At 40.4% G+C, this 84,640-nt stretch carries 79 protein-coding genes and 9 tRNA genes (1 of these 88 cut by a window edge); 81 read left to right on the forward strand and 7 right to left on the reverse strand.

The genetic code is table 11. The features are described from left to right. The 9 genes from BQ5364_RS03095 to BQ5364_RS03135 all read left to right on the forward strand — a co-directional run. Positions 1–481: the 3' portion of a flavin reductase gene (locus BQ5364_RS03095; protein ID WP_071143617.1), read on the forward strand. It extends 26 nt beyond the left edge of the window; only the last 481 of its 507 coding nucleotides appear in the window; its start codon lies off the left edge, out of view; its stop codon occupies positions 479–481. 271 nt (positions 482–752) lie between these two features. Next, positions 753–2,036, forward strand: a complete 1,284-nt coding sequence (locus BQ5364_RS03100) for a substrate-binding domain-containing protein (protein WP_004612054.1) — start codon at positions 753–755, stop codon at positions 2,034–2,036. A 116-nt stretch (positions 2,037–2,152) separates the two neighbouring features. Further along, positions 2,153–3,661: a sugar ABC transporter ATP-binding protein gene (locus BQ5364_RS03105; protein ID WP_004612055.1), complete on the forward strand. Its 1,509-nt coding sequence runs from the start codon at positions 2,153–2,155 to the stop codon at positions 3,659–3,661. Between the two features lie 18 nt (positions 3,662–3,679). Then, the gene (locus tag BQ5364_RS03110) at positions 3,680–5,335 is read left to right on the forward strand and encodes an ABC transporter permease subunit (RefSeq protein ID WP_044986843.1); all 1,656 of its coding nucleotides are present in this window, start codon (positions 3,680–3,682) and stop codon (positions 5,333–5,335) included. Positions 5,336–5,459: 124 nt separating this feature from the next. Beyond that, the gene (locus BQ5364_RS03115) at positions 5,460–7,073 is read left to right on the forward strand and encodes a response regulator (protein WP_022249999.1); all 1,614 of its coding nucleotides are present in this window, start codon (positions 5,460–5,462) and stop codon (positions 7,071–7,073) included. After that, positions 7,063–8,925, forward strand: coding sequence for a sensor histidine kinase (locus BQ5364_RS03120; protein WP_004612059.1), 1,863 nt, complete (start codon positions 7,063–7,065; stop codon positions 8,923–8,925). The genes BQ5364_RS03115 and BQ5364_RS03120 overlap by 11 nt, the downstream gene beginning before the upstream one ends. Next, positions 8,915–9,880 carry a substrate-binding domain-containing protein gene (locus BQ5364_RS03125; protein WP_071143618.1) on the forward strand — a complete coding sequence of 322 codons (966 nt, stop codon included), beginning with the start codon at positions 8,915–8,917 and terminating at the stop codon, positions 9,878–9,880. The genes BQ5364_RS03120 and BQ5364_RS03125 overlap by 11 nt, the downstream gene beginning before the upstream one ends. 17 nt (positions 9,881–9,897) lie before the next feature. Beyond that, positions 9,898–10,914, forward strand: a complete 1,017-nt coding sequence (locus BQ5364_RS03130) for a galactose ABC transporter substrate-binding protein (protein ID WP_071143619.1) — start codon at positions 9,898–9,900, stop codon at positions 10,912–10,914. Positions 10,915–10,939: 25 nt separating this feature from the next. After that, positions 10,940–11,458: a hypothetical protein gene (locus BQ5364_RS03135; protein WP_071143620.1), complete on the forward strand. Its 519-nt coding sequence runs from the start codon at positions 10,940–10,942 to the stop codon at positions 11,456–11,458. 89 nt (positions 11,459–11,547) lie between these two features. Here the strand turns inward: BQ5364_RS03135 and BQ5364_RS03140 are convergent, their stop codons facing one another. Continuing rightward, complete coding sequence (locus tag BQ5364_RS03140) at positions 11,548–12,855, reverse strand: alpha-amylase family glycosyl hydrolase (protein WP_071143621.1); 1,308 nt, start codon at positions 12,853–12,855, stop codon at positions 11,548–11,550. Between the two features lie 223 nt (positions 12,856–13,078). On the opposite strand from BQ5364_RS03140, the gene BQ5364_RS18420 reads away from it, so the two are divergent. From BQ5364_RS18420 to BQ5364_RS18425, 12 genes are all read left to right on the forward strand, one after another. Then, a complete protein-coding gene (locus BQ5364_RS18420) occupies positions 13,079–13,207 on the forward strand; it encodes a hypothetical protein (RefSeq protein ID WP_268874292.1) in 129 nt (42 codons plus the stop codon). Positions 13,208–13,233: 26 nt separating this feature from the next. Further along, positions 13,234–13,539, forward strand: coding sequence for a hypothetical protein (locus BQ5364_RS03145; RefSeq protein ID WP_071143622.1), 306 nt, complete (start codon positions 13,234–13,236; stop codon positions 13,537–13,539). A gap of 19 nt (positions 13,540–13,558) precedes the next feature. Further along, positions 13,559–16,234, forward strand: coding sequence for a hypothetical protein (locus BQ5364_RS03150; RefSeq protein ID WP_071143653.1), 2,676 nt, complete (start codon positions 13,559–13,561; stop codon positions 16,232–16,234). 61 nt (positions 16,235–16,295) lie between these two features. Then, entirely contained in the window at positions 16,296–17,012 is a 717-nt protein-coding gene (locus tag BQ5364_RS03155; RefSeq protein ID WP_004612066.1) for a hypothetical protein, read from the forward strand. Then, on the forward strand, positions 17,002–17,268 hold the full coding sequence (locus tag BQ5364_RS03160; RefSeq protein ID WP_004612067.1) for a PqqD family protein: 267 nt from the start codon (positions 17,002–17,004) through the stop codon (positions 17,266–17,268). Before BQ5364_RS03155 ends, BQ5364_RS03160 begins: the two co-directional genes overlap by 11 nt. A gap of 15 nt (positions 17,269–17,283) precedes the next feature. Continuing rightward, positions 17,284–17,742, forward strand: a complete 459-nt coding sequence (locus BQ5364_RS03165) for a S24/S26 family peptidase (protein ID WP_071143623.1) — start codon at positions 17,284–17,286, stop codon at positions 17,740–17,742. Positions 17,743–17,896: 154 nt separating this feature from the next. Further along, positions 17,897–18,325 carry a 50S ribosomal protein L13 gene (gene rplM, locus BQ5364_RS03170; protein ID WP_004612069.1) on the forward strand — a complete coding sequence of 143 codons (429 nt, stop codon included), beginning with the start codon at positions 17,897–17,899 and terminating at the stop codon, positions 18,323–18,325. 26 nt (positions 18,326–18,351) lie between these two features. Then, positions 18,352–18,744, forward strand: coding sequence for a 30S ribosomal protein S9 (rpsI, locus tag BQ5364_RS03175; protein WP_004612070.1), 393 nt, complete (start codon positions 18,352–18,354; stop codon positions 18,742–18,744). 233 nt (positions 18,745–18,977) lie between these two features. Continuing rightward, entirely contained in the window at positions 18,978–19,964 is a 987-nt protein-coding gene (locus BQ5364_RS03180) for a PDDEXK nuclease domain-containing protein (RefSeq protein WP_071143624.1), read from the forward strand. Positions 19,965–20,456: 492 nt separating this feature from the next. Then, positions 20,457–20,846, forward strand: a complete 390-nt coding sequence (locus tag BQ5364_RS03185) for a type III toxin-antitoxin system ToxN/AbiQ family toxin (protein WP_071143625.1) — start codon at positions 20,457–20,459, stop codon at positions 20,844–20,846. Beyond that, the gene (locus BQ5364_RS03190) at positions 20,833–21,126 is read left to right on the forward strand and encodes a hypothetical protein (protein WP_008788868.1); all 294 of its coding nucleotides are present in this window, start codon (positions 20,833–20,835) and stop codon (positions 21,124–21,126) included. Before BQ5364_RS03185 ends, BQ5364_RS03190 begins: the two co-directional genes overlap by 14 nt. Before the next feature lie 531 nt (positions 21,127–21,657). Beyond that, complete coding sequence (locus BQ5364_RS18425) at positions 21,658–21,792, forward strand: hypothetical protein (protein WP_004612074.1); 135 nt, start codon at positions 21,658–21,660, stop codon at positions 21,790–21,792. 72 nt (positions 21,793–21,864) lie between these two features. On the opposite strand, the gene BQ5364_RS18900 is transcribed toward BQ5364_RS18425, so the two are convergent. Together BQ5364_RS18900 and BQ5364_RS03195 are read right to left on the reverse strand one after the other, a co-directional pair. After that, complete coding sequence (locus BQ5364_RS18900) at positions 21,865–21,999, reverse strand: helix-turn-helix domain-containing protein (RefSeq protein ID WP_004612075.1); 135 nt, start codon at positions 21,997–21,999, stop codon at positions 21,865–21,867. After that, positions 21,986–22,393 carry an RrF2 family transcriptional regulator gene (locus BQ5364_RS03195; RefSeq protein WP_004612076.1) on the reverse strand — a complete coding sequence of 136 codons (408 nt, stop codon included), beginning with the start codon at positions 22,391–22,393 and terminating at the stop codon, positions 21,986–21,988. Before BQ5364_RS03195 ends, BQ5364_RS18900 begins: the two co-directional genes overlap by 14 nt. Positions 22,394–22,771: 378 nt before the next feature. Between BQ5364_RS03195 and BQ5364_RS03200 the strand changes: the two genes are divergently transcribed. The 7 genes from BQ5364_RS03200 to BQ5364_RS03230 all read left to right on the forward strand — a co-directional run bounded on the left by BQ5364_RS03200 (position 22,772) and on the right by BQ5364_RS03230 (position 28,122). Further along, positions 22,772–23,644: a transporter substrate-binding domain-containing protein gene (locus tag BQ5364_RS03200; RefSeq protein WP_004612078.1), complete on the forward strand. Its 873-nt coding sequence runs from the start codon at positions 22,772–22,774 to the stop codon at positions 23,642–23,644. 22 nt (positions 23,645–23,666) lie between these two features. After that, complete coding sequence (locus BQ5364_RS03205; protein ID WP_004612079.1) at positions 23,667–24,326, forward strand: amino acid ABC transporter permease; 660 nt, start codon at positions 23,667–23,669, stop codon at positions 24,324–24,326. Next, complete coding sequence (locus BQ5364_RS03210; protein WP_004612080.1) at positions 24,307–24,981, forward strand: amino acid ABC transporter permease; 675 nt, start codon at positions 24,307–24,309, stop codon at positions 24,979–24,981. The genes BQ5364_RS03205 and BQ5364_RS03210 overlap by 20 nt, the downstream gene beginning before the upstream one ends. Before the next feature lies 1 nt (position 24,982). Continuing rightward, complete coding sequence (locus BQ5364_RS03215; RefSeq protein WP_071143626.1) at positions 24,983–25,735, forward strand: amino acid ABC transporter ATP-binding protein; 753 nt, start codon at positions 24,983–24,985, stop codon at positions 25,733–25,735. Positions 25,736–25,969: 234 nt separating this feature from the next. Continuing rightward, positions 25,970–26,473: a GreA/GreB family elongation factor gene (locus tag BQ5364_RS03220; RefSeq protein ID WP_029158218.1), complete on the forward strand. Its 504-nt coding sequence runs from the start codon at positions 25,970–25,972 to the stop codon at positions 26,471–26,473. A 102-nt stretch (positions 26,474–26,575) separates the two neighbouring features. Then, positions 26,576–27,337 carry an N-acetylmuramoyl-L-alanine amidase gene (locus tag BQ5364_RS03225; protein WP_022250126.1) on the forward strand — a complete coding sequence of 254 codons (762 nt, stop codon included), beginning with the start codon at positions 26,576–26,578 and terminating at the stop codon, positions 27,335–27,337. A 32-nt stretch (positions 27,338–27,369) separates the two neighbouring features. Then, positions 27,370–28,122, forward strand: coding sequence for a sigma-70 domain-containing protein (locus BQ5364_RS03230; protein WP_022250127.1), 753 nt, complete (start codon positions 27,370–27,372; stop codon positions 28,120–28,122). A 52-nt stretch (positions 28,123–28,174) separates the two neighbouring features. Here the strand turns inward: BQ5364_RS03230 and BQ5364_RS03235 are convergent, their stop codons facing one another. After that, positions 28,175–29,467, reverse strand: a complete 1,293-nt coding sequence (locus tag BQ5364_RS03235; protein ID WP_022250128.1) for an HlyC/CorC family transporter — start codon at positions 29,465–29,467, stop codon at positions 28,175–28,177. Between the two features lie 151 nt (positions 29,468–29,618). On the opposite strand from BQ5364_RS03235, the gene murB reads away from it, so the two are divergent. From murB to BQ5364_RS03340, 21 genes are all read left to right on the forward strand, one after another. Then, positions 29,619–30,530, forward strand: coding sequence for a UDP-N-acetylmuramate dehydrogenase (gene murB / locus BQ5364_RS03240; protein ID WP_022250129.1), 912 nt, complete (start codon positions 29,619–29,621; stop codon positions 30,528–30,530). Between the two features lie 3 nt (positions 30,531–30,533). Next, the gene (gene rapZ / locus BQ5364_RS03245; RefSeq protein ID WP_004612117.1) at positions 30,534–31,406 is read left to right on the forward strand and encodes an RNase adapter RapZ; all 873 of its coding nucleotides are present in this window, start codon (positions 30,534–30,536) and stop codon (positions 31,404–31,406) included. A 16-nt stretch (positions 31,407–31,422) separates the two neighbouring features. After that, positions 31,423–32,385, forward strand: coding sequence for a DNA-binding protein WhiA (whiA, locus tag BQ5364_RS03250; protein ID WP_044986967.1), 963 nt, complete (start codon positions 31,423–31,425; stop codon positions 32,383–32,385). Next, complete coding sequence (locus tag BQ5364_RS03255; RefSeq protein WP_004612119.1) at positions 32,378–32,635, forward strand: HPr family phosphocarrier protein; 258 nt, start codon at positions 32,378–32,380, stop codon at positions 32,633–32,635. Before whiA ends, BQ5364_RS03255 begins: the two co-directional genes overlap by 8 nt. A 63-nt stretch (positions 32,636–32,698) precedes the next feature. Continuing rightward, entirely contained in the window at positions 32,699–33,658 is a 960-nt protein-coding gene (locus tag BQ5364_RS03260; protein WP_004612120.1) for a diacylglycerol/lipid kinase family protein, read from the forward strand. A gap of 16 nt (positions 33,659–33,674) precedes the next feature. Then, positions 33,675–35,045 carry a sodium-dependent transporter gene (locus tag BQ5364_RS03265; protein WP_004612121.1) on the forward strand — a complete coding sequence of 457 codons (1,371 nt, stop codon included), beginning with the start codon at positions 33,675–33,677 and terminating at the stop codon, positions 35,043–35,045. 123 nt (positions 35,046–35,168) lie between these two features. Beyond that, a tRNA-Glu gene (locus BQ5364_RS03270) sits at positions 35,169–35,240 on the forward strand. A gap of 141 nt (positions 35,241–35,381) precedes the next feature. Continuing rightward, entirely contained in the window at positions 35,382–36,245 is an 864-nt protein-coding gene (gene fba, locus BQ5364_RS03275; protein ID WP_004612122.1) for a class II fructose-1,6-bisphosphate aldolase, read from the forward strand. Between the two features lie 138 nt (positions 36,246–36,383). Next, positions 36,384–38,507, forward strand: a complete 2,124-nt coding sequence (locus BQ5364_RS03280; protein WP_004612123.1) for a glutamine synthetase III family protein — start codon at positions 36,384–36,386, stop codon at positions 38,505–38,507. Between the two features lie 67 nt (positions 38,508–38,574). After that, the gene (locus BQ5364_RS03285; protein ID WP_071143627.1) at positions 38,575–39,021 is read left to right on the forward strand and encodes a DUF1700 domain-containing protein; all 447 of its coding nucleotides are present in this window, start codon (positions 38,575–38,577) and stop codon (positions 39,019–39,021) included. 252 nt (positions 39,022–39,273) lie between these two features. Next, positions 39,274–39,459: a hypothetical protein gene (locus tag BQ5364_RS03290; RefSeq protein ID WP_071143628.1), complete on the forward strand. Its 186-nt coding sequence runs from the start codon at positions 39,274–39,276 to the stop codon at positions 39,457–39,459. Between the two features lie 116 nt (positions 39,460–39,575). Continuing rightward, on the forward strand, positions 39,576–40,724 hold the full coding sequence (locus tag BQ5364_RS03295; RefSeq protein WP_004612126.1) for a THUMP domain-containing class I SAM-dependent RNA methyltransferase: 1,149 nt from the start codon (positions 39,576–39,578) through the stop codon (positions 40,722–40,724). 15 nt (positions 40,725–40,739) lie between these two features. Continuing rightward, entirely contained in the window at positions 40,740–41,339 is a 600-nt protein-coding gene (locus BQ5364_RS03300) for an XTP/dITP diphosphatase (protein WP_071143629.1), read from the forward strand. Beyond that, on the forward strand, positions 41,336–41,815 hold the full coding sequence (locus BQ5364_RS03305) for a metallophosphoesterase family protein (RefSeq protein WP_022250134.1): 480 nt from the start codon (positions 41,336–41,338) through the stop codon (positions 41,813–41,815). The genes BQ5364_RS03300 and BQ5364_RS03305 overlap by 4 nt, the downstream gene beginning before the upstream one ends. Positions 41,816–41,928: 113 nt before the next feature. Next, positions 41,929–42,003 (forward strand) — tRNA-Pro (locus BQ5364_RS03310). A 4-nt stretch (positions 42,004–42,007) separates the two neighbouring features. Beyond that, positions 42,008–42,078, forward strand: a tRNA-Gly gene (locus tag BQ5364_RS03315). A gap of 44 nt (positions 42,079–42,122) precedes the next feature. Beyond that, positions 42,123–42,196 (forward strand) — tRNA-Arg (locus BQ5364_RS03320). 7 nt (positions 42,197–42,203) lie between these two features. After that, positions 42,204–42,277, forward strand: a tRNA-His gene (locus BQ5364_RS03325). 9 nt (positions 42,278–42,286) lie between these two features. Beyond that, a tRNA-Gln gene (locus BQ5364_RS03330) sits at positions 42,287–42,358 on the forward strand. Between the two features lie 10 nt (positions 42,359–42,368). Further along, positions 42,369–42,441, forward strand: a tRNA-Lys gene (locus BQ5364_RS03335). A gap of 65 nt (positions 42,442–42,506) precedes the next feature. Continuing rightward, positions 42,507–42,586: transfer RNA gene (locus tag BQ5364_RS03340), tRNA-Leu, on the forward strand. A 290-nt stretch (positions 42,587–42,876) separates the two neighbouring features. On the opposite strand, the gene BQ5364_RS03345 is transcribed toward BQ5364_RS03340, so the two are convergent. Continuing rightward, positions 42,877–43,878 (reverse strand): LacI family DNA-binding transcriptional regulator, encoded by a 1,002-nt coding sequence (locus tag BQ5364_RS03345; protein WP_004612130.1) that lies wholly within the window; start codon positions 43,876–43,878, stop codon positions 42,877–42,879. Positions 43,879–44,124: 246 nt separating this feature from the next. Between BQ5364_RS03345 and BQ5364_RS03350 the strand changes: the two genes are divergently transcribed. From BQ5364_RS03350 to BQ5364_RS03400, 11 genes are all read left to right on the forward strand, one after another. Further along, positions 44,125–45,366 (forward strand): extracellular solute-binding protein, encoded by a 1,242-nt coding sequence (locus tag BQ5364_RS03350; protein WP_004612131.1) that lies wholly within the window; start codon positions 44,125–44,127, stop codon positions 45,364–45,366. Positions 45,367–45,431: 65 nt separating this feature from the next. Then, positions 45,432–46,757, forward strand: coding sequence for a carbohydrate ABC transporter permease (locus tag BQ5364_RS03355; protein ID WP_071143654.1), 1,326 nt, complete (start codon positions 45,432–45,434; stop codon positions 46,755–46,757). Between the two features lie 2 nt (positions 46,758–46,759). Next, positions 46,760–47,632 (forward strand): sugar ABC transporter permease, encoded by an 873-nt coding sequence (locus BQ5364_RS03360; protein WP_004612133.1) that lies wholly within the window; start codon positions 46,760–46,762, stop codon positions 47,630–47,632. A gap of 15 nt (positions 47,633–47,647) precedes the next feature. Continuing rightward, positions 47,648–49,573, forward strand: coding sequence for a type I pullulanase (gene pulA / locus BQ5364_RS03365; RefSeq protein ID WP_071143630.1), 1,926 nt, complete (start codon positions 47,648–47,650; stop codon positions 49,571–49,573). Between the two features lie 4 nt (positions 49,574–49,577). Next, positions 49,578–51,521 carry a glycogen debranching enzyme GlgX gene (locus BQ5364_RS03370; protein WP_071143631.1) on the forward strand — a complete coding sequence of 648 codons (1,944 nt, stop codon included), beginning with the start codon at positions 49,578–49,580 and terminating at the stop codon, positions 51,519–51,521. Positions 51,522–51,525: 4 nt separating this feature from the next. After that, a complete protein-coding gene (locus BQ5364_RS03375; RefSeq protein ID WP_071143632.1) occupies positions 51,526–53,787 on the forward strand; it encodes a glycogen/starch/alpha-glucan phosphorylase in 2,262 nt (753 codons plus the stop codon). A 13-nt stretch (positions 53,788–53,800) separates the two neighbouring features. Continuing rightward, the gene (gene malQ, locus BQ5364_RS03380) at positions 53,801–55,252 is read left to right on the forward strand and encodes a 4-alpha-glucanotransferase (RefSeq protein WP_071143655.1); all 1,452 of its coding nucleotides are present in this window, start codon (positions 53,801–53,803) and stop codon (positions 55,250–55,252) included. Positions 55,253–55,269: 17 nt separating this feature from the next. After that, the gene (locus tag BQ5364_RS03385; RefSeq protein WP_071143633.1) at positions 55,270–57,033 is read left to right on the forward strand and encodes a glycoside hydrolase family 13 protein; all 1,764 of its coding nucleotides are present in this window, start codon (positions 55,270–55,272) and stop codon (positions 57,031–57,033) included. 1 nt (position 57,034) lies between these two features. Further along, a complete protein-coding gene (locus BQ5364_RS03390; RefSeq protein WP_071143634.1) occupies positions 57,035–58,663 on the forward strand; it encodes a glycoside hydrolase family 13 protein in 1,629 nt (542 codons plus the stop codon). Between the two features lie 74 nt (positions 58,664–58,737). Further along, a complete protein-coding gene (locus BQ5364_RS03395) occupies positions 58,738–59,418 on the forward strand; it encodes a response regulator transcription factor (RefSeq protein WP_235837114.1) in 681 nt (226 codons plus the stop codon). After that, a complete protein-coding gene (locus tag BQ5364_RS03400) occupies positions 59,415–60,404 on the forward strand; it encodes a sensor histidine kinase (RefSeq protein ID WP_071143635.1) in 990 nt (329 codons plus the stop codon). The genes BQ5364_RS03395 and BQ5364_RS03400 overlap by 4 nt, the downstream gene beginning before the upstream one ends. Positions 60,405–60,635: 231 nt before the next feature. Here the strand turns inward: BQ5364_RS03400 and BQ5364_RS03405 are convergent, their stop codons facing one another. Next, positions 60,636–62,123, reverse strand: coding sequence for a hypothetical protein (locus BQ5364_RS03405; RefSeq protein ID WP_071143513.1), 1,488 nt, complete (start codon positions 62,121–62,123; stop codon positions 60,636–60,638). A 185-nt stretch (positions 62,124–62,308) separates the two neighbouring features. Here BQ5364_RS03405 and BQ5364_RS03410 point away from each other — a divergent pair, with 185 nt between their 5' ends. The 4 genes from BQ5364_RS03410 to BQ5364_RS03425 all read left to right on the forward strand — a co-directional run bounded on the left by BQ5364_RS03410 (position 62,309) and on the right by BQ5364_RS03425 (position 66,849). Then, entirely contained in the window at positions 62,309–63,067 is a 759-nt protein-coding gene (locus BQ5364_RS03410) for an ABC transporter ATP-binding protein (RefSeq protein WP_071143636.1), read from the forward strand. After that, positions 63,064–64,953 carry an FtsX-like permease family protein gene (locus BQ5364_RS03415; protein ID WP_071143637.1) on the forward strand — a complete coding sequence of 630 codons (1,890 nt, stop codon included), beginning with the start codon at positions 63,064–63,066 and terminating at the stop codon, positions 64,951–64,953. The genes BQ5364_RS03410 and BQ5364_RS03415 overlap by 4 nt, the downstream gene beginning before the upstream one ends. A 79-nt stretch (positions 64,954–65,032) precedes the next feature. After that, entirely contained in the window at positions 65,033–66,391 is a 1,359-nt protein-coding gene (locus BQ5364_RS03420; protein ID WP_071143638.1) for a sigma-70 family RNA polymerase sigma factor, read from the forward strand. A gap of 32 nt (positions 66,392–66,423) precedes the next feature. Next, positions 66,424–66,849: a bacteriohemerythrin gene (locus BQ5364_RS03425; protein WP_071143639.1), complete on the forward strand. Its 426-nt coding sequence runs from the start codon at positions 66,424–66,426 to the stop codon at positions 66,847–66,849. A 612-nt stretch (positions 66,850–67,461) separates the two neighbouring features. Here BQ5364_RS03425 and BQ5364_RS03430 read toward each other — a convergent pair. After that, a tRNA-Leu gene (locus tag BQ5364_RS03430) sits at positions 67,462–67,544 on the reverse strand. Positions 67,545–67,751: 207 nt separating this feature from the next. Here BQ5364_RS03430 and BQ5364_RS03435 point away from each other — a divergent pair. From BQ5364_RS03435 to BQ5364_RS03515, 17 genes are all read left to right on the forward strand, one after another. Beyond that, positions 67,752–68,675: a beta-ketoacyl-ACP synthase III gene (locus tag BQ5364_RS03435; RefSeq protein ID WP_004612143.1), complete on the forward strand. Its 924-nt coding sequence runs from the start codon at positions 67,752–67,754 to the stop codon at positions 68,673–68,675. 62 nt (positions 68,676–68,737) lie between these two features. Then, positions 68,738–68,956: an acyl carrier protein gene (gene acpP / locus BQ5364_RS03440; RefSeq protein ID WP_022250011.1), complete on the forward strand. Its 219-nt coding sequence runs from the start codon at positions 68,738–68,740 to the stop codon at positions 68,954–68,956. Between the two features lie 15 nt (positions 68,957–68,971). After that, entirely contained in the window at positions 68,972–69,910 is a 939-nt protein-coding gene (fabK, locus tag BQ5364_RS03445) for an enoyl-[acyl-carrier-protein] reductase FabK (RefSeq protein ID WP_022250010.1), read from the forward strand. After that, positions 69,903–70,835, forward strand: a complete 933-nt coding sequence (gene fabD, locus BQ5364_RS03450) for an ACP S-malonyltransferase (RefSeq protein ID WP_004612146.1) — start codon at positions 69,903–69,905, stop codon at positions 70,833–70,835. The genes fabK and fabD overlap by 8 nt, the downstream gene beginning before the upstream one ends. After that, positions 70,817–71,557, forward strand: a complete 741-nt coding sequence (gene fabG / locus BQ5364_RS03455; protein WP_004612147.1) for a 3-oxoacyl-[acyl-carrier-protein] reductase — start codon at positions 70,817–70,819, stop codon at positions 71,555–71,557. The genes fabD and fabG overlap by 19 nt, the downstream gene beginning before the upstream one ends. Before the next feature lie 18 nt (positions 71,558–71,575). Next, complete coding sequence (fabF, locus tag BQ5364_RS03460; RefSeq protein ID WP_004612148.1) at positions 71,576–72,814, forward strand: beta-ketoacyl-ACP synthase II; 1,239 nt, start codon at positions 71,576–71,578, stop codon at positions 72,812–72,814. 10 nt (positions 72,815–72,824) lie between these two features. Beyond that, complete coding sequence (gene accB, locus BQ5364_RS03465; RefSeq protein WP_044986854.1) at positions 72,825–73,244, forward strand: acetyl-CoA carboxylase biotin carboxyl carrier protein; 420 nt, start codon at positions 72,825–72,827, stop codon at positions 73,242–73,244. 22 nt (positions 73,245–73,266) lie between these two features. Beyond that, entirely contained in the window at positions 73,267–73,695 is a 429-nt protein-coding gene (gene fabZ / locus BQ5364_RS03470) for a 3-hydroxyacyl-ACP dehydratase FabZ (protein WP_004612150.1), read from the forward strand. An 8-nt stretch (positions 73,696–73,703) separates the two neighbouring features. Beyond that, the gene (locus BQ5364_RS03475) at positions 73,704–75,044 is read left to right on the forward strand and encodes an acetyl-CoA carboxylase biotin carboxylase subunit (protein ID WP_071143640.1); all 1,341 of its coding nucleotides are present in this window, start codon (positions 73,704–73,706) and stop codon (positions 75,042–75,044) included. A gap of 31 nt (positions 75,045–75,075) precedes the next feature. After that, the gene (locus BQ5364_RS03480) at positions 75,076–76,764 is read left to right on the forward strand and encodes an acetyl-CoA carboxylase carboxyltransferase subunit alpha (RefSeq protein ID WP_083382654.1); all 1,689 of its coding nucleotides are present in this window, start codon (positions 75,076–75,078) and stop codon (positions 76,762–76,764) included. 19 nt (positions 76,765–76,783) lie between these two features. Beyond that, positions 76,784–77,845: an NAD(P)H-dependent flavin oxidoreductase gene (locus tag BQ5364_RS03485; protein ID WP_004612154.1), complete on the forward strand. Its 1,062-nt coding sequence runs from the start codon at positions 76,784–76,786 to the stop codon at positions 77,843–77,845. Between the two features lie 41 nt (positions 77,846–77,886). Beyond that, a complete protein-coding gene (locus BQ5364_RS03490) occupies positions 77,887–78,333 on the forward strand; it encodes a MarR family winged helix-turn-helix transcriptional regulator (RefSeq protein ID WP_004612155.1) in 447 nt (148 codons plus the stop codon). A gap of 66 nt (positions 78,334–78,399) precedes the next feature. Further along, positions 78,400–78,960, forward strand: a complete 561-nt coding sequence (yfcE, locus tag BQ5364_RS03495; RefSeq protein WP_004612157.1) for a phosphodiesterase — start codon at positions 78,400–78,402, stop codon at positions 78,958–78,960. Between the two features lie 100 nt (positions 78,961–79,060). Next, a complete protein-coding gene (locus BQ5364_RS03500) occupies positions 79,061–79,576 on the forward strand; it encodes a MarR family winged helix-turn-helix transcriptional regulator (RefSeq protein ID WP_004612158.1) in 516 nt (171 codons plus the stop codon). Then, the gene (locus BQ5364_RS03505; RefSeq protein ID WP_022250005.1) at positions 79,569–81,302 is read left to right on the forward strand and encodes an ABC transporter ATP-binding protein; all 1,734 of its coding nucleotides are present in this window, start codon (positions 79,569–79,571) and stop codon (positions 81,300–81,302) included. The genes BQ5364_RS03500 and BQ5364_RS03505 overlap by 8 nt, the downstream gene beginning before the upstream one ends. Continuing rightward, a complete protein-coding gene (locus BQ5364_RS03510) occupies positions 81,295–83,184 on the forward strand; it encodes an ABC transporter ATP-binding protein (RefSeq protein ID WP_004612160.1) in 1,890 nt (629 codons plus the stop codon). The genes BQ5364_RS03505 and BQ5364_RS03510 overlap by 8 nt, the downstream gene beginning before the upstream one ends. A 45-nt stretch (positions 83,185–83,229) precedes the next feature. Further along, positions 83,230–84,279 (forward strand): aromatic acid exporter family protein, encoded by a 1,050-nt coding sequence (locus BQ5364_RS03515; RefSeq protein WP_071143641.1) that lies wholly within the window; start codon positions 83,230–83,232, stop codon positions 84,277–84,279. The last annotated feature ends 361 nt before the right edge of the window (positions 84,280–84,640 follow it).

Raw genomic sequence — 84,640 nt, forward strand, 5'->3', positions numbered from 1 at the left:
AGACCTTTCGTTCAATCCATTTACAAAGATTGGAAAAGAATGGCTTTTGATTACAGCGGGAAATGAAGAATCCTATAATACAATGACAGCAAGCTGGGGAGGCGTTGGTGTTATGTGGGGAAAGAATGTGGTAAGTGTTTACATTCGTCCACAGAGATACACGAAAGACTTCGTAGATCACAATGATCTGTTTACGATTGCGTTTTTTGGGGAAAACTATCGTCCGGCGCTTGCTTACTGTGGAAAAATATCCGGAAGAGACGAGGATAAGGTGAAAAATGCAGGATTGACACCGTATTTTACAGATGGAACAGTGGCGTTTGAAGAGGCGGATATGATTATGGTCTGCAAAAAACAGTATCATCAAGAGATGCGTCCGGAATGTTTTGATGTCAAAGAGAATGATGCAAGATGGTATCCGGAAAAAGATTATCATACGATGTATATGGCTGAAATTGTGAAGGTGCTTGTGAAAGAATAAGAGTGCGAAAAGAAGAGGAATCCACCAGGTGATTGAACTGGGAGGGTTCCTTTTTTTGTGCTGATAAAAATGTTTGGTGAAAGTGTATATGCAAAATGATGTCGTTTTTTGTAATTTATTAAAAGTATTAATATAAAATTTTTGTGAAAGCTTTAAAATTTCAATGAAAAAAGAAAAATATCCTATATTTTTTCTTTAAAACATATATTATACTAGCAATATCAACAAACGACGGAGCGAAACGTCGATAACAGAAGGGAGAACAAAAGTTATGAAAAGAAAATTAGCATTATTAGCAATGGCAGGATTACTCGTTGTATCTACAGCAGCATGTGGATCAAGTGGAGGAGACAATGGAGGATCTGACAAAGGCGGAGACAAATCCACATCAGACGTTGCGAACAAAGATAAACCTTTAGTATGGTTCAACCGTCAGCCATCTAACAGCTCTACAGGTGAGTTAGACAAGAACGCTTTGAACTTTAATAAAGATACATATTATGTAGGATTTGATGCTAATCAGGGTGCTGAACTTCAAGGAACAATGATCAAAGAGTACATTGAAGAAAATATTGCTACAATCGATAAAAATGGTGATGGTGTAATCGGTTATGTATTGGCAATCGGTGATATCGGACATAATGACTCTATCGCTCGTACAAGAGGTGTTCGTAAAGCTCTTGGAACAGACGTTGAAAAAGATGGTGCAATCAACAGTGACCCAATCGGAACTAATACAGATGGTTCTTCAAAAGCAGTAAAAGATGGTTCAATCGAAGTTGGCGGAAAGAAATATATTATTCGTGAGCTTGCTTCTCAGGAAATGAAGAACTCTTCAGGAGCTACATGGGATGCGGCAACAGCAGGTAATGCAATCGGAACATGGTCTTCTTCATTCGGTGATCAGATCGATGTAATCGCATCTAACAACGATGGTATGGGAATGTCAATGTTCAATGCTTGGTCAAAAGACAATCAAGTTCCTACATTCGGATACGATGCAAATAACGATGCAGTTGCAGCTATCGCAGAAGGATACGGCGGAACAATCAGCCAGCATGCAGACGTACAGGCATATTTAACACTTCGTGTTCTTCGTAACTCACTTGATGGTGTAGATATTGACACAGGTATCGGTACAGCAGATGAAGCTGGAAATGTTCTTTCAGAAGACGTATACAGATACAGCGAAGAAGAACGTTCTTACTATGCATTGAACGTAGCAGTTACAGCTGAAAACTATAAAGAATTTACAGATTCTACAAAGGTATTCGAACCAGTTTCAAATCAACTTGATGAAAAAGAACATGCAAAGAAAAAAGTATGGTTGAACATCTACAATGCTTCTGATAACTTCTTAAGCTCAACATATCAGCCATTACTTCAGAACTATGATGATCTTCTTAACCTTGATGTTGAATACATCGGTGGTGATGGACAGACAGAATCTAACATTACAAACCGTCTTGGAAATCCAAGCCAGTATGATGCGTTCGCAATCAACATGGTTAAGACAGACAACGCAGCTTCTTACACATCTTTATTGAATCAATAATAACAAAAAAGAAATGAAAAAGAGCAGATTATTGGGAAGAAGAAATTCTTCCCGATAACCTCTTTTTGAGTAAAAGAAAATAATAATACGTGTAAACAAAACAGGAGTAGAGAAGAATGGCAGATAAGAAAGAAGAAATCATCTTATCGATATGTGGCATGAGCAAGTCTTTCGGAAGAAACCGGGTTTTGGATCACATTAATTTAGATGTGAAAAAAGGAACGGTTATGGGACTGATGGGAGAAAATGGTGCTGGTAAATCTACGATGATGAAGTGCCTTTTCGGTACATATCAAAAAGATGAAGGAAAAATTTTCCTTGATGGAAAGGAAGTAAGTTTTTCAGGTCCAAAAGATGCACTGGAAAACGGAATCGCAATGGTTCACCAGGAATTGAACCAGTGCTTAGAAAGAAATGTAGTTGACAATCTATTCCTCGGACGCTATCCGCGCAACTCAATGGGAATCGTGGATGAGGGAAGAATGAAAAAAGAGGCTTCCGAGCTTTTTAGAAAACTTGGAATGACTGTCAACCTGACTCAACCGATGCGGAATATGTCCGTATCACAGCGGCAGATGTGTGAAATTGCAAAAGCGATTTCTTACAATGCAAAAGTAATCGTTCTCGATGAGCCAACATCCTCATTGACAGTTCAGGAAGTTGAAAAGCTGTTTGAGATGATGAATATGTTGAAAGAACAGGGAATTTCCTTAATTTATATTTCGCATAAAATGGATGAGATTTTCACGATTTGTGATGAAGTATCCGTACTACGGGATGGAAATCTTGTTATGACCAAACGGTCAGAAGACACAGATATGAATGAGCTGATCGCTGCGATGGTTGGACGTTCTCTTGAGAATCGTTTCCCGCCGGTAGACAATGAACCAAAAGAACCGATCTTGTCTATCCAGCATTTGTCAACGAAATTTGAGCCTCATTTGCAGGATATCTCCTTTGATGTAAAAAAAGGTGAAATTTTTGGATTGTACGGTTTGGTAGGAGCAGGACGTACAGAGCTTTTGGAGACAATTTTCGGAATTAGAACCAGAGCGGCAGGACGTGTTTACTTTAACAACCATCTGATGAACTTCGGAAGTGCAAAAGAAGCGATGGAGCATGGATTTGCGTTGATTACAGAGGAACGTAAGGCAAACGGATTGTTCTTAAAAGGAGATTTGACATTTAATACAACAATTGCAAATCTCAGTCAGTACAAATCCGGACAGTTGTTGTCTGACGCAAAGATGACAAAAGCGACTTCGAATGAGATTAAGATTATGCATACAAAATGTATGGGACCAGATGATATGATTTCAAGTTTGTCAGGAGGAAATCAGCAGAAAGTTATTTTTGGAAAATGGCTTGAACGTGAACCTCAAGTGTTTATGATGGATGAACCGACACGAGGAATTGATGTTGGTGCAAAATATGAAATCTATGAATTGATTATCAAAATGGCAAAGCAAGGAAAAACAATCATTGTTGTTTCGTCTGAAATGCCGGAGATTTTGGGAATCACAAACCGTATTGGTGTTATGTCTAATGGACATCTTGCGGGAATTGTTAATACAAAAGACACAAATCAGGAAGAGCTCTTAAGGCTCAGTGCAAAATACCTATAATGAGGGAGAATGATAGATATGGCTAATGGAAACAGTAAGATTCTTACGGAAGAGCAGGAGTTAAAGCTCCGCAAACCGATTGAGGATCATGTGGGTAAAATTCAGGAAAAAATTGACAGCCTCAGAGTAGATGGTACAGAAAAAGTTGTTCATCTTCAGGGCATTATAGACAGAATGAAAAAAGACCGAAGCCTTACAAAAGGGGAAAAAGAGAACCGGATTCAAGAGGCAAAACGGGAGCTGGAGAAAGCAAAAGCTGTTGAGGCAAAAAATAAAGATCAGATTTCAAAATTGATTTCAGAAGCAGAAGCTTACTTGAAAGAACATTTTAACAAAGATTACTACAATGCAGTTTTAGAAAGCTGTGCACAGCAAAAAGTACAGGCAAAAGAAAACTATAAAGCAAGACTTGTAGAATTGGAAAAAGAGCATCAGGGAATTGTTGCAAAACTTTCTGATCACAATGAAATTAAAGATGAGAAGTATGTTTACAAAAACCGCCTGTTTGATGCGAAGATTCAATATCAGAAAGAACTTCAGGAAATCAAAGACAGAAGACATGCAGCTTACAATTACAAATATCATTTGATTGATTTACTGCGTATGTCAAAATTCACTTTCCTGGAGACAAGAGCACAGAAATGGGAAAACTACAAATATACATTTAACCGCAGAGCATTTTTCTTACAAAACGGTTTGTATATTGCGATTATTTTAATCTTTATCATGTTATGTATTATTACTCCAATGGTAAAAGGTTCACCGTTACTTACTTACAACAACGTATTGAATATTTTACAGCAGGCTTCGCCTAGAATGTTCCTTGCACTTGGTGTAGCAGCATTGATTCTTCTTGCAGGTACTGACCTTTCTATCGGTCGTATGGTCGGAATGGGTATGACAACCGCAACAATTATCATGCACCAGGGTGTCAATACAGGTTCTGTATTCGGACATATTTTTGATTTTACAAAAATGCCGCTTGGAGCAAGAGTGATATTAGCACTTGTAATGTGTATTTTGTTATGTACAGTGTTTACAACAATTGCCGGTTTCTTTACCGCAAAATTCAAAATGCACCCATTTATTTCAACAATGGCAAACATGCTTGTAATCTTCGGTCTTGTTACATATGCGACAAAAGGTGTATCCTTTGGTGCGATTGAACCAGCGATTCCGAATATGGTAATTCCGAAAATCAATGGATTCCCAACAATTATCCTTTGGGCAGTGGCTGCAATCGTAATTGTATGGATCATTTGGAATAAGACAACATTTGGTAAAAACCTGTATGCAGTAGGTGGAAACCCAGAAGCAGCATCTGTTTCAGGTATTTCCGTATTCTGGGTAACAGTTGGTGCATTTGTTCTTGCAGGTGTTCTTTATGGATTTGGTTCATGGTTAGAATGTGTGAGAATGGTTGGTTCCGGTTCAGCGGCTTATGGACAGGGATGGGAGATGGATGCCATCGCAGCCTGCGTAGTAGGTGGTGTATCATTTACAGGTGGTATCGGTAAGATCTCAGGAGTTGTAGTTGGTGTATGTATCTTCACAGCACTTACATATTCTCTTACAATCCTTGGTATTGACACAAACCTTCAGTTCGTATTCTCAGGAATCATTATTCTTGTAGCAGTAACATTGGACTGTTTGAAATATGTTCAGAAAAAATAATTTTATTTTTACAAAAAGAGAGTCAGAAGCTATTCTGGCTCTTTATTTTGTTCGGGGTATGCATTGCATTTGAAGTGACATCTGATATAATAAAAATTACTATATAGACATGGAGAAGAAGGATATGAAAACATACACAGTACTTTTAGTAGACGATGAAGAAGATGTAATACAAGTCATTATGAAAAAGATCAACTGGGAAGGGCTTGGTTTTTCTGTGATCGGCTATGCGAACAACGGTGTAAAAGCGCTTGAGATGGTGGAAGAATACCAGCCGGATGTGGTGATGACGGATATTAAGATGCCATATATGGATGGCATGGAACTTGCACATCACATCAAAGAGGAGTTTCCGGCCACAAAACTGTTGATTTTCACCGGATTTGATGAATTTGAATATGCAAAAGAGGCGGTTCATTTAGAAGTTGAGGAGTACTTGTTAAAGCCGGTAAATTCAGTTGAACTGACCAATGTGTTTACGCAGATGAAGATAAAGCTTGATGAGGAGATCAGCGAGAAGAAAAACGTTCAGGTGCTGCAGAATTATTATCTGGAGTCTTTGCCACTTTTGCAGGTCAATTTTTATTCCACGCTGATAGAGGGAAGAATTCAGGCAGGGGAACTGCAGAAGTATCTTTCAGACTATCAGATCTCGTTGGAGGGACCTTGTTACTGTTGTCTTGTGATCCATACATCTTCAAGCAGGATACAGCAGGATGTGAATCCGTTGCTTTTATTTGCATCAGTTGAAAAACAGGCAAAAGAGCGCCTTGGAGAAGCTTGGAGAGGAAAGTGCTTTTCTTATTTGGGAAATAGTATTTTGCTCGTGCAGCTTCAGGATGAGCACGAGGTATCAAGGCTGACAGATGAGTGCGACCGGTTCTGCAGATATGTCAAGCGAATGGTCGGAGCTGTTGTGACTGTTGGGATTGGATTTGTCTGCGACAATATTTTGGACCTTGCACAGTCGTATGCAAGTGCAAGAGATGCGGTTTCATACCGCGCGATTTATGGGGCGTCAAGAGCAATCAATATCAAAGAGGTTGCGCCGCAGGAGGTAAGTGAACCGGATTTAAAGCAGGGGACAGATTCGTTTAATCAGCTGTTTAAGATGATTCGTTTGGGCACGGAAGAGGATATTGAAAAAGCGATTGATGAATACTTGGAGCAGATATCCTTTCAGAGAAAATCCTTACAGCAGCACTATATTTCAGTCATGGAACTGGTAAGTGAATTATATCGTTTCTCTGCAAATAACGAGATTGTGATGGATGAATTTTCCGGAGATATGAGAAAACTGTATGGAAGGCTTCTTGATATGGAGCCGCAGAGCTTTCGAAAATGGCTTTTGGATATAAGTTTCTCTTTCCGTGAGAGACTGTTAAATTCAAGAAGCAGATCGACAAAATCTTTTGTCTTAAAAGCACAGGAGTATGTTCGCAATCATTATGCAGATGAAGAGTTGTCTCTGGACAGCATCTGTAGAGAACTTGGAGTATCCAACTCTTATTTTTCTACAATTTTTAAGAAAGAGACCGGCAATTCTTTTATCGGGTATCTGACAGAGTATCGTATGGAGCAGGCTGCCCGTATGCTGATCGAGACGGGGGAAAAGAGTTATATCATAGCGAAAAAAGTAGGCTATACAGACCCGAATTATTTTAGTTATGTTTTTAAACGGCAGTTTCACACATCGCCGTCAAAATACAGAACGGAGTATATGGAACGTGAAAAATAAGTGTTTGGCATATTTGAAAAAAATAAAGCCGAAAGGGATACAATCAACCCTTATGATTGCCTTTTCTGTGGTGTCGATTTCTATCATGCTGATATTGGGGGTTGCACTCTATCTTCGATTTTCAGGGATTTCAAAAGATGAGATGGTTGGAAGCACACAAAAACTGATGGAACAGGCAAGTGAATATTTAGAAGACTATCTGGTGAGTATGAGACAGATCTCAGACACGGTTTATTATAATGTAATAAAAGAAAATGATTTTTCCAGTCAGGCTCAGAGTATTCAAAGTGGAATGAATCTTTTGTATGAAGTAAATGGAGACAATCTGCAGAGTATTGCTATCTATAATGACTATGGACGTCTGATGGCAGCGGAGCCTGTGGCGGCGGAGAAGGAAGATCCGGATGTCACAGAACAGGATTGGTATAAGAAGGCGATGGAGATTCAGGAAAATATGCACTTTTCAGTGCCGCATATCCAGAATCTGTTCGACGATGGCACGTTTCGGTATTATTGGGTGATTTCGCTGAGCCGGGCAGTGGAGATTACCGACAATGGAGTGTCGCGTATGGGAGTTCTGCTTGTAGATATGGATTACTCAGGAATTGCCCGCATGATGAAGCAGATCAATTCGGCAAACAAAGGACAATATTACTATCTGTGTGATGGAGACGGACAGATTATTTATCATCCGCAGCAGATACAGATTGCAGACGGAACAAGGAAGGAAAGCAGTCAATCTGTGGCAAAATATAAAGAAGGAGTGTATGACGAGGAATTTGAGGGAGAGCATCGAAAGGTTGTTGTAAATACAATCAGCTATACAGGCTGGAAGCTGGTTGGTGTAATTCCTCAGACGACCTTTGTTGACGGCACAATCGATATCCGGTATTTCATTGCCATGCTGATGCTTTTGATGGCGATGATGTTGATGATTATTAATCGTATTGTCTCTGTGAGGATTTCCAGCCCGATTCTGAAATTAAATCATTCTGTTATTGAATATGAAGCGGGAGAGAAACCGAAGATTTATATTGGAGGCTCCACGGAGATCAGGCATCTTGGAAACTCTATTCAGAACTCCTATGAGCAGATTGACATGCTTATGAAGAAAATCGTACTGGAGCAGAACGAACGGAGAAAAAGTGAATTGGATGCATTGCAAAGCCAGATTAATCCACATTTTCTCTACAATACGCTGGAGTCTATTACCTGGATGATTGAGGGGGAGCGAAATGACGAGGCATCGTTTATGATCACCCAGCTGGCAAGGCTTTTCAGAATCAGTCTTTCGAAAGGGCGTACGGTAATCAGTATCAAAGAAGAACTTCAGCATGCGCAAAGCTATATGAATATACAAAAAGTACGCTATAAGAACACGTTTTCAGTCATATTTGATGTACAACCTGAACTGTATGAGTATTGTATTGTAAAGCTGGTGCTGCAGCCGATTCTTGAAAATGCAATCAATTACGGTGTGGGTTCGATGGATGATTGTGGAGAAATCAAAGTGACAGGCCGCATGCAAGGAGAAAATATTATTCTTTCTGTTACAGACAATGGTCTTGGGATGACGGAGGAAGAAGTTGATTTGATCTTGACGGACAGTAAACGGATTCGCAAGCATGGTTCCGGTGTAGGGCTTGTGAATGTGAATAACCGAATACAGATTTTGTTCGGAAAAGAGTATGGTCTGGTTGTGGAGAGTGAACCAGATGAAGGGACGACAGTATCCATCTGTATTCCGGCAGTTTTGTATACAGAAGACAACCGGGAGGATCTTGAAAAAGGGCGGATGTTCCGAAAGGAAGAGACGGCAAAAGAAGTGCAGGTGAAACGAGATGATGAATAACAAAAAAGGATTTGTCCTGACAGAAGTGATTCTGATGATAATGGTCATCGGACTGGCGTTGATGATGATTTTGGGACAGAATAAAAAAGCACTAGATAAGGTTTCGGTAATTCTTGAAAATGCAGGAGACAGTCAGTGGTCTGCTTTGAAGTATGGTCTGAAAATGGCGGCAGAGGAGGAGGGCATTGAACTTGCGGTTGTGGATGTAGAAGAAGGATTGGATGCAGAAGCTCAGAAAAAAGTTCTTGAACGTGAGATTGAGGATGGAGCGGATGCGTTGATCGTGCAGCCGGTGTTAGACAAGAATGATCAGGAGGTGCTGAAGAAGATTGAGAAGAGAGTACCGGTTATGCTTGTGGGTTATGAAGCGGAGAAAGGGGAAACAAGGTATGATCTTCCGGTTATAAAAGAAGACAATTATGAGATGGGACAAGCTTTGGCGGAAGAAATGCTCAAAGATTTTGAAGGAAATATAGAAGAGAAAAAAATAGGACTTCTTTTAGCGTCGACGGATTCCAATATGCTCAGCAGCCGAGAGTGTGGTTTTAAAGATGCGCTGGAAGATAAAAATGCCAATATTTTAGAGCTTTCTTTGGATGCGCTTTTAAACAGAGAGGAAAACACGGAATCGAAAGTGGATATTGTGATTGCTTTGGATGATAGCAATCTGACTGCAATTGGCGAATATTTGGCGAGCAGTCAGCCGCACGGAGAATTACTGTATGGAATAGGTCAGTCTACAGAAGCTATCTATTATCTTGATAAAGGGATTGCGGAGTGTGTTGTAGTTCCGGACGAGTTTAACGTTGGCTATCAGAGTCTGAGCGAAGTTGCAAGAAAGCTGGACCATTATTTTGAAAATATGAAGAAACAGACGGTATCATACTCGGTAATCCGAAAGGAGACGTTGTTCAGCAAAGAAAACCAAGAACTGCTTCTTACAATGAGCCAGTAGAGGAAAGGGGGAGAAAAGTGAGAAAGAAGAAAAAATGGTTGGTTGGAATGCTTGTCATCGTAAATGTATTTCTTTTGTTTGGCTGTGGAAAACGTCAGGAAACACGGGAGGACAAGGTGCATATCGGGGTTACTTATTACAACCAAAGCGATACGTTTTTGAATGAGCTTCTTGCCCAGTTCAAGGAACAGTTGAAAAATCCCGAACATGAGGAGCTTGAGGCGACGGTTACGATATTAGATGCAGCGGGGTCACAGCGCACACAGGATGATCAGGTGAAAGAATTGATTGACATGGGGTGTGATGTGCTCTGTGTAAATTTGGTGGATCGGGCAGATCCGTCGGAAATTATAGACCTTGCCAGAGATCATGATGTTCCGATTATCTTTTTTAACCGGGAGCCGGTAGAGGAAGATCTAAGACAGTGGGATGAACTTTATTATGTAGGAGCAGAGGCGAAACAGTCCGGTGTGATGCAGGGAGAGCTTGCGGCTGAAGTAATACAGAAAAATACTCAGATTGACAAAAACAGAGATGGAAAGATCCAATATGTTGTATTGGAAGGGGAGGCAGGACATCAAGATTCAATCATCCGGACAGGAAATGCGGTTGATACGATAAAAAACAGTGGAATAGAGCTGGAAAAACTAAGCTATCAGATTGCAAATTGGAACCGTGTTCAGGCACAGAACAGGATGGAGCAGCTGATTAGCCAGTATCAGAACAAGATTGAACTTGTTCTTGCAAACAACGACGATATGGCGCTTGGAGCAATTGACGCTTACAAAAAGGCGAATTATACGGAATCGGCATGGCCGGTGTTTTTTGGGATTGACGGCACGGATGCCGGACTTAGAGCGCTTGCAGATTCAGAGCTGTCGGGAACAGTATATAATGATAAAGAAGGACAGGCAAAGGCGATGGCGAAGATGGTTGAGGCAATTGGAACAGACGAAGAGATTGCCGAGAAATATGTTTATCTGCCATATATAAAAGTGACAAGCGAGAATATTGGAGAATTTCTTGAGAAATAAAAAAGAATAAGGGGTATAAAAGAGCATGAAGACATTGACAAAGGATATGAAAATTTTTTCGTATCGCACGGAATCTTTAAACGGCATGGAGGGAGATGACGGAGGTTTTTCGATAGAACTTTATGGAAATGGAAATCTAAGGTATTGTGTCTATCGCCTTTTTGATGACATCAGGCTGCTTCAGATGTTTAAAGTGAGTAAAGAGGCAGTGTACGATATTTACGGGATTATTGAGAAGGCGAGAAAACGCTTGGAGCGAGTGCCGCAAAAGCTGGACAATGGTTCGGAGGATGGAATGCTGAATGAATTTTTGTTTAGCGACTTCAGCTGGGTTACTGCGGTGAATATTCAAGAAGTATTTGTCAAAGGTATGATACTGACCAATTATCAGTATTATCAGCAATATAAAGAAAATATGAAACATGAAAATACAGTCTTAGGTGTTTTTAAGGAGATTTGCAAAGTATTGAAAAGTGCGGGAGTTGAGCTTTCTTTGGATTCCTGCGAGATTTGGAAAGACTGCAAATTAAAAGTGACATGGTAGACGAGTAAACAGATGAAAAGTATCATAGTGAACAATATAAAGGCACTCAGCGTAAATGATGGAGTGCCTTTGTATATTTGGATTTTAACCTAAAATCGAATATATTGCACACTGTAAGGTGGAAGTGTGAGTTCCCCATTTAATGTAATCTCCGTCTCTGTGATTAATTCTGTTCCGCTTCCGTTCAAATCGCCATGGCGAACTGTGTATTCCTGCTCCGATGCGTTGACAGCAACAAGAACTCTTTCTTTGTCAGTTTTTCGCTCAAAGATGAGCTGATGATTTTGAATTACCACATTCCGGTAATCTCCATTACAAAGTGCATCACTTGACTGGCGAAGCATGATCAAGCGGCGAATCCAATCGGTCAGTTCGTTTGGTTTTGGATTTTCAAAACATGGACGGAGTGCGTAATCATTATTTGCTTCTTTGACTCCTTCCTCGCCCCATTCGCTTCCGTAGTAAAGACACGGAATTCCCAGCATGCCCATCAGGATTCCGTAGGCAATTCGGATATGTTCCTTATTCTTTAAAATGCTTGCAAGTCTTGTGACATCGTGGTTGTCTGCAAATGTCATCAGATGTTTTCCACGATAAATACACCACTGTTCAGGACCAAACTGGCGGTTCAGAGAGTGTGCGATTTCAAATAAATTCATATCATTCAGACTGGAAAAAAGTCCTTTGTAACATTCGTAATTGGTACAGCTGTGCAGCATCTCGTCATTTACAATCAAATTGTAATCTCCGAACAGCACTTCTCCAATCAAAGCAAAATTCGGTTTTAATTCCTGACAAAAGCTGCGGAGTCTTCTCATAAAGTTGTGGTCTAAACTGTAGGCAACGTCCAGACGAAGCCCGTCAATATCAAATTGTTCAATCCACTGTTTTACACACTCCAACAGATAATCGGAGACGGCAGGATTTTGCAGGTTGAGTTTGACAAGTTCAAAATGTCCTTCCCAGCCCTCGTACCAGAAGCCGTCCTGATATGCATTGTCACCGTCAAAATTAAGATAAAACCAGTCTTTGTATGGAGAGTCCCATTTCTTTTCTTTTACATCTTGAAAAGCCCAAAAACCACGACCGACATGATTAAAAACTCCATCTAAAACAATTCGAATACCATGCTGATGCAAATGAGAGCAAACATCCGAAAAATCCTTGTTTGTTCCTAGTCGACAGTCAATTCTCAGAAAATTACGGGTGTCATATCCGTGATTGTCAGATTCAAAGATTGGATTCAGTAAAACGGCACTTATACCAAGAGATTTCAAATAGTCTGTCCAATCCATAAGTTTGCGAATACGTGGAACCGTGACGCCGTCATTTTCGGTTGGAGCACCGCAAAATCCGATTGGATAAATTTGATAAAAAACACTTTCATAAGACCACATAGACATTACCTCCTCTGCTGTGTTAGTGTTTGCTGATATTTATTTTATCATACAGAAGAAACATTGTCGATTGGTGCGTAAAGTGTATTGGTTAGAATAATGATAAAAATGGTAGGAATTAGGAAAAGTTTGGGGAAATACACGGAGAAAAAAAGATTGCACATCAATAAAAATTACGATATAATATGCCGGAAATAAAAAACAGCGAAGGAGTAAGACAACAGTGAAGAAAGAAATGTATGAAAATTTGGAATTAAATATCGTGAAATTTGAAACAGAAGATGTAATCCTGATGAGTGGGTTGGATAATGATGGTGGTGTAGGAGATTGGGGAGATGAAGATTTAGGTTAATTTTCCGGAGTACAATAGAGGTGTCTATGAAGAAAAAGAAATTAGTTATGATTCTGATTGCAATAATTGTTATTTGTGGCCTCATAATTTGTGCTGTCAGTTTTTCAAAGAACAAGGAAGCAGCTTCTCGAAAGAGTGAAAGTCAACATGCACCTTTCAAGCAGGAGAAAACAGAAGAACAGAATGAGAACGTAGAAGGAAATCAGAATAAAAATCAAGATCTATCTGACAACGATGAAGACATCGAAGTAGATGGAGAGGGAAAATCTACAGAAGATACGACAGAAAATCTTGATAATGAGATAGAAATTCCAGAGGAATGGAATGAATAACAACAAAGGAGAAAGAGGAATGCAGAAAAACAGAAATAAAATATGGCTGACAATAGTAGTCGCTTTTGTATGTATGTTCGGCAGCGTAGGAATGGCGTTTGCGGCAGAGACAGGGACACCTGTCACAACAGAGTCGATGGAAATTCGTACAGGGGAAAAAGTGGGACTTCGTACAATTTCAGCGGTTGATAAAGCATATGTAGAAAAATTACAGTCGGAAGGTAAGAATGTGACTTACGGAACAGTAGCTTTGCCGGCGAGCGTGTTGGAAAAAGTGAATGGTACATTGGAGATTGGTAAAAGTTATACTTATAATAAGAAAGTGTATAAGGTGCTGAATATTCCGGGAGAAGAGAGTTGGAAGACGACAGAGGATAAAATTTATTTTACCGGTGTGTTGACAGGAATCAGCGGATCCGGATTTAATACGAGATATGCGGTTCGTTCTTACATCAGTGTGGATGGTAAGGTAACATATGGAAATACATTGACACAGTCACCATATACAACAGCTCAAGATATGATTAGTTCGGAAGATGTTGCAACAAGTCAGAAATCATGGCTTGCAACAAATGTCATAGATGCATGTGATGATGCGAAGAAAGTGACAAAAGAGACACTGACAATCACATCAGCTGATTTGAAAAATGGTAAGTACACATTAGAAGCAACTTCAAAAATTAGAAATTACAAAAAAGTGATCGTGGATAGTTCTGTAAACAACGGAGAGATTATTTTGGATAATATCCGTGTGAGAAATTTGGAAGTTGCAGCAGATGCGAGCTGTACAATCACAGCGAACAATGTATCGTTTGATAAAATAAGTAAAGTAGCCGGAAAAAGCAGAACAGCAGGAAACCTTGTACTGAATCTTGGTGCCGGTTCAAATGTAACAGAACTCAGTGCATCAAGCAACATGACAATTACGGGCGATTTGAAAATTGCGAAAGTAACAGTTGATAACAAAGTAGAAAATTTTGTTGTGAATACACCGGCAGAAAAACTGACTGTATCAGAGAATGCAAGCGGTTCTAAGATTGAAGTAAATAAAATGGTGGAAGATGCTGTTTTGGCAGGTGAAAATTCTACAATTTCCGGAACCGGAAAGATTGACAAAGTAGAGGACAATGGAAATAATGATGTGCAGGTAGAGGTTCTTTCAAACAGTATCGTATCTGTGGTAGTGCGTGGAATGAACCGCATGATTGTGACACTTGAAAAAGCGACAAAGAAAAAACTCACAGTAGATGACATGACAATCCTCTGTCACGGAGGAAAAGATATGACAATCTTAAAGGTAGAGACGACAGACAACAAGGTTTATACAGTGTCGACTTCTACATTTGCCAAAGATGACACATATACATTTTCAATTAAATTGGAATCAGGAAAGATTATTCAGGAAGAGTTCAGCTACAAAGTAGACTGCCCAACAGTGAGTAACGCAACTGTATTGAGAAGCGAGGCGACAAGAGCAGAATTTGACTTGTTCGACGTGGATGAAGGCGGGTATGTATACGTATATATTCCGGGGCACACGCAGGTGAGCAAAGCGACAGACATTCCATCTGTGGAAACGGTGAAAAAAGGATACAAGCAGCAAATTAAGACTGGTTTTAACAAAGTAATGATTAGAGGACTGGAATCGGGGATTTCTTATCAGCTATACTATGTGTTAGAAGCGCATGACGGAAGAAGTTCTGAAGTGTTAGGACCGATTGCGATCAGTGGAAGCGTGCAGGAAGATCCGAATATTTCCAAAGAATATTCCATAGTTTCTGTCGGTGAAAAGCCGAAAAATACAATTACAATCGTGCTAAATAAAGCACCTGAGGAGGAATTGACACTGGATAATTTCTCGTTCATTTGCCCGACAGATTCTGAGATTACAATCGACAAAGCACAGTTGAAGGTAAGTGAAGACAAGACAACGTATACAATTGTAATTCCGGATGATTATGGACACAAGGACAATCAGTATACAGCGAAAGTGACATTCCAAGATGGAACAGTGGCAAAGAAGACCTTTACAGTGGAATATACACCGCCGCGTATTACAAATCAGAAAGTAGAACGTATTTCTGAGACAGAAGTACGCTATAGTTTTACTTCGGATGAAGATGGTGTACTCTATTATGGAACGTATACGTGGAATGATGAAAGTAATGCATCATGGAATAATACACCGACTGGAAAACAGATTCTCAGTGGAGCAGTTGCGTCCACAAAAGTGCAGATGCATGCGGGACAAAATACTGTAGAGTTTACATATAACGGAACAGATGAAGATATATTTGCATTTTACGTAGATGAAAAAGGAAATTATGCAGGGTATACAGAACATAAAGAGATTCCGGCATATGTACCACCGGTAAAACCAGATGAGTCCAAACCTGCAATTGAATCTATTGTCTATAATAAAGACTTATCAGATAGTTGGACCACTTGTCTTGACGTCACATTTACAACTGGAATTGATTGGCTACCAAATCAAAAGTTGATTCAAATTCAAGTGATTGAGGGAAGTTCTCCGGGAAAAGTACTATGGTCGACTGAATTTTTGGACGGTGAGCAAAAGAAGCTTCGCATGACTACAATGAACGGAGCATTTAAGACGGGAACATATAAAATGAGTATGTATATAGAAAAAGATGGACAGTTGTTAAAAGTAGAAAAAGAATTTACAATTGACTAATCAGAAAAGGACTTGGGAAAATGATTGCCAAGTCCTTTTTGCCAAAGAATAAGGAGGAATTATGCGTTATAAGATTGCCGAATGCGTGACGGAATATGAGCCGCATTATGAGATGCTGCGCCGAAAGATGGAGCCATATCGAACTGCGGGAGAAGGAGAGCCAGATATCAGATTGACATTAACGAAACAATTTTGCGAAGAAAAGCAAAAGGAGCAGCCACATCTCACGGAAGCACAATGTGAGTATATTTTTGCAGGCTCTGAGTTTTACAAAAAATTTATTTCGGAAGGTGGCATTATGGTGCACGCCTCAGCGGTTGAAGTGGATGGAAAAGCATATCTGTTCTCGGCGGACAGTGGAACAGGAAAGTCGACACATACAAAGCAGTGGCAGAACTATTTCGGAAAAGAAAGAGCATTGATCATCAATGATGATAAACCGGCGATTCGAAAAGACAAAAACGGATGGGCTGCATATGGGACACCGTTTAGTGGAAAGACAGATGAGAACCTCAATCGCAAAGCTATTCTTCAAGGGATCTGTATGTTGGAGCGTGGAAACGAGAATGCGATCGAGAGAATCGGAGTTTGGGAAGCGATTCCGCTTTTGATGCGCCAGACGATTGTGCCTAGAAGCGAAAAGATGGCAGGGGAATTATTAGCGATTTTAGATACACTGTTGAGTGAAGTGCCGGTTTACCGAATGAAATGTACGATTTCAAAGGAAGCGGTAGTGACGGCATATGAGAAAATGAAAGGAGATCAAGATGAAGATTAAAACTGGGTTTATGATGAGAGAAGTAGCTGGAAAATTCGTGGCGGTTCCGGTAGGAGTGGGAGCAAATGATTTTAAAGGAATGCTGCAAACCAATAAAACGGGAGCATTTCTCTGGAAATTACTTGAGAAAAAACAGACGAAAGAAACGCTTGTTTGCGCAATGTTGGAGCATTATGAGATGACGGAAGGACAAGCTGAAAAAGACGTGGAGACATTTACCAGTCAGCTCATTGAGGCTGGAATCTTAGAGGCGTAAGGCAGGGAGTGTGCAATGATTAAAAAAATGGAACAGATTCTTGTGGAGACTGGAGAACTTTTTACAACTGCCTCCGGTATCAGTATGCTCCCGTGTATTCGTCCAAAACGAGATATGATTCATCTTGTCACTCCAAACCAAGGCGTAAAAAAACACGATGTTATTCTTTATAAAAGAAAAAATGGAAATTATATTCTTCACAGAGTAATTAAAACGAAGCCGGATGGATATGTGTTATGCGGAGACAACCAGTGGGTGCTCGAGTGGGGAATTAACGATGAGCAGGTGCTGGGTGTGCTGAAAGGATTCTATCGCGGGGAAAGATATGTGGATTGTGAGAAAAATCGTTTGTATCATATATATGTGGCTATATGGTGTTTTTCGCTTGCAATGCGAAAATGGATTTTAAAAGGAATGAATCTGATGAGAAGAACAGGCAGGATACTTAGAAAATTCCCTGAAAAATCGGAATAGAAAGAGAAAATGGTACTTGACATAAGCCCATAATAATAATATAATAAATCAGTATGAAAACAGAGGAAACAGTTTACACCAAAGCCCCGGAGTGGACTGATTCTATATAGTAAAGAAGACATTAATTTGATGAAATTTATTAGGAGGTCACCCAATGAAAACTTACATGGCTAATCCAGACAAGATTGAAAGAAAATGGTATGTAGTTGATGCAGAAGGATGCACATTAGGACGCTTAACTTCTGAGATCGCTAAAGTTTTAAGAGGAAAAAATAAACCGGAATATACACCACACATCGATACAGGTGATTACGTAGTTGTAATCAACGCTGAAAAAATTAAAGTAACAGGTAAAAAATTAGATCAGAAAATCTACTATCATCACTCAGACTATGTAGGAGGAATGAAAGAGACTACATTAAGAGAAATGATGGCTAAGAAACCTGAAAAAGTAATTGAACTTGCAGTTAAAGGAATGCTTCCAAAAGGACCTTTGGGAAGAAGTATGATCAAAAAATTACACGTATACGCTGGACCAGAGCACGAACAACAAGCTCAGAAACCAGAAGTATTAACATTTTAAGGAAAGGTTGAAAGGAGGAAGTTATAATGGCTAATGCAAAATTCTACGGAACAGGAAGAAGAAAAAAATCAATCGCAAGAGTATATTTAGTACCTGGAACAGGTAAAATTACAATAAACAAAAGAGATATTGATGAATATCTTGGATTAGAGACATTAAAAGTTGTAGTTCGTCAGCCACTCGTTGCTACAGAGACAGTTGACAAATTCGACGTATTAGTAAACGTACACGGTGGAGGATACACAGGACAGGCTGGAGCTATCCGTCACGGTATCGCAAGAGCTTTACTTCAAGCTGATGCTGATTACAGACCAGTTCTTAAGAAAGCAGGATACTTAACACGTGATCCACGTATGAAAGAACGTAAGAAATACGGACTTAAAGCAGCTCGTAGAGCACCACAGTTCTCCAAACGTTAATTATACGTTTCGGGACGTACAATTTCAAAAAAAGATTTTTCAACTCCTCAGGGCTTCGGTTCTGGGGAGTTTTTTTGATATGTATTTTAGCTAGAGATAATGGTATAATCTATATAGGTCTCTATTTTTGAAGTCGATTTCCCTGTTCTCGGGAAAATCGATGAATGAGAGATATGAATTTGTGTCAGCAGTGTTGTCATAAATTAAGTGAAGAAAATAATAGGGGGAGATATATGAAAAACGAAATTAGTTTTGCTGAGAATCTCATTAAAATTATAGAAGATTCAAGGAATAATGCATTAAAAAGGGTAAATGAAGAGCTTATCCAAATGTATTGGAAAATTGGGGAATCTTTAAGTAAAGAGGCTGAAAATACATCTTTCGGAGATGCGTATATAGATTCTGTTGCTAAAGAAATTCGGAATACTTTTCCTGGTATAAAAGGATTCAACAGACGCGGTTTATATAGAATGAAAAAATTTTATGAAACATATTGTGAGGATGAATTTGTGACAACACTGTTGACACAAATTAGTTGGAGTAATCATCTTGCTATTATGTCCAAGGCGAAGACAGTAGAAGAAAGGCATTTTTATATAACTCTTTGTATAAAAGAATCTTATTCTGCTAGAGAGTTAGAACGTCAGATTAATAGTGGATATTATGAACGTTATATGCTTTCACAAGAAAAACTTTTACCAGAACCGATCAAAGGGCTCAAAAAGAATCCATTTTTAGACTCATATATCATAGAATTCCTTGATTTGCCAAAGAATTTTAAAGAGTCGGATTTGAGAAAAGGTTTGATTCAGAATATGAAAGATTTTATTCTTGAGGTAGGAAAAGATTTTACATTTATTGATGAAGAATATAGAGTACAAGTAGGTGGAGAAGATTTTCGGATTGATTTACTGTTTTTTCATAGAGGTCTGCAATGTTTGGTGGCTTTTGAGTTAAAGATTGGAAAATTCAAACCAGAATATATTTCTAAAATGGATTTTTATTTAGAGGCATTAGATCGCCAAAAGAAGAAAGAGAATGAAAATCCGAGTGTGGGAATGATTCTTTGCGCATCTAAGGATGATGAGGTTGTAGAATATGCCATGAGCAGAACAATGTCCCCAATGATGGTGGCTGAATATAAGTTGCAATTACCAGATAAAACTGTATTACAGAAAAAATTGCAGGAATTAATCAATATGCCCTTGTTGGAGGAATAAATATAATTCTGTCTATAAGGTGTGGTGAGGCGTAATGAGAAGTTCTGCGTTTGTAACGTGTTTGCAACACTACACTTCAAGAACCCAGTAAAAGCAAGCGTTCCAAGTTACCCAAACGTTAATCATACGTTTTTGGAACGTACAATTTCAGAAAAGAATTTTAAACCTCTCAGGGAGAATTCCTTGGGAGGTTTATATTTTGATAAAATTGTAGAATTATATTGATTTTTTAGGAGAAATTGCATATACTTATTATAGACAAAGGATTGTCTTAGGTGAGTTTCTACCATAAAGTGGAAACCTAAAAAAGTAGGTGAGTCTCCACCATAAAGAGAGAACCTGAAAAAGAGGCGAGTGATGTCGTCTCTTTTTTTGACAGATGAGGAAAAATGAAATTTTATAATATCAAAGATGAATACATCAATTATTTGAAAAAAATATGATGCAAAAGTTGCAGATAATAAAAAGGGAAAGCGGCCGTATGTAGGTGTAGTGCTTGAGATTGAGGGGATAAAATATTATACTCCATTTACATCGCCCAAAGAAAAGCATCGTAAAATGAAGAACACAAAAGATTTTAGGAAAATTAATCATGGAATATATGGTGCAATTAACTTTAATAATATGATACCGGTTGTGGATTCGGCATTGCTTCTTATTGATATTGATGCAATGGAAGATTCAAAATATCAGCGTTTGCTTCAAAATCAATACAAGTGTATTAAAGCTGACCGAGAACAAATTCAGTTGACGGCAAAAAGATTAAGAGATACCCTTTTTAAGAAAAATGAACAATTGAATGGCAATGATAGGCGAATAAAGGAAAGATGTTGTGATTTGTCATTGTTGGAGGAGGTTTCGAAACATTATGACAACCATTAGCAAAAAAGAAGTACATAAATTTTTAGATAAGCATCCGGATATACCTTTCTCAGCAGCTAAATTTGAATATAGTTTATACCTTGAGCCTGAAGCGGTTGAATATGCCAATGCGATTTCAGAAAAAATATTAGGTGAGTCTGAAGAGGATTTGCATTCAAAAAGAATGATTGAACAAGCAGAAACAACAGAAGAACTGTTGAAATTGATGCGAAAGCCTTTATCGGGCGGAAACAGAAGAAGGTTAAGAAGAAAAGAAAGAATATGCCAATATTCGGAATGAATATTTAAAATCTATGTTGTGCTTAGTAATTGGGTTTCGAGGAGATGTAGAAATGATTCCGTTTTTGATGAAAGAAACAGAACGTCTGGAAAGAATGTATCCCCAAGAAACATATGCACAAGGTCCGATACTTGCTATTCAGGAACTTGCTGTCAGATTTCTTAGTTGAAATTTATGAGGGTGGTGAGGAGTAACGAGAAGTCCTGTGTTTGTAACGTGTTTGCAACACCACATTCCAAGAACCCAGTAAAATCAAGCGTTCCCAGTTACCAAAACGTTAATTTCAAGGTTATCAGAGCACACAAAAACCACCCTGATACTTTGAACGGTTGGTGTGCTATCCGTCAAGAGGACAATGAAAAATAACAAATTTTTCTTCCGTCAGCCAGTAACTGGCTGGCGGTATTTTCATGCCACCTGTAATGCAAGTTTATGAAATGCCATAGGGGCATGATATGTAACTTGCGTTGCAGACGTCGGTTATCATAGTAATCAATAGTAGACATCACAAGTGCATTATACATTGTCATTATGGCAACTGATTTTATAACTAACAATTCTACGATCATACAAATTCAGAAGAACTATAATAAGGCATATGAGATTGTAGCAGAGCACAAAGAGAACGTGTTCTGGAAAAACTTTATACGAAAGTACAGCTGGTAAACGAAAGAGAGAAAGATCAGAACCATCGTCGCGGATTCGGAAATCGGTATGCAAGATAGTATTATAGTAAAATCAAAAATTATATTTTATTATATCACCTGGCGTACATTCCAGCACAAAACAGAGACGAGCAAGTATGTCAGAAAAAGGAACAATTGTGTTTGGCAATTGTTCCTTTTTCTGTTGCAATATTCTAAACAGTTCCATTAACCAGATCGGCAATTGTTATATGAAAGAAATAATCATGTACAAGATTGTCGAATTTTTTCCACATAGGCAACGTTTTACAGTGGGAGCTTCTGGAACAAGTTTTCGTATCGGGAGCCAGGCAGGCTACCGGTGTAAGGCTGCCTTCCATCAATTCTAAAATTTCTCCTACATTATATTCTTCAGGGCTGGCAGTTAGTCGGTAACCACCGCCTTTTCCGCTGATTCCGGTTAACAATCCTTTCCCGACAAGTATTTTTACAATCTGCTGAAGATATTTTTCTGATATTCCCTGTCTTTTTGCAATTTCTTTCAAGGGAACATATGTGGTTGTATCTTGTTCAGCCAAATCAATCAGTACGCGTAGGGCATAGCGCCCTTTGGTTGAGATCATAAAGAAACCTCCTTTCTTTTACCTATTATATCACTAGGTGTATCATTTTTAAAGAAAAAACAAATAACCTATTGACATAGTAGGTGAATGGGTGTAATATTACAACAACGAATTTGAGTAGACTATGATTAAGGAGGCGAGTGCAGTGAAAATTTATAACATTACTGTAAATAATATGATGTGTTTCTGTCGAATGATTTTTTCCCGGGCATTTTTATATGGCCAGGTGTTTCGACATACATTGCTGTGCGCCTGTAAAGAACATTTAGATTAAATGTTACATATGCCATTTTGTCCGGGAGTTGAAAGACTCCCGTTTTTTTTCGCTCAATTTCGGAAAATGTAAAAGCACAATAAGAGAAAGAGAGGATATTTATTATGAGAAAGAAGTTTTTGAAAAAAATCAGTACAGTAGGTCTTGCAGCGGTGGCGGCAGTCGGATTATTAGCAGGATGCGGAAAGACAGACCAGTCGTCAAAATCATCAAAAACAATCTATAGAACAGTGGATGAGATTAAGAAAAGCGGTACCATCAATATAGGCGTATTTTCAGATAAAGCTCCATTTGGGTATGTAGATGAAAATGGAGAGTATCAAGGATACGATATTTATTTTGCCGAAAGACTTGGAAAGGATCTCGGGGTAAAGATTAACTATGTATCTACCGAGGCGGCGAACCGTATTGAGTATCTGCAGACTGGGAAGGTTGATGTGATTCTTGCAAACTTTACAGTGACAGATGAAAGAGCAGAAGAAGTTGATTTTGCTTTGCCATACATGAATGTTTCTCTTGGTGTGGTGTCGCATAAGGAGCATGTGATAACTGACCTGAGTCAGGTTGGTGCGGATGAACAGGTGATTGTAATTTCGGGAACTACAGCAGAGACTTATCTGACGAAGAATTATCCGGATATTAAATTACAGAAATTTGATACATATGCAGCAGCAAAAAGTGCATTTGAGAATGGAACCGGAGTTGCATGGGCGAATGACAACACAGAAGTTATAGCATTTGCGAAAGAAAATGAAGGGTATACCATTGGAATTGACTCACTTGGAAGTTCGGATACGATTGCACCGGCTGTTACAAAAGGAAACACCTCTCTGTTAGACTGGCTGAATGAAGAAATAGAGACATTGGGAAAAGAGAAATTTTTCCATAAAGATTATGAGGAAACGCTTGCGGATGCTTATGGACTTGATTACGAAGATACGCTGGTAGTAGAAAGTGGTGTTGTGGAGAGCAACTAACGGAAGGAGATAAAATCAAAGAATGAATTGGGAAGCAATGAAATCATACCTTCCGCTATATGAGAAGGCTTGTATATTAACTTTAAAGATTGGTTGGATTGGTATTTTGTTTGCGATTGTAATTGGTTTGTTCTGTGCTTTGATTCGGCATTATAAAGTGCCGGTTCTTAGCACGATCGCAGGGGGATATATCGAATTTTTCCGGAATACTCCATTGCTGGTACAGCTGTTTTTTCTGTATTTTGGTTTGCCGAAATTGGGAATATCCATTGGAGCAGAATTTTGTGGAGTGTTAGGATTGGCGCTTTTGGGCGGCGCATATATGGCGGAAGCTTTTCGAAGCGGTTTAGAGTCTGTAGAACAAATCCAGATGGAAAGTGCGCTTTCGCTGGGAATGAGCAGGCAGCAGGCGGTGAGGCATATTATTCTCCCGCAGGCGATTTCAATCAGTGTACCGGCATTTGTCGCAAATATCATATTTTTGCTGAAGGAGACGAGTGTGTTTTCAGCAATCAGTTTGATGGACTTGATGTTTACGGCAAAAGACTTGATAGGCTTGTATTATAAAACAACGGAATGCCTCGTGCTGCTTGTGATTTTTTATCTCATTATTTTATTGCCGGTATCCCTTATTGGGAGCATTGTAGAAAGGAAGGTGCGTTATGCAGGATTTGGGGTTTGATGTTTTGCTAAAAGGATCTAACATGCAGCGTCTTCTAATAGGGCTTTGGACCTCTTTGCGAATCAGCTTGATAGCAGTTGTGATTAGTATTTTTCTCGGCTTGATAGTGGGAGTTTTAATGACAAGGAAAAATATAATTCTCAAGGTGTTCACCCGTGTTTATTTAGAAATTGTAAGAATTATGCCTCAGCTGGTATTACTTTTTATTGTTTTCTTTGGAGCGACCAGAGTGTTTGGAATCGATATTGAGGCAGAAAAAGCATCTATTATTGTATTTAGTTTTTGGGGAACAGCGGAAATGGCGGATCTTGTACGCGGTGCATTGATCAGCATTCCAAAACACCAATATGAGAGTGCAAAAGCATTGGGGATGAGTGAGCTGCAAATCTATTTACATATTGTAATGCCGCAGACATTGCGAAGATTAATTCCACTGTCCATGAATCTCATCACAAGAATGATCAAGACAACTAGCTTGATTATGATGATCGGGGTGGTCGAAGTCTTAAAAGTTGGTCAGCAGATTATTGAGGCGAACCGTACTTCGTCTCCAAATGCGGCATTTGGTGTTTTTGCAGCGGTGTTTGTCTTATACTTTATTGCATGCTGGCCGATCAGTATGTTTTCAAAATACTTGGAAAGGAAATGGGTATAATATGGCGGAAGAATTAATAAAAATAGAGCAGGTTACAAAGAAATACAATGAAAATGTTATTTTCGAGGATTTGTCATTATCTATTCGAAAAGGAGAGGTTGTAGTGATTGTTGGTCCTTCCGGATGCGGGAAAAGCACCCTTCTTCGGTGTATGAATGGGCTGGAGCCTATTGAAAAGGGAACAATCAGTTATTGTGGAGAAACCGTAGATGGCAGATCTAAAAATATTATGGAGATTCGCCAGAAAGTGGGGATGGTGTTCCAAAGCTATGAGCTTTTCCCGCATAAGACAATCCTTCAAAATATCACATTGGCGCCGAAATTGGTGCAGAGTCGTAATAAGCAGGAGACAGAGGCAGAAGCATTGGAACTTTTAAAACGGGTCGGGCTGGAAGAGAAGAAAGACAGCTATCCACGTCAACTTTCCGGAGGACAGAAACAGCGTGTTGCAATTGTGCGGGCTCTTTGCATGCATCCGGAAGTGCTTTTGTTTGATGAGGTGACAGCGGCACTGGATCCGGAGATGGTGCGGGAGGTGCTTGAGGTGCTTTTAGATCTCGCAAAACAGGGACGTACGATGGTCATCGTGACACATGAAATGTCTTTTGCAAAGGCAATAGCAGATCGTGTAATCTTTTTAGATAAAGGAATCATTGTGGAGGAAGGAAAAGCAGAAGAGTTTTTTGAATACCCGAAAACAGAGCGGGCGCAGAGATTTCTTCATACATTTACATACGAAAAAGTGAAAAAATAATTGTGAAGAGAAGTTACAATCCTGCCGGCAGTTGCCAGCATTACATAAACGTGATAAGATATCAATAAGAGAACAATCATTTACTTGAGTTATCGTTGCGGATTTCCAACATAGAACCACCCTTATACCTTTGCGGTTAGGGTGGAATTTTCTATGTCTGCAAAATTTCAGGATAATTTCTTGCGGGCGGTTGTTTCTTTTGAAAATAGAAAAATCCAGCTAGGAGTGGTGAGTGTGTATAATCAATTGACACAAAAAGATATTGATGCAATGAAAGCGGAGATAGAACATCGAAAAGTCGTGGTGCGAAAAGAACTGTTGGAAGATGTGAAAGAGGCGAGAGCCCATGGTGATCTGAGTGAAAATTTTGAATACCATGCTGCGAAGAAAGAAAAAAACAGGAACGAAAGCAGAATACGGTATTTGGAAAGAATGATAAAGACAGCGGAAGTGATCAGTGATGAATCAAAAGACGATGAAATCGGACTGAACAAGATTGTGGAGTTGTATTTTGAAGACGAAGATGATGTAGAGACATATAAAATTGTGACGACTGTGCGTGGAAATTCTCTTCAGGGACTTGTAAGTACAGAGTCTCCGATTGGAAAAGCATTGCTCGGCCACAAGGTAGGGGACAAAGTGTGGATTCCGATCAACGCTAATGCAGGATACTATGTAGTTGTGAAGTCAATCAAAATAGCGGATCCGGATGAGGAAGATAAGCTGAGAAGTTTTTAATTAAATTGGAAATGCGGACAGTATTTTGTGATTGATTAAAAGTGACACATAAATATGCGGTGCACATATAATGGTATATAAAGAAAACATAGGAGAGATTTTATGCCATATTCAATTATGCTCGATGCCGGACACGGCGGACGTGATCCCGGTGCAGTCTATCAGGGACGGCAGGAAAAGGATGATACGCTCCGCCTGACGCTGGCAATCGGGGAAATTTTACAAAATAACGGGATTGATGTAGAATATACGAGAACGACGGACATCTACGAGTCGCCGCTTCAAAAAGCGCAGGAAGCAAATGCCGCGGGAGTGGATTTTTTCGTATCGATTCACCGCAATTCGTTTCCGACTGACAATGTTGTGTCAGGAGTGGAATCTTTGGTGTATGATTTGTCGGGAATCAAATATGAAATGGCAAAAAACATCAATGCACAGTTAGAGACGGTCGGGTTTGTGAATCTTGGTGTGAAGGCGAGACCGAATCTTATCGTGCTTCGGAGGACAAAGATGCCGGCGGTGTTGGTGGAAGTGGGATTTATCAACTCGGATGTGGACAATGAATTGTTTGACAGCCATTTTTATGATATTGCACAGGCAATCGCAGAGGGGATTTTAGATACACTGGAGGTTGAAAATGCACCGAGTACAAATAGATATAAAGTACAGACAGGGGCGTTTCGGAATGAGGTGTATGCAAACAACCTGAAAAATGAACTGACAGAGATGGATTTCCCGGCACGTGTGGAACAGTCTAACGGATTCTTCCGTGTGATGGTTGGAAATTATGGGACACTGGACGAGGCGACTGCGATGGAACAAAGATTAAAAAGAGCTGGATATCAGACAGTTATCGTGACATAATAGAGATACACAAGAACAATATGGAGGTATATATGGGAGGAAGAATAGAATTTCGTGAAAAACTAAGCGGTATTTTGAAGATGGCAGAAGAGAATGGATGCCAGATTACAATAGACGAGGTAGAATGTTATTTTGAAGAGGAACATTTGTCAAAGGAACAGATAGAATTAGTCTTCGACTATCTTTTAGCGCAAAAGATAGTCGTAAAAGGCTATGAGAAGACTGGAGGAAGTGTGACGAGCAGTGAGGAAAACAAGGCCGCATTTACTGAGGAAGAACAACGATATCTTAAAGAGTATATGAAAGATATTGGCGGAATCAGAGAGGCTGATGAAGAAGAACGAGAAGCGTTGTTTGAAAAGGTATTGGAAGGAGATGCACTCGCAAAAAGTAGGCTGGTGGAGATATATCTGCCGGAAGTTGTGGAAATTGCAAAACAGCTGTATCACCCGGAAGTATTTTTGGGAGATCTCGTTCAGGAGGGAAATGTCGGACTGATTCTCGGTGTAGATATGATAGACGATTTGGACAAGGCGCATGACGTGATTCGCAGAGAGATCAGACAGGCTATTCAAATGTTGATCGAAGAACAGACGGAATTAAAAAACAGAGACAAGAAGATGGTAGAAAAGGTGAATACACTGGATGAAAGTATTCAAGCATTAACAGAGGAACTTGGGCGTAAGGTGACGATCGAGGAGCTTGCAGTGTACATGGGAATGTCAGAAGAAGAGGTAGAAGATATTTTGCGGTTGACAGGAGAAGAGACAGAAGAAGAGGAATAGATATTAAGAGAGCGGGTATTCGAAAGAAGACCCGCTTAAGAATCGACACAGATTACTCTTCGTTGTTATCCTCCGAATCTTTTTTGTCATAGAAATCTTTCGGCAGATAAATATGAACTTTTTCAACTCGATTCTTATCAAGGGAATCTACAACCATGCGTATTCCGTTTTCGGTCGTAATCTCATCACCTTTTTCCGGAAGACGATCAAGTTGTTCGATAATGAAACCGCCAAGAGAATCATAGTCTTCAGACGAAAGATCCAAATCTAACCGATCATTGAGGTCATCCAGATTCATAGAACCCTCTACAACAAACTCTTCGCGAGTAATCTCTTTTAAAAACTCTTCTTCGTTCTCGTCGTATTCATCTCGAATCTCTCCGACAATCTCTTCTAAAATGTCTTCCAGTGTGATAAGACCTGCTGTCTCGCCGTACTCATCCAAGACGATGGCAATGTTGAGAGATGCCTCTCGCATCTCGACAAGCAGTTCAGAGATACTTTTATACTCGTACGTAAAATATGCTTCGCGTAAAATATCACGGACATGAAATTCTTTTGTGTTATCGAATAAAAGAAGATCCTTCATATTAATTGTACCGATGACATTGTCAGTTGTCTCTTCATAGACCGGAAGACGAGTGAACTTGTCCTCGCGGAAAATGTCGAGCAGTTCGTCGTAAGTACTTTCCACATCAGCAAATGTGACATGTACACGAGGAACCATGACGTCTTTCGCCTTGGCATCCCCAAGGTCAAATACATTGTAAATCATCTCTTTTTCCTCGGATTCAATAACTCCGTCCTCATGACTGACATCTACGATTGTCCGAAGCTCTGTCTCAGTCATTGTATTTACTTTTCCGTTCGGGTTGACGCGGAGAAGAAGAAGAATACCGCGAGACAACATATTTACGATGAAACTGATTGGAGTCACAATCGTCATAATAAAATGAATCGGATAAGCATATACTAAAGCGAGCGTCTCAGAGTGGATTGTTGCAACAGTCTTTGGTGTGATCTCTCCAAAAATAAGAATCAGCACAGTGATGAGACCTGTTGCAACTGCAACGGCTGAGCCACCAAAATTATAGGCGATACTTGTAGTCAGGGCTGAAGCAGACAGATTCACAATATTGTTGCCGATTAAAATTGAGCTCAACATTTTTCCGGAATTGTCAGTCACCTTTAATGCCATTTTTGCGTGTCTATTACCTTCTTCTGCAAGAGAACGAAGGCGAATCTTGTTTATGGTGGTCAGAGAGGTCTCTGCCGAAGAAAAAAATGCAGATAACCCTAAGAGAATAATTAAAATAATAATTTGTATGACGGCACTCAAGTCCAATGATAAATTCACTCCTTTTAAAAATTACATATTGGAATTAATATACCGCATTTTATTGCATTTTGCAAGTGCCCGTTGAATTTGCAGGAGGTTTGTTGTATGATGAAACATGTATATAAATGAATACATAGAAGTGTATGGAGAATGAGTAATGAATTTGAATTTTTATAATAAACTTACAGACTATATAGAAGCAGAACGTATTTATCGAGAGGAACCGATGAAGAAGCATACGACATTCCGTGTGGGGGGCAATGCAGACTATTTTGTAGTTCCAAAGACGGAAAAAGAGGTGGAAAGGATTGTCGGCCTGTGTAAAGAAGAAGGAATGCCATATTACATTCTTGGGAATGGAAGTAACCTTTTAGTAGGTGATAAAGGGTACCATGGAGTGATCATTCAGATTTGTAAGGAGATGAATGAGATCAGTGTGGAAGATAATTTTTTGAATGTGCAGGCAGGTGCATTGCTTTCGAGGGTTGGCAATGTGGCGCTGGAGGCGGGACTTGCAGGATTTGAGTTTGCATCCGGCATCCCAGGAACGATGGGCGGCGCTGTGTTTATGAATGCAGGAGCCTATGGCGGAGAGATGAAAGACATTTTGACAGAAGTGACTGTTTTAGATGAAAATAACGAGGTACGGGTTCTGAAAAAAGAGGAGCTGGAGCTTGGGTATCGGACAAGTATTGTGGCGAAAAAAGGATATGTTGTACTGTCAGCGAAAGTAGAACTGAAGAAGGGTGACCAAACCAAGATCCGAGAAAGGATGAACGAACTGAAAGTGCAAAGAACAACAAAGCAGCCGCTTGAGTACCCGAGTGCAGGAAGTACATTTAAGCGACCGGAAGGATATTTTGCGGGGAAACTGATTGCAGATGCAGGGCTTCGCGGATTTCAGGTCGGAGGAGCACAGGTTTCCGAAAAACACTGTGGATTTGTGATCAATAAGGACAATGCTACAGCAGCTGATATTATAGAGTTGATGAGGCAGGTTATAGAAAGAGTACAGAAGGAATTCGGCGTCGAATTAGAGCCGGAAGTAAAGAAGTTGGGAGAATTTTAAAACATGAGATTTATAATTGTGACGGGAATGTCAGGGGCAGGAAAAAGTACAGCGTTAAAGATGCTTGAAGATGTGGGATATTTTTGTGTGGATAATTTGCCGGTACCGCTTGTCCCGAAGCTGGCAGAACTGTTGCGTGTTCCGAATTCTGAGATTAATAAGATTGCACTTGGAATCGACATCAGAAGTGGGCAGAAGTTTCCTGAATTGGAATGTATTTTAGAAGGATTTAAGGAAAGCGGAATGGATTATGAGATTCTGTTTTTGGATGCGAGTGACGACGTATTGATCAAACGATATAAGGAGACGAGGAGGAATCATCCGCTGGCGGGAGATGGGAGAGTTGATAAGGGTATCCAAAAAGAGCGTGCCTATGTAGAACAATTGAGACAGAAAGCAGATTACATATTGGACACAAGCAGATTGCTCACAAGGGAATTGAAGGTCGAACTGAATAAGATTTTCGTGGAAAATAAAGAGTTTAAGAATCTTTATGTTACAGTGCTTTCTTTCGGGTTTAAGTATGGAATCCCAAGTGATGCAGATTTGGTATTTGATGTTCGCTTCTTGCCGAATCCGTATTACATAGAAGAGATGCGTCCGAAGACCGGCAATGACAGAGAAGTCCGCGAATTTGTGATGAACAATGAAAAATCAACTCAATTTTTGGAGAAACTTGAGGATATGATTCGCTTTTTGATTCCGAATTATATTATAGAAGGAAAACATCAACTGGTCATTGCCATAGGATGTACAGGGGGAAAACACAGATCTGTGACATTGGCAAATGAGTTGTATGAAAAACTTTGTGAAGATGAAAATTATGGAATAAAAATAGAACATCGGGATATTGAAAAAGATGCAAAAAGAAAATAGTAATGGAAAACAGGAAATGTCTTTTTCCGGAAAAATAAAAGAAGAACTTGCCAGGCAGTGGTCCGAGGCGAGACATTGTCAAATAGCGGAACTTGCTGCGATTATCAGCATGTGTGGAAAGGTTTCGATTGACAGCAGAGAAAATTATTCGATTAAAGTGCGCACAGAAAATGTATCTGTTGCTAGAAAGTACTTTACATTATTGAAAAAAACATTTAATATAGATACTGAAAATTCTGTCGCGAGAAATAAATCAAATGGAAGTATTTACTATACAGTCATTATAAAAAAACACGAGAACGCAATCAAAGTACTTCAGGCGACTAAATTGATGGATGGAGCAGGAGAGATATCAGAGGAATTTTCGGTTTCCAGAAATTTGCTGTTACAGCAGAGCTGCTGCAAGAGAGCGTTTATCAGAGGAGCTTTTTTAGGAGCAGGCTCCATGAGCAATCCGGCGAAAGGATACCATTTGGAGATCGTATGCATGTCAGGAAAGAAAGCGGAACAACTGCAATCGGTAATGCATGCATTTGAGATTGAAGCAAAAGTGGTGATTCGAAAAAAATCACATGTTGTATATTTGAAAGAGGGGTCTCAGATTGTCGATCTTTTGAATGTTATGGAAGCACCGGTTGCATTGATGGAATTTGAAAATGTGCGTATTCTAAAGGATATGAGAAATACAGTGAATCGAAAGGTGAATTGTGAGACTGCCAATATTCATAAAACCGTATCTGCCGCGGTCAAACAGGTGGAAGATATTACATACATAAAAAATACAGTAGGCTTAGACGAGTTGCCGGAGGGACTAGAAGAAATCGCAAAAATCAGGCTGCAATATCCGGAGGCAACGTTAAAGGAGCTTGGAGATTTACTGACGGTACCGTTAGGAAAATCAGGTGTGAACCACAGGCTTAGAAAGCTGAGCAACATGGCTGAAAAGCTTAGGGAAAACAAGGAGGAGAATTATGATTAGGAGAGAAGTAACTGTTAATTGTGTAGGTGGACTGGATGCACGCCCGATTGCGATGCTCGTACAAAAAGCAAGCCAGTTTGAAAGCAATGTATACATTGAAATTCTGGATCAGAAAAAGATCAATGCAAAAAGTATTATGGGCATGATGTCTTTGAATATTTCAGATGGTGAAGCGGTTACTGTTGTAACGGACGGGGAAGATGAACAAGAGGCAGCAAGTGCGATTGAGGAGTACTTAAGTAAACAATAAGATGAGAAAAGAGCATGTGAATGCTCTTTTTTAACATCATTACAGTAGTGGGAGGTACAGATCATGAAGAAAATGCTATTTGTATATAATCCAAATGCCGGAAAGGGGCTGCTTAGACCGAAAGTATCTGATATTGTGGATATTTTTGTAAAAGCCGGATATGAGGTTACAATTTATCCGACGCAGAGCTACAGAGATGCATATAAAAAAGTTTGTGAGCTGGAAGAAGGATATCAGCTTGTCGTGTGCAGTGGTGGAGACGGAACAATCGATGAGGTTGTGACGGGGATGATGCAGAGGGAGCATAAGATTCCAATTGGTTATATCCCGACTGGAACGACGAATGATTTTGCAAACAGTCTGCATATTCCGAAGGATATTTTGATGGCAGCACATACATCTGTGAATGGGGCGCCGTTTGCGTGTGATATTGGACGATTTAATGATGATGTATTTGTGTACATAGCTGCCTTTGGGCTGTTTACTGATGTATCTTATCAGACAAAACAGAATGTAAAGAATGTGCTCGGTCATCTTGCGTATGTGCTTGAAGGTGTGAAACGGCTGTATAACATTCCGTCCTATCATGTGAAGGTGACATATGATGATCAGGTGATTGAGGAAAATTTTGTGTATGGCATGGTGACAAACTCAAGATCTGTCGGTGGTTTCCGCAATATCATCGGAAAACATGTAGTGTTTGACGACGGAGAATTTGAAGTGACCTTGATCAAAAGCCCAAAGAATGCGTTGGAACTTCAGGAAATTATAGCGGCGCTTTTGATTGAGCAGATTGATACAAAACATATGTATACATTCAAGACAAATCATATTACATTTGAATCATTAGAAGAAATTCCGTGGACACTGGATGGGGAATTTGGCGGTCAGCATGATTTTGTACAGATTCACAACGAAAAACAGGCGCTTCAGATTATGGTATCGCCTGAGCATATTTCATCTCTGATGGAATATCCGGAGAAACTGAGTTTGGAGGCGGCAGAAGAAAAGACAGAAGGGTAGAAAGGGAAAAGTTACTATGGAAAAGAGAGAAAAGTTTTCGTCGAGACTTGGGTTTATCCTGATTTCGGCGGGCTGTGCAATTGGACTTGGGAATGTGTGGAGATTCCCTTACATTACGGGACAGTATGGCGGGGGAGTATTTGTACTAATTTATTTGTTTTTCTTATTGGTCCTTGGATTGCCAATTGTTATTATGGAATTTGCGGTCGGACGTGCCAGTCAGAAGAGTGTTGCCTTGTCGTATGAAGTACTGGAACCAAAAGGAAGTAAATGGCATATTCACAAATATTTTGCAATCGCAGGAAATTTCCTCCTCATGATGTTCTATACAACAGTAGGTGGATGGATGCTTGCGTATTTCTTCAAGATGTTAAAAGGTGAGTTTGTTGGAGCAGACTCAGAGAAGATTACTAATATTTTTGGAACGCTTACATCGAACCGAAATGAGATGATTTTCTGGATGATCATTATCTCATTGCTGGGGCTTGCGGTTTGCTCCCTTGGCTTGGAAAAAGGCGTCGAAAAAATCACAAAAGCAATGATGGTAAGTTTGTTTTTCATTATGCTTGTGCTGGTGGTGAGAGCATTGACATTGCCAAATGCAATGGAAGGATTGGAGTTCTATCTGAAACCTGACTTGTCCAAAATCAAAGAAGCCGGAATTGGAACGACTGTGTTTGCGGCGATGGGACAATCATTTTTTACGTTGAGTATCGGAATCGGCGCATTGGCAATATTTGGAAGCTATATTGGAAAAGAGAGAGCGCTGACAGGCGAGGCGATCAGCGTAACACTTTTGGATACATCCGTTGCGATTATGGCGGGGCTGATTATTTTCCCGGCGTGTTTTGCATTCGGAATCAATCCGGGGGAAGGACCGGGACTTGTGTTTATTACACTGCCGAACGTATTCAATGAGATGGCAGGCGGACGTATTTGGGGAACTTTGTTCTTCCTCTTTATGACATTTGCGGCATTGTCTACTGTCATTGCCGTTTTCCAGAACATTATTACATGTACCAGAGATCTTTGGGGATGGTCGCTGAAAAAAGCGACATTGTTAAACGGAATTTTGCTTATCGTTTTAGGACTTCCATGTGTGCTGGGAATGACAGACTGGGCAGGCTTTCAGATTGGCGGAAAGAATATCATGGATCTGGAAGATTTCCTTGTAAGTAATAACCTGCTTCCGCTTGGTTCGCTTGTGTATCTGCTGTTCTGTGTGACAAGATACGGATGGGGATGGGACAATTTCCTGAAAGAAGCGAATACCGGAGAAGGCATGAAATTCCCGGGAGGAAAGGCATTTAAGTTCTATCTTACCTATATTTTGCCATTGGTAGTACTGTTTATCTTTGTGCAAGGATACGTAGCGATGATAAAGTAGGAGATTGAGAGTTACTGCAGACTGATGTGTGAACTGTAACAATTAAAAATAAAAAATAAAAAATAAAAAAAGTACTTGTATATTTTTCGGTCATGCGTTATAATATACAAGTACGAGTGATACGGCTCCATGGTCAAGCGGTTAAGACGCTAGCCTCTCACGCTGGAATCAGGGGTTCGATTCCCCTTGGAGTCATTTCTTGATAAGTGTCCGCAGAAGATTCTGCGGATATTTTTTTGCCATGAAATACTTTGTTTTAAGGGTTTCTTTTTTGCAAAATATGGTTTATAATAAGAAACGTCAAAACTTATAGTAAAGAATCGGAGGGAAAGAATAATGTTAGTATCAGCAAAAGAAATGCTTGAAAAAGCAAAAGCAGGACACTACGCAGTAGGTCAATTCAACATTAACAACTTAGAATGGACAAAATCAATTTTACTTACAGCTCAGGAATGCAATTCACCAGTAATTCTTGGTGTATCTGAAGGTGCTGGAAAATATATGGCGGGATACAAGACAATTGTAGGAATGGTAAATGGAATGTTAGAAGAACTGAATATCACAGTTCCAGTAGCACTTCACTTAGACCACGGAAGCTACGAAGGATGTTTGAAATGTATCGAAGCTGGATTTTCTTCAGTAATGTTTGATGGTTCACACTATCCAATCGAAGAAAACGTAGCAAAAACAAAAGAATTAGTTGCAATCTGTAACGAAAAAGGAATGTCTCTTGAAGCTGAAGTTGGTTCAATCGGTGGAGAAGAAGATGGTGTTGTAGGAAAAGGTGAATGCGCAGATCCTAAGGAATGTAAAGCAATCGCTGATCTTGGAGTATCTATGTTAGCAGCAGGTATTGGTAACATCCACGGAAAATATCCAGAAAACTGGGAAGGATTAAGCTTCGAGACTTTAGATGCTATTCAGCAGCTTACAGGAGAGATGCCATTAGTACTTCACGGAGGAACAGGTATTCCGGAAGACATGATTAAAAAAGCAATTGACTTAGGTGTTGCTAAGATCAATGTAAATACAGAGTGCCAGTTATCATTTGCTGCAGCAACTCGTGAATACATTGAAGCTGGTAAAGATTTACAGGGAAAAGGATTTGACCCACGTAAATTATTAGCTCCAGGTGCAGATGCAATCAAAGCAACTGTAAAAGAAAAAATGGAACTATTTGGTTCTGTTAATAAAGCTTAATAAGGACAAGTTCTTAATCGAGGGTGATGGAAGTTATTTCCGTCACCTTCTTTATTTTTCCTTGCATTTTAAAAAAAATTAGAGTATCTTAGAAGAGAATATTTTGCAAGAAACGAATGAACTGGGAAGGGTGAAACAATGAGTGAGATAATAAATGTAGCAGAGATATTTGGCGAAAATGTTTTCAATGATTCTGTTATGCAGGAGCGCCTGCCGAAAAAAGTATATAAAGAATTAAAGAGAACAATTCAAGAAGGAAAAGAATTAGAGCAGTCGATTGCGGATGTAGTGGCACATGAGATGAAAGAATGGGCGATTGAAAAAGGTGCGACGCATTATTCACATTGGTTTCAGCCTCTTACCGGGGCAACTGCGGAAAAACATGATTCCTTTATTTCAGCGCCAAAGTCAGATGGGAAGGTGTTGATGGAGTTCTCAGGGAAAGAGCTTGTCAAGGGAGAACCTGATGCGTCGTCATTTCCGTCAGGAGGACTTAGAGCCACATTCGAGGCGAGAGGATATACGGCATGGGATTGTACGTCTCCGGCATTTATCAAAAAAGATGCAACCGGAACGGGAGCGATTCTTTACATACCGACAGCATTTTGCTCGTATACAGGAGAAGCCTTGGACCAAAAGACACCATTACTTCGATCTATGGAGGCGATTAACAAACAGGCACTAAGACTTCTTCGCCTGTTTGGCAACACAACTTCTCAGAGAGTGACACCGTCAGTAGGAGCGGAGCAGGAATACTTTTTGGTTGACCGGGAAAAATATCTGAAACGGAAAGATCTTATTTTTACGGGAAGAACGTTATTTGGCGCAATGCCGCCAAAGGGACAAGAACTGGATGATCATTATTTCGGGGCAATTCGTGAGCGTATTGCACTCTTTATGAAGGATGTCAATGAGGAACTCTGGAAATTAGGAGTGTCCGCAAAGACACAACATAATGAGGTTGCACCGGCACAGCACGAGCTGGCGCCAATTTATGCACAGTGTAATGTGGCAGTTGACCACAATCAGCTTGTGATGGAGACATTAAAGCAGGTTGCATACCGTCATGGGCTGCACTGCTTATTGCATGAAAAACCATTTGCGGGGGTGAACGGTTCAGGAAAGCATAACAACTGGTCTCTGACGACTGACGATGGAATTAATCTTTTAGATCCGGGAAAAACACCACATGAGAATATTCAGTTTTTGCTTGTTCTGACATGTATTTTACGTGCGGTAGACAGACATGCCGAATTGTTGAGAGAATCTGCAGCAGATGTGGGAAATGACCACAGACTTGGGGCGAATGAGGCGCCTCCGGCGATTATTTCGGTATATTTAGGTGAACAGTTAGAAGATGTACTTTCACAATTGATCAGTACAGGAGAGGCAACTCACAGTCTGAAAGGTGGAAAATTACAGACGGGTGTCCGCACCCTGCCTGATTTCGCGAAAGATGCGACAGATAGAAATCGTACCTCACCGTTTGCATTTACCGGAAATAAGTTCGAGTTCCGTATGGTGGGCTCCAGAGATTCTGTGGCAGCGCCGAATGTCGTGCTGAATACGATTGTGGCAGAAGTATTTCAGGAAGTCTGCGATGAGTTGGAGAAAGCAGAAGACTTTGACATGAAAGTACATGATTTGATCAAGCAGTTTGCTTCTGAGCATCAAAGAATCGTATTTAACGGAAACGGATATTCTGACGAATGGGTAGAGGAGGCAAAGAGAAGAGGGCTTCCGAATATTAGAACAACTGTGGAATCGATTGAATATCTGACAACGGAGAAAACGGTCGAGTTGTTTGAAAAGTTTGGCGTGTTCACAAGAGCGGAATTGGAATCACGTGCAGAGATTAAATACGAGACTTACGCGAAGGCGATCAATATAGAAGCGAGAGCGATGATCGACATTGCGAGCAAACATATTATTCCAGCTGTAATCAAATATATTACCTCTCTTGCAAATTCTATTAATCAGGTGCGTGAGGCGTGTGGAGATGTTGGAGTAAGTGTGCAGGAAGAGCTTTTGAAAGAATCTTCCGAATTGCTGGCTCAGACTAGAAAAGCTTTGAAAGATCTGATTGTGGTGACAGATGAGGCATGCCAGATGCAGGAAGGTCCGGCACAGGCGGAATTTTTCAAAGATAGAGTTGTAACCGGAATGCAGGCGTTGCGTGAGCCGGTAGACGCACTGGAAATGATTGTAAATAAAGAGATGTGGCCGATGCCGTCTTACGGGGATCTGTTGTTCGAAGTATAAAAAACTGCTTTTCATATAGAAGCCTTTGTGTTATTCTGCATATAAAGAATAACACGGAGGTGAATGTATGAGAAGCAGTGATTTTTTATTACAATTAAAAAAAGCATTGGAGAATGAATTGAGCGTAGCTCAGGTTCAGGATAATGTAGAATATTATAAAAACTATATCAAAGAGGAAATGAAAAGTGGAAAATCGGAGCAGGAAGTGATGGACATGCTTGGAGATCCATGGGCGATTGCCAAGACAATCCTATTGGAAGAAAAGATGAGTGGGCCGCAGGAGAGCATCAACTCAGAGGAAGTGTGGAGCGATCAGGAACAGAAACAGCAAAGCCAAAAGATTCATGTGTTTGGACTGGACACCTGGTGGAAGAAGGCCGCGGTTATTTTGGGCGTGATTGCTATTATTATTCTTATTATTTCTTTGATATTGGGGATTCTCTCGATTGTGTTGCCGATTGCAATTCCTTTGATATTGGTTGTGACGATTTTCAACATGCTCCGCCGAAAATAAAAAGACCAATGGGGGAGCCATTGGTCTTTTTGAGGGGAGTATAAATAATTAATAAGGGGTTGTAGAAAATCGCTTTCTACAAGAGTTAGTATAATATAGATTGGAAAAAAAAGCAAGTTAAAAATTAAAAATTTCTTAAGCAGGTTCAGAGACTGTTAAGAAGTAATTTGTGAAAAAAGTTGAATGCATAAAACATTTCGGATGAGAGATAATAAGGTTTGTACCAATTAAAATCTCAGGAGGAATGAAACAATGGCAAAAAATAATAATGCAACAAACAACAATTCAATGAACAACAACGCAACTTCTTCTTATGGTAATGCACAGAGCAAGAATAAGACATCTAACAAGGCAACAAGCAAAAATACAAACTCAAATGCATCTAAGAATAAAGCGAGCGCATCTGATGCAAGCAGAAACGAAAGCAACAACTATTAAGCGGACAGCAAGGGATGGGGAATGTGATCATTTCCCATCTCTATTAATATGTGGCATCTCTTGACAGTGGGACGCCTTACACGTAATATAAAGTATATAGAAACAGGAGGAAGAGAATGGAAAGAATGGAATTAATAGCGCCATGTCATTTTGGACTTGAGGCTGTGTTAAAAAGAGAAATACAGGATCTCGGATATGAGATTTCAAATGTAGAAGATGGAAGGGTATCATTTTATGGAAATGCAGAGGCAATCTGCAGGGCGAATATATTTTTGCGGACCGCAGAGAGAGTACTTCTGAAAGTGGGAAGTTTTAAGGCAGTTACATTTGAAGAGCTGTTTGAACATACAAAGAAAATTCCTTGGGAGAAATACATTCCGAAAGATGGAAAGTTTTGGGTGACAAAGGCGGCATCAGTAAAAAGTAAACTGTTTAGTCCATCCGATATCCAGTCTATTATGAAAAAAGCGATGGTAAACCGCATGAGAGAACACTATCATGTGGATTGGTTTGAAGAAAGTGGAGCCTCCTATCCGGTACGTGTTTTTCTGATGAAAGATATCGTGACGGTCGGAATTGACACATCCGGTGTTTCTTTACATAAGAGAGGATACAGACAGCTGTCAAGCAAGGCCCCGATTACTGAGACTCTTGCGGCAGCGCTGATCATGCTGACACCTTGGAGAAAAGATAGAATACTTGTCGACCCATTTTGCGGAAGTGGAACATTTCCGATTGAGGCGGCGATGATTGCGGCGAATATTGCACCCGGAATGAACCGATCGTTTACCGCAGAAGAATGGAGTAACCTGATTCCGAAAAAAGCGTGGTACGATGCCATTGATGAAGCGAACAGTTTGATTAATGATGACATTGAAGTGGATATCCAGGGATATGATATCGATGGAGATGTAGTCAGAGCAGCTCGTGAAAACGCAAAAGAGGCAGGGGTGGATCATTTGATTCATTTTCAGGAGCGTGCTGTGAAAGATCTGCGCCATCCAAAAAAATATGGATTCATTATCACAAACCCGCCGTACGGAGAGCGTTTGGAAGAAAAAGAGAACCTTCCCGGGCTATATAGAGAGTTTGGTGACAGCTTCCGCAACTTGGACAGCTGGTCGGCATATATGATTACAAGCTATGAGGATACAGAAAAGTATTTTGGCAGAAAAGCGGACAAGAACCGAAAGATTTACAATGGAATGTTGAAGACGTATTTTTATCAATTTCTGGGACCGAAACCACCAAAACAGAAGAAATAAAGGAGGAAACCGAATATGGAACCAAAGATTATATTTGCAACAGGTAATGAGAATAAAATGAAAGAGATCTGCATGATCCTTTCTGACCTTGGAATGCCAATCCAGGCGATGAAAGAAGCTGGTATTGATGTGGATGTTGTGGAAGATGGAAGCACGTTTGAAGAAAATGCATTGATCAAGGCGACGGAGATTGCAAAAATTGCCGGCAACTGTATTGTGCTTGCAGATGATTCTGGTTTGGAGATTGATTACCTGAACAAGGAGCCGGGAATTTATTCTGCACGCTATGCGGGGGTGGATACATCGTATGATATCAAAAATAATATGCTGCTTGACCGTCTGAAAGGAGTACCGGATGAAAAACGTACAGCGAGATTTGTCTGTGCAGTGGCTGCGGCATTTCCAGACGGAACGACAGAAGTAGTCAGAGGGACAATTGAAGGGCGTATCGGCTACGAAATCGCCGGAGAGCATGGTTTTGGCTATGATCCGATCTTTTATCTCCCGGAATACGGATGCACGACAGCAGAACTTGATCCGGAGAAGAAGAATGAACTGAGCCACCGAGGGAAAGCACTTCGTGCAATGCGTGAAATTATGGAGAAAAAACTATGAGAGTATTAATTGTAAGTGATACACATGGAAGTCACAGAAATTTAGATGCGGTGTTAGAACGCGTCGGAAAAATTGATGCACTCATCCATATGGGAGATGTGGAGAACGGTGAACATTACATTGAAGCGGTGGCGGACTGCGAGACTTATATGGTTGCAGGGAATAATGATTTCTTTTCATTTTTGCCGAAAGAAAGAGAGTTCACACTTGGAAAGTATAATATATTCATCACCCATGGACATAATTACTATGTATCTATGGGAACTGCTCGGTTAAAAGAAGAGGCAAGATTGAGAAAAGCGGATATCGTCATGTACGGGCATACACATAAGCCGGATTTGGAATTTGATGAAGATATCATCGTCATTAACCCGGGAAGCCTCTCATATCCACGGCAGGAGGGGCGGAGAGCGACTTATGTGATGATGGAGATTGATAAAAATGGAGAGGCTCATTTTGAGCTGGAATATGTGTAAAATAACCGATTTTGAAAAAAATAAAAAAAATTAAAAAAAGTTGTTGACATTTCCGTGATGTGCATATATAATAGCTATTGTGTCACGGAGATAACAACAAGAAAACAAAATAACGGGGTGTGGCTCAGCTTGGCTAGAGCGCCTGGTTTGGGACCAGGAGGTCGCAGGTTCGAATCCTGTCACCCCGACTTTGCGGGTGTAGTTCAATGGTAGAACACTAGCCTTCCAAGCTAGATACGTGGGTTCGATTCCCATCACCCGCTTTCCTAAAGCCTTTTAGAGGATTTGGGAACAGGAAATCAAATGTGTGTTTGTAGCTCAGTTGGATAGAGCAACGGCCTTCTAAGCCGTGGGTCAGGGGTTCGAATCCCTTCAAGCACGCTTTGTGGTGGGTATGGTGCAGTTGGTTAGCGCGCCAGATTGTGGTTCTGGATATCGTGGGTTCGAGTCCCACTATCCACCCTTCTATAGTGGGCTATCGCCAAGCGGTAAGGCACAGGACTTTGACTCCTGCATTCGTTGGTTCGAATCCAACTAGCCCAGTAATTATTATGGAGCATTAGCTCAGTCGGTAGAGCACTTGACTTTTAATCAAGTTGTCCGGGGTTCGAATCCCCGATGCTTCACTAAATGGACAAGCGTAAGCTTGTTCATATTTATTCTTCGGGAGATATTCCGATAAATCAGATATGCGGATGTGGCGGAACTGGCAGACGCGCTAGACTTAGGATCTAGTGGGAGACCGTGCAGGTTCGATTCCTGTCATCCGCAGTATAGAAGTCGTGATTCTTGAGAAATCAAGGGTTGCGGCTTTTTTCGTGTGTGGAATTATATTTTAAGATAGATATTTTTTGGGGATAGTGGGAACAGATAAAGAGACCCTTGGAGGAAATGCGAATGAGAAATTTGTATATTTGTTACAGAACATTCCCTATAAAAAGGAAAGGGCCGGTCTTTCGACCGGCGTTATGAAAAAAGAAACTTAAAGGTTTTATCCTTTATTCATATACTATAATACTATGAAAATGTGATAAAAGTGTGTTTAAAAAATGACATCTTTGTTAACGAAGTTTAAAAATTCTATCAGTCGAATTTCTCACGATCAATTGCGCATGAAGTAATATAGTTCCAATCGATACGTTATTTAGTAGACTGTCTAGTGCATAATAACCACATTTGCCGAGCTCAATCCGGTTCTGACGGATCGTGGTGAGTGGGGGAGAGGTGTAGGCACAAAGAGGGAGATCGTCAAAACCGATAATACTGATGTCTTTGGGAACACGGTAACCGAGTTGTTGACATTGCACGATGACCGAGTTAGCAATCTGGTCGTGGCTGCATATGATTGCGGTCATTCCAAGATCTAGAAGACGTGGCAAATGTTTTTCAATACACTGTGTAATGTAGTAAGAGGAACCAGCATAATTTGGCTCGGTTTTTAGATCGTTTTGTTTCATAGCATGAAAAAATGCCTTGTGCCGTACTTGCATAATATGGGAGCCGAGTGCACTGCTGAGGTATCCGATTTTTTGATGTCCCAGTTTTTTTAGATGGGATACAGCAAGTGCCATACCTTCGCTGTTGTCGATTCCGATGGAAGCGATAAATGGGTTGGCTGGTATGTAGTTGTCATAAAGAACGGTGGGAGTGTGGCTTGTCTTGAAATCTTTCATCCAAGGATCATTGAGAGAAAAGCCGAGTACAAATGCTCCTACATAATCATTTTGTAGCATAAAGACGTCGTAAGGCGTCTTTTTTTGTATTTGTATGGTCGTCTCGATAACATCCACAACAAAACCAGCAGGTTCTGCCATCTGCCGAAAACCGATGATAAAATCATATCCAAATTGATGTGGTTCTTCGTATTCCATATTTTCTATAATGATGCAAAATTTTTTTGCTTCGTTTTTCTGTCGCCGCAATCTGGAGTAACCCATTTCAACAGCGGTGTCTAGAATTGTTTTTCGTAAAGTTTCGCTAATGTCTGGAGCGTTATTAATCGCTTTTGATACAGTGCCTTTGGAAACGCCCAATTTATCAGCGATATCTTGTATTGTAGCCATATAATTGCCTTTCTGCTTTTTAAGATTTTGATAAAAAATACTATCTTTATTATAACGAAAATTTTACGAGAAATCAATTGTTTGAAGTAGGTTTGTTTCGAATAAAAGATGTAGAATAGTTAAAGTGTACAAAAAGTAATAAAAAAAACTGTGAAAAATAGAGAAAGTGATATGACATATTGACGTTTTTAATGTTGTGAGTTATATTACAAATAACGAAACAATACGAAACAAAGGAGACGAAAAATGAAGAAGCGAGGAGTGGCATTATTGATGGCGGCAGTATTTGCGGTTGCAAATCTTTCTGGATGTGGAAGAAATGCAGGTGGAGATGGCACGCTTGGTGAGAAAGAAAAAGTACGTCTTATGGTCTGGTCACCATCGGAAGATCAGTCAAAAGAAAGTGGGGAATGGCTACAGAGTACTTGTGAGAAGTTTGCAGAGGAACATCCAGAATGGGATATTACATTTGTCTATGGAGTTGCAGATGAGGCAACTGCGGCGAGTCAGGTGGCACAGGATCCGGAAGAGAGTGCAGATGTATTTATGTATGCGAACGATACACTTACGACAATGACGGATGCGAAGGCATTGGCAAAGTTTGGAGGCAAGTATCGAGAAGAGATTGAAAATACGAATTCAGAAGAAGTATTATCGTCCCTGATAAAAGATGGAGATTTATATGGGGTACCATTTACGACGAATACGTGGTTTATGTACTATGATAAAAGTGTTTTTTCGGAAGAAGATATTAAGAATCTGGATAGCATGTTGGAAAAAGGGACTGTGGCATTTCCGCTGACAAACTCATGGTATACACCGGCATTTTATATTGGAAATGGTTGTACTTTGTTCGGAGATGGAACAGATGAGTCAAAAGGTGTGGATTTTGCAGGGGAGAAAGCGGTTAGTGTGACGGAGTATCTGGTGGATTTGGCTGCAAATCCGAATTTTAAAATTGATGCGGATGGTTCTGGACTTGCAGGCTTACGAGATGGAAGTATCTCAGCTATTTTTTCGGGTTCTTGGGATGCGAATGCTGTGAAAGAAGCGCTAGGTGAAAATATGGGGGCTGCTGCACTTCCTACATTTACTGTGAATGGAGAGGAAAAACAGATGATGGCATATGCTGGTTCAAAAGCAATCGGAGTGAATCCGTACAGTAAGAATATGGTTGCGGCAGTGGAACTTGCAGTGTACCTTGGTTCAGCCGAGGCACAGATGAGTCATTATAAGCTCAGAAATGTGATTCCGTGTAATACAGAGTTGCTTGCAGATGAGACAATTGCTTCAGATCCACTTGTTTCGGCACAAAATAATACATTCAATCATACTTCAATTTTGCAGCCATTTGTGGCGAAGATGAATAATTGTTGGGTTCCAGTTGAAAATATGGGAAAAGGAATCCGCAATGGAAGTGTGACACATGAGAATGTGGCAGAACAGACGGAAGCGATGAATGAAGCGATGAATAGCGATGGAATTTAAAAGGGGTGAAGAGGAATGTTGAAATTAAAAAGAAAGTAAATCAATTTCCAACACCATATACTTGTATGCGGGCAATCAAGGAAGGCGGAATTGAGACGAAGCTTTCTATGATATTGATGGGATTTGGAAATTTTGTACACAAACAGAAAATAAAAGGACTTTTATATTTGACTTTGGAAGTGGCTTATATTGTTTTTATGGCAGTGAATGGAATTCATTTTCTCAGCACGCTCGGTTCACTTGGCAGTGCACCGCAAAAAGAAGTATGGGATGCGACAAAACAGGTGTATCTGTATACAAAAGGGGATCAGTCGGTACTGCTATTGTTGTATGGAGTGGCGACGGTTTTAGTGACACTATTGATGATTTGGGCATGGAGAGGAGCGCTTAAGAGTGCTTTCAAAGCAGAATGTCTGGATAAAGAGGGGCGTCATGTTAATTCATTTGTAGAAGATTTGAAATCACTACTGCATGAGAATCTACACAGACTTTTAATGACACCACCTATGGTATTTATTTTTACCCTGACAATATTGCCGCTGGTTTTTATGATTTGTATGGCATTTACGAATTACAGCAAGCTTGGAAATCATTTGATGCTGTTTGATTGGGTTGGTTTGGACAATTTTAAGGCGTTATTTGATACGAATAGTATTCTGGGAAGTACCTTCTGGTCAGTTCTTGGCTGGACGCTTGTTTGGGCATTCTTTGCCACATTCAGCAATTATATTTTCGGTATGATTCTTTCGCTTGTAATTAACAGAAAAGATACGAAAGCAAAAGGATTTTGGAGGTTCTGCTTTGTATTATCTTGTGCGGTACCGATGTTCGTTTCTCTGCTGATTATGAGAACGATGCTTCAACCAAATGGTGCGGTGAATGTACTTTTAAGAAATCTTGGCTGGATTGCGCAGGACGCAAGTCTCCCGTTTTTTACGGACCCAACATGGGCGAGAGTGACTGTGATTGTTGTTAATATCTGGGTAGGTGTTCCGTATACGTTGCTTCAGTTGACCGGTGTACTTCAGAACATTCCGGAAGAGCTTTATGAGGCAGCGAAAGTGGATGGAGCAAATGCACTTCAGATTTTTTTCAAGATCACAATGCCATATATGCTTTATGTGACAGCACCGTATTTGATTGTGACATTTACAGGAAATGTAAATAACTTTAATGTGATCTATTTGCTGTCGGGGGGAGATCCGGTAACAGATCTGGCATCTACGGCAGGAAAGACTGATTTACTTGTGACTTGGCTTTATAAATTGACAATTGACAAGCAATACTACAATATTGGTGCAGTTATCGGTATTCTGACATTTATCATTTTGGCGGTTGGCGCATTGCTTACATATAGAAACAGTAAATCTTATAAGGAAGGAGAAATTTAGATATGGCAGTACAAAAAATGCGATCAGCAAAAAAGAAGCGCAGGATCAATAACGTGATCGTGCATACAAGTTTGGCCGTACTGGCGGCTGTGTGGGTATTCCCGATTATATGGGTAGTCCTTACAAGTTTTCGTGCGGAAAAAGGGTCTTATGTATCTACATTTTTCCCAAAAGAATTTACGCTAGATAACTATATCAAATTGTTTACCGATACTTCCATTTTGAACTTTCCTAAAATGTTTATGAATACGTTGATCATTGCAATATGCTCTTGTATTCTTGCGACATTTTACACATTGGCAGTCTCATATTGTTTATCAAGGTTAAAATTTAAACTGAGAAAACCATATATGAACATGGCAATGATATTAGGACTGTTTCCGGGATTTATGTCAATGATTGCTGTGTATTTTATTTTGAAAGCGATTGGACTAACAGAAGGAAATCTGATTCGTGTGGCTCTCATCTTGTGTTATTCAGGTGGTGCAGGACTTGGTTTTCAGATTGCAAAGGGATTTTTTGATACGATTCCATATGCGGTGGATGAGGCAGCAATCTTAGATGGATGTACGAGGTGGCAGGTGTTTCAAAAGATTACACTTCCACTTAGCAAACCAATTATTGTATATACAGTGTTGACAGCATTTATGGGACCATGGCTGGACTTTATTTTTGCAAAAGTAATCTGTAGAGCCAACTCCGACCAATATACAGTTGCAATTGGACTTTGGAAAATGCTTGAGAAGGAATATATTGACAGTTGGTACACAAGCTTTGCGGCGGGTGCAGTTCTGATTTCGATTCCGATTGCGATTTTGTTCTTGATCATGCAGAGGTATTATGTGGACGGAGTTTCAGGTGCCGTAAAGGGATAAAAAGAGGGCTAGATTATGAAGACAAGAAAAGAGTTAAAAAAATTGTACAACACTTTAGAGTTCCAGAAAGAGTATCAATACGATGGAAAGGATCTGGGAGCTTTGTGTACGCAGGCGGGAACTACATTCCACCTGTGGAGCCCTTTGGCAGAAGAAGTGGAGTTGCGATTGTATAGAGATGGAAAGCATAGTGAGTGCTTTCAAAAAATTGCTATGCAGAAAGAAAAGAGGGGAGTCTGGAGCTACCAGACAGAGAGATATCTGCATGGCGTTTATTATGATTATCAAATCCCGTGGGACGGAGAAATAGTTGAGCTTGGAGATCCCTATGCGAGAGGTTGCGGAGTGAATGGTATCCGGAGTATGGTCGTGGATTTGAATAGAACGAATCCACTGCAATGGGAGCATGATCAAAGACCGAAAAAAAGGGAAGAGAATATTATCTATGAGCTTCATATCAAAGAATTTTCTTGGGATGAGTCTGGAGGATTTTCAAAAGAAAATAGAGGAAAATACAAGGCATTCACAGAAGAACATACGACACTTTTTGGAGATGGAGAGCATTCAACCGGATTGGATTATCTCAAGGAATTGGGAGTGACACATGTGCAGTTGATGCCGGTGTATGACTACGGCTCTGTGGACGAGTCCAATGATGAGGAATTCAATTGGGGATATGATCCGGAGAACTATAATGTGCCTGAGGGGTCGTATGCAACTGATACAGAAGATGGGGCGGTTCGCATTCGGGAGTTCAAAGAAATGGTGCAGTCTCTCCATAAGAATGGATTCCGAGTAATCATGGATGTTGTCTATAATCACATGTATTCGTTGGAGTCGAATTTGAATAAGGCGGTTCCGTGGTATTATTTTCGAACGAAGGATGATGGAACAATCTCAAACGGCTCTGCCTGTGGAAATGATTTGGCAAGTGAGCGGCCAATGTGTGCGAACTATATTGTCGATTCAGTTCTGTATTGGGCAGAAGAATATCACATAGACGGATTCCGGTTTGATTTGATGGGACTTTTGGATGTGGATCTGATGAACCGAATCAGACGAGAACTTGATGTCCGTTATGGACGAGGAGAGATATTAGTCTTTGGAGAGCCTTGGGCAGCAGATGAGACTGCGATAGAAGGGACGGCAGTCCCGGCGTTGAAGAAACATATTGCTCAGTTGGATTGTGAAATTGGAATGTTTTGTGATGACACGAGAGATGCAATCAAAGGACATGTATTTGAAGCAGAAATTCCGGGATTCGTCAATGGAGCGAATGGTTTGGAAGAAAAAATCTTAAACAGTGTGCGCGCATGGAGCACAGACGGGCGGAACGTGAAAGCGCCAAGTCAAGTGATTACTTATGTATCTGCACATGATAACTGGACATTGTGGGATAAACTTGAAAAGACAATTTCAGATGAGGAAGAGCGTATTCGCATCAACAAGATGGCAGCGGCAATGTATATGACTTGTCAGGGAAATCTGTTTTTCTTATCAGGAGAAGAATTTGCAAGAACGAAAGATGGGCTTGAGAATACATATAATGCACCGATTGAGTTGAATCGTCTCGACTGGGAACGTGCCTATAGATATACGGATTTGCGAACGTATTATCAGGGACTGATTGCGCTCAGAAAACAACTTCCTGAATTATGCGATAAATCAGAAGGAGCATGGAAACGAATCTTTGAAGAGTGGAAAACAGAAGGTGTTGTTGGATTTTTTGTGGATAACACAGGAAAAGCGTATGAATCAAAGTGGAAAACATTGTGTGTGATATATAACAGTACGACGGAAACAGTTTCGAAAGAGCTGAAAGAAGGGGACTGGGAGATATTAGTTGATTCAGAGAGTAGTTTTCGATGGAAGGAAGGGAAAAAAGTAGGATGTGCGAAGGCAGCTCCAAAGAGTGTGCTCGTACTTGGACAGAGGAGTTAAAAATATGAGATGGATATATGGAAAACAAGATTTTAGTACAATAGAGAGAGGGCAGGAGAATTGCTATCTTTTGACAAATGGTCTTGGAGGATTTTCATCTTTGACGATGACCGGTTCGGCAGCGAGAAATGACCATGCACTTCTAATGGCTTGTATTCAGGCACCAAACCACAGATACAATATGGTGCATCGTCTTGCGGAGACATTGGCAATTGGGAAGGACGAGTTTATCTTGTCCACTCAGGAATTTGCAGATGGAGCAAAAGAGGAGGGATATCGGTATCTTTCTGCATTTGTCTATGATGATAGCCCGATTTGGAAATTCCATGTGCAGGGAGTAGAATTGCAAAAGGAAATCGGCATGAAGCAGGAAGAAAATACGGTTGCAGTCCGTTATACAATATGGAATCGTCAAAAAAAAGATGCGGTCTTTCGTGTGACACCGTTTTTTCAGTTCACAAGAAAAGGAAGTGAACCAAAGTCCACACAAGTGTTTACGTTAGAAAGGGATACAGTATACTCTGAGGGAATGACATTGTACTTTGAGACAAATGGAGAGATTCGTAAGATCGAAGAAAAAGAGGAAATCTATTTTTATAGTTATGATGTCTGCGATGGAAGAAGAGAGAAGGGGCTTGCAAAGGCCAATCATGAAATCAGTATTTTTGTACCAGAAGGGGAATGCGTGAAGTTGAAGATTGTATACTCGATGGAAAATGCGCTACAGGACGCAGATTTGATTATTGAAGGTATGAGAAAATATCGAAGAAGCTTAGAAGAACAGGCGGCTTTTGTGATGCCAATGGCAAGAGAGTTGTCGAAAAGCGCAAACCAGTTTGTATCAAAAAGAGAGTCGACAGGTGGAAGTACGATACTTGCAGGGTATCCGTTTTTTGAAGATTGGGGAAGGGATACGATGATAGCACTTCCTGGTGTATGTATAGTGACAGGGCAGTATGAGACGGCAAAAAAAATTTTGCGTACATTTGCTGTGAATGAGCGAAAAGGACTGATGCCGAATCTTTTTCCAGAAGGAGGAAATGAGCCACTTTATAATACGGTAGATGCGGCGTTATTGTTTATCAATTGTGTATATCTCTACTACGAAGCAACAAAAGATGTGGCGTTTGTGAAAGAGATGTATCCAGTGATGGAGCGCATTATCAAAGGTTATCGAGAAGGGACCGACTATGGAATTTGCATGGATTCAGATGGGTTGATTCAGGCGGGAGAAGGATTGTGGCAGGTAACATGGATGGATGTGCGTATAGGAGAGATTCTGCCGACACCAAGACATGGAAAACCGGTTGAGATTAATGCGTATTGGTATAATGCGCTGTGTATTATGGAGCAGTTTGCTTCGCTTGTGAACCGGACGTGGGAGTATTCACAGTTAAAAGAGCAGGTAAAAGTATCTTTTGTGGAAAAGTTCTGGATGGAGGACAGACGGTGTTTAAAAGATTTAGTATCCGGAACAAAAGCGGATAGACAGATTCGTTGTAACCAGATTTGGGCGGTGTCAATGCCGTTTACGATGCTGGATGAGACGAAAGAACGACAGGTTGTGGAGACGGTGTTCGAGACGCTTTATACACCTTATGGACTTCGGACACTTGAGATAGCAGATGAGGAATTTCGTTCAAACTATCAGGGAGAGATGGAAGAGCGTGATATGGCATATCATCAGGGAACTGTGTGGACATTTCCGCTAGGTGCATATTATTTGGCATATCTGAAAGTGAATGGATACAGCAAAGAGGCGAAAGCGGATGTCAAAGACCAGCTGGAAGTGATAGAGAGTGCGATGCGGGAAGGCTGTATCGGACAGCTTCCTGAAATTTACGACGGAGAGAATCCAACCAGATCCAAGGGCTGTTTTGCACAGGCTTGGAGTGTCGGTGAAATATTGAGAGTTTATGCGGTAATTGAAAAAAGAGAAGGAGAATAGTAAGATGGAAAAGTTATTAGAGCAGATTTTAGAAGAGAAATATAAAAAGAGCATCAAAGAGGCATCAAACGAAGAGATTTATACTGCCTTATTGATTTTGACAAAAGAGAAAATGCAAGGTGCTAAAAGAAACGAAGGAAAGAAAAAACTGTATTACATTTCTGCCGAGTTTCTGATTGGAAAACTGTTGTCTAACAATCTGATCAACTTAGGTTTGTTTGATGAGACAAAAGAAGTACTGGAAAAACACGGTCATAATATCACGGAGATTGAAGAAATCGAGCAGGAACCGTCTCTTGGAAACGGCGGGCTTGGACGTCTTGCGGCATGTTTTCTTGATTCAATTGCAACTTTAGGACTGAATGGGGATGGTGTCGGATTAAACTACCATGATGGATTGTTCCGTCAGAGATTTGTGGACCACAAGCAGAAGGAAGAGAAAAATCCATGGATTACAGACTTCAGCTGGCTGACAAAGACAGATGTAAAGTTTGAAGTACCGTTTAAAGATTTTACATTGACTTCTACTATGTACGATATCGATGTGCCGGGATATAAGAGCGGATGCAACAGACTTCATTTATTTGACATTGATACAGTGGATGAGAGCATTATTGGGGATGGAATTAATTTTGACAAGACAGATATTCAGAAAAATCTGACATTGTTCCTCTATCCGGATGACAGCGATGAGGCGGGACAATTACTTCGTATCTATCAGCAGTATTTTATGGTAAGCAATGCGGCGCAGTTAATCCTGAAGGAGGCTGAAGACAATGGATATGATCTTTACAAACTGAATGAACATGTTGCAGTGCAGATCAATGATACACATCCAACGATGGTCATTCCGGAATTGATTCGTCTGTTGACTGTAAAAGGATTCAATATGGATACAGCAATCGACGTAGTGAGAAAGACATGTGCATATACGAACCACACAATTCTTGCAGAAGCGTTAGAAAAATGGCCAATCTCGTATTTAGAAAAAGTTGTACCGCATCTGATGCCAATTATTCGTGAATTGGATGCACGTGTAAGAAGAGATTATCACGATGAGCGTGTCTATATTATCGACGAAATGGATCGTGTGCATATGGCACATATCGACATTCACTTTGGGTATGCAGTAAATGGTGTGGCGGCACTTCATACACAAATTTTAAAAGAGTCTGAACTGAAACCGTTCTATGACATTTATCCGGAAAAATTTAATAACAAGACAAATGGAATTACATTTAGAAGATGGCTTGTTCATTGTAACCCAGAGCTTTCCGCCTACTTGAAAGAATTAATCGGTCCAGAGTATATGGAAAATGCAGCAAATCTTGAAAAACTGATTGCATATAAAGATGACGAAACTGTTTTGAAAAAACTAAGAGAAATTAAAAAGAACTCGAAGGAAGAGCTGAAAGCATATTTGAAGCTGACGCAGAATGTGGATATTGACAGTAATTCGGTATTTGATATTCAAATCAAACGTCTTCATGAGTACAAAAGACAGCAGATGAATGCACTTTATGCGATTTATAAATACAAAGAGATCAAAAAAGGGAACTTACCAAAACGTCCGCTGACGATGATTTTCGGAGCGAAGGCAGCACCGGCTTACACGATTGCAAAAGACATTATTCATTTGATTTTGTGCCTGCAGCAGTTGATTGAGAATGATCCGATTGTGAGCAAATATATGAAGATTGTCATGGTGGAAAATTACAATGTGACGAAAGCAGCAAAACTAATTCCGGCATGTGATATTTCGGAGCAGATTTCTCTTGCGTCAAAAGAGGCATCAGGAACTGGAAATATGAAGTTTATGTTAAATGGTGCTGTGACACTTGGAACAGAAGACGGTGCAAATGTAGAGATTCATGAGCTTGTTGGAGACGACAATATCTATATTTTTGGAAAGAAATCAGAAGATGTGATCAAGTTATATGACGAGGCAAGTTATTGCTCACGCGAGATCTATGAGAGCGATGTACTTGTGGAAGAGCTTGTAGATTTTATTATCAGCAAAGAGTTGATTCAGATTGGGGATCCTGTAAATCTTGGAAGACTTTATAAGGAAATCATATCAAAAGACTGGTTCATGGCGCTACTTGATATCAAAGAGTATATTGCGAAGAAAGAACAGATGTTGGCAGATTATGAAGATGAGACAACTTGGGCGAAGAAAGCCCTTGTAAATATCGCAAAGGCAGGATACTTTTCAGCAGACCGTACGATTGCAGAGTATAATGAAGATATTTGGAAATTATCATAAAGAGGATTGGATTATGAGAGAAACAGGGATATTGATGCCCGTGTCTTCGCTCCCGTCGCGTACGGGAGTCGGAGAACTGGGAAGGGAAACAAAAGAGTTCCTTGATTATTTAAAAGAAGCAGGTGTAAAAATCTGGCAAATTTTGCCGCTGAATCCGGTGGGATACGGGAATTCTCCGTATCAGCCATATTCATCCTGCGCAGGAGATGAGATTTATATCAGTATGGAAACATTATATGAACAGGGACTTTTAAAAGATCTACCACCGGCATTTTTAGAAAAGGAAACTCATGTCCGGTACGATCAAGTCCGAGCATGGAAAGAAAGTTATTTAAGAGAGGCATTTTCTCGTTTTGAAGAAACAGACGATTATAAAACATTTGCACAGCAGAGCTGGGTGTTAGAATATGGGATGTTTCGTGCATTAAAAGAAAAAAATGAGAATCGTTGCTGGAATGAATGGGATACAGCGGATAAGACATGGCCAGAGGCTAAAAAGGAAGTGCCTTTGGAGATTGCACATGAGGCGGCTTATCAAATGTTTTTACAGTATATATTTTTCTGCCAGTGGATGGAAATTAAAAAGACTGCAAATGAAAAAGGAATTCAAATTATGGGAGATGTGCCGTTTTACGTCGGTGTGGATTCTGTGGATGTGTGGGCAGGAAAAGACAATTTCCTATTAGATACAGACGGAAGACCGACTTTCATTGCAGGTGTGCCGCCGGATTATTTCAGTGCGACAGGGCAGAGATGGGGAAATCCAATTTATGACTGGGATTATCTCAAAGAGAATGGATATCAGTTTTGGGTGGATCGAATCGGATACAGTAGCCGACTGTTTGACATTATCAGAATCGATCATTTTCGTGCGTTTGACACTTTCTGGAAGATTCCGGCTACTTGTCCGACTGCAATTGAAGGAGAATGGATTGAGGCACCGGGATATGAAGTGATTGACACACTTTTGGAAAAGATACCTGAAGTAAATCTTGTGGCAGAAGATTTGGGAGATCTCAGACCAGAAGTGTTGGAGCTCAAAGAACATTATCATTTTAAAGGAATGAAGATACTTGTGTTTTCGATTGATACATCTGGAAAATATGCGAAAGATATTTTTCATGATGTGAAAAATATGATCATCTATACGGGAACACATGACAATGATACATTAATGGAATGGTATGATGCATTGTCTGTTGCAGCAAAACGAAAAGTGCGTCGTTTTCTTGCAAGGGAAGGAATCCGTCAGGGGTCTGTTAAAGACCGACTTTTAGCTTATACATGGAAGAGTAAGGCTGAATATGCAATCGTTCCGATGGCGGATATTTTAGGAATGGGAAAAGAGGCCCATCTAAATACACCTGGTACGGTTGGAAGTCCGAACTGGGAATGGAGAATGCCAGATATGCGAAAAATGGAAATAAGTTTGAAAAAATATAGTAGACAGATGCGACAAAGATAAGAAGAGAGGAACAGGATATGAATTTTACCGGAGTCTATCATAAGACATCAGAGCAGATGAGCTATCCACAGAATGAAAAGGAACTTATTATCAATCTCAAAACCGGTTACGATGTGAAACGGGTCTTCATACATTATGGAGACCCGTTTGAAGCAGGTATTCTTGGTGGAAATGAGAGATGGATTGGGAAACGAGAGGAAATCTGTTATAAGAAACGGCTGAAATATCAGATTTGGTGGACAACAACAGTTGTTCCGACTTACAAAAGATGTAAATACTATTTTGAACTGCAGACAGAGTCAGAGGTATGGTATTATTTTGAAGATGGTTTTTTGACCGAAGAGCAGATTAATATGGATGGAAGAATGTTGCAGTGCTTTATCGTGCCGTGGATGAATCCGGCAGATATTAATCGGACACCGAAGTGGGTGAACGATACAGTATGGTATCAGATTTTTCCGGATCGTTTTTGTAATGGGACACCTGAAAGAAATACTGCAGAAATTGTTCCGTGGAGGACTGGAAAGGTGACAAATGATGAGCGTTTTGGCGGAAATCTTGCAGGGATTCGCAAAAAACTATCTTACTTAAAAGAGTTGGGAATCAATGGAATCTATTTGAATCCCATTATGGAGGCAGAGTCCAACCATAAATACGACACGACGGATTATACAAAGATCGATCCGCATTTTGGAACGAACGAGGAGTTTGTACAGCTTGTGAAAGAAGCACACGGGCATGGAATTCGAGTGATGGTTGATGCAGTATTCAATCACAGTGGAAGCAAGTTTGTTCCGTGGCGTGATGTACAGGAATACGGAAAAGAGTCGAAGTATGCAGATTGGTTTATGGTGAACGATTGGAGCAATATTAAGAAAAAAGCAGATACACGGGATGAAAGATTTTATTCTTTCGCATTCATCGACAATATGCCAAAACTCAATACAAACAACGAAGAAGTGATTCAATATTTCTGTGGGATCTGTGAAAATTGGATTAAAGAATTTGATGTTGATGGAATCCGATTTGATGTGGGAAATGAAGTTTCACACCGGTTTTTAAAACGAATTCGTGAGCATGTAAGAAGCATTAAGCCAGATATCTATTTGCTGGGAGAGATATGGCATGATGCAAGTCAGTGGTTGATGGGGGATGAGTACGATTCGGTTATGAATTATCCGTTGATGAGTGGGATTCATGATTTCTTTTTGGACGAGCAGGATACCAAAGAAGATTTTGAATATATGATCAACCGATGTTATACGATGTACATGCAGCAGTGCAACAATGTGTTATTTAATCTTTTGGATTCACATGATACCGAACGGCTTATGAACAGATTAAATAATTTGGACATTTTTTATCAACAACTTGCTGTGTTGTTTACAATGCCGGGAAGTCCGTGTATTTACTATGGAACAGAAATTGCAATGGAAGGTGGATATGACCCGGATTGCAGAAGATGTATGCCGTGGGAGGAACTTGATACAGTGGAAAATCAGCGGCGAATCCATGGGACGAAAACATTGATTGAACTTCGTAGAAAAGAAACGGCATTCAAAAGCCTGTATTTTCATTTCCCGGATACTTATAAAGAGTCACGGCTTGTGGAATATGTAAAGCTAGATGATGAGGGAAATCAATTGGAGATTCTATTGAATTGTACAAAAGAGGAAGTGAAAATAGAAAGGCAGGGAGAAATCTTATTCCAACGAGGGTATGAGAATGGAAAATTGCAAAAAAATGGAACATTGATTCGAAGGATAAAAGGAGAAAAATAATATGGAAGAACAGAAGAAATGGTGGCGAAATGCGGTCGTATATCAGATTTATCCGAGAAGTTTTCAGGACAGTAATGGAGACGGAATTGGGGATATTCAAGGAATTATCGACAGACTGGATTATTTGAAGAAGCTTGGAATTGATGCAATTTGGCTGTCTCCGGTCTGCCGTTCACCGCAGGATGACAATGGGTATGATATTTCAGACTATCAGGATATCGATCCGATGTTTGGAAATATGAATGATATGGAACGTTTGATCGCAGAAGCAAAAAAATGCAATATTCGCATTATGATCGACCTTGTGCTGAATCATTCTTCAGATGAACACAGATGGTTTCAGGAGGCAAAAAAAGGTAAAGACAATCCATATCATGATTACTATGTGTGGCGTGATGGGGAAGAAGGAGTTCTTCCGAATGATATGGGCTCAGTGTTTGGAGGTCCGGCATGGGAGTGGGTTCCGGAATTAAAACAATATTATTTTCATCAGTTTTCCGTGAAACAGCCGGATTTAAATTGGGAAAATCCAAAACTTAGAAAAGAAATTTATGATATGATTTTGTGGTGGATGGAAAAAGGCGCAGGCGGTTTCAGGCTGGATGTCATCGACCAGATTGCAAAAGAACCAGATCAGAAAATTACAAATAATGGTCCAAGACTTCATGAATTTATCCGAGAACTGAGTAAAGAGACATTTCAAAAGGGCGACCTGATCACAGTAGGGGAAGCTTGGGGAGCAGACACGGAACGTGCAAAATTATACAGCAATCCGGATGGAAGTGAGTTTTCAATGGTATTTCAGTTTGAGCATATGATGTTAGATCAGGAGGCAGGGAAAGAAAAGTGGGATTTTTGTCCGTTGCCATTTGTAAAACTCAAACAAAATTTGGCAAAATGGCAGACAGCGCTTTTTGAATGTGGCTGGAACAGCCTGTTTTGGAATAATCATGACCTTCCGAGAATCGTGTCCAGATGGGGAAATGATAAAGAATACCGTGTGGAATCGGCAAAGATGCTTGCGACGGTCTTACATGGAATGCAGGGAACACCTTACATTTATCAGGGGGAAGAACTCGGAATGACCAATGTAAGGTTTGAAAGTATCGACCAATATCAAGATATTGAAATCCGCAACATGTATAAGGAGCGTCTCCAAAAAGGATATTCAGAGGCGGAAATCATGGAATCTATCTATACAAAGGGACGTGACAATGCAAGAACACCGATGCAATGGGACGACAGTGTAAATGCGGGATTTACAACAGGGATACCGTGGATGGAGGTAAATCCGAATTATACGGAAATCAATGCAGAAAAAGCATTAGAAAACGAAAATTCAGTATTCTATTATTACCAGAAATTGATTCAACTTCGAAAAGAATATGATATTTTTGCGGAAGGTGATTTTCGGCTGCTTTTGGAAGAAGATGAGAATATTTTCGCTTATGTAAGAGAATATCAAGGGAAACAGATGCTTGTAGTGGCAAACTTTACAGAGAACACAGTTCCGTGTACACTGCTAAAAGAATGGCAGGATGGAGAGGTATTGATTTGCAATTATTCGGAAGATGGTGAGGAAGGTATGCTTCGCCCATATGAAAGTGCCATTTATCTGTGCGGTTTCTGACATTATTGTAAGATTAGATAATTTTTCTTTTTTTTCCATGTGGAAGCCTTTATAATGGGAATGAGGTGAAACAGATGGAAGGAAAGATAACAGTCTTTATAGTGGAAGATGATGAAGCATTGGCAAAAGAACTGGAAAGTTATCTGATGCGATGGAATTATGATGCGGTTGTGGCAAAAGAGTTTGAGAGGATCAGTGAAGAATTTCAAGATTGCAGACCGCATATTGTATTGCTGGATGTGAATCTTCCTTATTATGATGGGTTTTATTGGTGCAGGAAAATTCGGGAACGCTCAGAGGTTCCGATTGTGTTCGTGAGTAGCAGAAGCGATGATGCAGACAAAATAATGGGAATTGCACAAGGGGGCGACGATTATATCGAAAAACCATTTCATTTGGAGCTTTTGAGGGCAAAAGTTGATGCAGTATTACGGCGGGCGTATGAATATAAAGTAAAAGATAAAATTTGTGTTTTGAAGGATCTTTACTATGATGTGGACAGCCAGACGTTATTGTTTCAATCTGAAAAAATAGAATTGACCAAGATGGAGAACAGGATTCTTGTAAAATTGCTGGAGGAAAAAAGCAAGGTTGTGACCAGAGAAGAACTGATGATGGAGCTGTGGAGTACGGATGAGTATGTGTCTGATGGAACTTTGACGACTATTGTAAGCCGTCTTCGTGCGAAACTCAAAGCCAATTGTAATGATGATGTGATACACACAAAAAAGGGAGTGGGGTATTTTATCGAATGATGTGGTATTTGAAAAAGAATCGAAAGATGTTCCTTCTGCTTTTGACTGTCATTCTTGCATACAACTTATATTTTGGTCTGCTTTTTGCAGATGTAGATAGAGAGAATCTTTTTTATCTGGATATGTTAATTGGAATTGCATTGATAAGTTTTGTCATCATAGATTATAGGCAGCAGGCGCAAAAAAGGCGACAAGTTGAGGAACTGCTTGAGGTGGAGGATGTTATTTATTCGGAGCTTTCGGAGTTTGAAAACAGAGAAATTGTGATTCATGATGTGGAGGTTCTGAAAGGACAGCTGGATGAGCTGTTTGAAATGAATTGCAATCTGCAGGATTACATTACAAAATGGTGTCATGAGGTGAAGCTGCCTCTTGCTGCCCTGCTTTTGATGAATGAAAAAATTGAGGATAGTGTACAGAAAAAGGCGATGAAGGAGCAATTGGAGCGAATCCGTCAGCTGTTGAACGGAGCGCTGATTGGAAGTCGTGTACAAAGTACGATGTACGATTTGCAGATCGGAAAGACAAGTTTGAGTCAATGTGTGCGTGCCTCTGTTAAAAACAATCAGTTTTTCCTGATTCAGAATCGGTTTGAGATGGAAGTGTCGGTGCCTGAACTTACAGTGTACACAGATAAAGAGTGGTTGATTTATGTCCTGGATCAGATTATCGGTAATGCAATCAAGTATACATCCGAATGTCCGAGACTTTCTATCTGGGGAGAGTCAGAGGAGGATGTGACACGGCTTTATATAGAAGACAATGGTGAAGGAATCAAGGATTGTGATTTGAAAAATGTATTTGAGAAGGGCTTTACCGGAAGTAACCATCATAACGGAAAATATAAATCTACCGGAATGGGTTTATATTTGGCGCATTTGATTATGAAAAAACTTGGACATACGATTACGGTGGAGAGTGAATTTGGCTGTTTCACGAGAGTGATCCTGGGCTTTCGGGATAACAGAGACTATTTTCAGCTCTGACATTACAATTTTTGTAATGTTGGGGCTGTTTTTGTAATGTGGATGTAAGGACAAATGAGCAGAACTTTTCGTATAATATTGCATAATCTCTCGGAATCCTGAGTGATTATTATCGGCAACAGCCGAAATGCGTACTTTGAAAAGTAAATATGATTCGGAACAGAAAAAAGAACATGGAAAACAGACATAACTGTCGCTATGCCTGAAAAATAGTGTATAATGATCAAAGGATTATGCCACATTTAAAATCAACTTTGCGAGGGTGGATTCAAAGGGCAAATCCCAAGCATCCAAATGCTGAAGCATGAGGATGTGATACAGGCGGCAGTACCACATCTTAGTTGAGCGGTGTCTGCCGCTTTCTAATTGAAAGTCTATTTTCTCACGTTTATTCGAACGTTCTGCTGAAGTTCTGGCATTGTATTCTAACTTCCATTGTTCACTGTCACGAGGCGGGAAATTGATCAGCCTTGGATTATCTTTCATTGCAAGATGAACGGTGCGCCCATATTTGGAGTCTGAGCAGGGAGTGCTACAAGAACATCCGTATTTACGGCTGGCAAGCGGACAACGGAATTTTAACCGTGCCTTTGAAGGCTCAGAACCGTCATGATTCATTTTTCGTCCTGCTTTGCAGATAGGGACACCATCTTTTCCAATGGTAAAATCATCTTTGTATTTCATGCTGATTCCCCGCTTTTCGTTTAAATCAATGAAAGGCTGAATATCATTCTTGCGACAGTATAAGTAATAAGACATGGCATCATGAGCGGAATCTAAAAGCCATTTTCTGACATGAAAATCAGGAAGAAAAGCTTTGAAACGAAAGTAAGCTTCCAAAAACCCATGAGAATCATGCTTTGATGCAGGATTGAATAAAGGAAATAAAGGCAGGTCGCTTTCTGAGTTCGCTGCAACCAATATATATAAGTGGTAGCCATGGTAAAAGCATTCTCTGGAAGAATCATAACCGATGTCACAGTCAGGCTGGGAAAAGTAACGGTCACAATGACAGGAAGTAATTCCATTTTTGGAACATTCGCAAATACGGTGCTTCCGTTCGCGTGCAGATGTTGTAACAGGCATTCCATCGCCGGCAATGGAAAGATTGGAGATATCAATCAATCCTTTGGATATGGAGACCGATAAAAATTCATGATCATAAATCTTGAAAAGAGAAGCATAAGGCTGTTCATCTATGGAAAAAGAAGAATGTTCCATAGATTGGAAAAGTTGTTCAACTGTGACTTTTTCAATGGGTTCTGCCTTATCGCCTTTTTGTTTTGGTTTTTTGACCTTCTTCTTTTTTACAGGATGGATATGAGGAGAAAGATTATCAGAATCAGAATCCCAAAGCCTGTCAAGGAAGTCATAGAAGGTGCCGACACCGGGAGTATCACCAAACTGGAATCCGCTGAGGATTGCATAGAGTGGATTTATCTTCAATTGAGCAGCCCAATCGGTAAGGGAATGGACTTTAAAATCAATGGAAAGAAGATAAGAACGTTGCATACAGGAAGGAGTCCTTGGTTTTGGACCAAAGACAGAGTATTTGCTGCGGAGCAGTTCATCGGTATAAGAAAGATCGAGATTCCAGAAACGTTCGATGATGTCCCATGTTGATTTAGCAAAAACAGTGGGATCCGGATAATATTTACGAAGGTTTTCGAGTACAAAAGTTTGATAGGCGGTATGACCGCCGGAATTAACAGGTAACATAAAAATCGCCCTCCAGTCGATGAAAATAAAATATATTCAATCGGCTTCGCCGCAAATTTTGAGCGATTTGTCAAGACTTTTTGGGCAAAAAAGGGGGGGATTTTAATAAAAAAGGAATCTGCAAGCCTTGATTTTACTGAGCTAAAGATTCCGAGAGATTATTTGCTTGTAAAGGAGGATGAAATATGGAAGGTAAAGTATTAGAAGTAAACAATCTGACAAAGACATATGGCTCGAAAGGTTTTCAGACAAAGGTGTTGAAGGGAATCAGTCTCAGCATATGTGAGCGTGATTTTATTGCGATTATGGGACCGAGTGGCTCCGGAAAAACAACGCTTTTGAATATGCTGTCGACCATTGATAAGCCGACGCATGGTTCGGTGATCTTAGATGGAAAGGACATTACAAAAATTCACAATAAAGAGTTATCTAAGATACGGCGGGATAAGGTGGGATTTATTTTTCAGGATTATAATCTGTTAGACACGATGAGTCTTCAGGATAACATTGCACTGCCATTGTCATTGAATGGAGTTCCTGCATCAGAATGTATTGCACGGACAAGGCAGATGGGGGCGATGTTTGGATTGAAAGAGCATTTGGAGAAATATCCGTATCAATTGTCAGGAGGGCAAAAACAAAGAGGGGCAGCGTGCCGGGCGTTGATTACAAATCCCAAAATCCTTTTTGCAGACGAACCGACAGGGGCGTTGGATTCGAGATCGAGTAAAGAGCTGCTAGAATGTCTGCGTGCTGTGAACGAGAAGGAAAAGGCGGCTATTTTGATGGTTACACACGATGCGTTTACAGCCTCTTATGCGAAAGAAGTTTATATTCTAAGCGATGGTGTCATTAAATGTAAGATTAACCGGGGAAAAGACAGAAAAGAATTCTACGACCGTATCATTGATATGCAGGCGTCTATGGGAGGGGATTTTTCATGAGTATGTGGAAACTGGCATTCAAAAATTTCAAAGAAAGTCTGAAAAACTATCTTTCGCTCATGGTATCATTGGCATTCACAGTTTTGATTCTTCTGAATTTTCAAAATGTGATTGATTCGGGGATTCTGGATGGACTTGGAAAAACGAATCGAGAAAATGCAGAGTTCGTCATTCAGGCAGTCACGTTTGTATTAATTTGTTTTATGCTATTTTTTATATGGTATTCCACGAGTGTATTTCTTACAAAAAAGAAAAAGGAAATCGGAATTTATGCATTTATGGGATTGACGAATCAAAAAATCGGGAAGTTATATATGATAGAGACTTCGATGACAGGCCTTTTATCACTGGCGCTTGGACTTGGAGTCGGCACCTTGACAGCGCGTCTTTTCCAAATGATTATGATGAAGCTATCTGACATTACGGTGGAGGTTTTTAACAGTATTTCGCTCAAATCAATCTTGACAGTTTCTGCCTGTTACGTGGTCATATATGTGATTTTTGCGGTCAAAGGCTATGTCAATATCGTGAGAAGCAGTGTGTTGGAGATGATTTCTGCCAGCAGAAAAAATGAGTATGTCAGACAGCATCCGGTAATTCTGCTTGTAAAAACGGTTCTCGGAGTTGCCGCACTTTCAACAGGATATTACCTAGCGATTGTCAAAGGTGGAATGGAAGTATTTAGAAATACATTATCCGCAGTTGTGTTTGTTACGATTGGAGTTTACCTTGTGTTTGGTGGTCTGATTCCGATTATTTTTCAGGGTATTACAAAGAGAAAATCATTTCTTTATAAAAAACAGAGAACGCTTTGGGTGAATAATATCGTATTTCGCATGAAGAGAAATTATCGGACATATGCAATTGTATCTGTTTTAATGTTGTGTTCAGTTACCGCACTGGCAGCAGGATTTGCGATGAAAGAGCGATATGACGGGATGGTACACTTCAGAAATACTTACACATATCAGGTGCTAAGTACAAGTGCGGGGAAATACAAAGAGTTTGAAAAATTAATTCAAAAGGATAACGATATTGTGTATGGAACAGAAGTGTCTATGATTCAATTAGAACAATCCGAAATCAAGGCAAGGTGGAAATCCACTGGGTATGCAGTTTTATCGTATTCCAAAGTGAAAGAGGTGGCAAAAGAAGCAAATCTAAAATTTAATCTGAAAGAGCCGAAGGATGACGAATATATCAATGTAGATAAGTTGGTACTGCTGTCATTGATTACGGATAGGAAAGAGGACACTATAGAGATTCATGATAAGATCTATGAATGTGCAGATGTGACCACGGAGCCGTATCTTGGATATTTGCAGGAAATGACAGAATTTTATCTTGTCAATGATCATGAATATGAAAGGCTGAAAAATATTGGCGAAGAAGTTTATGTGTATAATTATAGAATTAAAGATGTAAAAAATTTTGAGGCTTCTGTAGCGGCGCTGCAAGGGAGTGCAGATTGTGCAGGATTGATTAAAATTGATCCTGATGATCAGGAAGCAAGCTGGATTCAGATTATTTATTCAGTGTGTATTTTCATGTTTATGGTATTCATACTTGCGAGTGGAAGTATCATTTTTGTGAAGATTTATAATGATGCATTTGAAGAGCGGGAACGATATGCTATCTTGAACAAAATCGGCGTGGGCAGCAGAACTGTAAAAAAAGAAATTGCGTGTGAACTTCGGTTTGCCTATTTGTCACCGTTCCTTGTGATGGCGATATCCTCTTATTTTTCTGTGAAAGCATTAGGAAATATGATGCGCACAGAACTACTTGAAATCAACATTTTAAGTGTTGTGATCATAGGAATTTTCTTCCTTATATGTTATCTGTTCTCAGTGTCGGTCTACATGAAAAATATAAAAATGAAGTAGATATTGCCTACCTATCTGCAACATGTTAAACTAAGAGTAGTAATATACTCTAGGACATAACTAACAGGAGAGAGCAGATATGAAGAACGGAATGGAAAATGCCGTTTGGCAGATGAAACAAAAAGAAGAGGACGGATTGAATTATATTTACTCCCAGACGTATAACTTTGTCTATCTACGTGCGAAAAGTATTTTGAAAAATGAGGAAGATATCAAGCTGTTTATGCAGACGGTGTATGTGGATTTATATCGGTCTGCAGATGAGATACAGCTGGATAATTTATATGAATGGCTCGGAAAGCATGTGTATCGGATTGGATGCGAGCATTTTAAAAAGAGAAAAGAAAGAGAAGCAGCTTTTGTGGAGATGGAAGAGGAAGAGCTGAATCCGAAGCAAAAGCAGCATCTGAATGAGAATGTAGATGTTATCAGCAAAAGTTTGGAGCAGCTTCCGGATTTGTATCAGGCAACTCTGTTTGCATTTTATTTTGATTATTTGAAAATGGATGAGATTGCGGACCTGATGGACTGTAGTGTGGGCGTGATCATTAACCGATTGAATTATACAAGAAAATATTTCAAAAAAGCGATAGAGAATGCATGGGAAGAGCGTGGTGAGAGCAAGGAAGGCTGTGATACATTTTCTGTGGAGGCGGTTTGTCTGGCACTTCGCAAATGGGGAGTTGAACATTGCCTCGGTATAACCAGTGCGCAAAATATATATTATAATATCTGCAAGACACTTGATCTGCACGGACATTCTATTTCTCTGAGCGGAAAAGAATTTGCAGGTGTGAAAAAGACGGTTGTCTATTATAAAGCAGACGATTGGAATCCGATACAGGAAGAGATTATTATACATGGGAAAAAGAAAAGGTTGGATAAAAGGCTTGCTGTCTGTCTGGCAGGAGCGGCAGTGGTACTTGCGATTGTCGCAGTAGTGATTGCCGTGGTGGTGAATCGTCCGGAAAAGAAAAAGCCGTCATCAGAAGAGCCGAAAGTGACTAAAGAACAGAATAGTTCCAAAAAAGAGGAGCAAAAACAGGAAAATACGGATGCGAAGGAGCCGGAAGATCAGACGAATGGAACAGTAGACGAACCTGTGAGCGAGCCGGCGGATCAACAGACGGATGAATCTGCAGACGAACCGGCAAGTGAGCCGGCAGAGACAGATTATATTTTCCCGAACAGTGGGACAACAGAACTGACAAGAGAAGAGGTTCAAGGACATACAAAAGAGGAATTACGCATTGCTAGAAATGAGATTTATGCAAGACATGGTGCAATCTTCGGAGTAGATGATCTGGATGCATATTTCCAAAGTAAATCATGGTATACACCTACACTTTCGATCAGTGAGCTGCTGGATACAGTAGAATTGAGCATGGTAGAGGAAAACAATATCAGCCTGATCAGCGAGATTGAATCGGGAATGTAGTGTAAATATAATAATGAAAGGGAGTAAACACAATGTATAATGTAGAATTTGATGAAAGCTTAGTAACAGGGAATGAGATGATTGATGAACAACACAAAGAACTGATTGGGAAAATTCAGGATTTGCTTAGAAGTTGTGAAAAAGGAAGTGAAAAAGCAACAGCAGTAAAGATGCTCAATTATCTGGCAACATATACGGATTATCACTTCAAGGAAGAGGAAAAACTTCAGGAAAAGATTGAATATCCGGGAATAAAAGAACACAAAGAAAAACACAAAGAATTTGTGGAAGCAATCGATGATCTTCATGAGATGTTAGAGGAAGAGGAAGGACCATCGGATGCGTTTGTCGCACAGGTGAATAAAAGAGTGGTAGATTGGTTATTTGGACATATCAAAACATTTGACAGATCTGTTGCGGAATATAAAAATATGAGAAAGAACAGTGAAATGATCTAATTCGAAGGTGTGGACAGTTCACGTCCTGATAAAAACAGCAATTGACATTGGCATGCTTGCATGTAGAATGGAGATTGCTGTTTTTGGATATATGAGCAGAGATTAAAAAGATAAGTGTAAAAATCTGTAAATTTTAAAAAAAATTAAAAATGTATTGACAAATATAAAAATGATGATATAATGACGGTATAAACAAAATAAATAAAGTTAATAACAGATAAAAATATCTTTTTATTAAATTTATTTATTGTTGGTAAGAGCTTTGAAGATATCGGAATCGGAGAGGCAAATCTATAACAGGAGGTACGGACCACCAGAATAGTAAGAGAATGAGGACTTCACTCATAAGAAAAACCATTATAGTTTCGGAATTCGGATTTGCAAGACACGGTTGGTTAGTGAGAATGTCAATTCTTATTAAGGATTGTGGAAGCAGATGTTAGAAAGAGAAATGAAAAGATGGGAAAATGAAGAAAGGGTAAAAGAATGATTGAAGAATCGAAGTAAGAAGGAGTATTGATTAGAAGATAATTGATACTCCTTTTTACGATTTCTGAAAATAAAAAAATACAGAAACCCTTGTATATCAAAGGCTTCTGCATCTTAGTTATATGCGGAAAATGGGACTTGAACCCACACGTGGTAACCCACACTAGAACCTGAATCTAGCTCGTCTGCCATTCCGACATTTCCGCTAACAAAAAATATATTACCACAAAAATGTGTGTATGGCAATAGAAAATATGATAATATACAAAAAAACTTGAATGAAACGTGTTGATATTTCACACAATGTCAAGCTTTCTCTTGACAAATATTTTTTTGATGATATACTTTGAATATCAAAATACTTTAGAATAAAAATATAAGAAAACAAAAACAATATAGTTTGGAGAAAAATAATGATAGGAAAAATAAGTGGAACGGGTTCTTATGTACCGTCAAGGTATCTGGATAATCATAATCTGTCCCAGATAGTGGATACCTCGGATGAGTGGATTCAAGAGCGAACAGGAATAATCAGGAGACATATTGTGGAGGCAGACACGACGGTTTCGATGGCGGCACAAGCCGCGGAAAAAGCGTTGGAATCGGCAAAGATGCTGCCGGAAGAAATCGATTTGTTGATTGTGTCTACGATTTCTTCGAATGTGATTCTGCCCTGCACGGCGTGTGAAGTGCAAAAGCAGATTCATGCAGTACATGCGACCTGTTTTGATCTGAATGCAGCCTGTACGGGATTTTTGTTTGCATATAATACGGCGCAGGCTTATATCGCAAGCGGCATGTATAAAAATGTACTGGTGATCGGGGCAGAGAGTTTATCGAGCCTCGTGGACTGGAAAGACAGAAGCACCTGTATCTTGTTTGGAGATGGAGCGGGGGCAGTGGTACTCAGGGCAGAAGAGGGAGAGTCATACCATATGGTGACACATTCCGATGGGAGCAAGGGAGAAGCGCTGACGTGCGACACAGGCTCGTTTATGAAAATGGATGGGCAGGAGGTCTTTAAATTTGCAGTAAGACAGGTTCCTGCTTGCATCGCAGAAGTGATGGAACACAATCACTTAATGGCAGAAGATATTGACTATTTTATATTACATCAGGCAAACCGGCGGATTGTGGAGGCGGTTGCCAAAAGGATGAAGGTAGAGCTGACAAAATTTCCGATGAATCTGCAGGAGTATGGAAATACATCTTCTGCCAGTATTCCGTTATTGTTAGACGAGATGAATCGGGAAGGCAGACTAAAGAAAGGGCAAAAGCTTGTCCTGGCAGGATTTGGAGCAGGACTCTCGTGGGGAGCAAGCTTGTTAGAGTGGTAATTTCCCTTTGGGATTACATAAAAACAGAATCAAAAATAAGTGAGATAAAAGGAGAAAAAAAGATGTTAGAGAAAGTAAAAGAAATTGTAGCAGATTCATTGGGAGCGGATGTAGAGACACTTACAGAGGCGACTTCTTTTAAAGAAGATTTGGGAGCAGATTCGTTAGATTTATTCGAGATGGTAATGGCGTTTGAGGAAGAGTTTGAAAAAGAGATTCCATCAGAAGATTTAGAACAATTAACAACCATTGGAGCGGTGGTAGCATATTTGGAAAAATAGAAAAGGAACAAGATGATGAAGACAGAGATCACAAAGTTATTAGGAATTGAATATCCAATCATTCAAGGTGGTATGGCCTGGGTTGCAGAATACCATCTTGCTGCCGCCGTATCAGAAGCCGGAGGTCTGGGACTGATTGGAGCAGCAAGTGCGCCGCCAGAATGGGTGCGTGAGCAGATCAGAGAAGTGAAGAAGCTTACAGACAAGCCATTTGGTGTGAATATTATGCTTATGAGTCCGAATGCGGACGAGGTGGCAAAGATTATTGTCGAGGAAGGAGTCCCTGTTGTGACGACGGGGGCTGGGAATCCTGAAAAATATATGCAGATGTGGAAAGCGGCGGGGGTGAAAGTGATTCCGGTTGTCGCATCGGTAGCAATGGCAAAGCGGATGGAGCGCTGCGGGGCAGATGCGATTGTGGCAGAAGGGACAGAAGCCGGAGGTCATATCGGAGAGAATACGACGATGGTTCTGGTGCCTCAGATTGTAGATGCGGTTTCAATTCCGGTCATCGCAGCCGGAGGAATCGCGGATGGAAGAGGAATTGCCGCAGTGTTTCTGCTGGGAGCAAGAGCAGTTCAGATGGGAACACATTTTGTAGTGACAAAAGAGTCTCAGGTGCATGAAAATTATAAAAAATGTATTTTAAAGGCAAAGGATATTGATTCGAGAGTGACAGGCAGAACAACCGGTCATCCGGTGCGTGCACTTCGAAACCAGATGACAAAAGAGTATCTTCGTCTGGAAAAAGAAGGAGCCTCTTTTGAAGAGTTGGAGCTGCTTACGCTTGGAGGTCTGCGAAAGGCAGTAGTAGAAGGCGATGTTGTACACGGGAGTGTGATGGCAGGTCAGATTGCAGGAATGGTCAAAGAAGAGATGACCTGCAGAGAACTGATTGAAAAACTGGTGAGGGAGACAGATTCATTGATGAAAGGAACCGGCTTTTATGAGTAAGACAGCATTTATTTTCCCGGGGCAGGGCGTACAGAAAGCCGGCATGGGAAAAGATTTTTATGAAAATAGTGAAGTGGCAAGATACATTTACGATACCGCAACGGAAGCATTGCAGCTTGATATGAGGAAACTTTGTTTTGAAGAAAATGCGAAGCTTGACAGGACAGAATATACACAGGCAGCGCTTGTAGCTACCTGTCTTGCGATGGCGAGGGTGTTGGAAAGCAAAGGAATCAGACCGGATGTGACCGCGGGATTAAGTCTTGGTGAGTACTGTGCCGTGGCGATGGCAGGAGGAATTAATGACCAAGATGCTATTATGGCGGTAAGGCAGAGAGGAATTTTGATGCAGGAGGCAGTACCGTTGGGAGTCGGGGCAATGGCAGCGATTCTTGGAATGTCAGGAGAAGCGGTAGAGGCTGTCTTAGAGGAGATACCAGATGTATTTGTTGCAAATTACAATTGTCCGGGACAGATTGTGATTACCGGAAAGGCGGAAGCGGTTCGGAAAGCAAATGAGGCGCTGTTGTCCAGTGGCGCTAAAAGAGCGATTTTACTGAATGTAAGCGGACCATTTCATTCGCCGTTTTTGAAAGAAGCAGGAGAAAAATTAGGAAAAGTTTTAGAGGGAATTTCGTTCAAAGAGCTGGAAAGACCATATGTTACAAATGTGACTGCGCAGTATGTCACAGATATTGAGGATACGAAACCTCTTTTGGAGAAGCAGGTATATTCTTCTGTGAGATGGCAGCAAAGTGTGGAACAAATGATTGCGGACGGTGTGGATATGTTTGTGGAAATTGGTCCGGGCAAGACGCTTGCAGGATTTATACGTAAAATCAATAAAGAAGTGAAGGTTTTCCATGTCAGTGAGTGGGAAGATGTGGAAAAGATAGGAGAAAATATATGTTACAGGGGAAAATAGCGGTCATCACAGGGGCATCAAGAGGAATCGGCAAAGCGATTGCGGAAAGATTTGCATCAGAAGGTGCGTTTGTGATCATTAACTATAACGGTTCAAAGGAACATGCACAAGAAGTGAAGCGTGAAATCTTGGAGCATAGAGGAAATGCAGAAATTATGCAGTGCAATGTGGCTGATTTTGCGGCATGCGAGACATTTATCAAACAGATTGTGGATAAATATGGAAGAATTGATGTCCTTGTGAATAATGCGGGCATCACAAAAGATGGTCTGCTGATGAGAATGTCAGAGGAGGCGTTTGATGACGTGATTGCGACGAATCTGAAGGGAGCATTTCACTGTATCCGGTTCGCATCAAGATATATGATGAAACAGCGTCAGGGAAGAATTATCAATATGTCTTCGGTTGTAGGCGTTGCAGGGAATGTGGGACAGGCAAACTATGCAGCGTCCAAAGCCGGGCTGATCGGACTGACGAAGTCTGCTGCAAAAGAGCTTGCATCCAGAAATATTACGGTAAATGCGATTGCTCCGGGATTTATTCAGACTGAGATGACCGAGATTCTTTCAGATGCGGTGAAGGAAGAGACAAAGGCGAAAATTCCTCTTGGAACATTTGGAAGTCCAAAAGATGTGGCAAATGCGGCAGCATTTCTTGCGTCGGAGGAGGCCGGCTATATTACAGGGCAGGTGCTTCATGTAGACGGTGGAATGGTAATTTAAAAGGAGGAGCAGGAGCGCATGAAAAAGAGAGTTGTAATAACAGGAATGGGGGCGATCACCCCAGTCGGAAACAGTGTGACGGAATTTTGGGACAGTATCAGAGCGGGAAGAGTAGGAATCGGACCGATCACAAAATTTGATACTTCAGAGTATAAAGTAAAGATCGCTGCGGAAGTAAAGGATTTTCAGGCAAAGGATCATATGGATTTTAAAGCGGCAAAACGTATGGAGCCATTTTCTCAATACGCGGTAGCTGCGGCAAAAGAAGCGTTTGCAGATGCGGGAATTGACATGGAAAAAGAAGATCCGTTCCGTGTGGGAGTGATGGTTGGATCCGGAATCGGAAGTCTGCAGGTCGTGGAGCGAGAGTATACAAAGATTATGGAAAAGGGTCCTTCGAGAGTCAATCCATTGATGGTTCCGCTGATGATTTCTAACATGGCAGCAGGGAATGTTTCCATACAATTAGGAGCACGAGGAAAGTGTACGAATGTTGTAACCGCATGTGCATCAGGGACAAACTCCATCGGAGATGCGTTTCGTGCCATTCAATATGGCGATGCAGATGTGATGGTTGCAGGAGGAACTGAGAGTGCAATCTGCCCGACAGGAGTGGCAGGGTTCACCGGATTGACTGCGCTTACGGCAGAGGAAAATCCGATGCGGGCGTCAATTCCGTTTGACAAAGACCGAAGCGGATTTGTGATTGGGGAGGGTTCTGGGATCGTTGTACTGGAAGAGTTGGAGCATGCAAAGGCAAGAGGAGCAAATATTTATGCAGAACTTGTCGGCTATGGTGCAACAGGGGATGCTTACCATATTACATCTCCGGCAGAAGATGGAAGCGGTGCGGCAAAAGCGATGCTGCTTGCGATGGAAGAAGCGGGGATAGAGCCAAAAGAAGTTGCCTACATCAATGCACATGGCACGAGCACACATCACAATGATTTGTTCGAGACGTATGCGATTAAAAGTGCATTTGGTGAGGCGGCAAAAGATGTCGTCGTCAATTCTACAAAATCAATGATTGGACATTTGCTTGGAGCAGCAGGCGGGGTGGAATTGATCGTCTGTGTAAAAGCGATACAGGAAGGGTTTATTCATCAGACAATGGGAACAAAAGAACCGGAGGCAGATTGTGATTTGAATTATGCAGTCGGAGCGCCGATTGAGAAAGAGATTCGTTATGCGATGAGTAATTCTTTGGGATTTGGCGGACATAATGCGACGCTGCTTGTCAAGAAATATGAAGGATAGGTGTGAAAATATGGAATTTGAACAGCTTGTGAAATTGATTGATGTGGTGTCAAAGTCCGCATTGAATAGTTTTAAATATGAAGAAAAGGGCGTAAAGCTATCTTTGCAAAAAGAAAGTTCCGCAAAAGCGGTAACTGTTTATCAGGAGGAAGAACTTCCGATACCGGAAGCACCTGTAAGGGCAGAAAAACAAGAGGGGTGTGTGGTAAAGTCTCCGTTAGTTGGAACTTTTTATACGGCTCCTTCGGAAGATGCGGATCCATTTGTACAGGTTGGCGATCAGGTGAAAAGCGGTCAGACACTTGCAATTGTGGAGGCGATGAAACTGATGAATGAGATTGAGAGTGAATACACAGGAGAAATCAAGGAAGTTTTGGTGGAAAATGGGCAGATGGTGGAATATGGACAACCATTGTTCCGCATCGGATAGATTTGAGAAGAGGAGATCACGTATGAGGTATTTGAGTACAAAACAGATTCAGGAAATCATTCCGCACAGACATCCGTTTCTTTTGGTGGATTACATTGAGGATTATGAGCCGGGTGTGTTTGCTACAGGATATAAATGTGTCACATACAGAGAAGATTTTTTTGCCGGACATTTCCCTCAGGAACCGGTTATGCCGGGTGTGCTGACAGTGGAGGCGTTGGCGCAGGTTGGCGCAGTTGCAATTCTTGCAAAAGAAGAGAATCGTGGAAAAATTGCATATTTCGGAGGAATTCAGAAGTGCAAATTTAAAGGAAAGATTGTACCCGGAGATAAAGTGAAGCTGGAGACGAAGATTATTCGGCAAAAAGGACCGGTCGGAGTCGGTGAAGCGGTAGCAAGTGTAGATGGGAAAATAGTAGTCAGCGCAGAATTGACATTTATGATTGGATAGGTGAGAAAATGATAAAAAAGGTGTTAATTGCCAACAGAGGAGAAATTGCAGTGCGCATTATAAGGGCATGCCGTGAGATGGGAATTGAGACCGTTGCCGTTTATTCAGAGGCGGATGCGGAAGCGCTGCATACACAGCTTGCAGATGAGGCGGTCTGTATCGGTCCGGCACCGTCAAAAGACAGTTATCTGAATATGGAACAGATCATCAGTGCGACGATTGTATCAGGTGCAGATGCGATTCATCCCGGATTTGGTTTTTTGTCGGAAAACAGCAAGTTTGTGGAGCTTTGTGAGCAGTGTCATATTACTTTTATCGGACCGAATTCGGATGTCATCCGCAAAATGGGGCACAAGGCTGAGGCGAGAAACACGATGATCCAAGCAGGGGTGCCGGTCATTCCCGGAAGTAAGGAGCCGATATATGATGCGAAGATGGGAGCAAAGATTGCAGAGGAAATAGGTTATCCTGTCATCGTAAAAGCCGCGCTTGGCGGAGGGGGGAAAGGAATGCGTGTCGCCCACAATGCAGCTGAATTTGAGACAAGTTTTCAGACGGCACAAAAAGAAGCTGAGATGGCATTTGCAGATGGCACCATGTACATTGAACATTTTGTACAGCATCCACGCCATATTGAATTTCAGATTCTGGCAGACAGCTATGGAAACGTGATTCATCTTGGGGAGCGAGACTGTTCCATTCAAAGAAATCATCAGAAAATGATAGAGGAATCTCCGTCGGCAGCAATTTCAGATACACTTCGTGAGAAAATGGGGCAGGCAGCAATAAAGGCAGCAAAGGCAGCACATTATGTCAATGCGGGAACGATTGAGTTTTTGCTGGAATCAAATGAGCAGTTTTATTTTATGGAGATGAATACAAGAATTCAGGTGGAGCATCCGGTCACAGAATGTGTGACAGGGATTGATCTGATCAAGGAGCAGATTCGTATCGCGGCAGGGAAAAAACTCTCCTATCGCCAGCAGGATGTAAGGATTGGGGGACATGCGATTGAGTGTAGGATCAATGCGGAGAATCCAAAAGAGCAGTTCCGTCCATCGCCGGGGCTGATCACAGATGTGTATTTTCCGGGCGGAAAAGGAGTTCGGATTGATACAGCTGTCTATAATGGCTATGAAGTGCCGGCGTATTATGATTCCATGCTCGCAAAACTGATTGTGCATGCAAAGACCAGAAAAGAGGCGATTTCCAAGATGAGAAGCGCGCTCGGAGAAGTGATTATCGAGGGGGTCGATACGAATGTGGACTATCAGTATGAAATTATGAATCATCCGGATTATCAGGCGGGAAATGTGGATATTGAATTCATTTCCGAAAAGATGTGTTGATAAAGGATAGAAAAAAAGGCAGGTGATACAGTTGAGACTAAAAAACATGTTTAAAAAGAATACTTATATTTCGCTTACAGAAAACAGCTCCAAAAAGCCGGAAGTGCCGGAAGGATTGTTGAAAAAATGTAATGCCTGCAAATCAGCAATTTTTGCGCAGGACGTAAAGAATGCAGACTATATCTGTCCGAAATGTCACAATTATTTTCGGATCCATGCACGTCATAGAATTGAGATGGTTGCGGATGAAGGAAGTTTTGAAGAATGGAATACCGATCTGGTGACAAGGAATCCTCTGCATTATAAAGGCTATGAAGAGAAAATTAAAATGATGCAGGAAAAGACAGGACTTGATGAAGCTGTCTTGACTGGAAGCGCTTTGGTTCATGGAATCAAAGCAGCAATTGGTGTGTGCGACAGCCGGTTTATTATGGCAAGTATGGGAGAAGTTGTGGGAGAAAAAATTACGCGTATGGTTGAGCGTGCGACAGAGGAAAAACTTCCCGTCATTCTATTTGCCTGCTCAGGCGGAGCGAGAATGCAGGAAGGAATCGTGTCGCTGATGCAGATGGCAAAGACGTCGGCAGCATTGAAGCGGCACAGTGATGCAGGGCTCCTTTATATTTCGGTGTTGACAAATCCCACAACCGGAGGAGTGACAGCAAGTTTTGCAATGCTTGGAGATGTGATTCTGGCAGAACCTGGGGCATTGATCGGGTTTGCGGGTCCAAGAGTCATTGAGCAGACAATCGGACAAAAACTCCCGCAGGGATTTCAGCGTTCTGAATTTTTACTGGAACATGGATTTATTGACCGGATTGTAGCGCGAAAAGAATTGAAGGCTGTACTTTCAAAAATTCTTTCCATGCATCAAAAAAGAGACATCCCGATTGCAGAAAGGCAGCAGGAGGAAAATGAAAGAGAGGCAGAAAGGAAGATGATGTCTGCGTGGGAGCGTGTTCAACTGTCTCGCAGAAAAGATCGACCGACCGGAAGTGACTATATCAAACGTCTGTTTACGGATTTTATAGAGCTTCACGGAGACCGCTGTTATAAAGATGACAAGGCGATTATCGGTGGAATTGCAAAGTTCCAGGGAATTCCGGTTACAGTGATTGCGCAGGAAAAAGGAAGGACAACGAAAGAAAATATTGAGTGTAATTTTGGAATGCCTTTTCCGGAAGGATACCGAAAAGCACTTCGTCTAATGAAACAGGCTGAGAAGTTTGGTCGCCCAATCATCTGTCTGGTAGATACGCCGGGAGCATTTTGCGGTCTGGAGGCAGAAGAGAGAGGTCAGGGAGAAGCAATTGCGAGAAATCTATTTGAAATGTCTGGGTTGAAAGTTCCTGTGCTCTCGATTGTAATTGGAGAAGGTGGAAGTGGTGGAGCGCTTGCCGTGGCAGTGGCAGATGAAGTGTGGATGTTGGAAAACTCCGTATACTCCATCCTTTCACCGGAAGGATTTGCTTCTATTTTATGGAAAGACAGCAAGAAGGCGAAGGAGGCTGCGGAGGTCATGCGCCTTACAGCAGAAGATTTAAAACAGATGGGTGTTGTGGAGCGCGTGATTTTTGAAGAGTCAGATTTGACAGCAGATCGGATGGGAAGGGTCTGTGAAAGGCTTTCTATTTATATGGGACAGTTTTTTGGTGTCTATTCCAATATGACAGAGGGAGAATTGATGGAACATCGATATGCGCGTTTTCGAAAATACTAACGTATAAGAAGGGAAAAGGATGGGTTCGTTTAAACTAGGAGAAAAAGAAATAAAAGTTCCGGTGATACAGGGCGGTATGGGGATTGGAATCAGTCTGGGAAATTTGGCTGGAACGGTAGCAAGAGAAGGTGGGATTGGTCTGATTTCTGCGGCGCAGATTGGTTTTTTGGAGCCGGATTTTGAAGAAAATCCGTTGGAAGCGAATTTGCGGGCAATAGAGAATCAATTACGGAAAGCAAGAAGTATTGCGCAAGATGGAATAGTAGGATTCAATATTATGACTGCGATGAGAGATTATGAGAAATATGTCCGTGCAGCAGTGGAGGCGGGAGCCGATCTTATTGTATCCGGCGCAGGACTTCCGGTAGATCTGCCTGCATATGTAAAAGGAAGTAATACAAAGGTTGCTCCGATTGTATCTACCTGTAAATCAGCAAATGTTATTTTAAAATATTGGGATAGAAAATATGGACGAACGGCAGATATGGTGATCATTGAAGGACCAAAAGCCGGCGGACATCTTGGTTTTTCAGAAGAAGAACTTTCGTATTATACAGATGAAAAATATGCCCATGAGATCGGAAACATTCAAAAGACAGTCGATAGTTATGCGAAAAAGTATGACACAAAGATTCCGATTGCGGTGGCAGGAGGGATTGACACACCGCAAAAAGTGAAACATGTATTGAATTTGGGAGTTCAGGCAGTACAAGTGGGAACAAGGTTTGTCACGACAGAAGAATGTGACGCAGATATCCGGTATAAACAAGCGTATATCAAAGCTTGTAAAGAAGATATTGTAATTGTGAAAAGTCCGGTTGGTATGCCGGGGAGAGCAATCAAAAATACAATGCTTGAGAGTGTGCTGCGAGGTGAGAACATACCTCCAAGAAAATGCTATCATTGTCTTGCAAAATGTGATCCTGGAAAAATCCCATATTGTATCACAAAAGCGCTCATAGAAGCGGCGAAAGGAAATACAGAAGAGGGGTTGCTGTTTTGTGGTGCAAATGCTTATCGAGCAGAGAAAATAGAAACTGTAAAAGAAGTCATTGCGAATTTGATGCAAGAATGTGTATAATAGAAAAGGAAAGATATTCTGGTTGAAGGAGAGAGAATAACGTGAATGCTTATGAGACGATCAATGATATATTGGTTCACTTGTTCAATGAGATCTGGGAACTGGAAGAAAAAGCAATTATTACGGAGGAATATAAAGACATCAGTAATAATGATATGCACATTATAGAAGCAATCGGATTAGGCAAAGGTAACAACATGTCTGCGATTGCAAAAAAGCTCAATATTACAGTTGGCTCTCTGACAACTTCTATGAACAGCCTGGTGAATAAAAAATATGCAGTCCGAATTCGCAGTGAGGAGGACAGGCGTGTTGTCTATATCAGACTGACAAAGAAGGGGGAGAAGGCGTATCGACATCACGAAGATTTCCATACGCAGATGACACAGGCGGTTGTGGATAAACTGACAGAAGAAGAGATCCCGGTATTATTGAAGACACTAAATGGGTTATCAGAGTTTTTCCGGAACTATCATGAACGAGAATAAAGAAAATAAGAAATGAGGCGATGCTAATATAGTATCGCCTAAGTTTGTATAAAAGGAGAAGAGAATATGAAGATTATGATTGCATCAGATATACACGGTTCTGCATTTTATTGTGAGAAAATGATTGAGGCCTATCGGAGAGAGAAAGCAGATAAGCTGCTGCTTCTAGGTGATATATTATATCACGGACCGCGAAATGATTTGCCAAAAGAATACAATCCAAAGAAAGTGATTCAGATGTTGAATGATATCAAAGAAGACATTCTTTGCGTCCGTGGAAACTGTGATACAGAGGTGGATCAGATGGTATTGGAATTTCCGGTTTTGGCAGAGTACTGTATTTTATATGTAAAAGACCGCATGATATTTGCCACACACGGACATACATTTAACGCAGAACATCTTCCGATGCTGAAAGCGGGCGATATTTTGTTAAACGGACATTTTCATGTGCCAGCATATCGAACCGTTGGCAATATTATTTATATGAACCCGGGCTCTGTATCTATCCCAAAAGAGGATTCGGAGCATAGTTATATGATTATGGAAGATGAGACATTTACATGGAAGAATTTAGAGGGAGATTCCTATAAAAAGGTGTCAATCACAACGATGGAGAAAGAGTAAGGGAAAGTATAAAGAGAACAAAAAAGAAAATATGAATATCTTTTCTCTTGACAATAAAATTTTCTTTCATTATACTTGTTAAAGGTTAGGAAACTAACTAATGAAAGGAAGTGAAGATGTGCAGGAAACAGACGGACAAAGACAAAAGGTTCATGCAGGAAAGTTGATTCATATGTTATCACATCGCTTAAAACGTCAGAATATTATACCTTGTGGAGATGACGGACTTACAACGATGCAAAAGCATGTATTGAAATTCATTCTATTGGAGACGTTGCACAGAGAGATTTACCAAAAAGATGTAGAAGAAGAATTTCAGATACGAAAATCAACGGCAACCGGTATTCTTCAGCTGATGGAAAAGAACGGCTTTATTTACAGAGAATCTTCCGAGAAAGATGCCCGACTTAAGACGATTGTACCGACCAAAAAGGCGGAGGCGCTTCGAGCAGAGATTCTGGAAAATATACGCGTTATGGAAAAGCGGCTGACGAAAGGAATTTCAGAAGAAGAATTTTCGATGTGCATGTATGTATTGTGGAAGATGTTTGACAATCTTGCACAGACGGAGACACAACAAGCAGAAAAAAAGGAGGAAAACGAAAACAATGAATAGAACATTACTAAAATCGATTCGAGAATATAAAAAGCAATCTGTACTGGCACCGCTTTTCGTAATCCTGGAAGTGTTTATGGAAGTTTTGATTCCATTGCAGATGGCAAAAATTATCGATGTGGGAATTGCCAAAGGAGATTTAGGATACATTGTAAAAATGGGTGTGATTCTCGTGGTGATGGCAATGCTTGCGCTTTGGTTTGGTGTGCTGGCAGGAAAATTTGCTGCAATAGCAGGAGCGGGATATGCGAAAAATCTGCGACATGATATTTTTTATAAAATACAGGATTTTTCATTTAAAAATATTGATCATTTCTCCACACCGAGTTTGGTGACCCGAATGACAACCGACATTACAAATGTGCAGATGGCATATATGATGAGTATCCGTCTTTTGGCGAGGGCGCCGATTATGGTGATTCTGTCATGGATTATGACACTCACGATCAATGTAGAGATTGCGCTGTTGTTTTTGGTAGTGATTCCGCTTTTAGGAGGCGCGCTCATTTTTATTGCGAAGAAAGCGCATCCGCATTTCATAAAGGTGTTTGACGAATATGATATTTTGAATAATTCTGTGCAGGAAAATGTCAATGCTTCCCGTGTTGTGAAAGCATATGTACGAGAAGATCATGAGATTGAAAAATTTCATGGAATTTCAAAAATTGTGTATAGCCTGTTTACAAAAGCGGAGAAAATTGTAGCATGGAATTCTCCGGTGATGCAATTTACGATGTATATCGTAGTATTGCTGATCGTGTATCTGGGGGGACGCAATATTGTATTCCAGACGATGGAGACCGGCGAACTGACAAGTATTATGGTGTATGCAATACAGATTTTGATGTCACTGATGATGGTGACTTTTGTGTTTGTCTTGATTATGATTGCAGAGGCATCTACAGATCGTATTGAAGAAGTGTTAAAAGAAGTTCCGGAGATGCAGGATAAAGAAGACGCAGTAAAAGAAGTTCCGGACGGTTCCATATCTTTTGAAAATGTAGACTTTAGTTATGCAGGAGAAGGTGGCAACCTGTCTTTGAAAAATATTAACATACACATTAAATCAGGTCAGACAATCGGTATTATCGGTGGAACCGGAAGTGCAAAATCAACATTTGTTCAGATGATTCCAAGACTTTACGATGTGACAGGTGGAAGTGTAAAAGTAGGTGGAATTGATGTCCGAGAATATAATTTGGAGGCGCTGCGAGATCAGGTTTCCATGGTATTACAGAAAAATGTTCTTTTCTCAGGGACAATTTATGAAAATATCCGTTGGGGAAACGAACATGCAACCGACGAAGAGGTACAAAGAGTTTGTAAATTGGCTCAGGCAGACGGTTTCGTACAGGAGTTCCCGAATAAATATAATACGATGATCGTACAAGGCGGTAACAATGTGTCCGGTGGACAAAAACAGCGTCTCTGTATTGCAAGGGCATTGCTGAAAAAACCAAAGATTTTAATTTTGGATGATTCGACAAGTGCGGTTGATACAAAGACCGATGCATTGATTCGAAAAGCATTTAGGGAAGAAATTCCGAATACAACGAAAATTATCATTGCACAGAGGGTTTCTTCTATAGAAGATGCAGATCAGATTATTGTATTAGATGAAGGCCGCATTAGCGGAATCGGAACTTCAAAAGAATTGCTTGAAACAAATGAAATTTACAGAGAAGTATACGAGTCACAAGTAAAAGGAGGTGGAGACGATGAGTAAGAATCAAAAATCCGGAGTGTCTAAAAACACGGCAAAGACAGCAAAACGTCTCCTAAAATATGTAACAGGAATGTATAAAGTGCAGTTTGTTATTGTGTTTGTCTGTATTTTATTAAGTTCTGTGGCATCTATATCAGTATCGTTGTCCTTGAAATTTTTATTGGATGATTTTATCATTCCGTTGATCGGACAAAAGCAGCCAAACTTTGCGGAATTATATCAGGCTATGGCGGTGCTGGGATGTATTTTTCTAGTGGGAGTTGTTTCTACTTTTGTGTATACAAGAATGATGGTAACGATTGGTCAGGGTGTGTTAAAGCAAGTCAGAGATGACATGTTTGAGCATATGCAGACGCTTCCGATTCGCTACTTTGACCAGAATACAAATGGTTCTATTATGAGTCTTTACACAAATGATACAGATACATTGAGACAGATGATCAATCAGTCAATTCCGCAGGCATTGATGTCATTTTTTACAATCATAGTAACATTTATTTCTATGCTTATTTTAAGTCCGTTACTAACTGTACTTGCGGTTGTGATGATTGGTGTGTTGCTGTTAGTGACAAAGAAAATCGGTGGAAACAGTGGAAAATTCTTTGTTCGCCAGCAGATTGCACTTGCTGATGTGACAGGATACGTAGAAGAACGTATGAATGGACAGCGTGTTGTAAAAGTGTTTAATCATGAAAATAAATCAAAAGAAGAATTTGACAAGCTAAATGAGCAGCTGTTCGAAAGCGCGGCAAATGCAAATACGTTTGCAAACATGATGGGACCGGTTATTGGAAATATCGGAAATCTTCAGTTTGTATTGACAGCCGTACTCGGTGGATTTTTATCTGTTCGGGGAGTTGGAGGAATTACGCTTGGAGTGATGGCATCTTACCTGCAGTTTACAAAGAGTTTCACACAGCCGTTTATGCAGGTAGCGCAGCAGTTCAACTCGATTGTAATGGCGCTGGCAGGTGCGGAACGTATTTTCAACTTGATTGATGAAGAACCGGAAATGGATGAAGGATATGTAGAGCTTGTCAATGCAAAGAAAGATGCACAGGGAAATATTGTAGAGTGCAAAGAGAGAACTGGTATGTGGGCATGGAAACATCCGCACGAAGCAGATGGAACAGTTACTTACACAGAGCTAAAAGGAGATGTCCGCTTTGAGGATGTCACATTTGGATATAACAGTGACAAAGTTATTCTTCAGGACATCAGTTTGTTTGCAAAGCCAGGACAGAAACTTGCGTTTGTTGGTTCCACAGGAGCCGGAAAGACGACAATTACGAATTTAATTAATCGTTTCTATGATATTCAGGGCGGAAAGATTCGTTATGATGGAATTAATATTACAAAGATTAAAAAAGATGATCTGAGACGTTCGCTTGGCATTGTACTGCAGGATACACATTTGTTCACAGGAACGATTATGGAAAATATTCGCTATGGAAAGCTGGATGCGACAGATGAAGAGGTGTATGAAGCAGCAAGACTGTCTCATGCGGATCAGTTTATCAGAATGCTCCCAAATGGATACGATACAGTATTAAGTGGTGATGGAGAGGAACTTTCCCAAGGACAACGACAGCTTCTTTCGATTGCGCGAGCAGCAGTTGCGAATCCACCGGTACTGATTTTGGATGAAGCGACATCAAGTATCGATACCCGAACAGAGAGTATCGTGCAAAAAGGTATGGATAATCTTATGAAAGGTCGTACCGTGTTTGTAATTGCACATAGATTATCGACTATCCGCAATAGTGATGCGATTATCGTATTGGAACATGGAAAGATCATTGAGCGTGGAGATCATGAAGATCTGATTCAGATGAAAGGAACCTATTATCAGTTGTATACAGGAAAACTGGAATTATCATAGAGGAGTAGTGAAAGAAAAATAGGAGAAAGGACTTAGGAGAAACATATGAGTGAGCATGTAAAATTAAAAAGGCAAAAGTTGTTGCTTCTGGCATTAAAAACTGCGATCGGAGGAAGTGCAGCAATTTATATTGCGGAAAAGATAGGATTGCAGTTTGCGCCTTCGGCAGGGATTATTGCCATGCTTTCGCTCGTATCGACAAAATGGGGGACATTAAAGCTGTCCCTCCTCAGAGTCCTTACTTTTTTGATGTCAGTTGCACTTTGCTGGGGAATTTTTCACTTGATGTCTGGCAAATGGATTGAATTTGGGATTTTTCTGTTTTTCCTGATACTGATCTGTGATAAATTAGGGTGCAGAAATACGATTTCTGTCAACGCAGTAATCGGAACACATTTTTTGGCTACACAAGACTTTTCGGTTGCATTTATATTTGATGAGTTTTTGCTTGTCGGAATAGGAATTACCATTGCGATTATTCTGAATCTCTTTCACATCAATGGAAGTCATGAACAAGATATCATACAAAGTATGCGTCATGTAGAACGCCAGATGCAGGAAATATTAGAAGAATTGGCAGGATATTTAAAACAACAGGTAATTGGAGAACATGTGTGGAGAGGCATCAGTGCATTGGAAAAAGATTTGGAAGAATTTGTAGAACAGGCGGTTGAGTATCAGAATAATACATTTCATTCACATCCGAGCTATTATATTTACTATTTTGAGATGCGCTTAAAACAATGTGGGGTGCTGCAGAGTCTGCATGCGGAGATGCAGAAAATTCGAAATCTTCCCAGACAAGCAGACATTATATCTGATTATATCAAAGAAGTAAAAAAGCATGTCACTGAGATGAACGATCCGAAATTACAGATGAAACAACTGGAAAGGGTGCTAGAGCAAATGAAAGAGCATGCTCTTCCGAGAAATTTTGAAGAGTTTGAAAATGAGGCAAAACTATATCATATTATGATGGATCTAGAAGAGTTTTTGATGTATAAAAAACGCTTTATTGAGTCAATTGATGCAAAACAGTTTCGGATTTATTGGAAGAGAGAGATTGAAGGTCAATCTTTTAAGGAAAGTAGATAAGAAATGATAGCTATGGGAAGACAAATTGTGCCAATTGTACAAATAAAATAAAAAATATAAAAAGTATTGACAATTAGAAAGAGGCATGATAGAATAACATTCGTCGCTGAGAGATGCGGCGAACACAACAGAGGTTTAAACAGACAGAAATGAATGACAGAAAAAAGAATCTCAAAAAAATAAAAAAGTTGTTGACAAGCGAAAAGAGATGTGGTAATCTAATATAGCTGTCGCAAGACAACAAAAACAAAGAACATTGATAATTAAACAACAGATGACAAGATAACCCTGAAAGATTCTTAAAAGAGAAAAATTCAGAACAGACATGAAAATGTCAACCTAAAACAGTAAAGGGAAAGAT

Origin of the sequence: Coprococcus phoceensis, assembly GCF_900104635.1 — a bacterium.
In the GTDB taxonomy this organism is placed as follows: Bacteria; Bacillota; Clostridia; order Lachnospirales; family Lachnospiraceae; genus Faecalimonas; species Faecalimonas phoceensis.

Excerpts from the sequence above, each read along its gene's own strand:
- BQ5364_RS03100 (WP_004612054.1), top strand. The coding sequence starts at position 753 with ATGAAAAGAAAATTAGCATTATTAGCAATGGCAGGATTACTCGTTGTA.
- BQ5364_RS03105 (WP_004612055.1), top strand. The coding sequence starts at position 2,153 with ATGGCAGATAAGAAAGAAGAAATCATCTTATCGATATGTGGCATGAGC.
- BQ5364_RS03110 (WP_044986843.1), top strand. The coding sequence starts at position 3,680 with ATGGCTAATGGAAACAGTAAGATTCTTACGGAAGAGCAGGAGTTAAAG.
- BQ5364_RS03115 (WP_022249999.1), top strand. The coding sequence starts at position 5,460 with ATGAAAACATACACAGTACTTTTAGTAGACGATGAAGAAGATGTAATA.
- BQ5364_RS03125 (WP_071143618.1), top strand. The coding sequence starts at position 8,915 with ATGATGAATAACAAAAAAGGATTTGTCCTGACAGAAGTGATTCTGATG.
- BQ5364_RS03135 (WP_071143620.1), top strand. The coding sequence starts at position 10,940 with ATGAAGACATTGACAAAGGATATGAAAATTTTTTCGTATCGCACGGAA.
- BQ5364_RS03140 (WP_071143621.1), bottom strand. The coding sequence starts at position 12,855 with ATGTGGTCTTATGAAAGTGTTTTTTATCAAATTTATCCAATCGGATTT.
- BQ5364_RS03145 (WP_071143622.1), top strand. The coding sequence starts at position 13,234 with ATGAAGAAAAAGAAATTAGTTATGATTCTGATTGCAATAATTGTTATT.
- BQ5364_RS03150 (WP_071143653.1), top strand. The coding sequence starts at position 13,559 with ATGCAGAAAAACAGAAATAAAATATGGCTGACAATAGTAGTCGCTTTT.
- BQ5364_RS03155 (WP_004612066.1), top strand. The coding sequence starts at position 16,296 with ATGCGTTATAAGATTGCCGAATGCGTGACGGAATATGAGCCGCATTAT.
- BQ5364_RS03160 (WP_004612067.1), top strand. The coding sequence starts at position 17,002 with ATGAAGATTAAAACTGGGTTTATGATGAGAGAAGTAGCTGGAAAATTC.
- BQ5364_RS03165 (WP_071143623.1), top strand. The coding sequence starts at position 17,284 with ATGATTAAAAAAATGGAACAGATTCTTGTGGAGACTGGAGAACTTTTT.
- rplM (WP_004612069.1), top strand. The coding sequence starts at position 17,897 with ATGAAAACTTACATGGCTAATCCAGACAAGATTGAAAGAAAATGGTAT.
- rpsI (WP_004612070.1), top strand. The coding sequence starts at position 18,352 with ATGGCTAATGCAAAATTCTACGGAACAGGAAGAAGAAAAAAATCAATC.
- BQ5364_RS03180 (WP_071143624.1), top strand. The coding sequence starts at position 18,978 with ATGAAAAACGAAATTAGTTTTGCTGAGAATCTCATTAAAATTATAGAA.
- BQ5364_RS03190 (WP_008788868.1), top strand. The coding sequence starts at position 20,833 with ATGACAACCATTAGCAAAAAAGAAGTACATAAATTTTTAGATAAGCAT.
- BQ5364_RS18425 (WP_004612074.1), top strand. The coding sequence starts at position 21,658 with ATGGCAACTGATTTTATAACTAACAATTCTACGATCATACAAATTCAG.
- BQ5364_RS18900 (WP_004612075.1), bottom strand. The coding sequence starts at position 21,999 with ATGGAACTGTTTAGAATATTGCAACAGAAAAAGGAACAATTGCCAAAC.
- BQ5364_RS03195 (WP_004612076.1), bottom strand. The coding sequence starts at position 22,393 with ATGATCTCAACCAAAGGGCGCTATGCCCTACGCGTACTGATTGATTTG.
- BQ5364_RS03200 (WP_004612078.1), top strand. The coding sequence starts at position 22,772 with ATGAGAAAGAAGTTTTTGAAAAAAATCAGTACAGTAGGTCTTGCAGCG.
- BQ5364_RS03205 (WP_004612079.1), top strand. The coding sequence starts at position 23,667 with ATGAATTGGGAAGCAATGAAATCATACCTTCCGCTATATGAGAAGGCT.
- BQ5364_RS03210 (WP_004612080.1), top strand. The coding sequence starts at position 24,307 with ATGCAGGATTTGGGGTTTGATGTTTTGCTAAAAGGATCTAACATGCAG.
- BQ5364_RS03215 (WP_071143626.1), top strand. The coding sequence starts at position 24,983 with ATGGCGGAAGAATTAATAAAAATAGAGCAGGTTACAAAGAAATACAAT.
- BQ5364_RS03225 (WP_022250126.1), top strand. The coding sequence starts at position 26,576 with ATGCCATATTCAATTATGCTCGATGCCGGACACGGCGGACGTGATCCC.
- BQ5364_RS03230 (WP_022250127.1), top strand. The coding sequence starts at position 27,370 with ATGGGAGGAAGAATAGAATTTCGTGAAAAACTAAGCGGTATTTTGAAG.
- murB (WP_022250129.1), top strand. The coding sequence starts at position 29,619 with ATGAATTTGAATTTTTATAATAAACTTACAGACTATATAGAAGCAGAA.
- rapZ (WP_004612117.1), top strand. The coding sequence starts at position 30,534 with ATGAGATTTATAATTGTGACGGGAATGTCAGGGGCAGGAAAAAGTACA.
- whiA (WP_044986967.1), top strand. The coding sequence starts at position 31,423 with ATGTCTTTTTCCGGAAAAATAAAAGAAGAACTTGCCAGGCAGTGGTCC.
- BQ5364_RS03255 (WP_004612119.1), top strand. The coding sequence starts at position 32,378 with ATGATTAGGAGAGAAGTAACTGTTAATTGTGTAGGTGGACTGGATGCA.
- BQ5364_RS03260 (WP_004612120.1), top strand. The coding sequence starts at position 32,699 with ATGAAGAAAATGCTATTTGTATATAATCCAAATGCCGGAAAGGGGCTG.
- BQ5364_RS03265 (WP_004612121.1), top strand. The coding sequence starts at position 33,675 with ATGGAAAAGAGAGAAAAGTTTTCGTCGAGACTTGGGTTTATCCTGATT.
- fba (WP_004612122.1), top strand. The coding sequence starts at position 35,382 with ATGTTAGTATCAGCAAAAGAAATGCTTGAAAAAGCAAAAGCAGGACAC.
- BQ5364_RS03280 (WP_004612123.1), top strand. The coding sequence starts at position 36,384 with ATGAGTGAGATAATAAATGTAGCAGAGATATTTGGCGAAAATGTTTTC.
- BQ5364_RS03285 (WP_071143627.1), top strand. The coding sequence starts at position 38,575 with ATGAGAAGCAGTGATTTTTTATTACAATTAAAAAAAGCATTGGAGAAT.
- BQ5364_RS03290 (WP_071143628.1), top strand. The coding sequence starts at position 39,274 with ATGGCAAAAAATAATAATGCAACAAACAACAATTCAATGAACAACAAC.
- BQ5364_RS03295 (WP_004612126.1), top strand. The coding sequence starts at position 39,576 with ATGGAAAGAATGGAATTAATAGCGCCATGTCATTTTGGACTTGAGGCT.
- BQ5364_RS03300 (WP_071143629.1), top strand. The coding sequence starts at position 40,740 with ATGGAACCAAAGATTATATTTGCAACAGGTAATGAGAATAAAATGAAA.
- BQ5364_RS03305 (WP_022250134.1), top strand. The coding sequence starts at position 41,336 with ATGAGAGTATTAATTGTAAGTGATACACATGGAAGTCACAGAAATTTA.
- BQ5364_RS03345 (WP_004612130.1), bottom strand. The coding sequence starts at position 43,878 with ATGGCTACAATACAAGATATCGCTGATAAATTGGGCGTTTCCAAAGGC.
- BQ5364_RS03350 (WP_004612131.1), top strand. The coding sequence starts at position 44,125 with ATGAAGAAGCGAGGAGTGGCATTATTGATGGCGGCAGTATTTGCGGTT.
- BQ5364_RS03355 (WP_071143654.1), top strand. The coding sequence starts at position 45,432 with ATGCGGGCAATCAAGGAAGGCGGAATTGAGACGAAGCTTTCTATGATA.
- BQ5364_RS03360 (WP_004612133.1), top strand. The coding sequence starts at position 46,760 with ATGGCAGTACAAAAAATGCGATCAGCAAAAAAGAAGCGCAGGATCAAT.
- pulA (WP_071143630.1), top strand. The coding sequence starts at position 47,648 with ATGAAGACAAGAAAAGAGTTAAAAAAATTGTACAACACTTTAGAGTTC.
- BQ5364_RS03370 (WP_071143631.1), top strand. The coding sequence starts at position 49,578 with ATGAGATGGATATATGGAAAACAAGATTTTAGTACAATAGAGAGAGGG.
- BQ5364_RS03375 (WP_071143632.1), top strand. The coding sequence starts at position 51,526 with ATGGAAAAGTTATTAGAGCAGATTTTAGAAGAGAAATATAAAAAGAGC.
- malQ (WP_071143655.1), top strand. The coding sequence starts at position 53,801 with ATGAGAGAAACAGGGATATTGATGCCCGTGTCTTCGCTCCCGTCGCGT.
- BQ5364_RS03385 (WP_071143633.1), top strand. The coding sequence starts at position 55,270 with ATGAATTTTACCGGAGTCTATCATAAGACATCAGAGCAGATGAGCTAT.
- BQ5364_RS03390 (WP_071143634.1), top strand. The coding sequence starts at position 57,035 with ATGGAAGAACAGAAGAAATGGTGGCGAAATGCGGTCGTATATCAGATT.
- BQ5364_RS03395 (WP_235837114.1), top strand. The coding sequence starts at position 58,738 with ATGGAAGGAAAGATAACAGTCTTTATAGTGGAAGATGATGAAGCATTG.
- BQ5364_RS03400 (WP_071143635.1), top strand. The coding sequence starts at position 59,415 with ATGATGTGGTATTTGAAAAAGAATCGAAAGATGTTCCTTCTGCTTTTG.
- BQ5364_RS03405 (WP_071143513.1), bottom strand. The coding sequence starts at position 62,123 with ATGTTACCTGTTAATTCCGGCGGTCATACCGCCTATCAAACTTTTGTA.
- BQ5364_RS03410 (WP_071143636.1), top strand. The coding sequence starts at position 62,309 with ATGGAAGGTAAAGTATTAGAAGTAAACAATCTGACAAAGACATATGGC.
- BQ5364_RS03415 (WP_071143637.1), top strand. The coding sequence starts at position 63,064 with ATGAGTATGTGGAAACTGGCATTCAAAAATTTCAAAGAAAGTCTGAAA.
- BQ5364_RS03420 (WP_071143638.1), top strand. The coding sequence starts at position 65,033 with ATGAAGAACGGAATGGAAAATGCCGTTTGGCAGATGAAACAAAAAGAA.
- BQ5364_RS03425 (WP_071143639.1), top strand. The coding sequence starts at position 66,424 with ATGTATAATGTAGAATTTGATGAAAGCTTAGTAACAGGGAATGAGATG.
- BQ5364_RS03435 (WP_004612143.1), top strand. The coding sequence starts at position 67,752 with ATGATAGGAAAAATAAGTGGAACGGGTTCTTATGTACCGTCAAGGTAT.
- acpP (WP_022250011.1), top strand. The coding sequence starts at position 68,738 with ATGTTAGAGAAAGTAAAAGAAATTGTAGCAGATTCATTGGGAGCGGAT.
- fabK (WP_022250010.1), top strand. The coding sequence starts at position 68,972 with ATGAAGACAGAGATCACAAAGTTATTAGGAATTGAATATCCAATCATT.
- fabD (WP_004612146.1), top strand. The coding sequence starts at position 69,903 with ATGAGTAAGACAGCATTTATTTTCCCGGGGCAGGGCGTACAGAAAGCC.
- fabG (WP_004612147.1), top strand. The coding sequence starts at position 70,817 with ATGTTACAGGGGAAAATAGCGGTCATCACAGGGGCATCAAGAGGAATC.
- fabF (WP_004612148.1), top strand. The coding sequence starts at position 71,576 with ATGAAAAAGAGAGTTGTAATAACAGGAATGGGGGCGATCACCCCAGTC.
- accB (WP_044986854.1), top strand. The coding sequence starts at position 72,825 with ATGGAATTTGAACAGCTTGTGAAATTGATTGATGTGGTGTCAAAGTCC.
- fabZ (WP_004612150.1), top strand. The coding sequence starts at position 73,267 with ATGAGGTATTTGAGTACAAAACAGATTCAGGAAATCATTCCGCACAGA.
- BQ5364_RS03475 (WP_071143640.1), top strand. The coding sequence starts at position 73,704 with ATGATAAAAAAGGTGTTAATTGCCAACAGAGGAGAAATTGCAGTGCGC.
- BQ5364_RS03485 (WP_004612154.1), top strand. The coding sequence starts at position 76,784 with ATGGGTTCGTTTAAACTAGGAGAAAAAGAAATAAAAGTTCCGGTGATA.
- yfcE (WP_004612157.1), top strand. The coding sequence starts at position 78,400 with ATGAAGATTATGATTGCATCAGATATACACGGTTCTGCATTTTATTGT.
- BQ5364_RS03500 (WP_004612158.1), top strand. The coding sequence starts at position 79,061 with ATGAAAGGAAGTGAAGATGTGCAGGAAACAGACGGACAAAGACAAAAG.
- BQ5364_RS03505 (WP_022250005.1), top strand. The coding sequence starts at position 79,569 with ATGAATAGAACATTACTAAAATCGATTCGAGAATATAAAAAGCAATCT.
- BQ5364_RS03510 (WP_004612160.1), top strand. The coding sequence starts at position 81,295 with ATGAGTAAGAATCAAAAATCCGGAGTGTCTAAAAACACGGCAAAGACA.
- BQ5364_RS03515 (WP_071143641.1), top strand. The coding sequence starts at position 83,230 with ATGAGTGAGCATGTAAAATTAAAAAGGCAAAAGTTGTTGCTTCTGGCA.